The sequence below is a fragment of the Chlamydiota bacterium genome (genome assembly GCA_016178055.1).
In the GTDB taxonomy this organism is placed as follows: Bacteria; Auribacterota; JACPWU01; order JACPWU01; family JACPWU01; genus JACOUC01.
This window is the reverse complement of sequence record JACOUC010000046.1, coordinates 1-81,152: the sequence shown is the minus strand read 5'-3', so window position 1 is coordinate 81,152 and position 81,152 is coordinate 1. Positions and strand designations below refer to the sequence as shown.

General features: G+C 42.0%; 64 protein-coding genes and 1 tRNA gene. 34 read left to right on the top strand and 31 right to left on the bottom strand.

Annotated features, from left to right (window positions below; all coding sequences use genetic code 11):
- Positions 1–232: 232 nt before the first annotated feature.
- The 4 genes from HYS07_07195 to HYS07_07180 all read right to left on the bottom strand — a co-directional run bounded on the left by HYS07_07195 (position 233) and on the right by HYS07_07180 (position 10,119).
- On the bottom strand, positions 233–3,292 hold the full coding sequence (locus tag HYS07_07195; protein MBI1870960.1) for an efflux RND transporter permease subunit: 3,060 nt from the start codon (positions 3,290–3,292) through the stop codon (positions 233–235).
- A gap of 82 nt (positions 3,293–3,374) precedes the next feature.
- Complete coding sequence (locus HYS07_07190) at positions 3,375–6,539, bottom strand: efflux RND transporter permease subunit (protein MBI1870959.1); 3,165 nt, start codon at positions 6,537–6,539, stop codon at positions 3,375–3,377.
- 113 nt (positions 6,540–6,652) lie between these two features.
- Entirely contained in the window at positions 6,653–7,915 is a 1,263-nt protein-coding gene (locus HYS07_07185) for an efflux RND transporter periplasmic adaptor subunit (GenBank protein ID MBI1870958.1), read from the bottom strand.
- Between the two features lie 56 nt (positions 7,916–7,971).
- Positions 7,972–10,119 carry a TolC family protein gene (locus HYS07_07180; GenBank protein MBI1870957.1) on the bottom strand — a complete coding sequence of 716 codons (2,148 nt, stop codon included), beginning with the start codon at positions 10,117–10,119 and terminating at the stop codon, positions 7,972–7,974.
- 387 nt (positions 10,120–10,506) lie between these two features.
- On the opposite strand from HYS07_07180, the gene HYS07_07175 reads away from it, so the two are divergent.
- Together HYS07_07175 and HYS07_07170 are read left to right on the top strand one after the other, a co-directional pair.
- The gene (locus HYS07_07175; GenBank protein ID MBI1870956.1) at positions 10,507–10,977 is read left to right on the top strand and encodes a hypothetical protein; all 471 of its coding nucleotides are present in this window, start codon (positions 10,507–10,509) and stop codon (positions 10,975–10,977) included.
- 62 nt (positions 10,978–11,039) lie between these two features.
- Complete coding sequence (locus tag HYS07_07170; protein ID MBI1870955.1) at positions 11,040–11,357, top strand: integration host factor subunit beta; 318 nt, start codon at positions 11,040–11,042, stop codon at positions 11,355–11,357.
- Positions 11,358–11,427: 70 nt separating this feature from the next.
- Here HYS07_07170 and aroC read toward each other — a convergent pair whose 3' ends face one another.
- Positions 11,428–12,510: a chorismate synthase gene (aroC, locus tag HYS07_07165; GenBank protein ID MBI1870954.1), complete on the bottom strand. Its 1,083-nt coding sequence runs from the start codon at positions 12,508–12,510 to the stop codon at positions 11,428–11,430.
- A gap of 153 nt (positions 12,511–12,663) precedes the next feature.
- On the opposite strand from aroC, the gene HYS07_07160 reads away from it, so the two are divergent.
- The gene (locus HYS07_07160) at positions 12,664–13,680 is read left to right on the top strand and encodes an ATP-grasp domain-containing protein (protein MBI1870953.1); all 1,017 of its coding nucleotides are present in this window, start codon (positions 12,664–12,666) and stop codon (positions 13,678–13,680) included.
- A gap of 36 nt (positions 13,681–13,716) precedes the next feature.
- Here the strand turns inward: HYS07_07160 and HYS07_07155 are convergent, their stop codons facing one another.
- Both HYS07_07155 and msrB read right to left on the bottom strand, forming a co-directional pair.
- Complete coding sequence (locus tag HYS07_07155; GenBank protein ID MBI1870952.1) at positions 13,717–15,456, bottom strand: FAD-binding protein; 1,740 nt, start codon at positions 15,454–15,456, stop codon at positions 13,717–13,719.
- Between the two features lie 216 nt (positions 15,457–15,672).
- Entirely contained in the window at positions 15,673–16,080 is a 408-nt protein-coding gene (msrB, locus tag HYS07_07150) for a peptide-methionine (R)-S-oxide reductase MsrB (GenBank protein ID MBI1870951.1), read from the bottom strand.
- A gap of 349 nt (positions 16,081–16,429) precedes the next feature.
- On the opposite strand from msrB, the gene HYS07_07145 reads away from it, so the two are divergent.
- A complete protein-coding gene (locus HYS07_07145; protein ID MBI1870950.1) occupies positions 16,430–16,753 on the top strand; it encodes a hypothetical protein in 324 nt (107 codons plus the stop codon).
- Positions 16,750–17,163: a type II toxin-antitoxin system VapC family toxin gene (locus HYS07_07140; protein MBI1870949.1), complete on the top strand. Its 414-nt coding sequence runs from the start codon at positions 16,750–16,752 to the stop codon at positions 17,161–17,163. Before HYS07_07145 ends, HYS07_07140 begins: the two co-directional genes overlap by 4 nt.
- Positions 17,164–17,391: 228 nt before the next feature.
- Here the strand turns inward: HYS07_07140 and HYS07_07135 are convergent, their stop codons facing one another.
- The 15 genes from HYS07_07135 to HYS07_07065 form a co-directional block, all read right to left on the bottom strand.
- Positions 17,392–17,586 (bottom strand): hypothetical protein, encoded by a 195-nt coding sequence (locus HYS07_07135; protein MBI1870948.1) that lies wholly within the window; start codon positions 17,584–17,586, stop codon positions 17,392–17,394.
- Positions 17,576–18,139 carry a hypothetical protein gene (locus tag HYS07_07130; GenBank protein ID MBI1870947.1) on the bottom strand — a complete coding sequence of 188 codons (564 nt, stop codon included), beginning with the start codon at positions 18,137–18,139 and terminating at the stop codon, positions 17,576–17,578. Before HYS07_07130 ends, HYS07_07135 begins: the two co-directional genes overlap by 11 nt.
- Before the next feature lies 1 nt (position 18,140).
- Positions 18,141–18,485, bottom strand: a complete 345-nt coding sequence (locus tag HYS07_07125; GenBank protein MBI1870946.1) for a histidine triad nucleotide-binding protein — start codon at positions 18,483–18,485, stop codon at positions 18,141–18,143.
- 154 nt (positions 18,486–18,639) lie between these two features.
- The gene (locus HYS07_07120; protein MBI1870945.1) at positions 18,640–19,278 is read right to left on the bottom strand and encodes a V-type ATP synthase subunit D; all 639 of its coding nucleotides are present in this window, start codon (positions 19,276–19,278) and stop codon (positions 18,640–18,642) included.
- Entirely contained in the window at positions 19,275–20,684 is a 1,410-nt protein-coding gene (locus HYS07_07115; GenBank protein ID MBI1870944.1) for a V-type ATP synthase subunit B, read from the bottom strand. The genes HYS07_07120 and HYS07_07115 overlap by 4 nt, the downstream gene beginning before the upstream one ends.
- The gene (locus HYS07_07110; GenBank protein ID MBI1870943.1) at positions 20,651–22,408 is read right to left on the bottom strand and encodes a V-type ATP synthase subunit A; all 1,758 of its coding nucleotides are present in this window, start codon (positions 22,406–22,408) and stop codon (positions 20,651–20,653) included. Before HYS07_07110 ends, HYS07_07115 begins: the two co-directional genes overlap by 34 nt.
- A 144-nt stretch (positions 22,409–22,552) precedes the next feature.
- A complete protein-coding gene (locus HYS07_07105) occupies positions 22,553–22,882 on the bottom strand; it encodes a V-type ATP synthase subunit F (protein MBI1870942.1) in 330 nt (109 codons plus the stop codon).
- Positions 22,875–23,915 carry a V-type ATPase subunit gene (locus HYS07_07100; protein MBI1870941.1) on the bottom strand — a complete coding sequence of 347 codons (1,041 nt, stop codon included), beginning with the start codon at positions 23,913–23,915 and terminating at the stop codon, positions 22,875–22,877. The genes HYS07_07105 and HYS07_07100 overlap by 8 nt, the downstream gene beginning before the upstream one ends.
- Before the next feature lie 167 nt (positions 23,916–24,082).
- The gene (locus HYS07_07095; GenBank protein ID MBI1870940.1) at positions 24,083–24,667 is read right to left on the bottom strand and encodes a hypothetical protein; all 585 of its coding nucleotides are present in this window, start codon (positions 24,665–24,667) and stop codon (positions 24,083–24,085) included.
- Positions 24,668–24,685: 18 nt separating this feature from the next.
- Complete coding sequence (locus HYS07_07090; GenBank protein MBI1870939.1) at positions 24,686–24,988, bottom strand: hypothetical protein; 303 nt, start codon at positions 24,986–24,988, stop codon at positions 24,686–24,688.
- Between the two features lie 66 nt (positions 24,989–25,054).
- Positions 25,055–26,911 carry a hypothetical protein gene (locus tag HYS07_07085; protein MBI1870938.1) on the bottom strand — a complete coding sequence of 619 codons (1,857 nt, stop codon included), beginning with the start codon at positions 26,909–26,911 and terminating at the stop codon, positions 25,055–25,057.
- An 11-nt stretch (positions 26,912–26,922) separates the two neighbouring features.
- Complete coding sequence (locus HYS07_07080) at positions 26,923–27,312, bottom strand: hypothetical protein (protein ID MBI1870937.1); 390 nt, start codon at positions 27,310–27,312, stop codon at positions 26,923–26,925.
- Positions 27,313–27,553: 241 nt separating this feature from the next.
- Positions 27,554–28,825: a hypothetical protein gene (locus HYS07_07075; protein ID MBI1870936.1), complete on the bottom strand. Its 1,272-nt coding sequence runs from the start codon at positions 28,823–28,825 to the stop codon at positions 27,554–27,556.
- Complete coding sequence (locus tag HYS07_07070) at positions 28,803–29,069, bottom strand: hypothetical protein (protein ID MBI1870935.1); 267 nt, start codon at positions 29,067–29,069, stop codon at positions 28,803–28,805. Before HYS07_07070 ends, HYS07_07075 begins: the two co-directional genes overlap by 23 nt.
- Before the next feature lie 284 nt (positions 29,070–29,353).
- Entirely contained in the window at positions 29,354–31,765 is a 2,412-nt protein-coding gene (locus HYS07_07065; GenBank protein ID MBI1870934.1) for a sodium-translocating pyrophosphatase, read from the bottom strand.
- Between the two features lie 318 nt (positions 31,766–32,083).
- Here HYS07_07065 and HYS07_07060 point away from each other — a divergent pair, with 318 nt between their 5' ends.
- Positions 32,084–33,241, top strand: coding sequence for an ATP-binding protein (locus HYS07_07060; protein MBI1870933.1), 1,158 nt, complete (start codon positions 32,084–32,086; stop codon positions 33,239–33,241).
- 57 nt (positions 33,242–33,298) lie between these two features.
- Here the strand turns inward: HYS07_07060 and HYS07_07055 are convergent, their stop codons facing one another.
- Complete coding sequence (locus tag HYS07_07055; GenBank protein MBI1870932.1) at positions 33,299–33,880, bottom strand: hypothetical protein; 582 nt, start codon at positions 33,878–33,880, stop codon at positions 33,299–33,301.
- A gap of 376 nt (positions 33,881–34,256) precedes the next feature.
- Here HYS07_07055 and HYS07_07050 point away from each other — a divergent pair, with 376 nt between their 5' ends.
- Both HYS07_07050 and HYS07_07045 read left to right on the top strand, forming a co-directional pair.
- Positions 34,257–35,375 carry an IS110 family transposase gene (locus HYS07_07050; protein MBI1870931.1) on the top strand — a complete coding sequence of 373 codons (1,119 nt, stop codon included), beginning with the start codon at positions 34,257–34,259 and terminating at the stop codon, positions 35,373–35,375.
- A gap of 423 nt (positions 35,376–35,798) precedes the next feature.
- A complete protein-coding gene (locus HYS07_07045) occupies positions 35,799–45,125 on the top strand; it encodes a hypothetical protein (protein ID MBI1870930.1) in 9,327 nt (3,108 codons plus the stop codon).
- A 50-nt stretch (positions 45,126–45,175) separates the two neighbouring features.
- Here the strand turns inward: HYS07_07045 and HYS07_07040 are convergent, their stop codons facing one another.
- Positions 45,176–45,511, bottom strand: a complete 336-nt coding sequence (locus HYS07_07040; GenBank protein MBI1870929.1) for a hypothetical protein — start codon at positions 45,509–45,511, stop codon at positions 45,176–45,178.
- An 827-nt stretch (positions 45,512–46,338) separates the two neighbouring features.
- Between HYS07_07040 and HYS07_07035 the strand changes: the two genes are divergently transcribed.
- Both HYS07_07035 and clpB read left to right on the top strand, forming a co-directional pair.
- The gene (locus tag HYS07_07035; protein ID MBI1870928.1) at positions 46,339–47,676 is read left to right on the top strand and encodes a phosphomannomutase/phosphoglucomutase; all 1,338 of its coding nucleotides are present in this window, start codon (positions 46,339–46,341) and stop codon (positions 47,674–47,676) included.
- A 78-nt stretch (positions 47,677–47,754) separates the two neighbouring features.
- Entirely contained in the window at positions 47,755–50,340 is a 2,586-nt protein-coding gene (gene clpB, locus HYS07_07030; GenBank protein ID MBI1870927.1) for an ATP-dependent chaperone ClpB, read from the top strand.
- Between the two features lie 8 nt (positions 50,341–50,348).
- Here the strand turns inward: clpB and rnr are convergent, their stop codons facing one another.
- Positions 50,349–52,436 (bottom strand): ribonuclease R, encoded by a 2,088-nt coding sequence (gene rnr, locus HYS07_07025; protein MBI1870926.1) that lies wholly within the window; start codon positions 52,434–52,436, stop codon positions 50,349–50,351.
- A 308-nt stretch (positions 52,437–52,744) separates the two neighbouring features.
- Here rnr and hisD point away from each other — a divergent pair, with 308 nt between their 5' ends.
- The 9 genes from hisD (at position 52,745) to HYS07_06980 (ending at position 60,721) form a co-directional block, all read left to right on the top strand.
- Entirely contained in the window at positions 52,745–54,025 is a 1,281-nt protein-coding gene (gene hisD, locus HYS07_07020) for a histidinol dehydrogenase (GenBank protein ID MBI1870925.1), read from the top strand.
- Positions 54,022–55,083, top strand: coding sequence for a histidinol-phosphate transaminase (locus HYS07_07015; GenBank protein ID MBI1870924.1), 1,062 nt, complete (start codon positions 54,022–54,024; stop codon positions 55,081–55,083). The genes hisD and HYS07_07015 overlap by 4 nt, the downstream gene beginning before the upstream one ends.
- Positions 55,080–55,664 (top strand): imidazoleglycerol-phosphate dehydratase HisB, encoded by a 585-nt coding sequence (gene hisB, locus HYS07_07010; GenBank protein MBI1870923.1) that lies wholly within the window; start codon positions 55,080–55,082, stop codon positions 55,662–55,664. Before HYS07_07015 ends, hisB begins: the two co-directional genes overlap by 4 nt.
- A gap of 46 nt (positions 55,665–55,710) precedes the next feature.
- On the top strand, positions 55,711–56,322 hold the full coding sequence (gene hisH / locus HYS07_07005) for an imidazole glycerol phosphate synthase subunit HisH (protein MBI1870922.1): 612 nt from the start codon (positions 55,711–55,713) through the stop codon (positions 56,320–56,322).
- A gap of 59 nt (positions 56,323–56,381) precedes the next feature.
- A complete protein-coding gene (hisA, locus tag HYS07_07000) occupies positions 56,382–57,092 on the top strand; it encodes a 1-(5-phosphoribosyl)-5-[(5-phosphoribosylamino)methylideneamino]imidazole-4-carboxamide isomerase (protein ID MBI1870921.1) in 711 nt (236 codons plus the stop codon).
- Between the two features lie 250 nt (positions 57,093–57,342).
- A complete protein-coding gene (hisF, locus tag HYS07_06995; GenBank protein ID MBI1870920.1) occupies positions 57,343–58,098 on the top strand; it encodes an imidazole glycerol phosphate synthase subunit HisF in 756 nt (251 codons plus the stop codon).
- Positions 58,095–58,478 (top strand): phosphoribosyl-AMP cyclohydrolase, encoded by a 384-nt coding sequence (hisI, locus tag HYS07_06990; protein ID MBI1870919.1) that lies wholly within the window; start codon positions 58,095–58,097, stop codon positions 58,476–58,478. Before hisF ends, hisI begins: the two co-directional genes overlap by 4 nt.
- A 125-nt stretch (positions 58,479–58,603) precedes the next feature.
- The gene (gene trpE, locus HYS07_06985) at positions 58,604–60,145 is read left to right on the top strand and encodes an anthranilate synthase component I (GenBank protein ID MBI1870918.1); all 1,542 of its coding nucleotides are present in this window, start codon (positions 58,604–58,606) and stop codon (positions 60,143–60,145) included.
- A gap of 6 nt (positions 60,146–60,151) precedes the next feature.
- Positions 60,152–60,721 (top strand): aminodeoxychorismate/anthranilate synthase component II, encoded by a 570-nt coding sequence (locus HYS07_06980; protein ID MBI1870917.1) that lies wholly within the window; start codon positions 60,152–60,154, stop codon positions 60,719–60,721.
- Between the two features lie 13 nt (positions 60,722–60,734).
- Here the strand turns inward: HYS07_06980 and acs are convergent, their stop codons facing one another.
- Together acs and HYS07_06970 are read right to left on the bottom strand one after the other, a co-directional pair.
- Positions 60,735–62,726, bottom strand: a complete 1,992-nt coding sequence (gene acs, locus HYS07_06975) for an acetate--CoA ligase (protein MBI1870916.1) — start codon at positions 62,724–62,726, stop codon at positions 60,735–60,737.
- Positions 62,727–62,756: 30 nt separating this feature from the next.
- Positions 62,757–62,966 (bottom strand): hypothetical protein, encoded by a 210-nt coding sequence (locus tag HYS07_06970; GenBank protein MBI1870915.1) that lies wholly within the window; start codon positions 62,964–62,966, stop codon positions 62,757–62,759.
- A 216-nt stretch (positions 62,967–63,182) separates the two neighbouring features.
- On the opposite strand from HYS07_06970, the gene HYS07_06965 reads away from it, so the two are divergent.
- Positions 63,183–63,587 (top strand): nucleotidyltransferase domain-containing protein, encoded by a 405-nt coding sequence (locus HYS07_06965; GenBank protein MBI1870914.1) that lies wholly within the window; start codon positions 63,183–63,185, stop codon positions 63,585–63,587.
- Positions 63,584–64,045 (top strand): DUF86 domain-containing protein, encoded by a 462-nt coding sequence (locus HYS07_06960; GenBank protein MBI1870913.1) that lies wholly within the window; start codon positions 63,584–63,586, stop codon positions 64,043–64,045. Before HYS07_06965 ends, HYS07_06960 begins: the two co-directional genes overlap by 4 nt.
- 67 nt (positions 64,046–64,112) lie before the next feature.
- Here HYS07_06960 and HYS07_06955 read toward each other — a convergent pair.
- Positions 64,113–64,186: transfer RNA gene (locus tag HYS07_06955), tRNA-Pro, on the bottom strand.
- 110 nt (positions 64,187–64,296) lie between these two features.
- Between HYS07_06955 and queG the strand changes: the two genes are divergently transcribed.
- The 4 genes from queG to HYS07_06935 all read left to right on the top strand — a co-directional run bounded on the left by queG (position 64,297) and on the right by HYS07_06935 (position 66,485).
- Entirely contained in the window at positions 64,297–65,376 is a 1,080-nt protein-coding gene (gene queG / locus HYS07_06950) for a tRNA epoxyqueuosine(34) reductase QueG (GenBank protein ID MBI1870912.1), read from the top strand.
- An 83-nt stretch (positions 65,377–65,459) separates the two neighbouring features.
- On the top strand, positions 65,460–65,696 hold the full coding sequence (locus HYS07_06945; protein MBI1870911.1) for a hypothetical protein: 237 nt from the start codon (positions 65,460–65,462) through the stop codon (positions 65,694–65,696).
- Positions 65,683–66,021 carry a type II toxin-antitoxin system PemK/MazF family toxin gene (locus HYS07_06940; protein MBI1870910.1) on the top strand — a complete coding sequence of 113 codons (339 nt, stop codon included), beginning with the start codon at positions 65,683–65,685 and terminating at the stop codon, positions 66,019–66,021. The genes HYS07_06945 and HYS07_06940 overlap by 14 nt, the downstream gene beginning before the upstream one ends.
- Positions 66,018–66,485, top strand: a complete 468-nt coding sequence (locus HYS07_06935; GenBank protein ID MBI1870909.1) for a 6-carboxytetrahydropterin synthase — start codon at positions 66,018–66,020, stop codon at positions 66,483–66,485. The genes HYS07_06940 and HYS07_06935 overlap by 4 nt, the downstream gene beginning before the upstream one ends.
- On the opposite strand, the gene HYS07_06930 is transcribed toward HYS07_06935, so the two are convergent.
- The 3 genes from HYS07_06930 to thiC all read right to left on the bottom strand — a co-directional run bounded on the left by HYS07_06930 (position 66,464) and on the right by thiC (position 69,696).
- Positions 66,464–67,156, bottom strand: a complete 693-nt coding sequence (locus HYS07_06930) for a nucleotidyl transferase AbiEii/AbiGii toxin family protein (GenBank protein MBI1870908.1) — start codon at positions 67,154–67,156, stop codon at positions 66,464–66,466. The genes HYS07_06935 and HYS07_06930 overlap by 22 nt on opposite strands.
- Positions 67,134–67,694 carry a hypothetical protein gene (locus tag HYS07_06925; GenBank protein ID MBI1870907.1) on the bottom strand — a complete coding sequence of 187 codons (561 nt, stop codon included), beginning with the start codon at positions 67,692–67,694 and terminating at the stop codon, positions 67,134–67,136. Before HYS07_06925 ends, HYS07_06930 begins: the two co-directional genes overlap by 23 nt.
- A gap of 124 nt (positions 67,695–67,818) precedes the next feature.
- Positions 67,819–69,696 carry a phosphomethylpyrimidine synthase ThiC gene (gene thiC / locus HYS07_06920; GenBank protein MBI1870906.1) on the bottom strand — a complete coding sequence of 626 codons (1,878 nt, stop codon included), beginning with the start codon at positions 69,694–69,696 and terminating at the stop codon, positions 67,819–67,821.
- Positions 69,697–69,715: 19 nt separating this feature from the next.
- On the opposite strand from thiC, the gene HYS07_06915 reads away from it, so the two are divergent.
- From HYS07_06915 to HYS07_06875, 9 genes are all read left to right on the top strand, one after another.
- Positions 69,716–69,877 (top strand): hypothetical protein, encoded by a 162-nt coding sequence (locus HYS07_06915; protein MBI1870905.1) that lies wholly within the window; start codon positions 69,716–69,718, stop codon positions 69,875–69,877.
- A 210-nt stretch (positions 69,878–70,087) separates the two neighbouring features.
- The gene (locus HYS07_06910; protein MBI1870904.1) at positions 70,088–70,999 is read left to right on the top strand and encodes a cysteine synthase; all 912 of its coding nucleotides are present in this window, start codon (positions 70,088–70,090) and stop codon (positions 70,997–70,999) included.
- A gap of 244 nt (positions 71,000–71,243) precedes the next feature.
- The gene (locus tag HYS07_06905; GenBank protein MBI1870903.1) at positions 71,244–71,696 is read left to right on the top strand and encodes a M67 family metallopeptidase; all 453 of its coding nucleotides are present in this window, start codon (positions 71,244–71,246) and stop codon (positions 71,694–71,696) included.
- A 69-nt stretch (positions 71,697–71,765) separates the two neighbouring features.
- On the top strand, positions 71,766–72,317 hold the full coding sequence (locus tag HYS07_06900) for a HEAT repeat domain-containing protein (GenBank protein MBI1870902.1): 552 nt from the start codon (positions 71,766–71,768) through the stop codon (positions 72,315–72,317).
- Between the two features lie 1,510 nt (positions 72,318–73,827).
- Positions 73,828–75,753 (top strand): molecular chaperone DnaK, encoded by a 1,926-nt coding sequence (dnaK, locus tag HYS07_06895; GenBank protein MBI1870901.1) that lies wholly within the window; start codon positions 73,828–73,830, stop codon positions 75,751–75,753.
- Between the two features lie 33 nt (positions 75,754–75,786).
- Positions 75,787–76,074: a co-chaperone GroES gene (locus HYS07_06890; protein MBI1870900.1), complete on the top strand. Its 288-nt coding sequence runs from the start codon at positions 75,787–75,789 to the stop codon at positions 76,072–76,074.
- 43 nt (positions 76,075–76,117) lie between these two features.
- A complete protein-coding gene (gene groL, locus HYS07_06885) occupies positions 76,118–77,767 on the top strand; it encodes a chaperonin GroEL (GenBank protein ID MBI1870899.1) in 1,650 nt (549 codons plus the stop codon).
- A 463-nt stretch (positions 77,768–78,230) separates the two neighbouring features.
- On the top strand, positions 78,231–80,492 hold the full coding sequence (locus HYS07_06880) for an extracellular solute-binding protein (GenBank protein MBI1870898.1): 2,262 nt from the start codon (positions 78,231–78,233) through the stop codon (positions 80,490–80,492).
- An 83-nt stretch (positions 80,493–80,575) separates the two neighbouring features.
- Positions 80,576–80,827 carry a hypothetical protein gene (locus HYS07_06875; GenBank protein ID MBI1870897.1) on the top strand — a complete coding sequence of 84 codons (252 nt, stop codon included), beginning with the start codon at positions 80,576–80,578 and terminating at the stop codon, positions 80,825–80,827.
- The last annotated feature ends 325 nt before the right edge of the window (positions 80,828–81,152 follow it).

Here is an 81,152-nt window from a genome sequence, read left to right as displayed (position 1 = left end):
TATGTAAAATTGCACGCATTTTGATGCCTGATTCCACTTTTCTGTGCAATTTTACCATGCCCAATTCGATTCTTCTCTCCTTTTCTCCTTGTTTTATGCGGGTTTCGCCTTTTTGTCCCTTTCTTCAACAGACCCTAAGTAGTAAGGAGTATAAAGTATGTAGTAAAATCTACTCCTATTGTGTTTCTTTGTTTTCTACTTACTCTTTACTCCTTACTACCTACTGTTCTTCCTATGCTTTGACCGTGGTTTTCGCTTGAAATATAAGAGAAGCAGCCCAGGTAAAAAGCCGTCCGATGTCATTAAAAATCATGTAGATACTTGGGACAATGAAGAGTGTCATCACGGTAGAGCTGATTAAACCGCCGATAACAGTGATGGCAAGTGGACTCCAGAGACTGGCTCCCTGACTTCGATCCAAGGCCGTTGGAATAAGTCCTAACACCGTTGTAGCAGCGGTCATCATGATGGGCCTCAATCGATCAATCCCTGAAGCAACTGCAGCTCTCATCTTACCGTATTTATGCTCACGAATGAGATAGTTGATGTGGTCGACCATCACAATGGAATGGTTAACGACAATTCCCCCTAACATAATGGCTCCGATCATGACTCCCATACTGATGGTGGTATGCGTTGAACCTAGCGCAATGGCAACTCCAATGGAGCATAGAGGAATTGCGGTCATAATGATAAAAGGCTGAAAATAGGATTCAAAGAGAGAGGCCAAAAGCATGTAAATCAAAACTAAAGTAATAAGAAGGGCAGTGGATAACTGATGCTGATTTTCAACCTCTCGGGCATAGTCTCCCCCAAAAAGATAATAGTAATCTTTTGGAAATTGAATGGATTTTAGCTGCTCTGCCGTGAGAGAGGCGGCTTTTTCCATGCTGATGTCATGAAGATTTGCACTGACTTGAATCATTCTTGTTTTATTCAGTCTCCAAACCTCGCTGGGGCCAATCCCTTCTTTAAAATGGACAACATCCTTTAATTCGATTAAATCGCCTTTGGGAGTGATGAGGGTTAATTTACGAATGTCACTTAAATGGGCCCGGTCTTTTTGCTGAAGACGGGCAATGGTCTCAATTTCTTTTCCTTTGGAATGAAATCGGGTTGCTTCCAGCCCTCGAATTTGGGCATGAAGTTCATCAGCAATATCCTTTGTGCTCATTCCATGAGCTGCGGCCTTGTTTTTGTCCACGACAATTTCATATTCAGGGCGTCCCTCTTTCATTCGCAGCTTAAGATCTGTAAGGCCGGATGTTTTTTCCATCTTTCCTGCAATCTCCGTTGCAAGTTTTTTTAACGTAGCATAGTCATAGCCATAGACATCCACTAAAAATTCTTTGGATCCTCCTCCACGAGATTCTGAAAAGTAAATGAAGGCTCGCTCTGCCTCTCCAACCGTTTTTAATCTAGGCCTGAGCTCTTCAATCATTTGTTCGACGGTTTTATCCCGTTTTTCAGAAAGTTCTACGTAAACTTTAGAAGACCACCCTTCAACGCGGGATGAAACCGTCTGAACCTCGGGTATTTTAGAGACAATGTCCTCCACCTCTTTTACAACTCTGTCAGAGAGTTCAAGTTTTGCACCGGAGGGGAGTTCAACAAAAATGGTGAATTTCCCTTCTTCAGATGAAGCCAAAAGTTCTTTTTCAAGGGTTCCAATGTACTTAAATCCTAAGTACATGGCAAAAAATACAATAGCGACATGAAGATAACGGCGACGGACCGCAAAGACAAGACCTTTACGGTAAAAGTGTCTAAAACTTTTCATGATGCCTTTTGATTTTTTCTTTTTCGTAGCCAGTTTATTTTTTCCACGAGACGCCATGAGGGGAACAATCGAAAGGGCCGTAAACAGAGAGGCTAAAAGAGAGAAGGTAACGGTTAAAGCGAGCCCTTTATAGAGGAGTTGGATTTGTTTATTAATAAACACAATAGGAAGAAAAACAATAACGGTTGCCAAGGTTGAGGAAACGAGTGCTAAAAGCATTTGATTGCTTCCTTCAATGGCGGCATCAATGGAGTTTTGTCCTTTTGAACGTTTGATATCGATATTTTCAAGGACGACAACCGCGTTATCGGTCAGCATTCCAATTCCCAAAGCCAAACCGCTCAAGGTCTGCACGTTGATCGTCAGTCCACTGAAATACATGAGGGCGAAGGTGATGATGATGGAAAGAGGCATGGAGGCGGCAATGGCCACCGTCGATCGTATGTCTCTTAAAAAGAGAAATAAGACAATGATGGCTAAAATGGCCCCTTCTTTAAGAGACTTCATAACCGTTTCAATGGCTTTTTGAATGAAGAGGGCTTGATTGCTGACCGTGATTACACGGACGTCCGTACCCAATGTCTTAACAATCTCAGCGATTTCCTGTTCAATGGTTTCACAGACCTTAACCGTATTGGCCGTAGATTCTTTTTGAATGTAAAGGGAAACAACATCTTGGGTATTGGTTCGAGCATAGGTGGTTGCCTCCATGAACGAATCTTTTACTTCCGCAATATCCGCTAACCGGACAATCGAATATTGATCGGTCTTGAGGATGGGAATATCCTTAATCGCATCAACCGAAGGAAGCTGCCCCATGGTCCGCAAAAGAATTTTATATTTTTTCTTATCGACGCTTCCCACCATCAAGTTCAGGTTATTTTTAGAAATGGAGGACACCACTCTTTGAACCGAAAGATTAAGGGCTTGTATTCTTTTTTGGTCAATTTCGCAAAGAATTTTCCTTTCTCGGCCTCCACCGACTTCAATATTTGCGACACCTCTTATACGAGAGAGTCTTTCCTTAAAGCGTTCTTCAACCAAAGTGCGAATTTGCTCGGTGGTTTGAACAAAACTTGCAACGGCCAAAATCATGATGGGTGTGTCAGACTCTTCATATTTTGCGATCACAGGCTTTTCAGCTTCACGGGGAAGTTTATTTTTAACCTTGGCAAATTTTTCTCGGACTTCAAGAGAGGCAAAATCCATATCCGTTCCCGGAGGGAAGCTGAGGACCACAGTTGATTTTCCCTCTTTGGAAGTAGATCCAATGCTCTCAAGATGAGTAACGCTGCTTAGGGCTTCTTCAATAGGGCGAGTGACTAAGAATTCAACATCGACAGGCGGCATTCCTCCTCGGATATTAACAAGAATCGTGATTTTATCATAGCTTGCATTCGGCATGAGTTCGACGGGGAGACGTGTAAAGGCCACAATGCCAAAGAGTGTTAATGCGGTAAAGAGCATTAACATCGAAATGGGACGTCTCGTAGAGTATGAAGGTAAGCTCATAATACGGTTCAAAGTTTAAAGTTTAAAGTTCAAAGCTGAAAGCTAGAAGCTAGAGGCTAGCAGCTAGAAGCTGATATGTATGTTATTCTGTCTTCCTTCTAAATTTATCCATAAAACCTTCGACAATGATGAATAGAGCAGGAATCAGGAGAAGGGTTAAACAGGTCGATACGAAAAGTCCTCCCACAACCGTGATGGCCAATGGAGATTTTAATTCTCCTCCTTCACCTATTCCTAGAGCAAGCGGGAGAAGGCCAATTAGGGTGACAAGGGTACTCATTAAAATGGGACGGAGCCTGACTTTGCAGGCTTCCGTCACAGCTTCATAAAGGGGCTTTCCTTCAGATCTTAAGTCATTGATATATTCAAACATGACAATGGCATTATTGGTGACCATTCCACCTAAGGTGATGAATCCCAGCATTGAAAAAATATTGACAGAAGTATGGGTGATAAAAAGGGCAACGGAGACACCGATAATTGAAAAGGGGACGGAGAACATAATTAAAAAGGGTTGAATCAGAGATTCAAATTGGCTTGCCATCAGCATGTAAATCAGAAGAACCGACATGAGAATGGTGATCATCAGGGCTTTAAGAGATTTGGCCTTTTCGGCGCTTTCACCCCCTAGACGTATCGTATAGTCTTCAGGCAGCTGAATTTTTTGAAGGAAGGCATGTATTTCTGTTTCTACTTCAGATAATTTTCTGCCGTAAAGATCAGCATAAATATAGACCACCCGGCGCTGCTCGAGTCTTTTAACTTCACTGGGTGCCCGACCACTTTCAAGGCTTGCAACCTCTTTAAGGGGTACTTGGTTCCCTTGAGAAGAATGAATCCATAAGTCATTTATTTTAGAGGTAGTGTCCGTATCTTGACTATTTAAGCGGGCTCGAATAGGAAATTCAGCCCCCTCCTCCTTAAAGTTAGTTGGAATCACTCCTTTAATCGCCATCTGGCAAGTGAGAGCAATGTCATCAGAAGATAAGTCATAGAGTCCCGCTCGATCTTTATTAATATGAATTTTGGTTTCAGGAGCTTTTTCCGGAATGCTATCACGCACACCATAGACTCCAATGATTTTCTTTAATTTTGATTCAGCTTGCTGGGCGATTTCTTCAATTTTGCCTAAATCTTCTCCAAGGACTTCTAGTGTAATGGCGGATCCTCCTCCCAGAGCGCTTCCAAAGAGAGATTCTTCGGAACTAAAAGTAATTTCACCTCCTTCTAGGTTAAGAGAATCGAGTTCCTTTTTAAGGGATTGAATCACGTCATTTGTTCCACGCTTACGCTCTTGTTTTAAAGAAACAATGGCTAAAGCCTGATGTGAACCTAGTGTCTCAGCCCCTTCGGCAGCTTTTGCGCGGTCAGATCCGATGGTGACAGAATAATTCTCCAATTCTGGAATTTTTTTGATGATAGTCTCAATATTTTCCATTGTTTTATTTGTAATTTCAATGCGAGTTCCTGTTTTTAGTTTGAGTTCAATAATAAACTGGCCTTTATCAACCTTGGGGAGTAATTCCTGATCAAGGCGCCCCATAAGCCAGATGGAGGCGACGAATAGCATGAGCGTTATTCCGAGGAAGAACTTCTTTCGACCCAGAAAAGTCTCGAGCATTCTCCCATAACCACTTCGAATTTTTTCCATGGTGCGATCCACCCCTAATCCAAACTTTGTCTGAATTTGAGTTTTTCGACCCTGAGCGGCAAGTTTGGGGACGAGTGTAAGACACAAAATATTGGAAGCAAGATTGCAGAAAATAACAGAGAATGCCAATTGCTTAAGGAGTTGTCCTTCAACCCCTGAAAGAAAGATCATCGGAAAGAAAACAGCCATGGCTGTGAGAGACCCTCCGGTGACGGCTGCAGCCACTTCATTGGTGCCCTTGACGGAGGAGACGAAGGGATCTTCTCCCAATTCACCTCGATGTCGGGAAATATTTTCAAGAACAACAATGGGGGCATCGGCAATCCCTCCAATGGAGAGGGCCAGTCCCATCAAACTCACAATATTGAGACTAACGTCAAATGCAAACATGCAAATCAAAACAAACATGAACCCTGTAGGGATGGTGAGAGAGACGATGGCTGCCGGCCATAATTTTTTGAGAAAAAGGAAGAGGATCAGAAAAGCGAGAAAAACGCCTTGAACGCCGTCATCTTTGATTCCATTAATTGACTCTTTAATAAAAATTGATTCATCATAAATCACTTCAATATTTAATCCTTTAGGAAGACTCGGTTTTAAAAGTTCAAGTTGGTTTTTGACTTTTTTTACCGTTAAAATTGAATTTGCAGCAGGCTGCTTTTGAATGGTAATGGAGATATTTTCTTGTCCATTATACCGGGAATAGCTTTCAACTTCTCGAAGGGTATCTGTAATCTTGGCAACGTCCTTTAAGAGAACGAGTCGGCGGTATTTCCCTTTTTCTTGTTCTTGACGCTCTTGGGTACTCATCACCTCATCTTCACCGGATGCATTTTCTTGGTCATCAACACTGATGGGGGTATCTCCAATTTCTTCAACCTTTTGAAATTCTCCAATCGTTCGTAAAAGGTATTCATAAAATTTTTCTTTGGTAGAACCTGCTGGATAATTCAGATTAGATTTTTTAAGAGCTCCCGTGCTTGGATGGGCAATTTGGAGGAGGTCAATGTTGGTGGAGCGCAGAGCCGATTTATCAATTTCAATCAAGATTTCTCTTTCTCGTCCGCCGCTGATTCCAGCAGAAGCGACCCCTTCCGTTTTCTCAAGCTTGTCTTTGATGAATTTTTTTGTGAAACGCAAAAGTTCCTGAAGGGGATAATTTCCCGTGATGCTGAGGACCAACATAGGTTTTGCAAAGGGATTAATTTTTTTGACGATGGGTTCATCGGAGTCTCTGGGGAGTCTTTCTTTAACCAAATCAATTTTTTCCCGCATCGCCAAGGCTGCAAAGTCCATGTTGGTGTCCCAGGTAAATTCAGCCGTGACAAGCGATATTCCTTCTTTGGAGCTGGAATGAATACGGGTCAGATTTCTGACGGTGGCAATCGATTCCTCAATAACTTTTGTAATCAGTGTTTCGACTTCTTCAGGGGCTGCATTGGCATAGGTGGTTACCACCGTAAGTTGTGGATAACTGATTTCGGGCAACAGCTCTTGAGGAAGTTTTGATACACAGACAACTCCCAAGAAGATCATGGCGCAGAAAATCATCATGATCGTAACGGGTTTTCTGACTGAAAACTCTGCAATGCTCATAGTGACCTTATGCTAGAAGCTATTTAAAACAGCTCGAGGCTCGAAGCTCGAAGTAAAAGCAAAAACGGAAGAAGTATTTGCCTCGAGCCTCCAGCTTCGAGCCTCGAGCTGTCTTATTCCTTTTCCCCAACCTCAGCGCCCACGCCTTTAGGGGCTTCACCGCTGGCTTCTTCTTTTTCAGTGATCTTGATCGGGGCTCCGTCTTTCAATTTAACTGGGGTATCGGTGATGACCAAATCGCCTTCTTCGATTCCTTCATCGATTTGTACATCGTCCATAGCCGTATATCCAATCTTCACAGGTTTTTGATGGGCAATATTTTTTTCGTCAGCAACATATACAAAGGATTGCTCCCCTGAAGTTTCAATGGCCTTAATGGGGATAGAGAAAGTATTCTTTTTACTAAAGACCACAACGAGTCCCCGAGTAAACATCCCTGGAATGAGTAAATTATCGTCATTGGCTATTTTTGCTTTTACCGTTAAGGTTCGGCTTTTACCCTTAATCATAGGGGTAATCGTTACAACCTCTCCATCAAAAGAACGATTGGGAGCACTGTCAATGGTGAATTTTGCCATCTGTTGGGCTTGAATTTTATTGATATCCTTCTCGACAATCCCTATTTTTGCATAGACTTCTGTTGTGTCAATGACACTGACAATGTCATTGTTTGAAGTCACATATTCTCCAGGTTCAGCCTCACGGGCTCCAAGAACGCCATCAATGGGGCTTTTAAGATAAGTTTTTGAAAGCTCTTGTTTTGCGGACTCCACTTCAATCTTTGCCGCTTCAACTTCCTTGGTTTTATTTTCTACCTCGATCTGGGCTTCTTCGAGTTTGGCTTTGATGATGGCACCAATGTCATAAAGATGCTGATACATTTCTATTTTTTTATGAGCGCCCTCAAGAGCCGTTTCGGCAACTTCCAACTTTGCTTTTCGGTATTTCACCTTGAGCAGGGAGTCTTGGTTGTCTAATCGTGCAATCACATCGCCTCGCCGGACGCGATCTCCATCTTTAAAGTTATAGAACTCAATGACGCCAGGCACCTCAAATTTGAGATCGATTTCTGCAATTCCTTCAATGGTCCCTAGGACAGGCAAAATATCCTGGAAATCAGTTTTTTGGGCTTTGGTTACCTTTACACTGACAGGTTCCTGCTGTTCTTGAGGTTTTGCTTCGCCCTCTTTTTTAGGTCCTTCTTTCTTCTCTTCAGGTTTTTCACCCTTTTCCTCTGGCTTAGCTTCTTCCTTTTTCTTTGCAAAAAGAGAATCTTTAATCTTTGTAAAAGCTTTGTATTTTATTTGTGCAAAAATGATTCCTACACCGATCACAAGAATGATGAGAGTTCTTGTCAGACGATTTTTTTTAGCCATTTAGTACGCTCCTTTTATGAAAACAGTCGTGAGTCGTGAGTGGTGAGTGGTGCCTCTCACGACTCACGACTGATTTTATCCTCTTTTTCCATTTCCAATTTAATTTTCGTTTTTCTTAGGTAGTCGTTTGCTTTTGCATTATTAGGATCTAACTTTTGAGCAGATTGAAATTTTGCTAAAGCATTTGGGTACTTGTTTTCATTGTAAAGTTTAATCCCATCTTCAAGCGTTTGCTCGACGAGTTGTTGGGTTGTTTGGGGTTCTTGGCGAGGGGCGGAAGAATTATTTCCCCAAAGTTTCCACCAAGGCTTTTTCCCTTCCAGTTTTTCAATGACTTCTTTATAACCCGCGGTATTGGGCAAGCTTCCTACTTCGCCAGGGGCATTGATAAATTTTTTCCATTCGTTTGCGTCCGTAGGTGCTTCTTCTAACCCTCGCTTAAGATCAAAATAATCCGTTAGGCCCATGGATTTATTTAAATTAGCAATGGCCGTGTAGTAGCCAGTCGAGGCCTGTCCATATTCTGATTTAGCTTTTGAGAAACGATCCAGGGTATCGAGGAGCTCGGAATCGAGGATTTCGTTGAGCTCAAGTCGGGCGACAGAGATTTGGAATTCTCGATCCGCGACCTTTAGCTTTTGGGTGTTATTCGTGAGCTGCTGGCTTGCTTTTTCATATTCATAAAAGTTCTTTTTGACCTCAAAAATGACGGAGTTCCGTTTTTTGACATATTCATCAATGGATTTAAGGTATTTGATATCCGATTCTTTGATGTTAATTTTAGCTGTGCTGTTCCAAAAATACCACTTGAGGGTATTGCTTTGAAACTCTGTTGCAGTGGTTTGTCCGACACTGGGGACTTTATTTTGAGCGATGAAATTATCTTCGAGGGTATTGGAACCAAAAGGCTTCGTGACTTTAACGCCCACGAACCATTCTTTTTCAAGCTCAAGTTCTTCCGTAATAAAGGCCTCATCATTGACTCCGGCACTGCCTTCAAGGTTTACATTCCATTTGTATTCACTGGAGCTGATTTTTTGGCCCAGTTTATTATATTCCATTAAAAATTCGTTCACGGCAAGATCAGATCGACTTTTGAGGGCAAGTTGAATGCACTGCTCTAAGCTCGTTTGGAGGCCATAAACTCCAAGTTTTGTGCGTACTGTGAAGGGATTTTGATCTCTTGGATCCATGATTTGGGACATTGTCAATTGGGCTAAGATAAGGTCTTTTTTAGCTGCCTCGAGCCGATATAAAATTTCGTCAACCTTAGATTTTGATTTAAGCCATTCCAGCTCACTTGAAAGTTCAAGTTTTCGTCTTTTTTCTGCAATGGCGAGACTCTTATTTGCATCCTTGTAAAGTGATTCTAAATCAGTCACTTCTTTTAAGGCGTTAGCAAAGATGAAATAGGCCTGCTCAACTTTAAAATCAAGCTCGGTTACTTCTTTCTGAAGATTACGTTTTGCAATTTCCCAGTTGGTTTTAGCTTGAAGGAAGAGTGCCTTATTTTTTCCCCAGGTGAGAAGAGGTTTCTGGACCTCTAAGGTAATTTCTCGACCAATAAAATCCTGTCCCGTAGTGGTTCCTCGTGTTTCCTTCCAAAAGACATCGGCCGAGGGCCAGAGGGCTCGACGGGCAGGGGTGATTTTCAGTTGGGCCAAGAGAGCTTCTTCACGGGCAATTTTGACAGAGAGACTGTTCGCTCGTGCAATCATAATGCATTGTTCTAGAGTGAGTGGAATGCCAGGGGCAGAAAGAGATTTTTCTTCAGACACATCCTTTGGGTAAAAGATAGGATTTTCAGTTGTCGAAACGGTTGAATCTGAGGTTGAAAATTCTGCTAAAGGTTCTGGAAGAGCTGGGGTGGGTAAGTTGTTTTTTAAAGTCTCTTCTTGTACAGTATTTTGGGGGATTGCAGATACAAATTTTTCAACACGACGCATCCATTGCTGGGCTTCGTAATTTTGAGGATCAACTTCCAAAACTTTTTCAAGTTGAGAGCGAGCCTCTTGATAGTGTTGGGCTCTATAAGCTTTTTTTGCAAGTTGAATTTGTGTTTCAATGAATGCTTTAGCTTGAGATGGGTCAGAATCTTTTTCAGATATTTGTGTTTCAGAATAGGATGATAAATGGAAGAGAAAAAATAAAGCGAATATTCCCAATGTCAAAGTAAACCTTCGTCGGATGAGTGCTCGCTTCAAACGAAACTCCTTCTACGTAACTAAGTTTGGAGTAGTGAGTTTACCTATTTTGCCTGACTTAACATGAGATTAAGTGAGGTAATCATAATGCTTTTGTCCACCCAAGTGGATGAAAATAGACGACCCGCGTCATTTTTAATTTAAAATCCAAAAACCAAAATGCAAAATGACATACTAAAATCCAAAAATTTCAATACTATCGCAGGAGAAACATTTCAAATTTTGCATTGTCATTTTGATCTTTGATTTTTGATTCTTGGATTTTTAAGGGCTATCTTATGACATAAGTCCTTAAGTGTCAAAGATATTTTTAGGATTTTCCCTTCCCGATTTACCCTTGACACCTTTTAGACCCCATGCTATTCTTCAGAAAAGAGGAATGATAGGATGAGCTTGGGCCGTAAAGACTTAGAGCGAAGAATTAAATTGCTCGAGGATTTTATGGGCCTATGGAAAGAACTCCATGGTATTTTGGAATCTTCGGCAAAAAATGATCAAATTTCTGTAGTCAGTGAAGAAAATTTCTTAAGAATTAAGGCTGAGATTGCACGACGTCAGGCCCATATTAGTGAAATCTTGCAGTTAAATCACCATTTTAGTGATGAAGTGATGAGTTTAATGAGTCAAATTGTCTCTATTAGAGATTTTTCGACTTTTTCTTCGATTCAAACGAAAAGAGTGGAATCTCAGTGGCACAATTTATTTATTTTAATGAATGGTCAGATGGGAAAGTACGAAGCTTATTGCGAGGGAACTTTTTCAAAATGGATGCAGTGGTTGAGGCATCCTGTGATTGTGATACTTGCGTTGATTGGAATTTTGTTAGGGTTTTATTTTCTAGGGCATAAATTGCGTTAAGGTGTTTTTACTTTGGATACTTGAAGAGTGAAAGCAAAAAGTTTTGAAAAGGAGGCTTCAAAATGACAAAGCGAGATTTAGCGATTCGGATTTCAAATGAGACAGGAGTTGCTCAGATTTCAGTCAAAGAAGTCATCCAGAAAACCCTGGATTATATTATTGAGAGTTTGGGGAAAAGGGATAAAATTGAGCTCAGAAATTTTGGTGTTTTTATGGTGAAGCATCGTGATGCAAGGGTTGGAAGGAATCCTAATAAGCCGGAGCAGGAAGTTCAGATTCCAGCAAAAAATGTTCCGTATTTTAAGCCGGGAAAAGAGATGAAAAAAATTGTAGAAAGCTTGGCTGTTTTGCCGGAGAGTGATCCAAATACGCCGGTTTAGAAGTTAGCGTTAAGTGTAAAGTTGTGAGTGTGTAGTCGCCCGATTCATCGGGCAGATTCATGTTGTTTCTTTATCCGCATTGAGCTTTTTGCCTCAAGTAGTGGTCAACCAACACAAGCGCCATCATCGCTTCTACCATGGGTACCGCTCTTGGAAGAACGCATGGATCATGACGGCCGGGAGCAGAAAGTTGAGTCGATTCCCCTTTAATATTTACACTTTCTTGAATTTGCTTAATCGTAGCTGTGGGTTTAAAAGCAACTCGTATAACAATGTCTTCGCCGTTTGAAATTCCACCTTGTACGCCTCCCGATCGATTGGTTTTAGTTCTAATTTTTCCCTGTTCGATGTAGAAGGGGTCATTATGCTGGGAACCGGTCATTCGAGAGCCAGCAAAACCAGATCCAATTTCAAATCCCTTGGTCGCAGGAAGGCTCATCACGGCCTTTGCCAAATCCGCTTCAAGTTTGTCAAAGACAGGATCTCCTAATCCGACGGGAATATTTTTTGCTACAGCTTCAATCACTCCCCCTAAGGAATCTCCTTCTCTACCTGTTTCTTCAATGAGGTGGATCATTTTTTTTGCGACGGTAGAGTCTGGGCATCGTACAATGTTTGACTCGATTTGTTCATGATTAAGAGTGCCCAGATCAATTTCACAACTGAGCTGGTGGATTTGTTTCACGTAGGCAAGAAGGGTTATTCCACATTGTTCTTTTAAAATTTTTTTTGCGATGGCTCCTGCAGCAACGCGTCCGATGGTTTCTCGGGCACTGGCTCGGCCTCCGCCTTGCCAATTTCGGATTCCGTATTTTTGCTGGTAAGTGTAGTCCGCATGACTGGGGCGAAAGGTGTCTTTAAAGGTTGAATAATCTTCAGGGCGGGTATCTTTATTCCACACCATCATGGAAATAGGGGTGCCTAGTGTGAGCCCCTCAAAAACACCTGAGAGAATTTGAACGCGGTCTTCTTCTTGACGAGGCGTTGTAATTTTACTTTGTCCAGGACGGCGACGATCTAATTCATATTGAATATCCTCTAAATCAAGGGGAATACGAGGTGGGCAACCATCGATGACAACACCAACGCCGCCTCCATGGGATTCTCCCCAGGTCGTAATTCTAAAAAGATGTCCAAAAATATTTCCGCTCATATAACTTGCTCGAAGCTCGAGGCTCAAGGCTCGAGGCAAATACTTCTTCAGTTTCTGCTTTTCTGTCGTCTGTTGTCTGTCGACCGTTGACTATCCTATCATGATTGACTTGAGTCCGATAGATTTTAGTGCTAAATTAAATATAAGAGCTTTATGAAAAAATTAAATATCACAATTCTAACCAATTCTACCCAAGAAATTTCTCCAGAAAATTCCAATTCTAAAGAGATTGCAGGAGCCGAACGTGAGGTCGAACATGATATTCAGGATGCCTTGAATAAGGCAGGTCATCGGGTTCGTATTCTGGGGATAAAAGATGATGTCAGAAATTTTTTTAATACGCTCTTAGAATATCAGGATGATATTGTCTTTAATATTTGTGAATCTTTTCGAAATAATTCAATGATGGAAATGCATGTTGCGGCTGTTTTGGAATTGGTGGGGCTTAAGTATACAGGCTGTGGTCCAACCGGCCTTTTATACGCTCAAGACAAAGGAATCACAAAAAAGATTTTGTCTTATCATGGAATTAAATTTCCAGCCTTTGCTGTTTTTCCTCGTGGAAAAGGTTTAGAACTTCGTCCCTCCGATTTAAGATTTCCATTAATCGTTAAACCTTTAACAGAGGATTCCTCGATTGGAATCAGCGGTAACTCCATTGTCAAAAATGACGAGGCGTTAAACGAAAGAATTCAATTTGTTCATGAGAAGCTTGAACAGGATGCATTGGTTGAAGAATATATCGAGGGACGAGAGTTTTATGTGGGACTATTGGGGGGAGCGGAACTTCAGGTGCTTCCCATCATTGAAGTGGATTTTTCAAATTTTCCAAAAGATAAACCTAAAGTGGCCAGCTTTAAGGCAAAATGGGATATGCGTTACCGAGAAGAAAAGGGGATTCGCAGTATTTTCCCAAAAGATTTGCCAGACGAATTGATTGCTAAAATTTCAGAAGTTTCCTCTTTGGCTTTTCGGGCGCTCAATTTAAGGGATTATGCCAGAATTGATTTGCGTGTGACGCCGGATCATGAGGTTTATGTCTTGGAGGCTAATCCCAACCCTTATATTGCTGAAGGCGAGGATTTGCCTGAGGCGGCTGCCAAGAAGGGGATGTCTTATTTGGAGTTTTTGGAGAGAATTCTAGACTGTGCGTTGAAAAGGTACAAATAAAGAGATTTCGGATTTTGAATTGCGGATTTACAGAAACTAAATTTTCATGGGAAAAATATTTCCTCTTCCTAGAATACCATAGGGATCAATGGCTTCCTTGATGGATGCCAATTTCTGCAATCCATTCTTACCATAAAGAAGTTCAAGAGAGCTGTGTTTCATTTTACCAATTCCATGCTCTGCTGAAACCGTTCCTCCCATTTTGACCGAAGCAAGGCACAATTCAAGATAAATTTCTTTAGCCCTTTTAAGTTCAGTTTCATTTTTAGGAAGAAGATTGGCATGGAGATGATTGTTTCCAATATGGCCAAAGATCACATATTTGATTCCACTTCGTTTTAATTTTTCTTCGAATAGGCTGATCATGTCTGAAAGCGAAGGGTCGGGGGTGGCCGTATCTGTTCCGACTTTGTGAAGGTGAGAAACGCTACTTTCTCTTTTATACTTGCCGATGATTTCATTCACTTTTACGGGAAGAGCATGTCTAAATTCTTTTAAGCGCCTTCCAGCTTTTTCTTCACCCGGAAAGGCAAGTTCAAGGTCATCCAAGACGCCTTTTTCTTGGAGAAGGAGAATCATTTTCCCAAAAGGATGGCTTTGGAAATTTTGGCGTTCCTGATCGGTTAAAGAGCGGTTTTCAAAAAGGGGGTTCATCCATTCTTCAAGGGTTTCACGGTTGATGGTAGAAACACTCTCTTGTTCAAAATAGATGGCGCTTCCACTATCTTGGGGAATTCGAATCCCTAAAGTATTTTTTCTTAAGAGGTTTAAAGATTCTCGATCGAAATATTCAATGGCTCGGATGTCAAGCCCGTAGGGGTCTTTGTTTTCCCATGTTTCATGGGAATGGTTTCGGATGTCTTCTACAAAGTGGATGGCATCAGAGGTTCTTGGAAAAAAAACAATGGCGCTCATCACCGCTATAGGTTTTGGAATCAGTTTCAACTCGATTTGGGTAATGACCCCGAGCGTTCCTTCAGAACCAATCCACAAATCTATAAAATCCATCTGGGGTTTGATGAAATATCCTGCAGCATGTTTGGTGGACGGCATGAGTAAATTCGGGAGCACCACTTTAATTTTTTCATGAGTGGAAAGGTGTATTTCAAATTGGTTAAGTGAATTAGCGAATGTTTTGCCTCGTTCTATATGAAGAATCGATCCATGGGCTAAGACCGTGCGCAGAGATTGCACATAGGCCCTTGTTGCTCCATATTTGAAAGTTCGGGCTCCAGAGGCATTGGTTGAAACAGTGGCTCCTAAAAATGCGTTCCATTCTGTGGGATCAGGAGGATAAAAAAGAGAGTGCTCTTCTATTCTTTTTTGAAATTCACCAAGGCGCAGTCCCGGAGGGACTACGGCAAGAATTTCATTTTCGTGGGTGCTTTTAAGATAGAATTGATAAGGTAGGTTGGTAGGCTCGTCTTTCCCTTGAATGATCTCCAAGACCTTCTCGTTTTTTTGAGGAAAAACTTGATTCATAAAATGGGTTGCAAGAACTTCTCCCCCCATGGGGATAGCCCCTCCGACGAGTCCCGTGTGGTTTCCTGCAATGGTAACGGTTTTTTTTAACTGATAGATTTTTGTGAGGTATTCACAGATTTGGGCTTCGGTTTCTGGGAAAACGACTGCATCCGCGTTTCCTCCGCTCATGCGGGATGCATCCTCTAAGAATTCTCCAAATTGTTCGACATCGGTTTTTCTAAGAATCGTTTTTCCAGAAGTATCTTCTGGGTGAACGAGAGGTGAAACACTTTGAATTTGATGGGTATGCATAAAGAATCAGTTGTGCCGCCCTTGGCGAGCCTCGCCTTCGGCGGGAGTTGTGAGTAAAAATCCAAAAATCAAATACCAAAAATCAAAATGACAGATCAAAATTTAAAAATATTTCCCTCGCAATAGCATTAGAAATTTTGGATTTTAGGTTGTCATTTTGCGTTTTGATTTTTGAATTTTAAATTAAAATTTGCTCAGGTATTTCCAGTTCTTGATTCAATGATGATTAGATTTTTTTTCGCCTTTAAAATCGAGTGATACAGAATTGACACAGTAGCGTAAACCCGTTTTCGTGGGGCCATCCTCAAAGACATGTCCCAAATGACTTCCGCATCGACCGCAGAGAATTTCGGTCCGCACCATGCCATGAGAGCTGTCTTTGACCTCCTTGATACGCCCTTCAGCAATTTCTTGATCAAAGCTAGGCCAGCCGCAATGGGATTCGAATTTTCTTTCTGAATCGAAGAGTTCATACCCGCAGGCCGCACAAACGTATTTGCCTTTTTCAAAATGCAAGTTGTATTTTCCGCTAAAGGGTTTTTCAGTCCCTTTTTGACGTAAGACATCATACTGTTCAGGGGTCAGAATTTTTTTCCATTCATCTTCCGTTTTTGGAATGTTCATATTTTTAGTTTTCTCCGAGGGGTTGGAAGTATCCACAGAATCGGTAAAGGCTATTTTTGAGAATATGAAAAGAACGAGTCCTGTAAGAATGATCAGATTTTTTTTAAGCATAGCAAACCTTTTGGTTTAAGTGAGATTATATCAGGAGTTAGAAAGATTTGACCCAAATTTTTTATTAGACAAACTGTAATACAAATTGTTATACTTTTCTTAAGATTGAATCTCTATTTCTGTTTAACCCAGATTTTGCAATAGACGCGAGAACCGAGACGCAAGAGCTTGAGCCAGATTGGCCTGAAGAAAACGTAGCCATACTGTACCAGTATGTCGAGGCTTTCTGAAGGCCAAGGTGGCCAAGATCTTGCGTCGAATTCCGCGGCCTATTGCAAATTCTGGGTTTAACTCGGCGCAGTTAGAAATGGAGGTTAGAAAGGGAAAAGTCATGGTGATGGTGAGCGTAAGGCAACTGCTGCATGGTTTTTCAAATTATTTGAAAAAAATTGAGGAGGGAGAGAGGATCATCGTTCTTAAGAGAAATGTCCCGGTAGCAGATATCATTTCTCATTGTGAAAATATTCAGCAGCCTGTCTGGAAAAGAAAGATTAACAAGATGACCTTGAAAGGGGTTTCTTTTTCTAAGACTACGGTTAAATGTCGAGAAGAGAAAAGATGAGGGCCTTTATTGATACCTCTTCGCTATTTAAAAAATATGTTGAAGAGGAAGGGTCGGATGAATTTCAGGGTCTATTGGAAAAGGTGTCTGAAATTGTTGTTTCTCCCGTTTGTTGGATAGAAATTCATGCAATTATTTTTCGACTTGTTCACGAGAAAAAAATGAGTATGACTCAAGCCGAGTGGCTTCAGAGAGAGATTCGTAAAGATTTTGATTTTTTTAGTAAAGTCATCTGGGGGGCTGATCTTGAGCGTGAAGCCGTTGGATGGGTTAAGAAAAATGCATTGAAGACACTTGACGCCGTTCAACTTGCATCAGGATATTTAGCGAAGACGGATCTATTTATTACTTCCGATCAGAGATTATTTAATGTTGCGAAGAGAATTTTGAAAGGGGTACATTTCATTTAATTCAAAATCCAAAAATCAAAATGCAAAATGACAGACTAAAATCCAAAATTTCTATCGCTATTGCAAGGGAGACATTTTAAGTTTTACATTGTCATTGTCATTTTGATTTTTGTCATCATGAACTTTCAGTCCACCCAAGTGGATGAAAATTGAGTTCCTCCCCTTTGGGGTACAAAGGAGGGGAATAGCCAGTAACAACGTCTCATTTTCATGACTGGATTTTCATGTTTATTTCAAAATAGAATATTTTGCATCCTGAGTGTGGTAATCATAAATTTTGGTGAAGCCACAGTTTTTGCACGAGACACAGGCATTTTCGCTGTGACCATAACTAAAGAATCGTGTGACGGCATCTTTTCCATGACAGAGTGTACATTCAAAATGTTCTGCCATGAGATTAAAAAGTGTGAAGTTAAGTGCCATGGTTCTCCCCTCGATCTCGATCAAAGAAATTCATCAATCCGCAAGCCTTACATGAACTGAAGTAAAGAATCATCTTTTTTTTGTCTGCATAACCACTGAATTTGTATTTTACCTCCATGGTCAACCTAAAGTCAGCATGCTCTTTATTTTTACAATGAAGACAGGGAGTGGTGATTCGATTCCTTAACCATTTTTTAGGCCAGGGGCTTTTTGTTTTTTTCGTAGGGCGATGAAGGCCAGCTAGAAAATCCACATGATAGAAATTTTTAAGACCGCACGTTTTACAAAAAACTTCAAAAATGTCCTCGTCAAAAGGGAATGCTTCATATTGTTTTCCTTGACATTGTAAGCATTGATATAAAACGGTTAAGCGATCTTTTAGGGATTGAAGGACGATTTTAAGAGGGTTATCTTCAAAATGTTTCTTAACAGGATCTTCATACGTTTTTTGAGATTTTTTTTTCTTTTCCAAAATGGCATTGATGATCAAAACCCATCCGCCAATGATGGCAATCGATAAAAGTAAGAGGAAGAAAAAAAGATGTGGGCTCATTTTACCCCGGGGGCCATTTCATGTCGCGACCGCCTAGAAGGTGCAGATGGATATGATAGACTGTTTGACCTCCTTCAGGGTTGCAGTTGATGACAAGGCGATATCCATTCTTGTCAATTTTATTTTCTTTTGCAAGTTGATTTGCTAGAAAAATCATTTCACTTAAAACAAGACCTTCAGGTGGATGGAGATCATAAATTCGAGCGATATGTTTTTTAGGGGTGATTAAAATGTGAATGGGCGCTTGGGGATGGACATCATAAAAGGCAAATAAAGAGGAGTCTTCATAAGCAATTCGGGAAGGGATTTTTTTTTGGGACATTTTGCAAAAGATACAGTCATCCATGCTGCCATTCCTCCCCTTCTTACACAATCTCATTATTCCTTAAGGAATAAAATTTTCAGGTAAGAAGAAACATTTGTTGTATTATACCAGAATTCCCCCCTTTTGTTTTGATAAAGTTTTATTTTAGAAACCTAACTTAGCTTTTAGGAATGAGTTAGGATTCTTTCTTCCTTTCAAGTTTGAGCTTAATTTTTTTAAGACGAAAGGTGTCTTCCCGTTCTCTTTGCTCAATAACGCTTCGAATAAAGCGAATTTGAGTGCTCATGGTAGGGAGGATGATTTGTTCTAAGGCATTGACACGACGCGTTGTTTTCTTAATCTCAAACCCCAATTTTCTGAGTCGAGTTTCGATAGACGCAATCTTGACCAGAAGAGCTGTGAGTTTTTCAAACGAGAGTGCGGTTTGATGTGTGCGAGCGGTAAGAGTGCGAGGGCTCACACCCCGTTCAAGAGGACGACGGGTCCAATTTTCTTCCTGAAATTCAGGAATTTTGACTCCCCACACGTTTTTAAGAGTGTTTTCTAAAGTGATGAGTCTTTGACTTGCCATGGCAACCGATTCAATGGCTCCTTTGCCCTCAATGGCTTGGGCGAGATTTAAAGATTCATAGGCAACGCCCATTTCTTTAGAGAGTTCTTGCCGGGATTGAAGTGTTTGCTTCACAACAGTGAAGAATTCCATGACAAGGGCATCGCGTTTCTTCTTAAGTAAATCGACCCCTTGCTTGGCAAGACTGGCCTGATTTTTCAAGGCCAGAAGGTTCATTCGTGTAGCGCTGATCGTTGTGCTCAAACCCTCACTCCGTAAATTTCTTCCATGCGTTCGCCGTAATATTGATCAATGTGCTTTTTCTGAATTCGCTTTAATTCAGTTTTGGGCAAGTTTTTCGAGAGAAGATTCCACCCGAGATTTAAGGTGTCCTCGATCGATCGATTGGTCATGCCCTGATTGATGAATATTTTTTCAAAATAATCTGAGAATCGAAGGTATTTTTTATCGAGATCCGTTAAAGCCTCTTCACCGATGATGGCGACCAGCTTTCGTAAATCTCTTCCATTGGCATAAGCAGCATAGAGCTGGTTTGCTAGTTCCCGATGCTCATTTCTCGTTTTACCATCGCCAATACCACTGTTCATTAATCGAGAAAGGCAGCGGGGGGCATCGACGGGAGGATAAATCCCCACACGATGCAGTTGGCGTGATAATACAATTTGGCCTTCGGTGATATAACCCGTGAGATCTGGAATGGGATGGGTGATGTCATCATCTGGCATGGTCAAAATAGGGATTTGAGTAATGGAGCCCTTTTTCCCTTTAATATTTCCAGCTCGTTCGTAGAGGGTAGCAAGATCCGTGTACATGTAACCAGGATAGCCACGGCGGCCTGGAATTTCTTCTCGGGCAGTTCCAATTTCTCGCAATGCTTCACAATAGTTTGTCATGTCCGTGAGGACGACGAGAACTTGGTAGTCGTGCTCATAAGCAAGATATTCTGCAACGGTGAGCGCACAGCGTGGTGTTAAGAGACGTTCGATCGTAGGATCGTCGGCAAGATTAAGAAAAATAACTGTCTTAGAAAGGGCTCCTTGTTCTTCAAAGTCTTTAATAAAGAAAGATGCTTCACGCATGGTGATTCCCATGGCTGCAAAAACAACGGCAAATTCTTCAGACTCTCCAAGAACACGAGCCTGGCGGACGATTTGGGCTGCGATTTCGTTTGCGGGCAATCCTGCCCCTGAGAAAATAGGGAGTTTTTGTCCTCGCACTAATGTATTGAGCCCATCAATGGTTGAAATGCCTGTTTGAATAAATTCGGCTGGTTTTTCACGGGCCGTAGGATTCATTGGGAGTCCTGCTAAACTGAGGCGTTTTTCAGGGACAATCGGGCCGAGATTATCAATAGGTTCCCCAATTCCATTGAAACGTCGTCCAATCATTTCTTTTGAAACTCCAATTCTCGCGACATGCTCACGGAGTGAAACGGAGGTATTGGCTAAATCAAGACCTCGTGTTTCTTCTAGAATTTGAATGACGGCAAATTTTTCAGAAACATCAATGGCTTGACCCCCTCGCTTGGTTCCATCGGGGAGTAAAATATCCACCAAGGCTCCATAAGAAAGGTCTTTCGCTCCTTCGACAAAAAGAAGGGGACCAGAGATATAATTTACAGACTTGTAGTGACGGGTTGCAAGTTCCACGCTTCAATCTCCTTTAATAATTGCTCAATTGTCTTTGACCATTCTTTAATAGGGACATCTTTGAGTCGGCCGATCCTTTCCAGGAAAGGGGACTCTAAAACAATTTCAATGGTTCCTCCGTGTTTGAGGAGGTCTGATGTTCTTTGATAGAAGGTGATGATCGCTTTTAAAATTCCATACTGCTTTTCCATCGGACAGTATCCATCAATTTCTGAAAAGGCATTTTGCTGAAGAAAATCCTCGCGAAGCATTTTACCGGCTTCAATGACGAGACGTTCATTATCCTGTAAAGCGTCCGGTCCGACCAGTTGAACGACTTCTTGAAGTTCATTCTCTTTTTGAAGGATTCCCATCATCTCTTGGCAAACCTTGCTAAAATCTGGATGAACCTTGGTTTTAAACCATCCATGGAGATGTTCCTGATAAAGGCTGTAGCTTTTACCCCAGTTGATGGCTGGAAAATGTCGTCGGTTTGCAAGCCCGGCATCCAGTGCCCAAAAAGTTCCTACAATTCTTAGAGTGCTTTGGGTCACAGGTTCAGAAAAATCACCGCCAGGAGGTGAAACAGCTCCAACAATGGTGACAGATCCGATTCGACCCTCTTTCCCAAAGCAAACGGTTCGCCCAGCTCTTTCGTAGAAAGCGGCTAAGCGAGTTCCAAGATAGGTTGGGTAACCATCCTCTCCAGGCATCTCTTCTAAACGGGATGATATTTCTCTCATGGCCTCAGCCCATCGGGAAGTAGAGTCGGCCATCACCGCAACGTTATAGCCCATATCGCGATAATATTCTGCCATGGTGATCCCTGTATAGATGGAGGCTTCTCGAGCAGCGACCGGCATATTTGAAGTATTGGCGACAAGAACAGTTCTTTCCATCAAAGGCCGTCCAGTTCTTGGATCAGTGAGTTCTGGAAATTCATGTAAGACATCAGCCATTTCATTCCCGCGTTCTCCACATCCAATATAAATGATAATGTCAGCGCTGGAATATTTAGCCAAAGTTTGTTGGACGACTGTTTTTCCAGATCCAAAGGGCCCTGGAATGGAAGCATTTCCTCCGAGAGCCACTGGAAACATCGTGTCAAATATTCTTTGACCGGTGATAAAAAGTTCATTTGGATCAAGCTTCTTTTGATAGGGACGCCGGCTTCGAACAGGCCAGCGTTGGATCATGGTCAGCTGACCCCCTTCCTGAAATTTACAGACGACCTGGTCAATGGTGTAAGAACCTTCTTTTGCTATTTCAGAGATTGTTACTTCTTTTTTTATTTCAGGGGGAAGCATGATTTTATGGATAAAAGGACCTTCTTGAGTCTCTCCAACGATGTCGCCGACTGAAACCTTATCACCGATCTTTACTTTAGGTTTAAAGGCCCATCTTTTTTCTTTGGAAAGGGCATCGACAAAAACACCGCGGGAGATAAAGTCACCTTCTTTAGACCGGATGATCTCCAAAGGTCTTTGAATTCCATCATAAGTGGTTGAAAGGAGGCCGGGCCCAAGTTCAGCCATGAGGGGAAGTCCCGTATTCTCAATGGGTTCTCCAATAAAAAGACCGGAAGTATCCTCATAAACCTGAATAAAGGCCGTTTCACCATCTAAACGGATGATTTCGCCCAAAAGGCCTAGTTTACCGACTCGAACAATGTCATACATCTTGGCCCCTTCAAGATTTCTTCCGATGACTGCAGGACCGGCAATTCTAGCGATGGTACCACTCATAAATTACTCCTTAATATAATTTTGGATTTCGGATCTCGAATTTCGGATTCAAAAAGGAACGTTAATTCTTAGTTTTTAAAAAATTATTCCTAAAATCCGCAATCCGAAATCCGAAATTCGCAATCGTTTTTTATTGCTAAAGTGTCATTTTAGCTTTACATAATATCCAATGCAAGAACGAACAAGTTCGGAAACGTATCCTTCTTGATCTTGCGCCTTCTCCATTTCTACTTTGGGTAATGAAAGAAGAACCGGGAATGGTTTTTCTTCCAAATGTTTTTGCAATTTTTTGTCTTCCAAAGGATAAAGATCTTCCTCAATGGCAATGAGAGAAGGCTCAGCGTTGTCAATAAATTTTTGAATCAGACTTCGAGCTTCTTGAGGGGTTTTAACTTGTCTGACATCGACTCCCGCCAAACGAAAGCCGCTGGCCCAATCCCCTTGGGTAATCATGCTCAATTTGATCTTAGACATTTAAAAGTTCCTTCTCCAGTTTGCCCATGCTGATATTGGTTTTCTTCCCTCGAAGGATCAGACGAATATTACGGACTTCAGCAATTTTATAGAAGAGGAAGCCCAATAAGAGATCAAATCCTAAAGGATCTCCTAGAAATGAACGCATCCCGTTTTTAAAAAGGCGTTGATCTAAGATTCTTTCAAGTTCAACTTCATCTTTAGGTTTTTCAGATATCATGAGAATGGACGCGATCAAATGGCATGCAGATTCGCTCGTTTCTGATTGAACAATTTGGATAAACTGTCCTTTTCCTAAATGGGTCCCTTTGTCTAAGTAGTATTCAAGGGTTTGGTCGAGGGTGAGCTCTTGACCGCGAATACGAAGGGAAGAGCGGGCATTAAAAATGTCTTTTAGATCATTCATCATTTTTCGCAAGGATAATTCGTTCAGGGAAAGGTGTTGAAGGGTTTGATTGATTTGATTAAGAAAATCTTTTTCGAGGGTGCTTTCAAGAATAAATAAATTTTGTGTTTCTTCGAATTGAGACAGAACTTTTCCAAGAGATTTAGAGAAGATGGATTTCCATGTGATTAGAATCTCAATCACACTCCTGACATTTGCGGCTCCTGAAAGCTCCTTAAGAAGAGCCTCGTTCAAACGGCCTACAGGAAATGTTGAACTTAAAATTTCATCTGGATCTCTTTCGGAAAACTTCCCACGCAATACTGTTTTAATGGCCTCCATATCCCAAAAGAGAAGAAGGGTTTCAAAAAGTATTTTAGGACGGCCCTCTAAACTGTTGAGAAGGGTTTGAGTGATTTGACACAAATCTCGTCTTAAGGCTTCTTCGACCCTTTCAAGAGAAATCTCGTGACTGGGATTGTTTAAATAGGACGCAAGATGTTTATTTTTTAGAATCTCAACCGCTTCTTGAAGATTTTTTGAGCGAATCAGTTCTTGAAAGTCAGAGTTTTGGAATAATGCGGATTTCATTCCACGAACCCGTGCGTTAAGATAGCTGTAATCGGAACTGGTTTGTTTAAATAACATCTTACCCTCGGAAAACATGGTCAGAAAACATGGTTTAAAGTTTAAGGTTTAAAGAAAAAAAGCTAAAAAAAGTTTAAAATTCCAGGACCAGTTTAAAGTTCTAGGGCCAAAAATCGGCGCTCTCGTTTTTGTCTTTCAACTTTAAACCTTAAACTTTGAACTTTGAACTATTTGTTTGGCCACAATTTCTCTGCGACTTCTACTTTTAAGGAATTTTCAGCTTTAGAAAGACGGCCACTTAAAGTATTTTCAATCTGAAGACGATGATCAAGCGTTTTGAGAATGATCCCACCTGTAATCTTTGAATTAGGTTTCGTCTCGGCTTCCACTTTAAGTTTCTTTAATATTTCTTGAACGGATTGAATGTCTTGAGCAGCTGTTTCTACCATCACTTTACCTGATACATCCTTAAGTGCTTCTTGAATGAGAATGCCTAAAAGTTCTGAACGATCAGGAGCTTGAGATCGCTGATGAATATTTTGCTTTGCTTGATCAAAAACCCGCTCAATCTCTTTTTGACGGGCCTCAAGAAGGATGCGATTGGCTTGGGATTTTGCTTGCCCCATCTCTCTCGCCTCTTCAATGTCCATCGCCCGTTTTACAGATCCCATCATTTCTTCATGGTTTTTTGCAATACGAACTTGGGCATCCTTTTTGATTTGGCTGATCTCAAGCTCAGTTTCCTCTTCTATTTTTTTTCTTTCTTTTTCAGCCTCGAGTTCTAAACTTAAAAGCATCGATTCGATGGACATAGTATTCAATCCTTAAGTTTACAAAACGAAAATAATTAAAACAGCGACAACGAACCCTAAAATAATCATGGTCTCTGGAATCGCTTCAAGAATAATGACGGATCCAACGAGTTCTGGCTTTTCTGCAAGAGCACCGGCGGCTGCTGCTCCAATTCTTGCCTGCGCAAGACCGGAAGCCAGAGCGGAAAGGCCCACAGCTAAAGCAGCAGCGATCGCTTTAAACCCTAAACTGGATTCTGATTTTTCTTTCTTTTCAATTGAAACTCCCTCTTTTCCTTCTGCTTCGGCAAAAAGAGGTTGTGACGCCACAATGAACAACATACTGAGTAGTGCACCGATCCAGACTAACTTTCTCATCTTCTTTATTCTCCTTTTTGAGTTTTTAAATTACACTTGAACCCGCTTTTTTGAAAGGGGTTGATAAAGCCGTCCTCCCGAATCATAGAATTTTGTAAAGAATTCTACGTAGTGAAGACGTGCTGACTGTATGGTTGGGCTAAAAGCCAACACCATATTGATGATATGAAATAAAATGGCAATGATCGCTCCTAAAATCACATTTCCAACAATTCCTCCCAGCATGTTTCCGACAAAGGCCAGATATGCACTTGCAACCCCTACAGCCATCAAACGGGCATAAGAGAGCATGTTCCCTACAAAGGATAAAAGCTCCATCAACATCATGGGGCCTTTCATGAAAATGAGAAGGGGAACCGCAATCAGAAGCAAAATAACGGAAGGAATTTTGGCTAAAGTTGGAACTTGATGGGCGAGGACTCCAATCAATGTGAAAAGACTGGCAAGACTGATGAGAATGGCGATGACTTCAATCACTTCATGATGATGACGGTGCTTGATGGATTGAATGAGTTTTAGAACAAATCCTAAGGTGACATGAAAAACACCGACTGCAATCGCCAAGATAAGAAGGGGGACCAGGGAGTGGAGGCGATCCCAGACAATTTCTGTAGAGCCTAAGTGCATTCTAAGGGGATGGATGATTTCCTTTTTTTCAAGCCAATCCCCAAAACATTCCCCAAAGACAATCCCGAAGAGGATGGTGTAAGTGGAAGAAATAAGAATAATTTCTCCGACATGTTTGAGAAGTTCTTGTGTTGTTTTCAGTCTTAAAATGAGTCCCAGAATGAAAAAAACAAGTCCGTAGCCGATATCCCCCATAATCATTCCAAAAAAAATTGGAAAGAATAAAGCAAAATAGGGTGTCGGGTCAATGGAGCTATATTTCGGAGGTCTTAAGACTTTGATAAAAAGTTCAAATGGTTTAAAGAAGCGATAATTATCTAAAAGGACAGGTGCTTCATGGCAATCCTGAACTTCAAGATGGATCGATCCCTTAAAGCGTTCATTGAGCATTTTTTCAAGCTTAGAAATGGATTTTGCTGGATTGTAACCCTTGATGATAAAGGCTTTTTGGGTCTGTCCCAGATCTTTCATTGCTTTATGAACCGTTGTTTCATCTTCGAGTTGAGCCTGATATAGCTTGAGGGCGTGAAAATTCTGATTGGCAATTTCACGAAGTGTTTCCTCGATTTGCTGAAGGGTTTTAGGAATTTCCTTCAATTTTTCTTCCATTTTTATGACGGCTTCTTGAAGAGGATAGGAAGAAAGAGAGGAAGGAACTTTGAGTTCGTTTAAGCCAAATCGATTCAGGAGAGAGCGGATCAATCCCGCTTGAGATTTAGGATAGGCGAGAACGACCCCTAATGTTTCCCCGTCCAGCTCTCGTTTAAAAATAAGAATTTTCCCTGGTGAAAGCGTCTCGATCTCTTTTTCTAAAGCCTCAATTTTTTTCTTTTCCATTTTTCCGACTATGGAGCCCAGGGCTTCAAAATGTTGGCTTCCTTCAAGAGGTTGTAAGAGAGGGATGAGATTTTTAAACGTTCCCTGATAGGCTTCTAATATTGAAAACTCATCTGTTAAGTTTTGTTTTCTTTGGACGAGTTCACTACATTTTTCCGATAAATGGTTTATCCATTCCTCATGATTGGACGAAGACAGGGATGCTTGAGAAGCATTCAAGCGTAAAGGAGAAAGAATTGAAATAAGTGTATCCAATTTTGAAAGAAGTTTTTCCTGGCGCGACAGTGTTTCAGAACTGGTTCCATCCCAAGCCAATTTTTCAAGGCCCTCTGTCTGGGTGAGATGGACCGTTCCCAAATCTTGAAGGACGCGGACCACTTCATTCGAAAGGGCTTTCGGACCCACCACCATTATTTTTTTCATCGGTGCAATCATTAGGCTACTCCGAGTGTCACCTTGGTTTTTTGAAGGTTCTTTTCTTCAGAACGAGGAAGAACCTGAGATAAAATCATGTTTAAAGCTGAGTCAAAATTTTTAGATGCTTTTTCTCGAATGATTTCAGCCTGATTTTTGGCGTCAGAGAGAATTTTATCATTGGATAAGGCAAAGGCTTTTTTGCGTAAAGCTTCATATTGCCTTGCTTCTTCTTGGGCTTTCACTTCAGCCTTTTGAACTTCTTCTTGAGTTTGACAACGGACGTCTTCGATTTTCTTAGCAGATGATTTTCTAAGTTCTGAAATCGATTTCTCAATTTCTTCTTCTTTAGAGCGAATCTTTTTTAAAAGAGCTTCTTCTTGATGGTGTTCCGTTGGCTTTTGTTCCATAGATTTTTTTGTCTTTATAGTATAGGGTTTTAGATTAAATAAAACCTAGAGTGAAAAAAGCTAACAAACTGTGGAGTTTGTGTCAATCGGGAAGTTGGCTCGAATACCAAAATTTAAAAATCAAAAATCAAAATGACAATGTAAAATTTAAAATGCCTCTCTCGCAATCGTATTATAAATTTTGGATTTTAATATGTCATTTTGCATTTTGATTTTTGAATTTTAAATTAACGATGATCTTTCACACGGTATTTACATCCATGAGTACGACTAAATCGTTTATGGAGTAATTAGAATTAACCGTCCCGTCAGCATTGTAAGGGCTCGTTTCTCCCAATTCAAAAAAGTAGATAACCTGATTATCTCCAATGTTGATATGTTCCAATCCATCCGATCCTGTTTGGACATAAGGGGCTACCTGCTGATTAATACTGATTTGATTCCATGATCCAGGGATGGTTGGAACCACATCTCCATTTTTAAGGACCCAGACTTGGCTTTCAAAATTATTTTGGGAGTCATATTGAGCATTAATCTGAGAGGTCCATACCACTTGCGATTTTTGGGATTTTCCATTACCAGTTGTTTGAGTCTCTTTCGACCAGCTTTTGGTTGTTCCTCTCATATCAATTCTAGAGTCTTGTTCCAACACCGAACTATCCCATGAAAATCCTTCCAATTGGCTACGATTCATGGCTCCCGTGACACCATGTTCATTGTGAAGCAAATTATAAACAATCTGTTCTCCTCCAGGAAGCGTGACCAGAAGGTCTACATACACCTCAAACCAATTGCTTTGCCCTTGATCTGCAATCGGCACACTTAAAATAGTGACGTGTGAGGAGGCATCCTGATTTAAAACGACGGTACCATTATTTAAACTGAACACAGGAGTAGGAGCCGGTGGAGGCGGTGTGGATTCAGGTTCAGGCACTGGTTCAGAGGGAGTGGTAAGGGCTGTGATGGGTTTAAGCTCACGGAGCCATTCTACGTGGCCATCTGCAAAGCTTGAAATGGTGCCTCCCGCATGCCTTTTGGCGGCTTGGTCCGCGCTTTCAATATAGAGGACATCACTGTCGGCAGTTAATACGGTTTCAGATGGGTTTGGTACCGCCGTGAGATTTTGGTTGGTAATGTAAATGTTGAGCCCATAAGAATTTGCTGATGGATTGTTTAATTCAACTTCGGGACATCTTTTTAATGCTAAGACGTTATCGTAATAAACCGATGTAAAAGTGGTTTCGGCTGCTTCTAACGTTAGATCTTCTGAATCAGGTGATAAATATCTTTGATCAAGATAACCTAATGTCGTTGGAAATTTTTCATAATCAACGGCAAACATCAAAAGCGCTTTTGCAAGCTGGTATTGATTGTTAATGCACTTTCCTTGTCGAGCTTTGGCGTGGACGCTGTGAAGAGAACTCATCAAAAGACTTGCGAGAATTAAAATGATAGAGAGAGTAAATAAAATCTCAATCACACTAAATGCCTTAGAAAACTTCAACGTTTTCATTTTTCGTCCTTCCTCGTCCCTCTGACTGGCTCGTAGCTCGAGGCTCAAGGCTCGAGGCAAATACTTTTTCAGTTTTTGTCTTTTCTTTTGCTTTTGCCTCGAGCTTCGAGCCTCGAGCTGTCTTTATGCTTTTGCTTCCCTCGTCCCTCGTCTCTCGTCTCTCGTTCCTCGTTGCCGTTGGGGTTTTCTCCCAATAAAAAACCCAACCTATCCAGAGTGTGACAGGTTGGGTATAAACTTTCACTTTCTCTTACTCAGCTTGGTTCCACCACCTGTTTGCTCGCTTAAAAGCGAGCCTCTTTAAGGCGTCCGCTTGCACGAACTCAAACAGGTGATGGGACCGTCCCAACCCCGTCGGAACGCTCAGTAACCAAAGGCTACCACGGCCCTGGCCTTTCGACCCGTTGCTCTTTTCAAGCAACAAAACCGCTCTCTCATCGCTCATCGACCACTGAAACCAAGGGAAAAGTAACATTTTTGTATATAAAAAGTCAAGCGTTTTTTAAGCCTTTTCAGAGGTTTCATTTTTTATTCGAACTCCGGGGACTGCCGTTTAGACTGCCAAATCGCCCAGAAAATAAAGGCCATTGAAAGAAAAATTGCGATGATCCAGGTAAGATCGATTCCCTTTGTCATGAAGCGCTCTGGAAGTGAAAACCCTGATTCTTGGGCTCCTTCTTTGACCGTTTGAACAATTTTACTGTCATAAGCAACCATCAGAGGAACGGTTAGAACGGAAACCATGTTCATGACTTTAAGGAGAGGGTTAATGGCCGGGCCCGCAGTATCCTTGAGAGGATCGCCCACGGTGTCTCCTGTAACACTTGCTTTATGTTTTTCACTTCCTTTGCCCGTATTTTTTTCCAGATCTCGAGGTTCATCTTCAACCATTTTTTTCGCATTGTCCCAGGCGCCGCCCGCATTGCACATAAAGGAAGCGACCAGTTGACCCACCACAATCGATCCTCCTAAAAAACCGGCAAGGGCAATGGGGCCCAAAGTAAATCCGACAAGAATGGGGGTAAAGACCCCTAAAGTAGCAGGTCCGATGAGTTCTTTTTGTGCCGCAGCTGTGCAGATCGCTACGACTTTTCCATAAGCTGGTTTTTTTGTTCCTGCCCAGATTTCTTTATCTCGAAATTGAACTCGGCATTCATTGACAATAAGGTAAGCAGCTCGTCCTACCGCACGAAGAAGCATCGATGAAAAAAGAAATGGAACGGAGCCTCCAATGAGCATTCCAATCAAAAACTTTGGATTGGATACAGTCAGAAGCCCAGCAATTTTTTCAAATAAAGATACGGGCAAAATTTGATTTTCACCCTGGCCACCCGATCCGATGACTGTGATGAAAGAGGCAAAAAGAGAAACGGCGGCAATGACGGCAGATCCAATCGCCACTCCCTTGGTAACGGCCTTGGTTGTATTTCCAACAGCGTCCAGATCAGCCAAAATTTGACGGGAGGTTTTGTAGCTTGCTTCACCCATTTCTTTACGGTCAAATCCCATTTCTGCAATGCCATTGGCGTTGTCAGCAACAGGGCCAAAGACGTCCATGGAGATCGTGTTCCCTGTGAGCGTTAGCATTCCAATTCCACACATCGCAACACCATACGCAATAAAAATGGCGCTGGTTCCCCAATAAATCATGACTGAACCAAAAATGGCTACGCATAGAATGATGGCAGTCCAGAAGGCTGATTCATAGCCTAAAGCAAAGCCTTCGATAATATTCGTGGCATGTCCAGTGGAGCAGTTTTTCTTGACGTTTTTGACGGGGTTATATTCAGTCCCTGTGAAGTATTCTGTAATTCGATTAAGGAGGACACATAAAATCACTCCAATAAGACAAGTATAGGCAGGCCTCATATCGAGCCCTTCAATTCCAAAATTGATCCATGAGGGTAAATGACGAATGTTTTCCCATGTGGCAGTGCTGTTGACGAGTGTTGGACCAAATCTTAAATAGAGAAAGCCAAGAAGGATAAATCCAACGATAGAAATAAAAGAACCAATGATAAAGCCAAAATTAATGGATTTCATGGCTTGACCGACATCCCCTTTGTCTCCAGCTCGGACAAGATAAGTGGAAATAATGGAACCGATGACCCCAATGGCTCGGACTAAAATGGGGAAAATGACTCCCTTATGTCCGAAAGAGGCCCAGCCTAGAATCATTGCCGCGACAATCGTCACTTCATAAGATTCAAAAATATCCGCAGCCATTCCTGCACAATCTCCGACGTTGTCACCTACATTATCTGCAATGGTTGCGGCATTGCGGGCATCATCCTCTGGAATATCCTTTTCAATTTTTCCGACGAGATCAGCTCCAACATCCGCTGCCTTGGTATAAATTCCTCCTCCCACACGCATAAAAAGAGCCAGCAAAGTTCCTCCAAATCCAAATCCTAAAAGGGCTTCATAAGCATGCTCGCCGTAAGTCATAAAAATAATCGTTCCGCCGAGAAGACCCAAGCCGTCCGTCAACATTCCTGTAATGGTTCCTGTTCGATATCCCAGCATTAAGGCTTTTCCAAATCCGACGGGGGCTGCTGCGGCCACACGAAGGTTTCCAGAGGTGGCAAGCCGCATTCCGACAAAACCTACCGTTGCCGAAAAGAGGGCGCCAATTAAAAAGGCAAGAGCTCGTCCAATGGCAAAAGGACTATGCCAATCGCCATCTTGCTGGGCCTTGGTAAAATAAAGCAAAAAGACCAGAAAGAAAATAAGACAGGTGACAGTGGTCAGCTGACGTTTTAAATAGGCATTGGCTCCTTCACGAATCGCCCGAGCAATCTCTTGCATTTTGCGAGTGCCCTGACTTGCACTAAGGACCTGTTTCACAAGCATGAGGGCATAAGCAAGACCCAGGAAGGCGATGACCAGGACCGCCCACAGGGAAATTCTTTCCCCAGAAGAAAATTTTGAATCGGTCATAAAGGCAAAATATTTAAAGGTGGAATGTGATACATCTTCACTGCCCGTTCCAATCGCGGCAAATGCGACGGCCGTTGCTCCTAGCATGAGGAGAAGATTAAGGAAGACGGGGTGACGTTTTGAATAAGAGAACAAAGAAATAATTCGCCTCATTAAAGAATCTCCTTTTAAAAAAATTTCCTACATTTTGGCGGCTTACGTGAGGCTTGTCAAGGTTGGAAATTGATTAATGTATTTAATCCTGTAAAAAACGGTAAATCTATTCTGGACAATACTCCGAATAAGTTATACTATTAGGGAGTGAGCTCCGAAAAAGTAATCCTTCATCGATCCTTAAAAATTGATCTTCCGAAAGGTCAATCTGCCTTTCTGTGGGGGCCTCGAAAGACAGGGAAAACCACGCTCATTCAAAGTTTATTTCCCAAAAGTATCGCATATAATCTTCTTGAAACAGATACTTACTTAAGGCTCTCTAAAGAACCGTTTCGGTTGAGAGAAGAGCTTGCGGAAATTCGGACCGTATCGTCTAATGAACAACCTATTATTCTGGATGAAGTCCAAAAAATTCCCCAGCTTTTAGACGAGGTGCATAACCTTATTGAACAAAAAGGGTTAAGTTTTTTCCTCTGTGGTTCTAGTGCCCGAAAACTTAAGAAGGGTCATGCGAATATGCTTGGCGGAAGAGCTTGGCGATATGAGCTTTATCCTTTAACCAGTCACGAGCTTGGGAAAGAATTTGATTTAATGAAGGCCCTTAATCGAGGATTAATTCCCTCCCATTATTTATCGGATTATTACGCGAAAAGTATCAAGACCTATATTCAGGATTATCTCAAAGAAGAGATCCAGTCCGAAGGCCTGGTGAGAAATTTACCTGCCTTTGCCCGTTTTCTTGATACTGTTCCTTTTAACAATGGAGAACTGGTCAATTTTTCAAATATTGCTCGAGAATGTTCAGTAGATTCAAAAACAGTCGCTGCATATTATCAAATCCTTGTGGATACTTTAATGGGTTACTTTATTGAGCCATTTCGAAAAGTGAAAAATCGTCAAATCATTGGTGCAACCCCTAAATTTTATCTTTTTGATGTGGGGGTAGCAGGAGGAATGTCTCAAAGAACACTTTCGATTAATAAAGGGGACGAATTTGGAAAGGCCTTTGAACATTTTATTCTGATGGAATTAATCGCCTATCGTGCGTATTCCGAAAGGGATTTTCATATTTCATTTTGGAGAACCAAAGATGGTCTTGAAGTTGATTTTGTCCTGAACCACGGCGAAGTAGCTCTGGAGGTGAAGGGCATTTCACATGTTGGTACGAGCGATCTCAAAGGGCTTTCAGCCTTTAGAGAGGAGCATCACCCCAAGCATTCCATTCTGATTTGCCAAGAACCCAAGCCTAGAAAACTAGAAAATGGCATTACCATCCTACCCTGGAAAATATTTCTTGAGCGATTGTGGAATGGGGATTTTTAACCTTGTTTCTTATTCAAGTCACGGGTAACTGGAGACAGGTCACAGGAAACCGGTGACTTATTTACGCGTCGACTGCATCAATTGATCAGCTTGAGGCGGTTGGAAGCCAGTGAAGCCTTCGTGCCTTTCGGCGAGTTCGAGGACTGAAAAAGGTTCATTTTTTCTTTTTTCGGGCTGGGTGAAGATTTGGCGAAGGACTGATCCTTTTTCTCCTACAATTTTCCCAGAAAATTGAATCTTATGCTTCTTCATTTGCTTGACTGCTTTTTCAATGTCATCCACTTGAATGGCGACATGATGAAGGGTTTTATCTCCAAATTTTTTGACCCAGCCAGGAATAACACTTGTGAGTCCTTTTTTACCCAATTTTCCCTGATCAATAAAAATAGCCGGAAGACCCGGTTTTCGTAAGACAATGGCAAACCAATCTCCATAATCCAAAATGCCTTTAGGCCCGATCTTCATATCCCGTGTAAATCCGACTTTCAAAAATTCTTGGGCTCTTTGGTAGACATCTGTGGTGCGTACGGTGATGTGGTCCACAATGGGGCGAAAGCCAATGCCGAGTTTTTCAAGATTTTTAGCCAAAAAAGACGCCGCCCGGCTTTTCTTGAGATAATCCCGTATGTAGCTTTGAATAAGCTCTTCGGAAACTTCTTTTTTAAGTCGTTTTCGATAGTTCATATTTTTGTATAAAACAGTGATCTTAATCCCTATTTTAGGCCTAATTTAGGGAATATAAAGAACTTTATTAGGCTATATTATGGGCCATATGCTAGGAGTTAAACAAATAATGGGCATATGTACCCGACTCAAGTCTCGTCCATCTGTAGTCGCCCCATTTATGGGGCAGTGCGCCCTGCATGGATTTGCCCGATTCATCCCCCCACCTACCCGCCATTTCGAATGGATGAGAAGGTATGGATGACTGGCCTTTCCTGATGAGATTTGGTTTACTCATTATGAAGGGTTCAACCAAAAAACAGCAGCTAAAAAAAGAAAGGAACAGTCATCCATGAATAAGAAAATACTCTACGTGGGATTAGATGTCGATGATAAAGCATTTCATGCGGGGCTTGAAGGAGAAGGTGTCAATCAGAGTTATGAGTTTTCGTGTAAGCCAACGGTAGGAGCATTGATAAAAAAGCTTAAGAAATATAGAGAATTAGGCTATGAGCTCAAACTTTGCTATGAAGCGACGTATTTAGGTTTTTGCCTGTATCGAGATTTAGCGAGTCAGGGGATTCAATGTGAAGTAGTTGCTGCGAGTTTGATTCCGGAGATGGCAGGCATGAGGGTAAAGACGGATCGATTGGACTGTCGAAAGCTTGCTCAATACTACATGAAGGGGTTATTAACGGTGGTGCATGTACCGAAAGAAGAAGATGAAGTTGTGAGGGATTTGATTAGGTCTAGAAGTTTTTTAGTTGGGGAGCTGAAAAGGATACGATTACACATCTTATCGATCTGCCGTCGGATGGGAATAGATTATCGGCAAGCGACGGACAACCTTCAAGCACAATACTGGACGGTCGCTCACCGTGAATGGCTCGAGTCAAAGGCAAACAAATGGGAGGATCAAGTTCTGAGGTTAAACCTCACAACGCTTCTTTCGTTCACCAAGCAAGTAGAAGGGCATCTTGAGACTTATCAGAGCCAGATTGGGGAGCTTGCGAATGAACCAAGATATGAGAAAAAAGTTCAAGCTCTTGTTTGCTATCGAGGGATCGAGACATTGACTGCAATGACGGTCGTGACAGAGCTTGGGGATATCAAGAGATTTTCTCATCCCAAACAAATCACATCCTACATTGGATTAGACATTGTGGAATATAGCTTGGGCGGAAAAGAGAAGCGATTTGGAATTACGAAGATGGGCAATCGACATGTTCGTACTGCGATTGTGGAGGCATGCCAACTTGCTTCGTCCCCGCCCAAGATTGGCAAAGCATTAAGCAAGCGTAGAGAAAAGATCGACGAGAAATATATCGAAATTTCAGATCGATGCATGAGGCGTTTATATAAGAAATCGACACATCTTGCTTTTAGGGGCAAGCATGGGAACAAGATCAAGGTAGCGTGTGCGCGTGAGATGCTTGGATTTATTTGGGAATCATTGAGGCAGGCGGCATAAGGGCAATCTAAAAAGGAGTTGAGGTTAAAGACCAAACAATCATCAAGACTTAAGTAAGTCGTAACCGGACAGCCCACGGCCCCACCCTAGATTAGATTAGATTAGATTAGATTAGATGGTGGATAGGTCCCGTTGAACTAAAAACTTAATGCGTTAACCAGCACGCGAATATGAGGTGGTAAAGTTCACGATGCTTATTAAGTCGACTGACTGAATGGAGGATCGCTTTAATCTTGACAGCCAGTCATCCATATGAGGTGGGGGGATAAATCGGGCGACTACGCTTTGATGGATCAAGAATTCTTGAGTTAAGTGCATATATCTTAAAATGAATTTGTCTTTTTACTTAGAATTTGTGTCTTTTTTATAAACGGGTAAGTGTGCGTTTATATTTTTTTACAGAATTTGAGAGGAAAACGAACGATGATAGATTATAACTATCTCTATACCAATAAGTTGCTATTCAAATTAGCCTCTTTTCTCACGCTGATCGCCTTTTCTTTGACCTCGGTTTGTGATAGCACGGTTCTGGCAGAGGAAAGACCGCTCGAGGCTCGAAGCTCGAAGCTCGAAGCTCGAAGCAAAGGCAAAAGCAATAAGCGAAGAAGTTTTTACCTCCAGCCTCGAGCCTCGAGCTTAGACATTTTCAAAACCCTTAAAATCTCGTCAAAACTAGGCGACATCATTGAAACACATCAAGGTCAAAATGAGAAACTCATCATTCACATTCAGGACGTTCATTGCCATTTTGAGGCGCAATCTAATACCGCTGGTATTATTCAGGATTTGTGGAAGAAACACGCGGATCATGGGTTAAAAGTGATTGGTCTTGAAGCCGCCAGTGGTCCTGTTGATACCTCTCTTTTAACCTCTTTCCCTGATCTTAAAATTAAGAAAGCCATGGCTGAATACTTAATGAAACAAGGGCGCATTTCAGGGGCTGAGTATCTATCCATCATTCAGGATAAACCGCTTCCTCTTCAGGGTGTCGAAAATATGCTCAATTATTTTGAACATTTGGTTCAGTTTAGGCAGGGACTCGATATCAAAGATAAGGCCCTTCCCATACTGGACTTCATTCAAAAGAAAATAGAATCCCTTCGCCCGCAAATCTATTCAACTGAGGCACTTACTTTACTCCAGAAAGAGAAAGATTATTTGGAGGGAACCCTTCAGCTGAGTGAGTATGGGGAGTTTCTTGAAAAGCAGCTAGAGGCTAGAAGCTGGAGGCTAGAAGATAAAAGCGAGCTCGAAGCTCGAGGCTCGAGGCTCGAAGCAAAAGCTGAAAAACAGGATGTAAAGTTAGGAGTGGACATTGTAGGGGCTCGATTTATCGAGCCCGCAAACGGGTCTGATCCTTCGACATGGCTCGGGTCTGATAAATCAGACCCCTACAAAAACTTTTCTCTCATGCGTCAGGTCTCTCAGATCGAAAAGCAAATAGACTTCGAAAAAGTAGAAAAAGAGCGCTTAAAGCTTCTCGAAGTTCTTAGCAAAAAATGGGTCAAAGAAGAAATGCTTGAGCTTATGACCAAGAGCCTTTATTACCGTTTAGAGAAAATGGATGCGTGGGAATATTACAGCTACTTGAAGAAGATGATCCAGGGAAATCGTCCATCGTCCATCATCCATCATCGGAAGAACGGGAGACGAGGGAAGAGGGAGGAAGGACGAACGAAAGGTTATCCCAACCTCACGAAATACATCAAAATGACAGAACTCTTTCACGAGATCAAAAGTGATGCACTCTTAAAAGAATGCGAAAAGATATCTGAAAAAGTACAGGATAAACTTTTAAGAACAAAAGAAGAGAAGGCACTCAGACAAATCGAGAAAGACTTTATTATTTTGAGAAACTTTTTTGAGTTGGAGATGAAGAAGAGTGAGTTTCAATATTATGTGGAGAATCAGGAGCGGGTGACGGCGAAGGGGATTGTGGAGGGGATAGAAAAACTGTCAATAGTCCATAGTCCACAGTCCGCAGAAAAAAACAAAAACAATTTCAAGCCATCGACTATGGACTACAGACTATGGACTATGGACGACATCACCTTCCTAGACTTCCATCTTAAAAACATAGCCGCATTCTACAAATATTCCTCCAAACGCGAAGAGGCGATGGTCAAAAATACCCTCCAGCAAATGGATCAAAAGAAGAGCCCAATCGCGATTCTCTACACAGGCGGTTTTCACACCGATGGCATGATGGAGCGGTTAAAAAAGGAAGGGGCTTCTTATGTGGTGATTGCTCCCAGAATTACTGAGTTCAAACTGAAGACGCCTTATTTATCTATTATTAAGAATGAGCCGACAAAATTAGAGAAAATGCTTATGGATTTGAGGAAAAAGGAGAATTCATCCATCGCTGCTCTTCCCACTGAAGTTTCTAGAGAACAAATCACTGGAGAAGTCGGCCCTTCAGCGACTCCTGAAGTAAGTGCGTTGGCTGAAACTACCGCTACTCAGATTGAAACCAGACGTGTTTCAACTGGTTTGGTGATGAGGGCGGTTAATGTTTTGGAAGGGGCTCAAGATGGTAAACTTCAAGAAGACTGGCTTCGTGCCTGTGGTCATCCAGATATCTCACGCTTTACAGTTGATTTTGTTCACGAACGCGATGAATTGGTTGTCACGATTTTGGAAAGATCCAAACCCATATCTAGGTTTTGCATAAGTACCGCTTCTTTATCTCAAAATTTGGAAGCTCAAATCGCCTTTGTTGAGGAAAGAATGGGGGATGGATATTCAGAAGAGCCTTCGAAATCAACTCCCTCTGCCATGAAGAAATACAGTGGCGAAGATGTGGATGTGGCAGCGTTTCATCAACGCTACAAGGGTGATACCCCATCTATCCCGCCTGAGCAGCTGGAGAGAATTCGTACAAATGTGATTCGTGCCTGGGGAGACCTTTCTCGAGAAGGCCTTAAAGCCCTGCGGGAATTGGGGCTTACGCGGGATGGGGTCATTGAGCAATTTCGGAGAATAGATAATAGAACTGAGATAAAAATTGGGAAAGCGAACTATGCCGTGAACATTCACTGGCGGGAGGGCCCTTATGAATTAAAGGGAGTCAAACTGCCTGCCTTTGGCTATCTTGAACGTAATAAGGGAAGATCTAACGTAAGAGGAACGATCCATCTTTATTTAAGCTCTGAATATTCTGAAGAAGGTTTCCTCCATGAAGTGTTGGAACATATCATACTTCGGACTTCCTCACGCCCTGAAATCAGCGGAAAGGGATTGCGGGCAAACTCAAAAGAAGCTAAGACGGCCGCCTCCCGTCGGCATACCTTGTCAGCCGTGTACGAGGGGATTCTGGGAGACTATTGGCAACCTTCCCGAAGGGCAGTGGGTCAGATTCAGGGTATGACGCCTCAGGAAAGAAGGCAATTTAAAGGGCGATATTATTCTGAAGTTGCTCCCGGAATCCATTCAAAATTTCCACGCGCCCAATTTCCTCATTCTAATGAATGGGTTAGTCATTATGCAAGTGAGGTGAACAGTTTTGCCGGTAGATTTGAAGATTTTCTGAAAAATTGGGGAGAAGAAGGTGCTAAACGGGAATCTTTTCTTGACCAGTGCGAGGCGTTGAAAATCGCTCCAGGAAAAGTCATATCCTGGCTAAATACTGCGTTAAAGCTTAAAGGGAATAAGACTCAATACAGTGCTTTTTACTTATTTGATGCATTGGAGAGGAATTATAGTCCTCTAATTCCAGAATATGCCGCGCTCTTAGATAAGGTTTTTGAGGAATCTGTTTCTTTACGAGTTAAATATCATGTTTTTGATCTTCTTTGGAACGCTGCTCTTCAAGATAGCGAAAATCGCAAAGAATTATTAAAAATTATTTCTGAGATTCTTGATAGAAGGGATGAGGATTATATTCTCGTGGCTTTTGAGGCGTTATCCAGCTTATTATCTTACCGAAATTATAGCTATTTTTCAAGAAAATTAGAATTTTTTAGCGAACTCCTTGCATTACAGGATGTCGAAATATCGATTTACGTTTTTCGGGCTCTTAGTAAACTGCCTCAAAATGCAATGAGTAATTCTGAAGAAACGCCCGCCCTTTTTAAATCATTGCTGGAAATCCCCGATAAACAAAGACAGAAGGAAGGATTTTCATTGCTTTCACAACTCTTGAAGGATTCCAGGTTCTCTATTGAGGAATGGCCCTCTTTTGTTACTTTGATCAAACTTCTTCTGGAAGAGAAAAATGCCCGTCTTCTTCATTTACTGGCGAGTTGGCTGGATGCCTTAGTAAAGATAGAGGATATTGACCAGTCGCATTATGCAAGAAAATGGCTACGCCAGGTTTTGCTTCAGGCCCCGAAGCCAGAAGATCTCTTCCCTGAACGGACTTGGCAGAGAGGTCGTTCTTTATCAGCACTTGAAGAAGCTGCCTGTTACTGGATGGAGCAAGAGTTTGGAATGAAGGAGGAAGATATTTTAGCTCTTTTAAATGATCCTGAGATTAAAAAAATATGTCCAGTTTTCTTTTTCAGTGCATTGGAAACGATGGATATTGTCGATAAAGGGGGTGTTGTATCTCCCTCGATTTCTGAGCAGGAGGCCAAAGATATTTTGCGAAGGGTTTTGCAAACGAAGGCGGATCCCAGAATGGTCCCAAGGATTATGAAATATTTTCTGCAGGATCCAAGGAAGCGAGAAGCCTCTGAGGTTGTTTTTAGAGGTGTCGATTTATCCTTATATCTTTCCACAGACGTTGAACGTGAGATCCGAAATGAAGAGCTTCCAGATTATCAGGCCACTTTGCTAGAAAGCGCCGTTCTTTATCATGATCTTATTCTGAAGCGAAGGGAGGCTTTAAAAGAATCATTGGGAAGTTATGAAGCCGCTGATCAGGCCATGGTTGTGGTGGCTAATTTAACCAATGGCTGGTTCCCTTTGGCGGCATTGACGGAAGGGCGTGTGGATGGAAATACTTATATTTTGGGAACAAATATTCAAGTGATTCAAACAAAAATTGGCTCGAGCGAGATTGAGAATGTGGGATTCACTGGATATTTTGACGATGTATTCTCTGGTGAGGAAAAGTCCAAGATAGGGCGGGCGAGGCAGGTGATTGTGGTAGATGTTTCATTGGAATCCATGGAAAGTCCTGCAGATTTTCCAAACAAGTTTCATTATCCTTCGGCTTTCGTAGGGTACCTCTGCTATTTGATGAAGTCGAGAGGTATTGCTATTCCTCAAAGTTGGAACGCGCGGTTTGCGAATAGTCTTGGGCTGCTCAGGCGTCAGGGAACGGAGGTGAAATTCTGGTACCCAAGGGCGTGGTATCCAGTAGAGCATTCTGCTCCTCTTATGGGAGAGTTCAAAGGTCCTTATGAGCCAGTGCCTCAGGGGTACGATATATCGAATGAGACAGGTGAACCGCGATTAGGGACGCAAGGGCAGGAGTGGGTTTTCTGTCATGCGGCGCTACCGCGTAAAACGAATATAGATCGTTTGCATCTCGGTGAGTATGCCTTGCAAGGGAAGCGCTGGGATGACAAGGGGAAAGAGAGGGAAGGAACGTTGGTTGCTCAAGGATCCAATGGCGGGTGGAAGCTTCAGACGAGTTGGCGCCTGACAAATGGTTTGCGAGGACTATGGAACGATTTTATAGAGGGCGAAACATTTAAGGGAATCTTTCGGGATCATTCTTCTTTCCCTCGACAAGCCACGAGCACTAAAAATCAGATTCATCTTTTAGCCCTGGATTTGGACGGGACGCTAACCTCTCCCGAAAAAACACCACTCACGTCAGCAACAGTTGAGAAGCTCGTGAATATTTTATGGAGTCATTCAGATCTTTCTCTCATGATTGCGACGATGCAGGGCATGGATGAGTTACGTAGGACTGTGATTCAGCCCTTGGAAGAGAGAATGAGGGGTTGGACGCAACATCAGCGAGATTATATTCTCAATAGAATCGGCCTTTTCCCTTGCGGTTCAGCTCAAGGGTATTTGTGGGAGGAAGAAAATTGGGCCAAGAAATATGACAAGGCTGAAGAACAAGAAATTGATTTTGGCCGCCTGGCGCAGGTGTTGGGAGATTCAGTGCACAATCGTGGGGCTTCTCTGGAGGCCTATGGAAGTGGCGGACGTTTAGTCGAAGAGCTTAAACAAAATCCAGAGTCTGAGATTCGTGCTATGGCGGAGAAGCTCGAAGTCTCGGAAGATGGTTGGCACATTGTTCCGAAAGGCATTACGAAAGCGGTTGGAAGAGATTTTATGATGAGTAAGAGGGGGATTGTTCCCGGACAAGTGATGGCCATGGGAAATAATCCACGCATGAGTCTGGATGGCGATCCCTGGATGCAGCCTCTGGGCGGATGTTTTCGGGAAGTGCACAGCCCCGATGAAACCTTAGCGGTTTTGGACCGCTTTTTCCCCGCGCCTAATTCTGGGGACACAGTACTTAATTCTGCTACTTCAGAAGCCGGAATGGCCCCGTTTATGAGTCTTGTGCTGGATTGGTTCGGGATTCCACGTGAAAAGCAAGCGGGGTATGAGCAGGTGGGTTATTTAGCAGCATTTATCATCATTGTTGCAAGTATAGTTGCTTCGACACCATTATTGATGCAAGGCTTTTTGGGGATGATGGGGGTGGCGGGGGTTTTTATTTTGATTCATCCCTTGAGCTACTTCGTCATACGAATTTTTGAAAAATTATTGGGTCATCCGTTGATGCCTCAAGGGCCACCTCTTAAGGGGATGGTCCCACCACCTGCTGTTCTGTCGGAGGCAGGTTCCCCTTCGGCGAACTGGCCCGTAGGGCCAACAGCAGGTGGTGGGATGGTTCTGGGCGCAACAAAAGCTGCTTTAGCTAATACAATTTCTCTCATTCCTGCTTACCTTCTCTATTTCTACATGAATTCTTACCCGGCTCTTGCGATCGTTGCGCTTCTTTTTTACATTCCTGCAAGTAGATACCATCACGAGATGAATTTGGAATACTTAAAAAATGAAGGATTAGAAAATTACGATGCAACGGCGGCGAGACGTTTTTCAACGATGGCGAGTCTATTTTCAAGTACCTTAAATTCTTCAAAACTGACTTTGACTTTTAAATCATTTTTAATAAGCCTAACATCAGATTCAATACGGGAATTACTTTCTTCGAGTTTTGCAGTCCTTGCTTCAATACGAGCAGTTCTTACTTCGATACGGGCATTGCTTTCTCGCAGTTGGAGAACGGATGCTTCTAATTTAGCGGTGCTTTCTTCAAGTTTGCTAATCCTTCCCTCGATCTTGGTGAATCTCTCCTTGGTTTCATACCGAAAGCTCAGCAGGCTATTGGAAAGCGCCTCGAATCTTTTTTCAGATTTTTCTGACTCTTCATCAACTTTGTTGCGAAGGGCAACGACGTTTTCTCCGACGGCCTTAAACTGGCTTCGCATTTCTTCGATAAGAACTGCGTTGTATCGCTGCATATCATCTGTGGGAAGAGATTTTGGAGATTTCTTTTCTTTCATGGAAAAGATGTTAGAACTTGCTCAAAATTCAGTCAAGGGTTTTCGTATTATAAATAATATTTCGCTCCGTTTCAGTCGAGCTTCGCTCAAACCCATTCTAAAATCCCTCCTTCTTCTTCCCTTTGCGGTGAAGTTGATTGAAATGGTTTTAGATTATGGCACAGCATCAGCGGCAGAGATGGGACATGTGGCTGTTGCGGAGGCTGCGGGGACTGGGGTGGCGGGCTTTGTGGGGGTTATGTTGGTTCTGTTAGTAGCGTTCACTATATACGTTAATGCCCGTGTCGGTGATGCTTGGTTCGGTATTGGTCAATGGCAAACCACCCTCCAATTACAACAATCATCAACACAACTGTCATTAAGGCAACCATGGCTTCAATCTCCTTTTGGACAGATTAGTATTCCTACAATTAAAAAAGTTAATGCTGATACGCTTAAAGCAATGCTAATCCACACCGATATCCTTAGAAAAAACTCGTTAGCAAAAATGGCAGCAATCATTACCTTCGTGATGTCCATGATTGTTTTTGCCAGTAATTCTCTTCGAGCCTTGGTGAAAACTTTAATTTCACTCATTGCTCACACTATAATTCAACTCAGAATGACTGTCCAGGGGAATAGCTTTACGCGTTCGAAAAGTACTCAGACTTCTTCACTTGCTTTTTTGACGAGGATTCAACAGGTTGAACCAGAGTTTTTAGCCCCTCCTGAAGTTAACCCGCTTTTGAATGAGCTGATTGAGCAGGTGATGAAGGAGGATGTGGATGATGCGTTGAAGAAGCGGATGAAGCGAGCTATTTTAAGAATGGGTCTTTCCAGTATTACCTTTGGCCAATTTATGGATGAACTTGAAGGAATTGTTCGAGTTCGATCTCGAGGGGAGACTGAGCCTATCGATGAAAAAGCGATTCCGGAGATGGTCGCGGGGGAAGCGGAAACTTTATTTTTGTTTGCGGCGAATGTTTTGAAAGTGGGGAGTGTTCCTTTCGAGGTTATTGAAGGATTGGTAAGGGCTTATCAGAGCGGATTGGATTACGATGGGATCGCGATTTTCGATTTGCGGGTGATAACACTCGATGACTTAGTTGCTCGATTGAGTCATGGTTTTATTTTACCTAAGGGTGGAGATGCAACACTGTCATTGCGAGTCCAGGAAGGGATGAAGGAATCTCGTCTTTCCCTTGAGATTGCTTCGCTATCGCTTGCAATGACAAATGCGAAGCGTGGTATTTTAACAGTGAATGCTGATGGAGGGCTTTTGGTTTCAGGAAAGGCCATAGAGATCTTTCCTCGTGAGCAAAGTCAATTAAAGGCTCTCTATCAAGTGGTTGGAAATCAGACCGAGCCTCTCAGTATTGATTTGAGTCGGGTCCATCCTCAACGCGTCGATCAGATTTTGAAAAGTATTTTCTCTAATCAAGAAGCATTGAGAGAAGGGTTATCGATTGAGGGCTTTAGTGATCGAGCTCTTGTTAGGGCTCAACTTGTGGAAAATATGATTCGTCTGGATGTTCAGAGTGAAGAACGGCGATTTGAGAGGGTGAATCAACAATATCTTTCGGGTTCTTTTCGGGAAGCCGATCAATCTGAATCTTTAGGGGTTGTCTGGTCGAGGGGAAATTTTAACATCAAAATTTCACGATCTAAAAGTGGAAAAGCGTTTTTAGTTCAGGCCAATAGTCCAGAGTTTCGAAGGGTATATCGGGAAATGATTTTGAGGTTGAAACAAAATTCAAAAAATGTAGCAGCGCTTTCTGTGCCTTTACCTTATAAAGAAGGCACACTCAGTACTGAAGAACTCCACCATTTGGAAGAGGCTATTTTGAGGGCCTTATGGGGTGATCCATTAACTTTTGATCAGGCTCAGAAACAATTGAAAGAGGATATCCAAATTAAATTTTACTTTAAAAACGATCCTTCTTTAAGGCGAGGGAAATTGGCTGAAAAGATCACAGGAGAGATGAGAGAGCGAGGTGTCAAGAAAGTGAATGTTTTGGTTCGTAAACGGGAGGGGAAGGTTTATGGAATCTCTGAGGATGTGTATATTGTTGCGAGAGGAGATGCAAAGGCGATAGCCATTTTAGCCAGTCGATGGGCTCATCAAGGTTCACCAGGGCTTGAGGCAATGCTGGCTGATATTAATCGCATTGACCCAGATGCCTTGACTCGACTTGGTCAGGAAAGAAGTGTTGCCGCTACAGCTCGTTCGTTAGAAGAAAATTTTGAGAAGGAGCGTTTGACGAAGGTTTTGGCTCAGACAGCGATGTAAGGTGAATTTCTCTCAAATTCCGAGTATTTGAAAAAGACGAGATTACAACCTTACGATGTAGCGGCGGCGAGTCTCTTTTCAAGGACTTTAAATTCTTCAAAACTGACTTTAGCTTTCAGATCATTTTTGATCAGTCTAATATCAGATTCGATACGGGCAGTGCTTTCTTCGAGTTTTGCAAGCTTTGCTTCAACACGAGCCATACGCAGACGAACATCACCGACTTCATCTCTTAGCGACTCGAGATTTGCGTTCATCTGGTCTGTTTTTTTCCGTAGCGAAATGAGTCCTTCATCAAAGACTTGGAATTTGGCTCTCATATCTTCAAGAATAACGACAAGATGGTTTTCCGTCTGGGGACCCTTAGTAGATTTATTTTCTTTCATAATAAGAGACATCTTAGGATTCCTTCAAAATCCAGTCAAGGATTTTCATATTATTAAATAACATCTCGCTCCGTTTCAGTGGAGCTTCGCTCAAGCCCATTTTAAAATCCCTCATTCTCCTTCCCTTTGCGGTGAAGCTGATTGAAATGGTTTTTAATTAGGGTATAGCCTCAGCGGCAGAATTGGGATATGCGGCTATTTCGGGTGGTGTTGGGATGGCGGGCTCTGTCGGGATTATGCTGGTTCTATTGATAGTGGCGTTCACTATAAATATTAATGTCCGTGTCGGTGATGCTTGGATCGGTAGTGGTCAACGCCCAGCATTATCAGGACAAATACAAAAAATAACAAAACTGCTAAAGAGGCTTCAAGCGCCATATCATTTATCTCCTTTCTCAGCAGGCGTGATCACAATTCCAAGTATCATGAGTCCAGCAAGAACTGCAAATAATGTTATCCTTACCGTCAGATTGAACTTTACAAAGAATTCTGACGCCAGCATTGCCGCGAAAAGGATACTCGACAAATTAAGACACAACTTGAATACGTTGTCTCTACGCTTATCATTCAAAAACTTTTTCTCGGCCATCACTTACACTATATCGTGTTTAAAAAATGATGTCCACCAAAATGGGCTGGTTTGTTATAAGCAAATGAATTGTCCCCTTGGAATGATTCACCCATGGGTGAATCATTCCAAGGGGACAATTCATTTGCTACTAAAAGGGGACATCTTGACTTGCTACGAACACAAATCTCGCTCACCCCTTGACCCTCGACCCTTCACCCTGCTATATTGTCCGAACATTCTTAGGGGGGAATAAGTTATGGCAGGTATTTTTAAGGCGTATGATATCAGAGGCATTTATCCGACTCAGATTAATGAGGAGATTGCTTATAAGATTGGATATGCAATCTCAAAAGTTTTTGAAAAAGGAACCGTAGCCGTGGGGAGGGATATGCGTACTTCATCTCTTTCTCTCTTTCAACATCTAACCTCAGGTCTTAATGATGGAGGGGTGGATGTGATTGATGTAGGTCTTATTTCAACACCCATGATCAATTTTACAACAGCCCATTATCAGTATGATGGGGGGGTGATGATTACGGCAAGTCATAATTCAAAAGAGTATAACGGGGTCAAGCTTTGCCGGTGGGGGGCTTATCCTGTGAGTTATAAGACTGGGATTGCTGAAATAGAGAAAAAAGTGCAGTTTCTCAAAAAAATAGAACCAGCCCCTAAAAAGGGAAAGATTTATACGAAGGATGTGATTGACGATTATGTTCAGCACGTTCTTAAATTTGCGAAGAAGATTAAGAAATTAAAAATTGTGGTCGATGCAGGAAATGGAATGGGTGGATTGATTGCCCCGAAGCTTTTAGATTTTTTCCCATGTGAAGTGATTCCCCTTTATTTTGAGCTGGATGGGACATTTCCACATCATGATGCAAATCCTCTAGAACCTGAAAATATGCGGGATTTACAAAAGGCGGTCCTTGAACATAAAGCGGATTTGGGGGCAGCTTTTGATGGAGATGCAGATCGTGTGATGTTTGTGGACAATGAAGGTAAAATTGTTTCTGCGGATGTTGCAACCGCTCTGATTGCAAAAGAATTTCTTGAGTGTCATCCGGGGGAAACGGTTCTTTACGATTTACGTTCTAGCTGGATTGTGAAGGAGGAGATTGAAAAATACGGGGGAAAAGCCCAGATGTGCCGGGTCGGGCATGCCTTCATTAAGCAAGCCTTGAGAGAGGCGAATGGAATTTTTGCGGGAGAGCTTTCAGGACATTATTATTTCAGGGATAACTTTTTTGCGGACAGTGCGGCGATTGCATTTGTGATGATGTTGAATGTTCTTTCTAAAGACGGGAAATCCTTTGCAAGCCGGATTAAGCCTCTCAAACGATATGCCTCGACGGGAGAACTCAATTCAAAAGTGAAGGACCCTGATTCTTTAATGAGTCAGATTGAAAAGAAGTTTAGTGGAGGACGTGTTTTTCATCTGGATGGACTTTCCATTGAATTTAAGGATTGGTGGTTTAATCTCCGAAAGTCAAATACGGAGCCTCTTTTAAGGCTCAATGTGGAGGCTAAAACGCCGGAGCTCTTAAAAGAGAAGTCAGGTGAGATTTTGGGAATGATAAAAGCAGGTCATAGATGATCAGTCATCGGTGATCGAAAAAAATGATTACAGAAAGCGAAGACTGATCACTGATCACCGAGGACCGAGGTTTCGCATATGCAGCTGGATCAATTTACACTTAAGGCGCAAGGTGCTTTGGCCCAAGCGCAAGAGGAGGCTGTCAGCCGGCAACATCCTCAAGGTGAGCCGGAACATCTTTTATGGGCTCTTCTTCAGCAAGAAGAAGGAATTGTCCCAACTTTACTTGAAGCAGTGGGTCTGAGAACCCCAGTTGTTAAAGAGCATTTAGAAGAAATTTTTAATTCATTTTCAAAGGCCTACGGATCTTCAACTCAAGTTTATCCTTCCAACGATTTTCAGAAAGTTCTTGAAACGGCTCTTAAAGAGGCCAAAAGCTTAAAGGATGCCTTTGTCAGTACAGAGCATTTATTGATTGCCATCACTCAATCAGATTCAAAAATCGGTCGTTGGTTGAAAAAACAGGGGATTGAAAAAAATAATCTTTATCAGGCCTTGATTAAGGTCAGGGGGAGTCATTCCGTGACGGATCAAAATCCAGAAGATAAATATCAATCCCTTTCCAAATATGCAAGAGATCTTACGGATTTGGCGCGTCGATCGAAGTTGGATCCTGTGATTGGGCGGGATGATGAGATTAGACGTGTGGTGCAAGTCCTTTCCCGTCGGACCAAAAATAATCCCGTTTTGATTGGAGATCCCGGGGTGGGAAAAACAGCGATTGCAGAAGGGCTGGCGCTTCGGATTGTGAATGGCGATGTTCCGGAGTCTTTGAAACACAAACGACTTTTGGCCATGGATCTTGGGGCCATGATTGCAGGGGCCAAGTATCGGGGAGAGTTTGAAGATCGTCTGAAGGCGTTTCTCAAAGAAATTCAAGATGCTTCGGGAGAAATTATTTTATTCATTGATGAGCTTCATACCTTGGTTGGGGCAGGATCGGCGGAAGGGGCAGTGGATGCCTCCAATATGTTGAAGCCCGCCTTGGCTCGAGGAGAACTCAAATGTGTTGGGGCGACCACCCTCGATGAATATCGCAAGTATATTGAAAAAGACAAGGCGCTTGAAAGGCGTTTTCAACCTGTATTGATCAATGAGCCGAGTGTCGAAGATACACTGGGCATTTTGCGGGGGTTGAAAGAACGTTATGAGGTCCATCATGGAGTTCGAATTCAAGATGCGGCGCTTGTGGCTGCGGCTGTTTTGAGTCATCGCTATATTACGGGGCGTCAATTACCCGATAAGGCCATTGATTTAATTGATGAAGCGGCTTCGAAGTTGAGAATTGAAATTGATAGTCTTCCGACAGAACTGGATGAGGTTGAGCGAAAGAAGATACAGTTAGAGATTGAAAAACAGGCTCTTCAGAGGGAGAAGGATGAACATTCTATAGAAAGACTTCAAAAGCTTAATGACGAGTTAAAGGATCTCGAAAAAAAATTATTTTCAATGAAAAGTCATTGGGAAAAAGAGAAAGTGTTGATTCAGAAGATTCGAAAAATCAAGTCGGATATGGAAGGAATCAAAGCAGAAGAAATAAGGGCTGAACGTGAAGGAAATTTGGAAAAGGTTGCAACATTGCGTTATGGAACACTGGCTCAATTTCAAAAGGATCTTCAAAAAGCAAATGATGAACTTGCTCAACTCCAAAAATCGCTCAAAATGCTTAAAGAAGAAGTAGAGCCTGAAGATATTGCTGAAGTCATTTCCAAATGGACAGGAATTCCTGTCCATAGAATGCTGGAAACTGAGCGACAGAAATTGATCACGATGGAAGATCGTTTGAGAAAACGGGTGGTGGGGCAAGATAAGGCCTTGGCGGCTATTTCTAATGCGATTCGAAGGGCAAGAGCGGGGATTCAAGATCCTCATCGACCGATGGGGACGTTTATGTTTCTTGGGCCTACCGGCGTTGGAAAGACCGAGCTTGCAAAGGCCTTGGCCCAATTTCTCTTTGATGATGAGAGCGCCCTTTTGAGAATTGATATGTCTGAATTTATGGAAAAACATTCCGTTTCTCGTTTGATCGGGGCTCCCCCTGGTTATGTCGGGTATGAAGAAGGAGGCTATCTTACCGAGAAGGTGAGAAGGCGGCCTTATTGTGTGATTCTTTTTGATGAGATTGAAAAGGCTCACGCGGATGTTTTTAATATTCTCTTACAAATTATGGATGATGGAAGATTAACTGATGGGCAGGGGCGGACCGTTGATTTTAGGAATTCAGTTCTTGTGATGACTTCAAATATTGGAAGTGAAACCATTCAAGCATCAGATCGTGCCTCTGATGAGGAAGTTAAAAGAATTGTGATGGAGAGCTTGAAAGAGAGATTCAGACCTGAATTTCTAAATCGAATTGATGAGACGATTGTTTTTCATTTGCTTTCTCAAGAACACATGGCGGCGATTACTGAAATTCAGACACGTCTTCTTAAAGTCCGTCTAGAGAGTCAGAAAATTGAATTAGAATTTGACTCTAAGGTCGTTGCCTTTCTTGCTGAAAAGGGTTATGACCCGGTTTATGGGGCAAGACCCTTAAAGAGATTGATTCAGCAGGTGGTGATGGATCCTTTGGCCTTAAAGATTTTGAAAGGCGAGGTAAAGGAAGGGGAAAAACTAAAGGTTTCGCTGGATAAGAATGGGAAGATAGAATTTAAGAAAAAATAATTATCTTTTCACGCCAATTTAAAGTCTACTTGTTTCTTTTTTAGATCAACATGGCTGACCTTGACGCGGACACGATCGCCTATTTTAAAGCGTTTATTGCTTCTACGGCCTTGGAGAACTAAGCGTTCAGGGTCAAAAATGTAATAATCATCTTTCATGGATGAGACGTGAATAAAACCTCGGGCCAATGTTTCTTCGTCTTCAACGACCAGGCCATATTCCTTAATGTTGCTGATTAAAGCCGAGCTTGGCTTTGCATGACCTTTTTCGAGTCGATCGTTTAAAAATCTCAAACGCTTGATCTCAATAAATTCTCGTTCGGCCTCATCCGCCTTTTTTTCCATCAGCGAGGATTGATAGGCCATTTTTGAAAAATCCTTTTCCTTGGGAAAATTTCGATGTGAAAAATGAGCATCGAGAACTTGATGGACACAAAGATCCGGATAACGCCGAATGGGGGAGGTGAAGTGGCTATAGGCTTCCAAGGCAAGCGCAAAATGGCCTAGGTTTTTTTCTGAGTAATGGGCAACCCTTAAGGAACGTAAAAGGGCAATATTAATGAGGGTTGAAGCTGGTTTTCCATGAAATTCTTTGACCAGATTTTGAAGAGATTTTGTCTCAAATTGAAATTTTCGGATCATGCCAAATGAATGAGTCAATTTGACAAACGATTCCTGATCCGCTTGAGAAGGGGCAGGATGAACTCTGTAAAGGCCTGGAAGTTTTTTTTCAATAAGGAAGCGGGCGATCAAATGATTGGCCAGAAGCATGCATTCTTCGACCAGGCGATGTGAAGGTTCTTTCAAAATAAGATGAATGGCGGTTGGATGGCCATCATGATCCTGTAATATATCAATTTCTGGGATATCAAGTTCGAGGGCTCCCTGATTCATGCGTTGATGAAATAATATATTCGTAGCCTTCTCTAATTCTTTTAAGAGAGGAAGCCACTCGCTAGGAAATGTAGGAGGCGGATTTTCTTTTAAGGCCTCTGTCACCTCGCCATACGAAAATCTTTTTTTTGAGTTGATGATGCTTTTCCCTAATTTCCAATCCGTTATTTTGCCGTGCGGGTCTAATTCCACAAAAACGGTTTTGGTCAGCCGGTCTTTTCCCTCTTCAAGGCTACAAATGTGGCGTGAGAGTTTTTCTGGAAGCATTCGAATGGCCCGGTCCTTAAAATAGACCGTGCATCCCCGTTCAAAAGCCTCTTTGTCGATGAGCGAGTTGGGCGGGGCATAAAAAGAAACGTCGGCAATATGAATCCCTAGACGCCATCCGGAATGCAATTTTTCGATTGAAATGGCATCGTCAAAATCTCTTGCATCGATGGGATCAATGGTCAAGGTTTGAAGATGTCTGAGATCCCAACGGGATGAATATTCATTCTTAGGAATAGAGTCACTCCATTCATCCGATTCTTTCTCAACTTCTGGAGGAAACTTGAGGGCGAAACCCTGTGTTCTGGCAATCGAGAGAGAATCTAGTTTGGGATCGGAGGCTCGACCCAAAACCTCGATAATTTTACCTTGAGGCCCTAAGTTTTGAGAAGGCCAGCGTGTGATTTGAACGATGACTTTGTCTTCGGCTTTTGCTTGGTGAAGGGCTTCGGGAGGAATGATCACATCATAAATTAGTTTTGGATTGTCAGGGACGACAAAGAAGAAATTTTTCTCCTTTTCAAGCGTTCCTACCATTTCTTCATGAGCCCTTTGGATAATTTCTTTTACCCGTCCTTCACGTCGCTCTTCAGAGATGATTTGAACTGAAACGAGATCCCCATGTATGGCTGAAGAAAGGTTTTCACGGTGGATAAAAAGGTCTTCTTCATTTTCTTTTTCAATGAGTTCAACAAAGCCAAAGCCCTTGGGGTTCATTCTCAAAATACCTTGAAGGGCATTAGCCTCTGTTGGAAGAGAGAAAAACCCTTTTTTAGGTTGATTGAGTTGACCTCGGTGAGTCATCTGTTTTAAAGTACGTCTTAAAATAGGGACTTCGTTGGAACGTACTTTGAGAGCGGATTTAATTTCTTTTAGGGTAAGAGAAAAGTCAGGATTTCCTTTAAGTATGTCTAAGATGGATGATGGATTAATCACCCTTTAATCGTAGCATAAATGTGAAAGTGGATGTCCTTAAAATTTTGGTTACACAGTTCTTTTCTATGTTAGAATGAACCCCTTTGATTTTTTATAGGAGATAGAGATGATCCCACCACCTGCTGATCCGCGGAACGCGGATTAGCTGTGGTAAGGGGGTAAGGAAAAGGTATGACGATGAACATGGTGTATGGCATTGGCTCTTTGTCCCACCACTTGCTGTTGGGGCTTTGGGCTAGTTTGAAAAAATTGGATCAAACTTTGGTGGCACAGCAAGTGGTGGGATTGAGCCACAAGCAGGTGGTGGGATGAAGCGTGTTAGCAAAAATGAACTTAAGAATTTACTGAGGAACACGTTATCGATAGAAGTCGAACAGAGTGTTTCCAAGATTCTTGAGGGAGTTAGATTAAGAGGGGACGAGGCTCTGATAGATTTTGAGCGACAGTTTGATCATGTGGAGTTAAACGCTCAAGAGTTTAAGGTTTCATCAAAAGAACTCATTCAAGCGGGTACTCAGGTCTCAAAGTCTGTGAGAAGTGTTTTAGCTGTGATGATTAAAAATGTGAGAAGGTACCAGAAAGATCTTCTCTATCACGATTGGATTAAATCTTACTCATCGGGTAAAGCAGGTGGAAAAATTCACTTGGGTTCTTTGGTAAGACCTTTGGATCGGGTCGGAGTCTATATCCCAGGCGGAACGGCTCCTCTTATTTCTACAGTGGTGATGACGGTGATTCCGGCCAAGGTCGCGGGAGTAAAAGAGATCATTGTGACGACACCGCCTAATCAGAGTGGAAAAATTAATCCCTATATTTTAGAGGCTTGCCGATTGACGGGGGCGAGTCATGTCTATAAATTAGGGGGAGCTCAGGCGATTGGGGCGCTTGCGTTTGGAACGCAAACAGTGCCTCGTGTCGATAAAATTGTGGGTCCTGGAAATAAGTATGTCGCAAGTGCCAAACGTCAAGTTTATGGTTTAGTCGGAATTGACATGGTTGCGGGGCCCAGTGAGGTTTTGATTCTTGCGGATGATTCGGCCAATCCAAAACATGTTGCTGCTGATTTATTGGCTCAGGCAGAGCATGATGTGATGGCCAAAACTTTTTTGGTGACTCCATCCATGAAATTGATTGAGGCGACTGAGCAAGAAATTCATTTACAAATTCAAAGGCTTACAAGAAAAGAAACGGCTGAAGTTTCAATTCGCGAGCGGGGGTATGCAGTGAAGGTTAAAAATCTTGAGGAAGCAGTTGAAGTGGCCAATAAAATTGCACCTGAACATTTAGAAATTTTGTGTCGGAGGCCCTCATCGCTCATCCAGAAGCTGCGAAGCGCAGGGGCTATTTTTGTAGGGGATTCGACGCCTGAACCGGTTGGGGATTATGTTGCGGGCCCGAGTCATGTGCTTCCCACAGGGGGAACAGCAAGATTCTTTTCTCCTCTTTCTTCAAGGGATTTTTTGAAATCGATGAGCTATTTAAAGTACGATCAGAAGAGTTTAACGAAGGACCTCAAGGTCATTCAATCCATTGCGACCCTTGAGGGACTTGATGCCCATCAAAAATCGGCAGAGGTAAGATTTTTATGAAATTGATACGTTCTGCGATTGAAAAGATGGAAGCCTATGTTCCTGGGTTTCAGCCCAAAGAAGGGGAGAAATTTATTAAGTTAAACACCAATGAGAATCCTTATCCTCCTTCGCCTCGTGTGTTAGAGGCCATTAGAAGGGGAATAGGAGCTAGCTTAAGACTTTATCCTAATCCTTTGGCGGATTCTTTGCGGGATAAGATTGCTTCTCTTTTTAAGGTGCCTCGCGAATGGGTGATTGCTGGAAATGGAGCCGATGAAATTCTGAATATGGCTGTTCGGGTGACTGTGGGGAAAAACGATAAGATGCTCGTTACAGATCCAACTTATATTCTCTATGAAGTGTTGGCAAATTTTCAAGAAGCAAAAGTGATTAAATGCCCTCTGAATCAGAATTTTGATTTGCCAAATCAATTTCCAGTAGAAGGCGCAAAAATGATTTTGATGACCAATCCAAATTCACCTACAGGATGTCCTTTTGACAAGAAAAAATTGGAAGCCATTTGCAGAAAGGCAAAGGGTATGGTTCTGATTGATGAGGCCTATGCTGATTTTGCTGATGAAAACTGCATGGATTTTGTGAAAAAATTCAAGAATGTGATTATCACACGTACCCTTTCAAAATCTTTTTCTTTATGTGGACTACGGATTGGATTTGCAATTTCAAACCCTGAGATCATTGAAGCGATGATGAAGGTCAAGGATTCTTATAATATGAATCGATTGAGCCAATTAGCGGGTGTTGCAGCTCTTCAGGATTTGGATTGGATGAGACAAGGGGTTCGACGTATTAAAAGGGATAGGGAATTTCTGACACAGAAATTGATTAAGTTAGAATTTAAAGTGCTGCCCTCTCAGGCCAATTTTATTTTTGTTCGACATTCTCAAATTTCGGCTCTGGAAATTTATAAATGTCTTTATGAAAAGAGGATTTTGGTGCGGCATTTTAACCGTCCGCGATTAAGAGAATATTTAAGAATCAGCATTGGAGTCCATCAGGAGATGGTAAAACTGGTCAAGGTTCTGGAAGGCATTTTGAAGGGAAGGGATGAAAAATGAAAAGAGAGGCAAAAATCATTCGCAAAACCCGTGAAACAAATATTGAGATTCAATTAAATTTGGATGGGCATGGCAAATATGAAATCTCTACGGGTATGGGTTTTTTTGACCATATGCTGGAATCGTTAACAAAGCATGCCCATTTTGATATGAAGCTTAAAGCAAAAGGGGATCTTCACGTTGACTTTCATCACACGGTCGAGGATGTGGGACTTGTTTTAGGGGAAGCGATTCAAAAGGCGTTGGGAAAAAAAGAAGGGATTGAACGCTTTGGATTTTCCTATGTTCCCATGGACGAGGCCTTGGCCCGTGTGGTGCTTGACTTGAGCGGACGGCCGTATCTTGTTTATCGTGTCAAAACAGATATGACCAAGATTAGAGATTTTGATTTAACGCTGGTTCATGAATTTTTTAAGGCGCTTTCCCAAACGGGATTTATGACGCTTCATATTATTTCGGAGGTTGGTCAAAATCCTCATCATATTTATGAAGCTGTTTTTAAGGCATTCGCGAGAGCCCTTAAAATGGCTTGTACAAAAGGAAAAGCAAAGAGTATTCCCTCGACCAAAGGGGTGCTGTGAATAAGTTAAAAGTTAAAAGTGAAAAGCAGAAAACTAAGAGTCGCTAATGATTACCATTATTGATTACGAAATGGGAAATTTAGGAAGCGTCGCAAAGGCCTTTCAATTTTTAGGGGTGGAATGCGAGGTGACACAAGATCCAAAAAGAGTTGTTCAAGCGGATAAAATTGTGTTTCCTGGGGTAGGCGCTTTTGAAGATTGTATAGCCAATTTAAAAAAAAAAGGTCTGGATCAAGCTATTTTACAAGCCATCAATTCAGAAAAACCTTTTTTAGGAATTTGTCTAGGATTGCAAGCCCTTTTTGAAAAAAGCGAGGAGGGGGGCGCTCATCCAGGACTTGGCATTTTGAAAGGGCCAGTTGTAAAGTTTCATGTAAATCTAAAAGTCCCCCATATGGGTTGGAATCAGATTATTTTTTCTTCTGGGAAAACGAAAAACTGCCCTCTCTTGAAGGGTGTTTCTGAAGGGAGTTATGTATACTTTATTCATTCTTATTATGGAGTTCCAGAAGATAAAACGGTGATTGTGGCCCAAACAGATTATGAGGTTCGATTTGCTTCTATGGTTTGGAAAGATCATTTATTTGCAACACAGTTTCATCCAGAAAAGAGTCAAAAGGTGGGACTGAGAATGTTGAAAAATTTTGCGGAACTTTAATAAGAATTAAAAATGAAGAGTGAAAAATGAAAAGTGAAAAATGATAGGAGATCGTTAATATGCTTGTAATACCTGCAATTGATGTAAAAGGTGGAAAATGTGTTCGATTGACCCAGGGGGATTATGCCCAGGAGACCATTTATGCTGAAGATCCGACTCAGGTCGCCTTGCGCTGGCAAAACAAAGGGGCCAAATATATTCATGTGGTTGATCTGGATGGTGCTCTAGAGGGAAAGTTGATCAATTTCAAAGCCATTCAGGCCATGACCATGGATCTTTTGGTTCCTTTTGAGTATGGAGGAGGTTTAAGAGATTTTGAGAGTGTTGAGAAAGCGCTTTCCTTAGGGGCAGATCGAGTTGTATTAGGAACGATGGCCTATGAATCTGAAGAGTTTCTTGCAGACGCTGTAAGGGAATTTAAAAAACGGGTTATCGTTTCTATTGATGCCAAGGGAGGGATTGTTGCAGTCAGTGGTTGGACAGAGTCGACTTCGGTGGATCCTATTTTTCTTGCGAAGCAGGTAAAAAAGATGGGGGTGAGTGCCATTGTTTATACCGATATTCTTTCCGATGGAATGCTTAAGGGACCCAATTTTAAGGCCATTGAGTCGTTGCTTGATTCAGTCAAAATGCCTGTGATTGTTGCAGGCGGGGTGTCCAAGAAGGAAGATGTTCAACGGCTAAAGACTTTGGAACCTAAAGGCGTCGTGGGAGCGATTGTGGGTAAGGCGCTTTACACGGGTGATATCAAGTTGGAGGAAGTAATTTGACGAAATATCAAAAATTAAAATGTAAAAATCAAAATGACATATCTAAATTCAAAATTAAAAACAGAGATTTAAAACCAGATTTTTCATTTAATTTTTGCCATGAAAGTGAGGCTCATTTTGTAGTCGCCCCATTTATGGGGCTGCCCCCCCTTGCATGGATTTGCCCGATGAATCGGGCGACTACAAAAAAGGCATGATGGGAAGAACTTTCATCACACACGATGATCTCGAAGGATCATAGGGGTTTTTCATGTTAGCCAAACGCATTATTCCGTGTCTCGATGTCGATAAAGGCCGGGTCGTCAAGGGGACAAAATTTTTGAATCTCCAGGATGCGGGTGATCCTGTTTCCGTTGCAAAATTTTATGATGACCAGGGAGCGGATGAACTTGTTTTTCTGGATATTACGGCATCATCGGAAGATCGTGGAATTATTTTAGATGTGGTGTCTAGAACTGCTGAGCAAGTTTTTATGCCTCTTACGGTGGGAGGTGGAATTCAATCTTTAGAAGACATCCGCCGTCTTTTGAAGGCAGGGGCGGATAAGGTTTCAATCAATACAGCGGCTGTCCTTCATCCTGAATTGGTAAAATCTGCCGCCAAAAAATTTGGAAGTCAATGCATCGTTGTTGCGATGGATGTAAAGAAAAAAGGCAAGCGATGGGAAGTTTATACCCATGGAGGACGAAAGCCAACCGAACTAGATGCCGTAGATTGGGCAAGAAAAGTGGTTGAAATGGGGGCAGGAGAAATTCTTTTAACCAGTATGGATCAAGACGGGACGAAGGAAGGTTATGATTTAGAAATTACCCGTGCGATTTCACGAGGGGTCCCGGTTCCTGTTATTGCCTCGGGTGGGGCAGGTCGATTAGAGCATTTATACGAAGTCTTGGTTGATGGAGAAGCGGATGCCGTATTGGCGGCATCGATTTTTCATTATAAGGAATTTTCTATTTCAAACGTTAAACAGTTTTTAAAAGGAAAAGGGGTTGAGGTGAGGTTATGAAATTCAAATTAGAGAATTTAGAATTGAGTGAAGAAGGTCTCATTCCTGTCATTATTCAAGATGAGAAAACGTTAGAGGTTTTGATGATGGCCTATATGAATTTAGATTCTTTGAAGGCAACACTGAAGGATGGGAAAACTTCTTTTTGGAGTCGCTCCCGCAAAAAATTTTGGCTCAAGGGAGAAACATCCGGTCATTTTCAACATGTAAAATCAGTTTATTATGATTGTGATAAGGATACCCTTTTAATCAAGGTTGAACAAATTGGAGGAGCCTGTCACGATGGCTATCGTTCATGTTTTTATACGCAGCTTGTGGGAGATGAAACTAGTGTTGTGGGTGAGAAGGTATTTGACCCAGAACAAAAATATCAAAAATGAAATATCAAAAATCAAAATGACATATCAAAATTTAAAATTGTTTGCAAATTCAGAAGACAGATGGTTGTAATAAATTTCTACCACAATTTTGACTTTTGCATTTTGATTTTTAATTTAAAAAAAATATGATTCATCCTTCAAAAAAAGAATTCTTAGAAAAATCCAAGCGTGGGAATCTCATTCCTGTTGTTAAAGAAATCTTGGCTGATTTTGAGACACCCGTATCGGCTTATCTCAAAATGGCGCAAGGTGATTTTTCTTTCTTGCTTGAGAGTGTAGAAGGAAATGAAAGAATTGGGCGGTATTCTTTTCTGGGGAGTTCTCCTCGCTGGGTTTTTTCAAATCGGGGGAGGGACGTTACTTTTCAAGAGGGGAAAAAGGTTAAACGTTATCAGGTGGAAGGCAATCCCTTAGATGAACTGAAGAAATATTTAAAGGATTATCAGGTTGTTCGAGACGAGCGTCTCCCCCGTTTTTTTGGAGGAGCGGTTGGCTATATTGGGTATGGAATGGTCAATTTTTTTGATGGGATTCATCAAAAGAATTTCAATGATTTAAATCTTCCCGATATGTGCTTTATTTTTGCTGATACATTAATCGCTTTTGATCATGTCGAGCACCGGCTTAAAATGATTGCCAATGCTTTTATTAAAGAAGGGACACGTCCCGAAGTCTCTTACGAAGAGGCGCTAAAGAGGATTCATCGGGTTGAGAGACAACTCTCAAGCCCAAAAAAATTAAAACCCATTGAATGGTCTGATGAAAGTAAGTTTTTAAAACTTGGAAAACTGAAGTCGAATGTTTCTCAAAAATTTTTCGAAAAAAATGTTGAGCGGGCCAAGGAATATATTCGTGCGGGCGATGTTTTTCAGGTGGTTCTTTCACAGCGGTTTTCAATTCAAGAGCGCTTGGATCCCGTTCTTCTATATCGTGTATTGAGATCGATTAATCCATCCCCTTATATGTTCCTTTTGAAAATGAACAATTTTCATTTGGTGGGGACCTCTCCGGAAATTTTAGTGAGATGTGAGGAAGGCCGTGTTGAGGTCCGTCCCATTGCGGGAACCCGTCCTCGCGGGAAGGATCCTGAAGAGGATAAAGATTTGGAGAAGCAGCTCTTGGAAGATCCTAAAGAGCGGGCTGAGCATTTGATGTTGGTGGATTTAGGTAGAAATGATGTGGGACGCGTATCCAAATTTGGATCTGTCGAGGTCCCTGAGCGAATGGTGATTGAAAAATATTCTCATGTGATTCACATTGTTTCGGATGTTGTGGGGAAGTTGGCGCAAGGCAAGGACGCCTTTGATGTTCTCAAGGCCGCGTTTCCGGCAGGGACTGTAACAGGAGCTCCTAAAATTCGGGCCATGCAGATTATTGAAGAATTGGAAAATATTCATCGAGGGCCTTATGCGGGCGCCATTGGTTATTTCAGTTTTTCCGGAGACTTGGATTCTTGTATTACCATTCGAACGCTTCTTTTGAAGGATGGGATGATTTATCTTCAGGCGGGTGCTGGCATTGTTGCCGATTCTATTCCAGAAAAGGAGTATCAGGAAACGCTGAATAAAGCCAAAGGGATGTTAAAGGCTGTGGAAATAACAAAAAAAGTTCAAAGTTTAACCCCGTTATTCAACGGGGCAAGAGTTCAAAGAAAAAACAAAAACTAAAAATCCATGCTACTTGTTATCGATAATTACGATTCATTTACCTATAACCTTGTCCAATATTTTGGGGAATTGGGAGAAGACCCAAAGGTCTTCCGAAATGATGAAATTACCGTCAAAGAAATTGAAAATTTAAAACCCCATTGGATTGTCATTTCACCGGGTCCCTGTACACCGAAAGAGGCTGGAATCTCGAATGATATTATTCGCTCCCTTGCCGGCAAAATTCCAATTTTAGGTGTTTGTCTGGGTCATCAATGCATTGGTCAAGTTTATGGAGGCGATATTATAAGAGCCCCGCGACTCATGCATGGAAAAACCTCTTTGATCTATCATGATGGAAAGGGAATTTTTCAGAATTTGAAAAACCCTTTTGAGGCAACACGGTATCACTCTTTGGTGATTGATCCTAAAACGGTTCCTGCAGTGTTGGAAGTTGTGGGTAAAACGGATCAAGATGAAATCATGGCGGTGAGACACCGAACCCTACCTGTCTGGGGTGTTCAATTCCATCCAGAGTCTATTCTGACCCTGGAAGGCAAGAAATTGCTCAAGAATTTTCTTAAAATTAGACAATAAATCATTTTCTGCTTTATTTTTTTCCCTTCACCAATAAGTCCACCACCGTCGGATCTGCTAAGGTCGATGTATCGCCAAGGGCATGAATCTCGCCCTCTGCAACTTTTCTTAAGATGCGGCGCATAATTTTCCCTGAACGGGTTTTAGGGAGGGCTTCACTTAATTGAATTTTGTCTGGAGTCGCAATGGGACTGATTTCTTTTCTGACGTGAGAAATAAGTTCTTTTTCAAATATTCCAGAAGATTCATATCCTTTTTTGAGCGTGACAAAACAGTAAATTCCTTGTCCCTTAATCTCATGGGGATAGCCCACCACGGCTGCTTCGGCTACTGCTGGATGAGACACCAGGACATGTTCCACCTCGGCCGTACTGATTCGATGTCCTGAAACATTGATGACATCATCGATCCGGCCCTGAAGCCAGTAAAAACCATCCTCATCGATTTTGCAGCCATCTCCAGTAAAATATTTTCCAGGGAATTGAGAGAAATAAATTTTTTTAATGCTCTCGTATTTGGGTTCTCCATAAACCCCTCTCAACATTCCCGGCCAGGGTTTAGAAATGACCAGTGAGCCTTTCTCGTTGATATCGGCTTTTGTTCCATCCACTCTAAGAACTTCAGGTAAAACCCCAAAGAAGGGTTTTGAGGCAGAACCCGGTTTAGTCGCAATGGCCCCGGGAAGGGCGCTGATCATGATCCCTCCGGTTTCAGTTTGCCACCACGTGTCCATGATAGGAGAGCGCCCTTTTCCAATGACGTGGTAATACCAGAGCCAAGCCGAGGGATTAATAGGCTCTCCCACGCTTCCCAAAATTCTTAGGGAAGAAAGGTCGCGTTGATTAGGCCACTCATCCCCAAGTTTTATCAAGGCTCGAATGGCCGTTGGAGCTGTATAAAAAATGCTCACACGATAATGCTCAATGATTTTCCAAAAGCGATCAGGCTCTGGATAGGTTGGAATTCCTTCAAACATCAAAACACTGGCGCCATTCGAAAGAGGTCCATAAATAAGATAAGAGTGTCCTGTAATCCAGCCGACATCGGCTGTACACCAGAAAAGGTCATCGTCTTTGATGTCAAAAATATGTTTAAAAGTAAGATGGGTTTGGAGTAAATATCCGGCTGTCGTGTGCAAAACCCCTTTGGGTTTTCCGGTAGATCCACTGGTGTAAAGGATAAAGAGTGGATCTTCGGAATCCATGACTTCAGGAGAAGAAGAAAGAGAAATATCTTTTGAATTTATTTCTTCCTGCCAAATCAAATCTCGGCCAGATTGTAGAGAAATTTTTTCTTTTCCTCGTTGATAGACCAAGACCTTTTTAACATTAGGACAGGCGGATAAGGCCTCATCGACTTTGGTTTTTAATTCAATTGTTTTTCCACCGTGAAAACCAATGTCGGCCGTGAGTACCATTCTTGAATCACAATCCAAAATTCTATTTTTAAGAGATTCAGAACTGAAGGCAGAAAAGACAACAGAATGAATGGCCCCCATTCGAGCGCATGCCAGAACCGCTATGGGGAGCTCGGGAATCATGGGGAGGAAAATCGTAACGCGATCGCCTTTTCGAATCCCATGTTTTTTTAAGACATTAGCTAATCGACAAACCTCTTGATGAAGTCTTTGATAGGTGAGAATTCTCTCATCCCCTTCTTTTTCTCCAACACAAATAAGGGCGGCCTTATTCCTTCGCCAAGTTAAGAGATGACGATCTAAACAATTGTAAGTCGCATTGAGTTTTCCCCCGATAAAAAACTGGCAATAAGGTTTTTCATTTTCTCCAATTTGAGAGAAGTCATACGCCATGACCTGGTTCCATTTTTTGAACCAGCTCAAGTTCCCTTCAGCTTCTCTTGCCCAAAAAGTCTCCGGATGTTCAATGGATTCTCGATAAAGGGCTTCGTACTCTTGAGGGCTTTTAAGGGTAGCTTTTTCTTGGAGTGTCTGGGGAGGATAAAACGTTTGTATTTCTTCTTTCAAGGTTTCGAGTGCTTCTCGCATGCATAACCTCCGATAGGGTGTAGAAAAGTATTACCAGCTTTGTTCGCACTTCTTACAATAATAATGAGGATCATTTCCTCCAATCACGCATCCCCCTAATTTCACTTTTCCCTGGTCGGCTCTATCCATTAATCCCTGGCTCGGGTAGCCATAGACAATAGGAATAACATTTTCTGGAGATCCGCATTTTGGACAAGGAACAGAATTAGAAGGTGTTACAAGAGTTTCTTCTTCATAGATCGTGTCTCTTATTCCTTCAGCTCGAGGAAGTTGCAAGGTACAAAAAAGCATAAAAGACAAAAGAAACATACTTTGAATAAAAACGCGTTTCATATTGCCTCCTTAAATTTTTATTAAACAAACCCAGCTATTATTATAAACCATCTTTTCCTCGATCACAAATCTGATTCATGAACACTATTGTCTAGCGTTGGATAATCATGCTAACATAAAGCCATGGAAATTTCTAAGGTAGTGGAGCAAACCCTTAAGGAACTTGGAGTTGCGACTCTTTACCTATTTGGTTCTCGAGTACAAGGAATTGAACGAAAAGACAGCGACTATGATTTTGGCCTTCTTCTCGAAAATCCTTCAATCTTAATAAAAGGAACGGAGGTCCTTTATCAAAAAATTTATGACCTTCTACAAGATTGGGTCGAGGAGAAAGTGAATATTGACATCGTGTTCTTGGACCAGGCAACCGTTCAGCTTCGGTATCAAGTTATTTCTTATGGCAAAGTTTTGTATGATGGTCATCCCGTCAAAAGAGGCCGTTTCATCGAACGCACTCTTACAGAGCATGCAGATTTTGAGCCTTATCGGCGTATTTTTGAAGAAGCAATTCTAACAAGGATCTCATGACACCTCTTCCTCTTGAAAAGGAATCACTGCTTGTTCGAGTCAATGGAATCCAGGGAGAGCTTTCTGAACTTGGGAAGCTCAGTGTCATCCCCTTTAAAATATTTTCTGAAGGGGATCCATTTAAATTAGCCCAGTATTATTTGCACCGGGCCTTGGAGGGTATTTTTAATATTTCATCTCATATTTTGTCGCGATTGCCCGGCGGTTACAAGGGAGGAACTTACAAAGAGATGGCACGTCTTCTGGGAGAAAAGGGAATTGTTTCTCCTGAATTTGCTAAAGGAAATTTGACAAAAATAGCCGGATATCGAAATAGACTGGTTCACTTTTACGCTGAAATTATGCCCGAAGAACTCTACGATATCCTTCATCACCATCTGACAGATATTGAAATTTTTCTTAAGGCAGTAAAAGATTTAATGGAAAAACCAGAACGATTTGGCCTCTCCTTCAGATAGTGGAGCTTTAATTTCCAAGGGAAGCTTAATCCTACGCCAATGGGTTGTGATGGTTTTGATTGAATTTTCGGGGTGGCGAGATTCGAACTCACGACCCCCTGCGCCCAAGGCAGGTGCGCTACCAGGCTGCGCTACACCCCGTACCAGAAAAACGTTCCAACATCATGCTCGAATTGGGCCAAAAAATCAATAAGGTTTATAGAAATGGTAATCTCTGGAACTATTGTGATAATCGTGTCTAAATAGAGGATATGGATTCAAGTGCTCCAATATTAAAATGTTCTGATGCTACGAAGAAAATCAAAGAAAAGGTTTTGGGTCTGGGTTTTGACCTCGTTGGAATCACCTCAGCAACGTCTTCGAGTCACCATGCATTTTTTGAAGCTTGGCTTGACAAGGGATATGCCGGGGAGATGTTGTATCTTGAAAAGGGACGTCAAAAAAGGGGAAATCCTCAACTTATTTTAAGTGGCGCCAAATCCATGATTTGTTGCGCCCTTAACTATTACACAGGAGAAAAATCAAAAGTTAAAAATCAAGAGATGGGAAAGATTTCCAATTATGGATGGGGGAAGGACTATCACAAAGTTGTTTTAACAAAATTAGAAGAGGTTGAAAAATTTATTCATGAATCTATTTCTCCTATTGCCAAGACCAAATCTTATGTGGATACAGGGCCGATTCTAGAAAGAAGTTATGCCCAAAGAGCAGGGCTGGGTTGGATTGGGAAAAACACATTATTGATTCATCCTCAAAAGGGATCTTTTTTATTTTTAGGAGAAATTTTAACTGATTTAGAATTGGTCTATGATGCTCCGTTTAATTTTAATCATTGTGGCACCTGTAAGCGATGTTTAGATGCTTGTCCGACGCAGGCTTTTAAAGGTCCAGGCGTTTTAGATGCACGGGCTTGTATCAGTTATTGGACTCTTGAGCATCGAGGGGTTATTCCTCCTGAACAGCGTTCAGGGATGGGAGACCACCTTGCTGGTTGCGACATTTGTCAGGAGGTATGCCCCTGGAATCGGGATCCAATTGTGACATCGGTTGAAGATTTTTTTCCAAGAGAAAGTTTAAACGAAAAGGGACCTGGTACTTTATCTTTAGAAAAAATATCGGAGTTCACCCCAGAAGAATTTCAAACTCTCTTTTTTGAAAGTCCACTAAAACGTCTGAAATACGAAGGTCTTCTTCGAAATGCAGTGATTGTCATGGGAAATTCAGGAGAGAAAGAATTCTTGCCTACGCTCAAGGCCATGAAGGAAAAAATCCAAAATATCATTATTCAGGAACATGTGGATTGGGCGATTCGTAAACTGAGCATTATTTAACGCATTAAGATGCACATCTTAATAATATTTTTTTGTTTTAATTGCGCATGATATTGTGTATTATTCGTTTAGGAGATAAACCTATGCACTCTATCCGTTTTAATCTTACTCTGCCACAAGACATTGCAGAAATACTGAAAGGAAAGAAAAACAAATCTTCTTTTATTGCTCATCTCTTAAAAGAAAAAGCCATGGAGGAAAAGAGAAGGAAACTCTTCTACAAACTGAGAGAGGGCTATCGAACTACTCGACAAGAGGATTTGCTAATCAACAAAGAATGGGAAAGCACCCTAGGAGACGGCCTTGATTCAGAGGGGTGAGATTTATTGGGTCAACTTGGATCCAGTGGTTGGGAAGGAGACTGGTAAGATAAGACCTTGCCTTATTGTCTCTAATAATGTGAACAATGAAGAGGCAGGCACGGTTACTGTACTTCCCATCACCTCAAAAGTACAAAAAGTATATCCTTTTGAAGTTCTCATTAAGGCAAAAGAAGGCGGGTTGACAAGTGACTCAAAAGTAAAGGCTAATCAGATCAAAACCATTGATAAATCGAGAATAAAGAATTTCCTTGGAGTTATTTCCTCAGAAAGTCTCGAGAAAGTTGAATGGGCCGTCAAAATTCATCTAGGCTTAGAAATATGAAAAAGAACTTAGATTTGAGAGATCTTGTTGGGAAAATAGAGTTTGCCCCTGGTTATGAATATACCTACAAAGAAATGCGTGATAGAACTAAAAAAAAATCGTACACCATTCGGATCGAAGCCACCTTTGAAGCTGCGCATAACCTCAGAGAATATCATGGTGCTCCGGAGCCGCTTCATGGGCATAGTTGGAAAGTAGAGGTATTAGGAAAGAGAAAAGGACTGGATCATGAAGGAATGGCCATGGATTTTATTGAATTAAAAGATGCGCTGGATCCTCTTATTAAACCGTTTAAACATGCCTATATCAATGAGGTTTCCCCCTTTGACAAAGTGAACCCTTCTGCCGAAAATATCGCGACATGGATTTTTGACCAGCTGAAGGGAAAATTTAAGGACCACCCTTGTCAAATTGAGAAAGTCACGGTTTGGGAGGGGCCTGATTATTCTGCCAGTGTTGAGTAAGAAAGGGCGGCCTCAATTTTTGATTTTAAATAATCAAAGCGGTTACTTGCAATCATTTCTCTTTCCTCTTTTTCTAAAACACTTCCCATCGCTTTAAGTTCTTGCTTCGAGAAGGCGTTGAGGACTTGAAGGAGCTTTTCGATACGGCTTTTTGTCAGTGTTTTAAAATCACCTCCACCTCTTCGCGTTAGAAATTCCAAGTCATAGGCATCTCGAACTTCTTTTCGCTCGCTTAGGGCCATGATTTTATTCAGCCACATCTGTTTAAGGGTCAGCGTTCGAAGTCTTACTTGAAGTGAAGAAAATGGGGAATGAGCGATGTTTAGTTGAGTGTCCTTGGCCTGGTCAGATAATTTTCGTATTTCAATTTTAAGATGACGGGAATAGGATGGAATTCTGATTTCCCATAGAAAAGAAAAGTATTTTTCAGCATGGTCCTTGATTTTAGCACCCATCTCTTCTAAAGAATCTGTGAATTTTTTTGCCTGAGGTAGGAAGGCCTTTCGTTCTGCTTTAAGATAAAAATCTAAATCTACAGAATAACGCGGCAGATCAAAACATAGACGCAGCATGGTTCCACCCCCAAAGATCAAAGCGTCAAGTATTTTGACTTTGCGCATGTGATCTAAAATTTTCATTTCCATCTGTTCATGTTGTTGGAGAATGTGCATGGATTTTCTTCCAATCTTTGACAAATTTTTTGAAGCGTTCGGAATAACCTTCTAGCCATTTTTCGATCTGAATCCACTGAATCGTTTTTAAATGAAGTGCATTTTCGTCCAAGGCGTATCTTCCCAACCACAGAAGATAAAGACTGTCCAGAAGAGCCTTTTCGGGTTGTGCAATAAAGAAGCCTTCTTTCTTTTCGTAGCCAAAATAATTTTTGGACTGAGAGAAGTGGTATTGAAAGCGAATTCTTTCCACTTCGTACGTATCACTTCGAATGGGGTTAATAGACTCAATCAGGGTTGGAACGAGTTGTGTCGTTAATTCATAATAGGAGAGGGCCGTTGTTAGAGAGACATAGGAGGGTGTTTGAATCACATTGGCCAAGATAAAATAATCTCTTTCATCCCATTGTTTAAAAGCTTCAGACAGAATGTACAAATCTCGTCTTGCACGAATAAACTCGCCCGATTTTGTCTTGCGGCTGCAAAAGACTCGTGTGGAAGGAATGGAAAGCCCCAGAGATCGGGAAATGTCTTCCACCGTAAAAAAAGACCTTTTTCGTTGTTCAAGAAGCCCGATATTTCTCATATACAGAAGATTAACATATTTGATAATCTTCTGTATATATAAAAAGATATCCCAAACCTAATCAATCTATCCATTTTTACTGATAAATCTCAGCTCCCTTTTCTCTAAATTCTTCCGCCTTTTCTTTCATTCCTACTTCAAGCGCAGATTTTTCATCGAGGGCTTTTGTTGCGGCATATTGCCTCACATCCTCTGTGATTTTCATCGAGCAAAAATGAGGGCCGCACATCGAGCAAAAATGAGCTACCTTTGCATTTTCGGCAGGCAGGGTCTCGTCATGAAAAGATTTGGCTGTTTGGGGGTCGAGTGATAAATTAAACTGATCCTCCCAGCGAAATTCAAAACGGGCTTTTGAAAGAGTGTTATCCCTTCTTTGGGCACTTGGATGGCCCTTGGCCAGATCGGCCGCATGGGCTGCAATTTTATAGGCAATGACTCCCGCTTTCACATCTTCGCGGTCCGGGAGACCTAAGTGTTCTTTAGGGGTCACATAACAAAGCATGGCACAACCAAACCATCCAATCATGGCTGCCCCAATGGCAGATGTAATATGGTCATACCCTGGAGCAATATCGGTGGTTAGAGGGCCTAAGGTATAGAATGGGGCTTCATGACATTCTTCAAGCTCTTTTTCCATATTGACTTTAATGAGTTGCATCGGGACATGTCCGGGGCCTTCAATCATCGTTTGGACATCGTGTTTCCAGGCAATTTTTGTTAATTCTCCCAATGTTTTTAATTCGGCAAATTGAGCTTCGTCGTTCGCATCCCTAATGGCGCCGGGTCTCAAGCCATCTCCGAGGCTAAAAGAAACATCATAGGCCTTCATGATTTCGCAAATTTCTTCAAAATGAGTATAAAGAAAATTTTCTTTATGATGGGACAAACACCACTTTGCCATGATCGATCCACCTCGGGAGACAATCCCGGCCACTCGCTTGGCTGTGAGAGGGACGTAGGGTAAAAGAACCCCTGCATGAATGGTGAAATAATCCACCCCTTGCTCGGCCTGTTCGATTAAGGTGTCACGGTAAATTTCCCAAGTCAATTCTTCCGCTTTTCCATTAACCTTTTCAAGGGCCTGGTAAATAGGAACCGTTCCCATGGGGACGGGGGAGTTACGCAAAATCCATTCTCGGGTTTCATGAATATTTTTTCCAGTCGAAAGATCCATCACCGTATCGGATCCCCAACGAATAGACCAAATCATTTTTTCCACTTCTTCTTCGATAGAGGAGGCAATGGCAGAATTGCCAATATTGGCATTAATTTTAACGAGGAAATTTCGACCAATGATCATGGGTTCCAGTTCAGGATGATTGATATTGGCTGGGATAATAGCTCGGCCTTTTGCCACCTCATCCCGGACAAATTCGGGGGTAACGTAGCGAGGAATGCTGGCTCCAAAACTGTTTCCAGGGTGTTGGTTTGAAATTCTATTTTCGGACTTTAAGTCTTCTTGCCTTTGATTTTCTCGAATCGCAATAAACTCCATTTCAGGGGTGATGATCCCTTGACGGGCGTAATGCATTTGACTTACGTTCATTCCCTTTTTGGCTCGAAGAGGTTTTCGAACATGTTGAAAACGAAGATGAGAAAGCGTTGGATCAAGGGATCGATTACGACCATATTCTGAAGAAACTTGATGGAGTTCCTCTACATCCTTCCTTTCTAGAATCCACGTCTGCCTAAAGGGTTTTAATCCTTTCCGAATGTCGATTAAGGTTTTTGGATCCGTGTAGGGACCCGAGGTATCATAAACGGTGAAAGGCAAATTTTCTTCTATTTTCCCTTGTGAGGTTTGTGTGGGGGAGAGACTAATTTCTCTCATCGGAATTTGGATATCAAATCGAGTTCCCTGAAGATAAATCTTTTTTGAAGCGGGTAAAGGATGAGTCGTCAATTCTTTTATTGTAAAATTATTTCCATTTGAGTGAGATATATTCTTTTCCATAATTCTCCAGAATTTTTATATGTCTACAATGAATAAGAATTATGTCACTTTTTTGGGATCAGTCAATGATGATCTGATGCGTGAAATTGATAATGGAGCTTCTTTCGCAGATGTTTTGAATCGCCTTGGTGCCATTCGAAGTACCTGGCAAGAACAACTGGAGGCCAAAGCCTCTTTTTAATTTAAAATTCAAAAGTCAAAATGCAAAATGACATATTAAAATCTAAAATTTCTAATGCTGTTGCAAGGGAGATATTTTAAGTTTTACGTTGTCCGACAAGATTTTTTCCGCCTGTGGCGAGCCTCGCCTTTGGCGGGATATTTGATTTTTGGATTTTCATGGTCGTTATTCATTGTCAAACTTTAGTCCTTTATTATAAAATCGCCCCCCATGAAAAATAGGATGGATTCTAAGACAATTCTTGATTTAATCGGTAACACCCCTTTAATTCGCCTTCAGCGTTTAGGAGCTCAGTTCCCCTCTATTCAAATTGATATCAAGGCTGAATGGTTTAATCCAGGAGGGTCTGTGAAGGATCGTCCTGCCCTGAGGATGATTTTAGAGGGGGAGAAATCTGGAAAACTTAACCCCGATAAGGTCGTCTTAGACTCTTCTTCTGGAAATACGGCCATTGCTTACGCTATGATTGCTGCTTTTCGCGGTTATCAAGTTGAACTCGTCATGCCTGAAAATGTGAGTGAAGAAAGAAGGAAAATTTTGGCTGCCTATAGGGCCAACGTCATTTATTCCGATCCCCTGGAAGGTTCAGATGGTGCCATTCGAGAAGCCCATCGCCGGTTTAAGAAAAATCCGTCAAAATATTTTATGCCGGACCAATACAACAATGCTTTTAATCCTAAGGCTCATGAAGAAACGACGGCCCAGGAAATTTGGGAGCAAACTTCGGGTCAGGTGACTCATTTAGTGGCTGGCATAGGTACAGGGGGAACCGTGATGGGAACAGGACGAGGGCTCAAGGCTCACAATTCAAAGATTCAAGTCATTGCGGTTGAGCCTGCTGATGCGCTTCATGGTTTGGAGGGAATGAAGCACATGGCTTCATCGATTGTTCCCGGAATTTACAATGAAAAATTTTTGGATCAGAAAATTTCGATTGAAACTGAAGATGCTTACGAGATGACTCGGGCACTGGCTAGAGAAGAGGGAATACTTGTTGGCCAATCATCGGGTGCTGTGCTCTGCGGAATTTTAAAAGTTGCGGGTCAATTAAAGGAAGGTTTAATTGTCGGTGTTTTCCCTGATGGAGGGGATAAGTATTTAACGACGAGAGTATGGGAATAAAGATAATTCAAAATTTAAAAATCAAAATGAAAAATGACAAATTAAAATCCAAAATATATCTATGTCATAGATCATGAAATCATTTTAAATTTTAATATGTCATTTTGATTTTTATCATCATGAACTTTCAGTCCACCCAAGTGGATGAAAATTGAGTTCCTCCCCTTTGGGGTACAAAGGAGGGGAATAGCCAGTAACAACGTCTCATTTTCATGACTGGATTTAAATCATGGGCGGGGAATTTATGTTAAAACTTCAAAAAAAGGCATGCGATCAGATTTTAGCTTGCGTGAAACAATCCTACCCTTACGAATGCTGCGGAGTTTTGGTGGGGAGAATAAATGGAGAGGTGAAAGAGGCGCTTGGGGCCTATCCTATTGAGAATTTAAATAAAGAGCGAGCGGCGGACCGTTATAATATGGATCCTATTGGTTTTATGCGTGTGGAAAAAGAGATTGCCAGACAAGGTCTAGAGATGGTGGGAATCTATCACTCTCATCCCGATCACCCTGCGAAGCCTTCTCAAACTGATTTTCAGCATGCCTGGCCTGTTTATTCTTATCTCATTTTTGCAATTGCAAAGGGGACGGATATTGAGGCTAAGAATTGGTGTTTGAATGAGGATGGAAGTGCTTTTATTGAAGAGCAGTTTGAGATAAGTTCAATAACAAAAATCAAAAATCAAAATGCAAAATGACAACCTAAAATCCAAAATTTCTAATGCTATTGCAAGGGAGACATTTTAACTTTTAAGCGTGAGTGAAAAATGCGCCGTATTATCGATTTTTTTATCATTCCATTATTCATGATCTTGATCTTGGTGGTGGCCGTTATTTGGGTTCAAAAATCGTCTTTTACTCATAAAACTGCACACGATTATATTCAGGACTTAAGCTCTTCAGACGTTCAAAAACGTTGGTTCGCAGCCTATTCGCTTGGGAAGTTGACAGATCCCGAATCCGTTGGACCCCTTTTAAATGCCCTTAAAGATGATTCTAAAGAAGTAAAATGGCATGCGGCCATCGCCTTAGGAAATATTAAAGACAAGCGTAGCGTGCCGCATTTAATCAAACTTTTAAGTGATCCTAATGATGGTGTTAAAATATGTGCAGCCCAGTCATTAGGCCTTCTAGAAGATCCTCAAGCCTCGAGTGCACTTACTCTCCTACTTCATCATCCTAACCCCGTTCTTCGATCCACGGCTGCTTGGGCCCTTGAAAGATTAGGGGTCATCTATGGATTTCATCAATCTCATAACGAATTAATATTGCAAACGTATCACCAATTCCTGGAATGCTTTTTAGAATTCTACAAATAAAATCTTCCTTGATATGTTGCCGGGTCCATTGATTTGCTCTCAGAATTTCCTTGTGAAGGTGTTCTAGTATTCCTAGCCAGGACTTGAGTATTTCCGTGTCGTCTCCGGGTAAAACAACTTTAGTCAGAAGTTCCAATCCCTGCTTCCCAAAAATATCCGATAATTGGGCGAGTGTTTCTTTTTCTAAAAATACATGCTGATCCAGAAGCGCGTGAATCTTGTTTTTGATTTGTGTGCTTAGGGCTGTCAAGGCTGCTCGATATCTCAAATAACTCTTAACCTGTCTTGTCTCCTTTCCAGGAATATAAGACAAGGGTAGAAAGTTGGTTCTGATCCTTGTTCATCACTGCGCTGATACAATATCTCTTGTGGATGTCGAGTCCAACGTAGTACATAAGCGCCTCCTTTTGGTTGATGTTTTCTAACACCATTCATCATATCAGGGTGGCGCTTATTTTTTTCATGGTATCAAGTCTTTTGTTGTATGATTGCTCTCAACCGCTCCCTAATCCCTCTCACCCTTTTCTCAAATCTCCTATCTTCCTTCAACTTTTCCCTCACCTTCGAACAATACCATCCGACAACTCCATAACTATTGATGTTAAATCGTTGGGTAGTGTCAATAATTTTTCGCACATTTTCTTAGAGGCAGTTCTCTTTTTTTTGTTTTTTTGTTTTTCCTGTGGGAATGATGACTTGGCTTTTTAAGTCATCGTTAGCTGGTAGGCTGGAGGGTTACCCCACCAGCCCCCAATCGTCGCCTGACGCGTGAGACAATGACACGCATCCTTTTAAACCAAACGATTTTCTCGTAGTTAGCGACCCCGTAGAGTTGTTCTATACAGGAAAATAGAAGAGGTCATGCCTTGGCCCTTTTCATTAGGAACTCATCTTCAAATGAGAGTAACCCCATTCGATAGAAACGGCGGATACGGAAGCGTTTATTGTCCGTTCGCCACTTTCGAGCTTCTTTAAGACATCGAAGTCTCATACGCAACCATTCATCAAGAATGCGATAGAGGTTATATGCAAGATAAAAGTGAGCACCCCTAAACCGACAAAAAACTCTTTAATTTATTCTTTGATTATGCTGTCCTTCTACAAATGCGGATCACTCCAGTGCATTTGCATAATCGCGAACTTCAGTACGGGGATGAGTCCCGCACAGACAGCATTTTCAGCTGTTTAGACCTCCTTTACTTCAGAGCACACCAGAGCACACCCAACCCCTATATTTTCGCACAAGCCTGCTACATTTTTGGACAGTCTGGAAACGAGTGTGTAAAAACAAGAAAGTTAATCAATTAACTCGTCCCCTAATGTCCCAGTCCATAGAGACAATCTGTCTCTTATTTTTGCACTTTATGAGAAGTCTTTCTATATTTGATTTCCTAACTTATTTATTTAAAAGTAGATATAAAAAATATGATTCATAATAAATTTAGGCATGGCAATTGCTATATTTTGAGACGAGCTTTTTTGACTTCTTTTGGAGAAAGGATGTGAACGCATGGGTAAAGTGATTGGCATTGATTTAGGAACGACGAATTCATGTGTTGCAGTGCTTGAAGGTGGAGAGCCTGTTGTTATTGCAAATAGAGAGGGAGGAAGGACGACGCCTTCGATTGTTGGGTTTGCCAAAAGTGGAGATCGTTTGGTGGGACTCACTGCAAAGCGGCAGGCAGTCACCAATCCGCAAAACACGGTGTTTTCGATTAAAAGATTTATGGGGCGCAAGTTTTCAGAGGTTCAACAGGAAATTAAGTTGGTCCCTTATCAGGTTCAAGCTGCATCGAATAACGATGCGCATGTGAAAATAGGAGATAAGGTTTATTCGCCCCCTGAAATTTCTTCCATGATTCTTCAGAAACTCAAAGAGGATGCTGAAGCTTATTTGGGTGAAAAAGTGACTCAAGCGGTCATTACGGTTCCGGCTTATTTTAATGATAGTCAGCGTCAGGCGACCAAGGATGCGGGTAAGATTGCGGGGTTAGAGGTTCTTCGGATTATTAATGAGCCGACGTCAGCTTCTTTAGCTTATGGACTTGACAAGAAGAAAAATGAGAAGATCGCCGTTTATGATTTAGGAGGCGGTACTTTTGACATTTCCATTCTTGAAATTGGCGATGGTGTTTTTGAGGTGAAATCCACGAATGGAGATACGCATTTGGGCGGAGATGATTTTGATCAGAGAATTATGCATTGGCTTGCGGATGAATTCAAAAAAGAGAATGGTATTGATTTAAGAAATGATCCGATGGCGCTTCAGAGGCTTAAAGAGGCGGCTGAGAAGGCAAAGTGCGAGCTTTCAAGCGCCCAGGAGTCGGAGATTAATCTTCCCTTTATTACAGCGGATGCTTCAGGTCCGAAGCATTTGACAGTGAAATTAACACGCTCAAAGTTGGAGCAGCTGGTAGGTGATTTGGTCCAGAGAACGGTGGGCCCTGTGACACAGGCTATGAAAGATGCCAAGCTCGCTACATCGGAGATTGACGAAGTCATTTTGGTCGGTGGACAGACGCGAATGCCAAAGGTTCAGCAGATTGTGAAAGAGTTTTTTGAGAAGGAGCCTCATAAAGGGGTGAATCCGGATGAAGTGGTGGCTGTAGGTGCGGCCATTCAGGCGGGGGTTCTCAAGGGCGAGGTGACGGATGTTTTGCTTTTGGATGTGACCCCTCTTTCTCTCGGGATTGAAACCTTGGGAGGAGTTGCCACTAAATTGATTGAGCGAAACACGACGGTTCCCACAAAGAAAAGTGAAATCTTTAGTACGGCTTCGGATTCTCAAACGAGTGTTGAGATTCATGTTCTTCAAGGTGAACGGCAAATGGCCAAGGATAATAAAACCATTGGGAGATTTCAGTTGGTGGGTGTTCCTCCGGCTCCCAGAGGAGTTCCTCAAATCGAAGTGACGTTTGACATCGATGCGAATGGAATTCTGCATGTTTCGGCCAAAGATTTAGGGACTGGAAAAGAGCAGAAGATTAAGATTCAGGCCTCGAGTGGTCTCACCGAATCTGAAATTCAGAATATGGTGAAAGATGCTGAGAAATTTGCAGACGAGGATAGGAAAAAAAGAGAGGTGATCGAGTCTCGTAATAAGGCAGATAATACCGTTTATCAAAGTGAAAAGTTTTTGACTGAACAGAAAGACAAGATCAGTGAGCCTCATCGAGAACGTTTAGAGGGGGCGATTAAGAAAGTTAAAGAAGTTTTAAGTTCTGAAGATAAAACGGTTATCGACGAGCGAAGTGAAGAGTTGATCAAGGTGTGGCAGGAGATTTCAGGAGAGCTTTATCAGAAGGCATCTGCTTCTCAAGAAAGTCAAGGTCATCAAGCCTCAGAAAAGGCTGGGAAAAAAGAAAACCAGCCTGAAGACGTGATTGATGCAGACTATGAAGTGGTGGATGAAAAGGGAAAAAAGAAAGATCAATAACGAGTCAATAATAATGATGAAAGGAGTCCAATAATGAAGGTAAAACCTTTAGCAGATCGAATCCTTGTGAAGAGGGTTGAGGAAAAAGAGGTTAAAAAGGGAGGAATTATTATTCCTGATACAGCCAAGGAAAAGCCCATGGAAGCGGAAGTGGTTTCCCTCGGGCATGGCAAGGTTTCGGATGAAGGAAAGACCATCCCATTTCAAGTGAAGGAAGGGGATAAGGTTTTGATTGGTAAATATTCTGGAACCGAAGTGAAGGTGGGCGATGAAGAGTATCTCATTTTGAGAGAGGATGAAGTTTTGGCGGTCGTGAAATAAGTAAGTGATCATAGGACTTAATATAAATTAAGGAGAAAAGGAAATGGCTAAACAAATACGATTCAGCGGAGATGCACGGCAGTCCATCCTTCGCGGTGTGGAACAATTAAGCAAGGCTGTCAAGGTCACATTGGGTCCTAAGGGACGCAATGTTGTTCTCGATAAAAAGTTCGGATCACCTACCATTACTAAAGATGGTGTGACCGTAGCAAAAGAGATTGAACTGAAAGACCCTTACGAAAATATGGGTGCTCAAATGGTTCGCGAAGTAGCCAGCAAGACCAGTGATGTTGCGGGTGATGGAACGACCACAGCGACTGTTTTGGCTGAGGCGATTTATCGTGAAGGATTAAAGAACGTGACAGCAGGCGCCAATCCCATGCTGATTAAGAGGGGAATTGAAAAGTCTGTTGAAGTCATTGTCCAGGAACTGAAGAAGATGAGTAAGAGCGTCAAGGACAAGAAAGAAATTGCGCAGGTTGCCACTATTTCTGCCAACAATGACACCACCATTGGTGATATTATTGCAGAGGCGATGGAAAAAGTTGGTAAGGATGGGACGATCACAGTCGAAGAGGCCAAGAGTATGGAAACCCATCTGGATGTGGTGGAAGGAATGCAGTTTGACAAGGGTTATCTTTCCCCCTATTTCATTACCGATGCAGAGAGAATGGAATGTATTTTGGAAGATTGTTATATTCTTATCCATGAGAAGAAAATTTCTAATCTCAAGGATATGCTTCCTCTCTTGGAAAAAGTTGCAAGGACGGGTAAGCCCTTCCTGATCATCGCAGAGGATGTTGAGGGTGAGGCCTTGGCAACCTTGGTCGTTAACAAAATTCGTGGAACATTCACCTGTGTTGCGGTGAAGGCTCCTGGTTTTGGCGATCGCAGAAAGGCGATGATGGATGATATTGCCATTCTAACCGGTGGACGATGCATTTCTGAGGATCTTGGAATTAAGCTTGAGAATATTCAGCTTCAAGATCTTGGAAAGGCAAAAAGAATCGCCATCGATAAAGACAACACCACCATCGTGGAAGGGGCGGGAAGTTCTTCAGCCATCCAGGCGAGGGTTTCCCAGATCCGTAAACAGATCGATGAAACGACCTCTGATTATGACAAAGAGAAGCTGCAAGAGCGTCTTGCGAAGCTGGCAGGCGGTGTGGCTGTGATCAATGTGGGAGCAGCCACTGAGACCGAAATGAAGGAAAAGAAGGCCCGTGTAGAAGATGCGCTCCATGCCACTCGTGCAGCAGTCGAAGAAGGAATTGTGATCGGGGGAGGTGCAGCTCTTTTAAGATGTGCATTGAAACTGGCTGAGCTCAAACTTCAAGATGCGGATGAGCAAATTGGGGTTGGTATTATCAAAAGGTCAATCGAAGAACCTTTGCGTCAGCTCGCAAATAACGCGGGTATGGAAGGTTCTGTTGTTGTTGAACGCGTTAAGAATGAAAAGAAGAACATTGGTTTTAACGCATTGACATTAGAGTATGAAGATATGTTTGAAGCCGGTATTGCGGATCCAACGAAAGTGACCCGCAGTGCTCTTCAGAATGCATCCAGTATTGCTTCTCTTCTTCTGACCACTGAAGCGATGGTCACAGAAATTCCAGAAGAGGAAAAGGCTTCCGGAATGCCTCGCGGCGGTATGGGTGGAATGGGCGGTATGGGTGGAGGAATGGATTACTAAGCCATTCTTGTTTTAAAGGAAAGAGGGATCTCCTGTTAAAAGGAGGTCCCTTTTTTGTTGCCTCTTTATTGTCCTTGAAATGATGGCAACGCATTTTAAAACTGCCTCCTTTGATAAGTTCGGCACAGGTGTTCGAGCTTCCACAGACGAGCGTTGAGAAATGATTGGGACGAATCAAATATTTTGTGGTGAGGACAGCTTTAAATTTCACATCTTTTATAGCGTGACAAAGTGCCTCAGAAAGGTTTAAGATAACGCTTTCAAAAATTAAGCCCGGATTTCTCATCAGATTTCTTGAGCTCGACCGTCAAGTCCGCTTTGGATGCTAGGAAGACGACCGAGGCCGTGTGAGGCGTACTCAACAGTACGTTGAGCAGGGCCGACCGAGTCTGACGACGCAGACGAGGCGGAATTGGCGCTCTGAGTAGAAATGTGATGAGAAATTCGGGCTAGGGGGGGCTTCATGCGTCGGTTTTCACTTCTGTTTTTTTTCTTCTTTCTCTTAACATGGATAGGGGACACTCGACCTTTGTTTGCAAAGGTTGAAGAGCTTGAAGTCTGGGCCATGGGGGAAGAAGGTCAAAAGATTGGACCCTTAGCTAAAGTCTTTGAAGAAAAGTATCCAGGCGTTAAAATGATTGTTCAAGCGATTCCCTGGGGGGCTGCTCATGAGAAGTTAATTACAGCGGTTGCGGGTGAATCAACCCCCGATGTTTGTCAGTTGGGAAGCACATGGGTTTCAGAATTTGAAGCCATGAAAGTACTTCTTCCTCTCGATTCCTTTTTGGAAAAATCCTCTCTCAAAGCGGATCAATTTTTTGAAAGTGCATGGAAGGTTAATTTTATCCAATCCAATCTCTATGGAATCCCTTGGTATGTTGATACGAGGGTTTTATTTTATCGAAAAGATCTCCTGGCCAAGGTAGGTTTTAACCATGCCCCCACGACGTGGGACGAGCTTCTAGAGGTCTGCCGTAAACTTGCAAAAGATATCGATGGAGATGGGAAAAAAGATAGTTATGGGATTAGCCTTCCCTTGCGTGATTGGCAGCAGATTTCGGCATTTGTTTGGCAGAATGGTGGAAAAATTCTTTCTGAAGATGGGACGACCTCACAGGTCAATGATCCTCGTGTAATCGAGGCCTTTCAATTTTATCAACGTTTTTTTGAAGAGGGGCTGGCTCCTCGAGAATTAGCCGCGGGGACAGATATTTTTAATGCTTTCGATAAGGGTTTTTTACCCATGTTTATCAGTGGGCCATGGATGTTGAGGCAAGTTCATGATCAAGTTCCTCATTTAGATGGAAAGTGGGCGGTTGCAACCTTGCCTCGTAAGGAAAGAATGACATCCTTTGTTGGAGGTTCAAGTCTGGTCATTTTTAAGAATACGCGTCATCCCGAATTAGCTTGGAAATGGATTGAGTTTTTGAATCAGCCTGAAATCCAAGTGAAATGGTATCAAATAACAGAGGATTTACCCTCGACCCAGGCGGCATGGAGGGATCCCTATTTTAAAGATTTGGAAATGGTCAGGGTTTTTGGGGAACAGCTCAAAGATACTGAAAGTCCTCCCTCGATTCCAGAGTGGGAAGAGATTGCAGGAGTTATTGATCATGGAATGGAACAGGTGATTTTTGGAGCGGGCACCGTTAAAGAGTGTTTGGAAAAAGTATCCAATCAAATTAATAAAATTTTAACCCATCAGCATCCTATTCAAAGCCCGCTTTTTAAGGGGACTATCATAGGTCTTTTTATAGGACTTGTCGGATTTTTTCTTGTTCTTTATTTTGTTTCTTCAAAGCAAAAATCAAGCCATGATTTGGGGGCCATTGATTTTTCAGGCCGTCTCAAGCGCTATGTAAAGTCCTATGCGTTTATTTTGCCCAGTTTAACTATTTTTATTGTTTTCCTTTTTGCTCCAGCAGGGATGTCCTTTTTAATGAGCTTTACCAATTGGGATATTCGCTCGATTGTTAACCTCCATCAAGTTTCGTTTGTAGGATTAGACAATTTTAAAAATCTTCTGATGAATAAAATTTTCCTTCATGCCTTATGGAACACCTTTGTTTTTGTCCTTGTAGGTGGTGCTTTAACGACGGGAACAGCTCTTTTCCTCGCCATTCTTTTGAACAGTGCAGTGGTCAGATTTAGGACTTTTTTTAGAGTCGGTTTTTTTACTCCAGTCGTGACGACCATGGTAGCGGTTGCGGTTGTTTGGAGATGGCTCTATAATGCAAGGTTTGGCCTCATTAATTGGTTCTTAGGCCTCATTGGGATTGAAGGGAAGAATTGGCTTGGGGATGTGACGTGGGCAATGCCCGCCTTAATTTTGATGGCCCTATGGAAAAATTTTGGATATTACATGGTCATTTTTCTTGCGGGTTTACAGGGCATCCCTCCTCACTTGTATGAAGCTTCCAATATTGATGGGGCCAATCGAATCCAAGCGTTTTTTTATATTACCATTCCTCTTTTAAAACCCACTCTTTTTTTTATTAGTATCATGGTCAGTATTGGTTATTTTCAGTTTTTTGCAGAGCCTTATATCATGACCGATGGAGGTCCCTTAGACAGCACAACTTCTGTGGTCTTGATGATGTATAAAGAGGGATTTAAATATTTTCATATGGGCTATGCCTCAGCCATTGCCTATATTCTCTTTATCGTAATTGCGGCCTTTTCGTGGATACAATTTAGACTGAATCGCCAAAATGTGGAATATTAATCCCTCACCAGAGAGCCGACTCCTGGCTCGGCAAGATTTTACAAACTTCTCAACTTTGTGTGCTGTTTTTTATGAAGGAAGAGATGAATAAACTACCTTCTAGTCTGAAAAAATATTTTTGGGATGTCAATTTTACAGAACTAAAACCGCAGAATAGGCCTGTCTACATTATAAAGCGGATTTTGGAATATGGAGATAAAGTTGCAGTTGAGTGGATGTTTAAGAATTTTAAAGAATCAGAGATAAAAAATACCTTGTGTGATTTTCGCGGGTATTCTCAAAAAAGCGCTAATTATTGGGCGTTGATACTTAATATCAACTTAGATCCTGCGTGATTTAATCAGCATTTAGCTTGAATAATACCATTCCGACGTATTTTTAGCAACTTGTCTTACTTGCGCGAAAACCGTCCATAATGTACGCTTTTTGCGTATGGCCTATGGTGCTCAAAAAGTACAGATAAAATTCAATTCCAATCGCCTCACTCATTTTGGCGGCGTCTATCTTTTCCACCTATTCTTAAAACAGATTGGATGGCGTCACCTGATTGGGCGTACGCTCAAATTTGAGCAGCGCAATTCTCTGTATACGATTTCTGAACAAATATTTTCTCTGCTCTATCCAATCATCCTTGGCTTAAGCCGTATCGAGATTTCCAAG

Excerpts from the sequence above, each read along its gene's own strand:
- HYS07_07195 (MBI1870960.1), bottom strand. The coding sequence starts at position 3,292 with ATGAGCTTACCTTCATACTCTACGAGACGTCCCATTTCGATGTTAATG.
- HYS07_07190 (MBI1870959.1), bottom strand. The coding sequence starts at position 6,539 with ATGAGCATTGCAGAGTTTTCAGTCAGAAAACCCGTTACGATCATGATG.
- HYS07_07185 (MBI1870958.1), bottom strand. The coding sequence starts at position 7,915 with ATGGCTAAAAAAAATCGTCTGACAAGAACTCTCATCATTCTTGTGATC.
- HYS07_07175 (MBI1870956.1), top strand. The coding sequence starts at position 10,507 with ATGAGCTTGGGCCGTAAAGACTTAGAGCGAAGAATTAAATTGCTCGAG.
- HYS07_07170 (MBI1870955.1), top strand. The coding sequence starts at position 11,040 with ATGACAAAGCGAGATTTAGCGATTCGGATTTCAAATGAGACAGGAGTT.
- aroC (MBI1870954.1), bottom strand. The coding sequence starts at position 12,510 with ATGAGCGGAAATATTTTTGGACATCTTTTTAGAATTACGACCTGGGGA.
- HYS07_07160 (MBI1870953.1), top strand. The coding sequence starts at position 12,664 with ATGAAAAAATTAAATATCACAATTCTAACCAATTCTACCCAAGAAATT.
- HYS07_07155 (MBI1870952.1), bottom strand. The coding sequence starts at position 15,456 with ATGCATACCCATCAAATTCAAAGTGTTTCACCTCTCGTTCACCCAGAA.
- msrB (MBI1870951.1), bottom strand. The coding sequence starts at position 16,080 with ATGAACATTCCAAAAACGGAAGATGAATGGAAAAAAATTCTGACCCCT.
- HYS07_07140 (MBI1870949.1), top strand. The coding sequence starts at position 16,750 with ATGAGGGCCTTTATTGATACCTCTTCGCTATTTAAAAAATATGTTGAA.
- HYS07_07135 (MBI1870948.1), bottom strand. The coding sequence starts at position 17,586 with ATGGCACTTAACTTCACACTTTTTAATCTCATGGCAGAACATTTTGAA.
- HYS07_07130 (MBI1870947.1), bottom strand. The coding sequence starts at position 18,139 with ATGAGCCCACATCTTTTTTTCTTCCTCTTACTTTTATCGATTGCCATC.
- HYS07_07125 (MBI1870946.1), bottom strand. The coding sequence starts at position 18,485 with ATGGATGACTGTATCTTTTGCAAAATGTCCCAAAAAAAAATCCCTTCC.
- HYS07_07110 (MBI1870943.1), bottom strand. The coding sequence starts at position 22,408 with ATGAGTGGTACCATCGCTAGAATTGCCGGTCCTGCAGTCATCGGAAGA.
- HYS07_07105 (MBI1870942.1), bottom strand. The coding sequence starts at position 22,882 with ATGTCTAAGATCAAATTGAGCATGATTACCCAAGGGGATTGGGCCAGC.
- HYS07_07100 (MBI1870941.1), bottom strand. The coding sequence starts at position 23,915 with ATGTTATTTAAACAAACCAGTTCCGATTACAGCTATCTTAACGCACGG.
- HYS07_07095 (MBI1870940.1), bottom strand. The coding sequence starts at position 24,667 with ATGTCCATCGAATCGATGCTTTTAAGTTTAGAACTCGAGGCTGAAAAA.
- HYS07_07090 (MBI1870939.1), bottom strand. The coding sequence starts at position 24,988 with ATGTTGTTCATTGTGGCGTCACAACCTCTTTTTGCCGAAGCAGAAGGA.
- HYS07_07085 (MBI1870938.1), bottom strand. The coding sequence starts at position 26,911 with ATGAAAAAAATAATGGTGGTGGGTCCGAAAGCCCTTTCGAATGAAGTG.
- HYS07_07080 (MBI1870937.1), bottom strand. The coding sequence starts at position 27,312 with ATGGAACAAAAGCCAACGGAACACCATCAAGAAGAAGCTCTTTTAAAA.
- HYS07_07075 (MBI1870936.1), bottom strand. The coding sequence starts at position 28,825 with ATGAAAACGTTGAAGTTTTCTAAGGCATTTAGTGTGATTGAGATTTTA.
- HYS07_07065 (MBI1870934.1), bottom strand. The coding sequence starts at position 31,765 with ATGACCGATTCAAAATTTTCTTCTGGGGAAAGAATTTCCCTGTGGGCG.
- HYS07_07050 (MBI1870931.1), top strand. The coding sequence starts at position 34,257 with ATGAATAAGAAAATACTCTACGTGGGATTAGATGTCGATGATAAAGCA.
- HYS07_07045 (MBI1870930.1), top strand. The coding sequence starts at position 35,799 with ATGATAGATTATAACTATCTCTATACCAATAAGTTGCTATTCAAATTA.
- HYS07_07040 (MBI1870929.1), bottom strand. The coding sequence starts at position 45,511 with ATGAAAGAAAATAAATCTACTAAGGGTCCCCAGACGGAAAACCATCTT.
- HYS07_07035 (MBI1870928.1), top strand. The coding sequence starts at position 46,339 with ATGGCAGGTATTTTTAAGGCGTATGATATCAGAGGCATTTATCCGACT.
- clpB (MBI1870927.1), top strand. The coding sequence starts at position 47,755 with ATGCAGCTGGATCAATTTACACTTAAGGCGCAAGGTGCTTTGGCCCAA.
- hisD (MBI1870925.1), top strand. The coding sequence starts at position 52,745 with ATGAAGCGTGTTAGCAAAAATGAACTTAAGAATTTACTGAGGAACACG.
- HYS07_07015 (MBI1870924.1), top strand. The coding sequence starts at position 54,022 with ATGAAATTGATACGTTCTGCGATTGAAAAGATGGAAGCCTATGTTCCT.
- hisB (MBI1870923.1), top strand. The coding sequence starts at position 55,080 with ATGAAAAGAGAGGCAAAAATCATTCGCAAAACCCGTGAAACAAATATT.
- hisH (MBI1870922.1), top strand. The coding sequence starts at position 55,711 with ATGATTACCATTATTGATTACGAAATGGGAAATTTAGGAAGCGTCGCA.
- hisA (MBI1870921.1), top strand. The coding sequence starts at position 56,382 with ATGCTTGTAATACCTGCAATTGATGTAAAAGGTGGAAAATGTGTTCGA.
- hisF (MBI1870920.1), top strand. The coding sequence starts at position 57,343 with ATGTTAGCCAAACGCATTATTCCGTGTCTCGATGTCGATAAAGGCCGG.
- hisI (MBI1870919.1), top strand. The coding sequence starts at position 58,095 with ATGAAATTCAAATTAGAGAATTTAGAATTGAGTGAAGAAGGTCTCATT.
- trpE (MBI1870918.1), top strand. The coding sequence starts at position 58,604 with ATGATTCATCCTTCAAAAAAAGAATTCTTAGAAAAATCCAAGCGTGGG.
- HYS07_06980 (MBI1870917.1), top strand. The coding sequence starts at position 60,152 with ATGCTACTTGTTATCGATAATTACGATTCATTTACCTATAACCTTGTC.
- acs (MBI1870916.1), bottom strand. The coding sequence starts at position 62,726 with ATGCGAGAAGCACTCGAAACCTTGAAAGAAGAAATACAAACGTTTTAT.
- HYS07_06965 (MBI1870914.1), top strand. The coding sequence starts at position 63,183 with ATGGAAATTTCTAAGGTAGTGGAGCAAACCCTTAAGGAACTTGGAGTT.
- HYS07_06960 (MBI1870913.1), top strand. The coding sequence starts at position 63,584 with ATGACACCTCTTCCTCTTGAAAAGGAATCACTGCTTGTTCGAGTCAAT.
- queG (MBI1870912.1), top strand. The coding sequence starts at position 64,297 with ATGGATTCAAGTGCTCCAATATTAAAATGTTCTGATGCTACGAAGAAA.
- HYS07_06945 (MBI1870911.1), top strand. The coding sequence starts at position 65,460 with ATGCACTCTATCCGTTTTAATCTTACTCTGCCACAAGACATTGCAGAA.
- HYS07_06935 (MBI1870909.1), top strand. The coding sequence starts at position 66,018 with ATGAAAAAGAACTTAGATTTGAGAGATCTTGTTGGGAAAATAGAGTTT.
- HYS07_06930 (MBI1870908.1), bottom strand. The coding sequence starts at position 67,156 with ATGCACATTCTCCAACAACATGAACAGATGGAAATGAAAATTTTAGAT.
- thiC (MBI1870906.1), bottom strand. The coding sequence starts at position 69,696 with ATGGAAAAGAATATATCTCACTCAAATGGAAATAATTTTACAATAAAA.
- HYS07_06915 (MBI1870905.1), top strand. The coding sequence starts at position 69,716 with ATGTCTACAATGAATAAGAATTATGTCACTTTTTTGGGATCAGTCAAT.
- HYS07_06910 (MBI1870904.1), top strand. The coding sequence starts at position 70,088 with ATGAAAAATAGGATGGATTCTAAGACAATTCTTGATTTAATCGGTAAC.
- HYS07_06905 (MBI1870903.1), top strand. The coding sequence starts at position 71,244 with ATGTTAAAACTTCAAAAAAAGGCATGCGATCAGATTTTAGCTTGCGTG.
- HYS07_06900 (MBI1870902.1), top strand. The coding sequence starts at position 71,766 with ATGCGCCGTATTATCGATTTTTTTATCATTCCATTATTCATGATCTTG.
- dnaK (MBI1870901.1), top strand. The coding sequence starts at position 73,828 with ATGGGTAAAGTGATTGGCATTGATTTAGGAACGACGAATTCATGTGTT.
- HYS07_06890 (MBI1870900.1), top strand. The coding sequence starts at position 75,787 with ATGAAGGTAAAACCTTTAGCAGATCGAATCCTTGTGAAGAGGGTTGAG.
- groL (MBI1870899.1), top strand. The coding sequence starts at position 76,118 with ATGGCTAAACAAATACGATTCAGCGGAGATGCACGGCAGTCCATCCTT.
- HYS07_06880 (MBI1870898.1), top strand. The coding sequence starts at position 78,231 with ATGCGTCGGTTTTCACTTCTGTTTTTTTTCTTCTTTCTCTTAACATGG.
- HYS07_06875 (MBI1870897.1), top strand. The coding sequence starts at position 80,576 with ATGAATAAACTACCTTCTAGTCTGAAAAAATATTTTTGGGATGTCAAT.